Origin of the sequence: Geobacter sp., assembly GCF_030834625.1 — a bacterium.
Lineage (GTDB): Bacteria > Desulfobacterota > Desulfuromonadia > Geobacterales > Geobacteraceae > Geobacter.
In genome coordinates this window covers 1-115343 of sequence record NZ_JAUQXO010000009.1, presented here as the reverse complement: position 1 = coordinate 115343, position 115343 = coordinate 1, and the positions used below count along the sequence as shown (strand labels likewise).

Here is a 115343-nt window from a genome sequence, read left to right as displayed (position 1 = left end):
CCTGAAGCTCGATCCGTACAATATGGACGGTTATTACTTTGCGCAGGCAGTCCTCGTCTGGGATGTCGGGCAGTACCAAGTGGCCAACGATTTACTGCAATACGGCATGAAGTACCGGACATGGGATTGGTATCTGCCGTTTTTTGCCGGGTTCAATTATGCCTATTTCCTGAAGGACTACCCTAATGCAGCCAGGATGTACATGCGCGCCGGAGAGTTGTCCGGCGATCCGCTGTTCAAGAAGCTCGCCGGACGCTATTTGCAGCAGTCGGGTCAAACCGAAATAGCTATTGCGTATCTGACCACCATGGAGAAGGGGACAAGAGACAAAGCGGTCAAAGAGTCATTCCGTATCCGGTTAACGGCTTTCAGGAAGGTGCTCTTGATCGAGAAAGCCCGCGACAGGTTTGCTTCTGAACGCGGCAGGCGCCCCTTAAGTGTTGAAGAGTTGATGGCGACAGGTTATCTGAAGGCGGTACCCGTTGATCCCTATGGAGGGAAGTTCTATCTGGAACCCGATGGGACGGTGAGCACTTCCAGTAAGTTTGCATTTGCTGGTGTCAAGAATCAGTAGGAAGGGGTAATTTCATGGAGGCTCTCATTACTCGTGAGAATGCAGGGATACCAGCTATTGGCATTGAACAGATGTCCAAAACCTATATCGGGAAGAAAAGGGTTCGGGTCGAAGCATTACAAAATGTTTCACTGACAGTGGGTCGTGGCGAGGTTTTCGGTTTCCTGGGGCCAAACGGAGCGGGGAAGAGCACCACCATTAAATGTCTTGTGGGTCTCATGCGCCCAACAAAAGGGGATGCCACCATAATGGGAGAGGGTATCTCTTCGCTCGCTTCCCGGCGCAATATAGGCTACTTGCCCGAAAATCCCTCTTTTTATGATTATCTTTCGGCGGAAGAGTATATCAGGTTTGTTGGCTCGGTATTCCAGATGCCGGCTGAACAATTGGTGTCTAAGTGCGAGGAAGTACTCAAGCTGCTTGAGCTCTGGGATGCACGCAAACGTCCAATCCGCAGTTATAGCAAAGGCATGGTTCAGCGTGTTGGCTTGGCCCAGGTGCTTATTCACGACCCTGATGTGTATATCCTCGATGAGCCCATGAGCGGACTTGATCCTTTAGGTCGGGCGTTGGTTAAGGATATCATCGGTGATCTGAAGAAACGGGGCAAGACGGTGTTTTTCAGTACGCACATTATCGATGACGTGGAAAAGGTCTGTGACCGTGTCGGGATCATTTCCGGTGGTGTATTGAAGAGCGTTGAGCGTGTCGATCGGATTTTGGAGCAGGGTGTGACGGGCTATACCATCACGGCCCAGAATGGCAAGGGAGAAATCCGGACCTTTACCGTTGAGCGCGACGATCTGAGTGGTAACCTTGCAACCTTGACCGCAGACGGTTTTACCGTGTCACTGATTGAACCCGTCAGGAAGAATCTGGAGAGATTTTTTCTCGATATCGTGCAAGAGTCAAGAAAGTCTGAGTGATGGTGGGTTTCCTGGCGTTATTAAGGCTTTGCAGGCCTACCCAGTGGCTCAAGAACCTGATGCTCTTTTTCCCTCCCTTTCTCTCGGGCTCGATCCTCCACCCTGAGGTTGCCGTCAAGGGAATGCCCGCATTTATTGCATTCTGCCTTGCTTCCAGCTCTGGGTATATCCTTAACGACATCGTAGATCTGGATCACGACCGACTCCATCCCCGGAAAAAGTATCGCCCATTACCCGCCGGTGTCCTGAAACCTGTTGCGGCTGCGATTCTTGCCTTGCTTCTGTTCTGCGGCGGAACTGGCGTTGCCGTCATTTCATTATCCTCTCGTTTTCTGTTGTTTTTGTTACTCTATCTCCTTGTTACCGCCATCTATTCGCTGAAGGTGAAGGATATTCCCCTCCTTGATGTTTTCTGTGTGGCCACGGGGTTTATCGTCAGGCTTCTAGCTGGTGGCGAGGCTTTTGCAGTACTTGTTTCCGATTGGCTCTTTCTTACCGTATTTCTTCTAGCGCTCTTCCTGAGCATCGGCAAGCGCTTGACCGAGAAGCGCAACCTCGGGATTGAGGCAGAGCTTCACCGCAAGAGCCTTGCGGGCTATCCAGACGGTTTTTTGGACGGGGCCATGTATTTGACGGGAGGCTCCGTACTAGTAACGTACAGTATGTACACGATTTCTCGGGGGCAGTTACTGTATACGGTTCCACTCTGCTGTTTCGGGTTACTTCGCTACGTGTTGCGCGTGAAGTCAGGCCTTAGTGGTGACCCGACCGAATCTTTGATTAAGGACGCTCAGTTGTTGATAATTGCTCTTGTCTGGGCCGCAGCGATTGCCTGGGAAATCTATTCCGGATATCGGATCTGAATACGCAAACCATGAAAATAGTCAGCATAATCATAGTAAATTGGAACGGCAGAGAGCTTCTGGTGGATTGCATTGATTCTGTTCTCAGGCAGACATACGCAAATTACGAGATCATTTTGGTGGATAATGGCTCTTGCGACGATTCAGTCTCCTTTGTCAACCACACCTACCCTTCCGTGAAGACCGTAAGCCTTGCGGACAACGCTGGATTTACCGGGGGCAACATTGCGGGATACCGGTTTTCGTCAGGCGATTATATTGTCCTGCTCAATAACGATGCGAGACTGACCGATCAGTGGCTTGAACATATGGTTTCGGCAGTTGAATCTGACCCCGCTGTTGGATTCTGTTCTTCCAAAATCATCATCGACGGTACGACGCTGATCGACAGTGCGGGCGATGAGTTTACCTCTGCATTTACGGGCACCAAAATCGGCGAATACGAGGATGAAAGCTTCCATACGCAAGCCAGACAGGTTCCTGGGGCATGCGCGGCCGCTGTTGTTTACAAAAGGGAGATGCTCGAGGATGTCGGCTTTCTGGACCCTGACTTTTTTCTGAACCATGAAGATACTGACCTCAACATGCGTGCCTGGCTTGCGGGCTGGAAGTGCCTGTTTGTGCCGCAGGCGGTGGTGTATCACAAGGTGAGCGCATCCATCGTGCCCATGAGCGACACGGCGGTTTACTACTTTTCTCGAAACAATGAATGGGTGTGGCTGAAAAATGTTCCCCTGGGGTTGATGCTGAAGTCTTTTCCCCAGCGACTCATATATGAGGTTAGTTCGTTTGGATTTTTCTGCATCTTGGCCGGCAGGTGGCGACCTTATCTGAGAGGTAAGCGCGATGCACTTGCCGGAATTCCCGCCATGCTGCGAAAACGGAGTGAAGTGCAACGCCTGCGGAAACTGAGTACCCATGAAATCAGCGCAGGGCTCCTGCCTCTTTCCCTCTATTTGAAAAGGCGGCTTCAACTGGCGTTCAGCGAGCGCCCAAAGGCGAGGGCCTGACGATAATGAGAAAAGAGTTCCTGGTTTTTGGTTCACCCCTCATTGAAGAAAACGAAATCGAGGAAGTTGTCGCTTCCTTGCGGAGCGGGTGGCTGGGGACGGGACCGAAGGTCGCCCAGTTCGAGAATAATTTTCGAGCCTATCGCGGGGCAACCCATGCCGTTGCCGTCAGTTCCTGTACTGCCGCTTTGCACCTGAGCCTCTTGGCGGCTGGCCTGCGACCGGGTGACGAGGTCATTACGACCCCGCTCACCTTTTGTGCGACAGTGAATGCCATCATACATGCTGGCGCTACCCCTGTTCTGGCGGACATAGATCCTCTGACCATGAACATTGACACCGATCGAATTGCTGAAAAAATTACACCCAGAACCCGGGCAGTCGTTCCGGTTCATTTTGCAGGACGCCCGTGCCCGATGGGGCCGATTATGGGGTTAGCACAGGAGCACCACCTCAAGGTAATCGAAGACTGCGCCCATGCCATTGAAGCGCAGTACCACGGCCAGAATACCGGCACGTTCGGCGATTTTGGCTGTTTTTCCTTTTACGTCACTAAAAATATTGTCACCGGCGAGGGGGGAATGGTGCTGGCCAGGCGCGAAGATGATGCTGCCCGTATCAAGACCCTGGCACTGCACGGCATGAGCAAGGATGCCTGGAAGCGGTTCAGTGACGAGGGGTACAAGCACTATCACGTAGTAGAATGCGGATTCAAATACAACATGATGGACCTGCAGGCAGCTATCGGTCTTCATCAATTGGCCAGGGTGGAGCGGCAGTGGGTGCGCCGTCAGGAAATCTGGGAGTATTACAATGAGTCGTTCCGCGACCTCCCCCTGACAGTACCGCCCCCTCCCGAGGCAGAGACACGCCATGCCTACCACCTTTACACGGTTCTTATTGACGAAAAGGTTGCCGGGATTAGTCGCGATGCCTTCCTTGACCGGATGACGGCTCTTAACATAGGCGTCGGCGTACACTATTTGAGCATACCCGAGCATCCTTATTATCAGCAGACCTTTGGCTGGCGCCCGCAAGACTATCCGCACGCCATGAAAATCGGCCGCCAAACGGTTAGCCTGCCTCTTTCGGCGAAACTTACCAACACCGATATCGAAGATGTTGTTGATGCAATAAAGGAAATTATTTCATCGTGATACAGTACCTAGTACGATTACTAACGTCAAAATTCACGGCATTTCATCGTATTATCCCTTGTCGGGAGTCTATGTTGACAGGTGTTGACTATTGGAATGATCGTGCCAGGAAATTTGGTAAGAGAGCAGTTGTAGACCTGAATTACGGGCAATCCCAAGTAGATTCTGTAACTGAGTTCTATAGCTCAAAGCTATTGCCAGTATTTTCAGCGTGTTTGCATGGTGATGAGAAGGTTGTGCTGGACTTTGGATGTGGTTGGGGCCGTTTTTCTCATAATCTTGCTGTGCTGACAGGAGGGAAGGTAGTTGGGGTTGACCCTGTAAGTGAGTTGCTGAAATTTGCCCGGGAAACAGAAAGCGTACAATTCCGTTTGCTCCGCGACGACTCAATTCCGCTACCTGACGAGTCCGTCGATATCGTGTGGGTTTGCTTGGTCCTTGGCGGCATTGATGATACTAGTCTTCACAAAGTGGCCGCTGAACTGACAAGAGTACTGAAAAAAGATGGATTGTTGTTCCTAGTTGAAAATATCACACAGATTTCTGATGGTTCTCATTGGTATTATCGATCATTTGATTTTTACCGACAACTGTTGCCAGAAAGTTGTCTACAGTTTAAAACATCATTCTCTGATAATGGCGAGGTTATAGCTGTTATGGCTGGGAGAAAAGTTTAACTATGTTTTTAAGTCTAAAAAAACGCCTATTTAAGTGTTTTGATGTTTCTATGATTTATCATACAAGTGCAGGAATCAAGAGCTTCAATCAACTAATAAGTAGTGACGCTTTCGTTCCTTATGGGTCTAATGCCGCTGAATTCGTCAATACAAAACATTTGCGGCTTGGAATCGATAACCTTGTGGATAGCTATGCAAATATAGGCAAACCAGTCAATGAGTCGCCACACTTTGAGTTAATAGATAAAATTATGCAGGATAAAGGAATTGAAGGATGCGATTATTTTTATAGATTAGAGATTGGTGCTCTCGACTTAAGGCCGCCACAAAATGTTAAAGGCACTCTTGTTGTCAATAAGACCCGGGCAGACATTTTAGGTATACACAAAAGTATCATGGCAGGACATTGTGAACCTATAAAGACTATAGGTTATGGCGATATTAAATATATAATTGATGGAAAGCACCGTGCGTCTTTATATCATTATTTAGGAATCGATGCTCTTTGTATTGATGTAACACACGTTATTAACGATAGTTTTTTCTGTTGGGTATATCGACTGATGAGAAAGCGGGAAACTGATTATTCAAAACACATACGTTTCTTTCGAGAATTCTATGGTGAGTGAGACAATGCAAAACGAAGCTTATAATTCTATTAATGATATAGTGCGCGATCTGGAAACCCAGCCAATCGAGAGCTCTGGCCATATCTATCACCCCATTCCGTTTCCGGAATTCAGTCATCTGACTACAAGCTCCAATAGAAAACAGGTTAACAAAAAATTCGGGCTCATCATAAAAGCGCTGTCCGAACTGAGGCCTGGCGGAATCATGAATCTATCGGTTCTAGATATAGGTGCAAATGCAGGTTTTTATACATTTTCTCTTGCTCAACGTGGAGCAAAAGTTACTGCCTTTGAGTCTGATCACCGCTATGGTCCAATCGGTCATTTCCTGGCGACTGAAAAACAATTGCCTGTGACTTGGCACAGTGTCCCTTATTCTCCGGATTTTGTGGTTGGACAGCAATTTGATGTGACACTTATGTTGAGTGTTTTTCAATGGATGGCCGATGGTGGCAAGCGGCAAGCAGAAGCGTTGGACGATTTGAGAGTAATTTCAGGGGCGAGCCGTTACTTAATATTTGAACTAGGCTTCAATGTTGGCAAATCATGCCTGAGGACCACTAAGCTCAACCACTACGCTGAATTGATTCGATTGCTTAAAGAAAATACACCCTACATTCATTTCCGTTTGTTGGGGACAACTAGGCTTTGGAAGGGTGCTCGTCGCTTCTTGGTACTGTGCTCTACTGATCCAAGCATGGAAGACGGTTTATTTCGACGTCTGCTTCGACAGCTCAACGTATGACGACGGGGTACCGGTTGACGAATAACATTGTCGCCGGAGTGAAAATATCGACTTTGAGCCAAGCTGGGCAGTTGGTTGTCCAGCTGGTGACGACTCTGGTCCTGGTGAGGCTGCTGACGCCGGAGGATTTCGGCCTCTATGGCATGGCCCTCGTCGTGACCGGGTTGATGGCAACCGTGAGGGACTTGGGCACGGGTGCAGCCGTCATCCAAAAACAGGACATGTCTGACGATCTGCTTGCCAGCCTGTTCTGGTCCAATATCCTGTTCGGCCTCATGGCGATGGTCATGCTTCTTCTTGTTTCACCCCTGGTTGCGGCCTTTTACCGCGAGCCGCGACTCGTGCCAGTCTTGGGCGTGCTTTCCCTTGTCTTCGCCATATCCGGCTGCAGTGTTGTTCATCAGTCCGTCCTTGAAAAACACCTGGCCTTTTCGACCGTCTGCACTATCGAGTTTGTGGCGGCTGCTGCTGGTGCCGTTGTCGCCATTGCGGCTGCATTTCTCAAGGCTGGCATCTGGTGCTTTGTTTGGCAGAACTTGGTGGGTGCGATTGTGTCAACCATACTCTTCTGGATAACAAGTAACTGGCGGCCGGTCGGCTGTTTTAACTGGGCTGGATTAAAGAATGTCTGGAGTTTCAGTCTTAATGTTGCAGGCTTCAATCTGGTTAACTTCTGCACCAGGAATGTGGACAACCTTTTGATCGGTCGGTACCTTGGCGCCCAATCCCTTGGCCAATACGCCGTGGCCTATAGAATTATGCTTATGCCTCTTCAACTTATCTCCGGCGTGGTCGGCCGGGTAATGTTTCCCGTCTATGCCACGTTGCAGGGCGACCTGAGAGAACTTCGCCGAATGTATCTGGTTGTTGTTGGCCAAATTGCCTTCGTTGCGTTTCCCATGGCCTTGATGGCTGTCATGGTTATAGAACCCTTTGTCGATTTCTTTTTTGGTCCAGGTTGGGAACTGCTGCCGCTGCTTGTCGTCATTCTGGCACCGATCGGCCTTATTCAGGCCGTTTCCACCATGAACGGCCATCTTTACCGTGCTATGGGGCGGGCAGACCTGCAGTTCCGGGTTGGCACGGTCTTTACTGTTCTCATGATAACCTCTTTTGCCACAGGTCTGCGATGGGGGGTGCAGGGGGTTGCCGGTGCTTATGCAATTATGTCATTAGTGCTTTTCTTCCCCAGCATGGCAATACCGTTGCGCCTTATAGAGCTACCCATTGCATCGCTGTTTCGTGAACTCTGGCGTCCGGCACTGGCGGCGGGAATTACCTGTGTCCTTGGCTTTGTATGCAGAATGGCGTTACCGTCACATCTCCCTGCTTTCGGCAAATTGGCGATCTTGCTTTTGCTGCCAATGTCAAGTTATGTCGTCATCAGCTGGGTCGTCAATCGGCAGTGCCTGCGGCTGTTTTTCTCCCAACTCTGGCTGAGGAACTCTCCGATATCGAGGGAGAGTGCCGATTCATGCGACTGATTTTCCGTTACGATGACTTCGGAGCAACCGGTGTCGAGGCCTTTTTGCCCATTGACCGAGCGGTGTTCGCAACCTTTACCAGCCTTGGCGTGCCCCTCGTGGTTGGCGTTACACCGTTCATGGCCGATGTCGTGGATGATCCCGAGTGCCAAATGTTTCACGAGCTTGCTGATGACCAGGAACGGCGTGCTCTGCTGGCTGAAGGTTTGACACGGGGATGGCAGTTGGCGCTTCATGGATTCAGGCACCTTGCGGCAATGCACGGGAAGCGGACGGAATTCGCGGGGCAGCCGTTCGACGTTCAACAGGCCATGATTAATGGAGCGAAGGAGGCTGTACAAACGTTGTTCCCCGGATACCCGCTGCAGGTCTTCATCCCCCCTTGGAACAGTTTCGACCGCCAGACTCTGGAATGTCTCAAAAATGCCGGCTTCAAAATTCTTTGTGCCGGACCGCATACTGAAGCAGGAGAGGTGGAGGGGGTTACTGTTGTTCCGTCTTTATTGACTATTCGTCAGTTTGTTTCAATAGTTCGCAGTTACTCCTTGGAAGCCCTGACTTCCCTGTTGGAAAGGTCCACATTAATTGTGACATTTCATGTCTACGAACTGACGGGGGGGAAAGAGCGGTACTCGATCCCTCTGGCGGAATTCCAGGATGTTCTGCGGCTGGTTGTAGAAGCAGGGGTGCCGGTGGATGTTTTCAATAATAATCAGCAGACGGTAAATTTTCAGCCAGCGCGGCAATTTCTGTTGCGCCTGCATCGTTTATCCGTCGGCGATGGGTGGTTGGAAGGGGTGCTCAACCTGTTCCTGAAGAGGTGTAGCCAACAATGATTGGATGGCACCCTTTGAGGAATGTACTCAAACCCCTGATATGGCCACTTGCCAGCCAGCGTTTCCACCTCTGCCCGGTTTGTGGTTATAACGGCCCATTCAGTATGGTGAGGAATCGTCCCCATGCCCGATGTCTGCGTTGTGGTTCCCTGGAACGGCACAGGTTTCTGTTCTACATCTTGCAGCGGGAGCTGAAAACGCGACATTGGGTGCGTCCGGCATTGCTGGTGGCTCCAGAGCCGGCGCTCCATGCGTTGCTGCAGGAAATTTTCAGTCTTGTGGTTACCTCTGATCTGCAGGCTTCTGGTGTCACGGTGCATGCCGATTTGCAGCGGTTGCCTTTCCATGCGGGGGCTTTCGACCTGCTTGTTGCGGTACACGTACTCGATGAGGTCGAAGATGATCGGTGTGCCCTTGCCGAGTGCTGGCGGGTACTTGCCCCAGGGGGCTTATTGGTGGTACCGGTACCGATCATTTCCGGGAGCGCAACAATGGAATTGGAGACGCGGCGAACCGACGGTAAAGTGCGACTGTCTGGACTCGATTATGAAACCCGCATCAAGGATGCTGGGTTCAGACTGCTTAAACATCATATGGCATTGGATAGCCCTGAAGCCTGTGCTCGACACCAATTTATGATCTATTGCTACGGCTCTGAACAGGTTGCCGAGGAGTTTTCGATCTTTGTCAAAGATTAAGGTCCTTCATTACCGTACCGAGTGGCTTGGCTTGACGGAAACCTGGCTCCACAATCAGGTAGTTTCCTTGCCTGGTGATATCGAGAGTTCAGTCATCTGCGAGAAGACCGCTAATGTGGACCTTTTCCCAGTGCCAGGGCTCCATGCCCTTGACAACGAGAGATGGTACCGCTCATTCTGGGACAGGGGACTCCGCCGATTGGGCATCCGACGCCACCTTGGTTTTCTGGCGGCGACTCTTGGCCAGATCAAACCGAATATTGTCCACTCCCATTTTGGCAATACTGCCTGGTCCAATTGTGCGGTGTTAGCCCGTTCCGGCATTCCACATGTGGCCACTTTCTATGGCCTGGACGTTAATTATCTGCCAACAGTTGCTCCCTGTTGGTTGGACCGATACCACGAACTTTTCAGCAAGGTTGATCGGGTTCTTTGCGAAGGTGGCCACATGGCCACATGCATCGCAGAACTCGGATGTCCGGAGGAAAAGGTTCAGGTTCATCACCTTGGCGTCAGGATTGAGGGTATCCCTTTCGTCCCTCGGCAGTGGCAGCCAGAGGAGCCGCTGCGCGTGCTCATTGCCGCAGCGTTCCGCGAAAAAAAAGGGATTCCCTATGGACTTGAAGCATTGGCCCGTTTGAAAAAGGAGATCCCGCTCACAATAACCATTATTGGTGATGCCAACCGAGAGCAGCGAAGCCTAGAAGAGAAAAGGAATATTCTCGCAGCCATTGATCGTTGCGGCCTGATAGAAAATATCCGCCTTCTTGGTTATCAACCATATCCGGTGCTCTGGGCTGAAGCTGCTTCCCATCATCTGTACCTGGCTCCAAGTGTGACGGCCAGCGATGGTGATACGGAGGGAGGGGCCCCCGTGACCCTCATCGAAATGGCTGCCTCCGGGATGCCGATCGTCAGCACCCGTCATTGCGACATCCCAGAGGTCCTGCCGACTGGATTTCTTGCAGAAGAGAGGGATGTTGCAGGTCTTGAACGTGAGATCCGCCGGTTGCTTGAACAGCCTGAAGACTTGAGTGAGCGGCTTGTTGCCGCTCGGCGACATGTTGAGAAAGAGTACAACGCGGTCGTTCAGGGTAATAGGCTTGCTGCCATCTACCGAGAGGTGGTAGGGGACGAGGGACGAGCAGCATAATGAACAAGGAGCCGCTGGTTTCCATTATCATGCCCACCTATAATCGTGCCCGCCTTGTGGGGCGAGCGGTGGATAGCGTGCTGGCCCAAACTTACCGTAATTTTGAATTCATCATTGTTGATGATGCTTCGACGGATGAAACAGCGCAGGTCATAGCATCTATTGCTGACGGCCGTATCCGTTTTTTCCGCAACGATGTTCGTCGCGGTGCTGCTTTTTCCCGGAATGTTGGAATCAGGGCTGCGACAGGGCAGTATATCGGTTTTCAGGATAGCGATGATGAGTGGAATCCGGATAAGTTGGCTCGTCAGATGGCGGCTCTTGCCAACACGCCGGCAGATGTGGGCGTGGCCTATACCGGTTTCTGGAAAGAATTGGCAGGCAAGCGGACTTACATTCCCTCGCATCGCATTGCTGTACGGGAAGGAAATATTCACCAGGCACTCCTTTGGGGAAATTTTCTCGGGACACCAGCCTTGTTGGTCAAGCGGAATTGTTTGCAAGCTGTCGGCTTGTTTGCAGAGGAACTACTTCGTTTTCAGGATTGGGAGCTTTGTCTTAGGCTTTCGGTTTCATATAAATTTGTTTTCATCGATGAGCCTTTGTTTACGGCCTATTACAACGATGACAATATTTCGAAGGATGACGCAGCTGCCTTACACGCTTTGTCCATGATTTTCGCAAAGTTTAACCAGGAAATAGTCAGCGACCGGAGATTGCTTGCCCATTATCAGCATTGGCTTGCTCTCTGTTGTGCGACGCTTGGCATGAAGACGGAGGCTTGTCGATTTTTATGGCGGGCCGTCTGGTCCAATCCGCTTAATGGCAAATACTATGTGTCAGCATTGGTGGGGATAGTAAGCCCTAAAGCACTGATGCGGCTGGTTGTTGCGTTCCAACGCTACAAAATACACAAAGCGTCCGGGCAGTGGGGTAGAGGATGACAGTTTTACAGGCACTTCTCAAACACTCCGATCGCTTCGTGGGTCGCCTGATCGCCTCTTTGTTTCCTGTCCCCATTTCGTGTAAAATTCCTCATTTTCCAAGTTCCGTCCTCTTTATTAGGCCTGGAGGGATAGGTGACGCCGTGCACCTCATTACCTCTCTTCGAACGTTGCAGGCATGTTATCCAAGTGCAGCCATCGATATCCTGGCTGAGAGGCGTAACGCCGATGCATTCAACCTCTGTCCAGGTATCCGGTCGGTTCGCCGCTACGATGTCCCCTCTGAATTCATCGTCGCTCTCCGTACCCGTTACGATGTCTTAATCGATACGGAACAGTGGCATCGGTTGTCGGCAGTTATTTCACGTATTGTCAATGCAGGGGTGAGAATAGGTTTTTCGACCAACGACCGTCGGCGCCTCTTTACCCATCCGATCCCCTACGAGCAGGAGGATTATGAGGCCGACAGCTTCAAGCGCCTTTTGGCTCCGCTTGGGTGTGATGGTGGCGACAATTTCGTTGATCCATATCTTGCTGTTGCTGGCAGGTATGCTGAAACCTCAGACAGCCTTCTTGCTCCATTGAAGGGTAAACCGTTTGTGGCATTTTTCACCGGGGCGAGTATTTTCGAGCGCCGCTGGGGAGCAGACAAGTTTGGCGAACTGGCCACTCGGCTTCGGCAGCATACTGAGGTTGTTGTCGTCGGTGGCGCGGTTGATCGGGGTGATGCTGAAATGGTTGAACGAACTGGCGCGTTGAATCTCGCCGGCAAGACTTCCCTTGTCGAGTCTGCCGCTATCATCGCCCGATCGTCCCTCCTCGTCAGTGGCGATTCCGGCATCCTCCACATCGCTGTCGGCCTCGGCATCCCTACTGTCTCCCTTTTCGGCCCCGGTCGGGCAAAAAAATGGGCGCCGCGGGGCGAAAACCACATCGTCATTAACAAGAATCTTCCCTGTTCTCCTTGTACCACCTTTGGCTATACGCCTAAGTGTCCCATCAACGCTCGCTGCATGGCGGAAATCACGGTTGACGAGGTTGAACAGGCGGTAATGACGCTCTTGGCCCGGAGAAAATTTCGATATGCGCCAACAAAAGCCTTGACTTCTCCAATGTCAGTTGGTATTTAGGAAATTCGTTTTGCATGTAGGCGCGTAGCTCAGGGGGAGAGCGCTACCTTGACACGGTAGAGGTCGGCGGTTCGAGACCGCCCGCGCCTACCATCTAAACAACTCGCAGCCAAGGCTGTGGAAGGGGCATCGAAGTTCGATGCCTCTTCGTGTTAAGGGGCCAGTGATGGGTGACATCAGGGTTACATTGCCGGATGGGTCGGAAAGGGTTCTTGCCGAGGGTGCAACGGTGCGTGATCTGGCTGCTTCTATTGGAGCGGGGCTTGCCAAGGCTGCCCTTGCCGGCAAGATCAACGGCGTTGCGGTCGATCTTGTGGCGCCGCTCGTGGATGGCGCCAAGATCGAGATCATAACCGAGAAGTCCCCCGAGGCGCTGGAGATCATCCGGCATTCCACGTCCCACCTCATGGCCCAGGCGGTCAAGGATCTTTTCCCACAGGCAAAGGTCACCATCGGGCCAGCCGTCGAGAATGGCTTCTACTACGACTTCGACGTCGATCATGCCTTTACTCCCGAAGACCTCGAGAAAATCGAGGCCCGCATGCGGGAGATCGCCAAGTCCGACCTTAAGGTGGAACGCCAGGTTCTTTCGAAGGCTGACGCCATCAAGCTCTTCAAGGATATGGGCGAAACCTACAAGATCGAGCTGATAGAGGCGATTGGCGATGATACGGTTTCGCTCTACCGGCAAGGAGATTTTATCGATCTTTGCCGTGGTCCCCACCTTCCTTCAACCTCCACTTGCCGTGCATTCAAGCTGACCTCGCTGGCCGGCGCCTACTGGCGCGGTGACGAGAAGAACAAGATGCTGCAGCGGGTCTACGGAACCGCCTTTGCTGATAAAAAGGAGCTTGACGCGTATCTGGAGAGGATCGAGGAGGCCAAGCGCCGCGACCACCGCAAGCTTGGTCGCGAACTCGATCTTTTCTCGTTCTCCGATGAGGTTGGTGCGGGGTTCGTTATCTGGCATCCCAATGGGGCCATGCTGCGTACCATCCTCGAAGATTTCGAGCGCAGGGAGCACCTGAAGCGAGGGTACGACATCGTTGTGGGACCCCAGATCCTCAAGACCGAACTCTGGCAGCGGTCCGGCCACTACGATAATTACCGCGAGAACATGTATTTCACCGAGGTGGAAGGGCAGGGGTTCGGCATCAAGCCGATGAACTGCCTCAGCCACATGATGATCTACAAGTCACACCTGAGAAGCTATCGAGATCTGCCGCTGCGCTTTTTCGAGCTCGGGACGGTGCACCGACACGAGCGGGCCGGTGTTTTACACGGTCTTCTGCGCGTGCGCTGCTTCACCCAGGACGATGCCCACATCCTCTGCACCCCGGAACAGCTCAACGACGAAATCAAGGGAGTCATCTCTTTTGTCAATGATGTCATGGGGATTTTCGGGTTCGATTTCGAGATGGAACTCTCAACCAGACCCGAAAAGTCCATCGGTTCCGACGAGGATTGGGAGCGGGCCACTAATGCGCTGCTCGGGGCTCTCAAGGATTCTGGTCGTCCCTACGAAATCAATGAGGGCGATGGTGCCTTCTACGGTCCAAAGATCGACATCAAACTGCGCGATTCTCTTGACAGAAGGTGGCAGTGTGCTACAATCCAGTGCGATTTTACGCTCCCTGAGCGGTTCGACCTGACCTATGTCGATGCCGATGGTGAGCGGAAGCGCCCTGTAATGGTCCACCGGGTGATACTCGGATCAATCGAGCGCTTCATCGGTGTTCTTATTGAACATTTTGCCGGGAACTTCCCCGTGTGGCTCTCGCCGGTTCAGGCCATCGTGATGACCGTCACGGACAATCAGCAGTCCTATGCCGCGCAGGTTTTCGAGACGCTTCGGTCGAGCGGAATCCGAGTTCAGAAGGATTTCCGCAACGAGAAGCTCGGATTCAAAATTCGCGAGGCACAACTCCAGAAGATTCCGTACATGCTCGTCATCGGCGACAAGGAAGTGGAGTCCGGGACAGTGACCCCACGTTTCCGTGATGGTTCGAATCTCGCATCCATGAAGCCCGATGAGTTTGTTGCGTTCATCAGCGAAGAAGTCAAACGCTTCAAATAGGAGGTGGCGCCATAGCCAAGCCCACAGTAAATGTTAATCAGGCCATCAGAGCCCGCGAGATAAGGGTTGTTGGAGCCAACAGCGAGCAACTCGGTATCATGAATCTGAATGATGCTCTTGCCCTTGCTGAGAGTCAGCAGTTGGATCTTGTCGAGGTTTCTCCGACAGCCGTACCGCCCGTTTGCCGGATCATGGATTACGGCAAGTTCAAGTACCAGCAGAGCAAGAAGCTCCAGGAAGCCAAGAAGAAGCAGTCACATGTTGTGGTCAAGGAGGTCAAACTTCGTCCCAAGACCGATGAGCACGATCTGCAATTCAAGATCAAGCATGTGCGCCGCTTCATCGAAGAGGGCAACAAGGCCAAGGTGACACTGGTGTTCCGTGGCCGCGAGATTACGCACATGGAGTTTGGGGTGCGTGCCCTTGAGCGGGTTGCCAGTGAGATTGAGGATATTGCCATTATCGAGATGAAGCCCAAGATGGAAGGGCGGAGTATGTTCATGATAGTCGCCCCTAAAGTAAAAAAATAGATTTCGTATCATACATGTAGAAAAGGAGAAGAGTAATGCCAAAGATCAAGACCAACCGCGGCGCTGCCAAGCGCTTCAAAAAGACTGCCAGCGGCAAGATCAAGAGAAGTAGTGCTTTTACAAGCCATATCCTCACCTCAAAGACCCGCAAGCGTAAGCGTCAACTTCGCTCGAGTTCACTTGTTGCCGCTGTCGACCAAAAGAACATCTCTAAGCTGATACCCTATATGTAGTAAAAGCAGGGAACCGGGATTGATTCCCCGTTTCCCCTTTTAATAAGTCCGTGAACCGTGAGGAAGCGCCTCCCCTTGCGGATCCGGCAAAATTTATCGGTAAAAGGAGCAGGAAATGCCAAGGGTAAAAAGAGGTTTTAAAGCGAGACGCAGAAGAAACAAGGTGCTCAAACTTGCCAAAGGTTTCCGTGGTGCGCGGAGCAAGTTGTTCCGGAGCGCGACAGAGGCCGTGGACCGTGCACTCAATTATGCGTATCGCGACCGTAAGGTCAAGAAGCGTGATTTTCGGGCACTCTGGATTACGCGGATTAACGCTGCGTCCCGTCTCAACGGGCTTTCGTACAGCAAGCTCATTCATGGGCTGAAGAAGGCGTGTGTTGAAATCGATCGGAAAGTCCTGGCGGATCTGGCAGTATCCGACCCCTCAGGATTTGCAGAAATCGCAACGCTCGCCAAAGCACAGATTTAGTGAAATTCAGCCGGATAAAAAAGAAATGGGATGCTTAGCGTTCCATTTCTTTTTTTGTAAAGGGTGTTGGTTATGAAAGAACAACTCGACGGGCTTCTCCAGGCCGCTCTCAAAGAGATTGACGGGGCAGGAAACGAAGAGGCTCTCCAGGAACTGCGGATTAAGTACCTTGGCAAAAAGGGTGAGTTGACTGCCGTCATGAAGGGGCTTGGCTCCCTTTCCGCCACAGAGCGGCCGGTAGTTGGGCAGATGGCCAATGCGGTGAAGGATCAGCTGGAGTCTCGACTCGAAGAGAAACTGACCCAGGTCCGTGACGCCAATAAACGCGAGAAACTTCAACGCGAGCGGCTTGATGTGACGCTGCCCGGTCGCAGGCTGCCATACGGCTCGAAGCATCCCATAACCCTGGTCATCGAGGAGATCTCGGAGATTTTTGCCGGGCTCGGCTTCCAGGTGGCCGAGGGGCCCGAGGTGGAGCTCGATTTCTATAATTTCGAAGCCCTCAATTTCCCCAAGGACCATCCCGCCCGGGATATGCAGGACACCTTCTTCGTGGATGATTCCATTCTGCTGAGAACCCATACGTCGCCGGTGCAGGTCCGCACCATGCTCAAGCATGCGCCGCCTGTCCGGATCATTTCTCCCGGGACGGTCTATCGTTGCGACTCAGATGCCACCCACTCGCCCATGTTCCACCAGATCGAGGGGTTCATGGTCGATACGGGGGTAACCTTTGGCGATCTCAAGGGGGTATTGACGACCTTTCTGACCCAGTATTTCGGAAAAGGTATCGGTGTTCGTCTGAGACCGAGCTTTTTCCCATTTACCGAACCCAGTGCCGAGGTCGATATTGCCTGTGTCATGTGCAAGGGCAAGGGGTGTCGGGTCTGCAAGCAGAGCGGTTGGCTCGAAATTCTCGGTGCTGGAATGATTGACCCGGAGGTGTATCGCCATGTGGGGTACGACCCGGAGACCATTTCCGGCTTCGCCTTCGGCATGGGGATTGAACGTGTTGCAATGCTCAAGTACGGTATCGGGGATTTGCGGCTTTTCTTCGATAATGATGTGCGCTTTCTGCAACAATTCTGAAATATCAGGTTATTAGGGCTTATCGCTTTACAGAGAACATCACTTATTATATCCCGGACAGGGTGAGAATATGATTGTCACATACAACTGGCTCAAGGAATTTGTCGACTTTGATCTGTCACCACAGGAGCTTTCGGATCTCCTTACCATGCTCGGTCTCGAGGTGGAAGGTGTTCGTCACGTGGGGGGCGGACTCGATGAGGTTGTCGTCGCCATTGTGGAGGAGAGGGCGCAGCATCCCAATGCAGACAAGCTTTCCCTGTGCAGGGTGAATAACGGGAGAGAGACGCTTGCCATTGTGTGTGGAGCCCAGAACTTCAAAGCCGGGGACAAGGTTGCGTTGGCCCAGCTTGGCGCGGTTCTGCCCGGTGATTTCAAGATCAAGCGTTCAAAGATCAGGGGCGAGGAGTCATGCGGAATGCTCTGCTCCGAGAAGGAGCTTGGGCTTGCCGCTGAGTCGGACGGGATTCTTATCCTTCCCCCGGACCTCCCCCTCGGTGTGCCGGTGTTTGAGGCCCTTGCTCTCAAGGATACTATTTTCGAAATAGGTCTCACGCCCAACAGGGCCGATTGCCTGAGTATCGTCGGCGTTGCACGGGAGATTGCCGCCAAGCTGGGCATGAACGTCCGATACACAGGGCATTCCGTCGAGGAGTCTAATTTCCCCATCAGTGAACGCGCCGAGGTGATCGTTGAGGACGCCGAACTGTGCCCCCGCTATACAGCCCGCTACATTGCCGGCTGTTCCGTAGGACCGTCGCCGGCGTGGCTTGTGAGGCGTCTTGAGGCGGTAGGAATGCGTTCCATCAACAATGTAGTGGATGTGACCAACTACGTCCTTATGGAATACGGTCATCCCCTCCATGCATTTGATGCTGATCTGCTTGCCGGTGGCAAAATCATTGTTCGACGTGCCGCGGAAGCAGAGCGTTTCTCAACTCTTGACGGTCAGGAGCGGGTTCTTACGGCGGCCGACCTGACGATCCGTGACGGCGAGAAAGGCGTTGCCCTTGCCGGGATCATGGGGGGAGAGAACTCCGAGATCCGTCAGGACACAGCCAACATTCTTCTGGAAAGCGCCTATTTCAATCCGTCGGCCATCCGAAGAACCTCGAAGCGTCTCGGCCTCCACACTGAGTCTTCCCATCGTTTCGAGCGGGGCGCGGATGTCGATATCCTTTTGACGGCCCTTGACCGCGCCGCGTCTCTCATCGCAGAGCTTGCCGGTGGTGAGATCGCCCGGGGCGCCATTGATGTCTACCCCCGTTCTCTCCCTAGCCGCACCGTCAGATTCCGTGTAAAACGGTGTAATGAACTCTTGGGCATTCAGTTGGCGGCCGATGAGATGGCAGCGATCTTCAATCGACTCGAGTTCACCGTCAATTCCGTTGAACCGGGACTGCTCGACGTTACGGTGCCCAGCTTCCGGGTCGATGTCGAGCGGGAGATTGATCTCGTGGAAGAGGTTGCGCGGCTGAACGGCTACAACACGATTCCGGTTACGATGCCCAAGGCCCGGGTCTTTTCTGACCGACCTACCCGGCACCAGCGGCTCGAGAAACGGCTGAGAAATGTTATGGTTGGCCAGGGATTCAGCGAGATCATTAACTTCAGCTTTATGGCGCCCGGAGTGCTGGACAAGCTCCTTCTGGCCGATGACGATCCTCGGCGGTCTGTAGTGAGGTTGCGCAATCCCCTCGTGGAGGAGCAGTCGGTAATGCGTACGGCGCTTCTGCCTGGACTTCTTGAAACAGCCTCCAGAAATCTGAACTACCGCATGCTGACCCTCCGGATGTTTGAACTTCGGCGCGTCTACTTGCCGATGGAGGGTCAGGAGTTGCCCAGAGAGCCTCTCCATCTTGCAGGGATCTTGACCGGTGCCCGCTATCGCGAAGGGTGGAATCAGGAACGTTATCAGGTCGACTTTTATGACGTAAAGGGCGTTGTCGAGCATATCCTTGACGAGTTTGCTGTAACTTCCGTCTCGTATGTTCAGGATTGTCTTCATCCCTACTTCCATCCAGGTAAGTCCTGTTCGGTCCGATCTGGTGACGAACTGCTCGGCTCCTTTGGTGAACTCCATCCTGACGTTCAGGATAACTTTGAGATTGATCAGCCGGTCCACTATCTAGAGCTTGACTTTGAGAAACTGGCGATGCTGAGTTCGGACAACGTTACCATTAAGCCTCCGTCCCGTTTCCCCGATACGTTCCGCGATATCGCGATGCTCATCAGCGATGAAGCTCCTGCATCGGCCATCCTGGACTGCATTGGCGGACTGAAGATCCGCGAGGTGGAGTGCGCGGAGATATTTGATCTTTATAAAGGGACCCACATTCCCGAGGGATTCAAAAGTGTTGCGGTCAGAATCCGGTACCGTTCCCAGGAAAAAACCCTTACCGACGATGAGGTTTCTCCGTTGCATCAGCGCATAGTCGATACTCTGGTAAAAAAGCTAGAAGTCACGATACGTTAAAAACAGGTTGATTATCTCGAACCACTGTGTTATAAATCCTGACGCCTTCGGTGAACGCGATATTTTTTTATAACGTATTGATTTTGAGGGAGTATATGACCAAGGCAGATATTGTTGAGCAGATCTACGAGAAAGTGGGTTTTTCGAAAAAGGAATCCGCAGACCTTGTTGAGCGGGTATTTGGTCTGATCAAAGAAACCCTTGAAAATGGTGAGAAGATAAAGATCGCCGGTTTCGGTAATTTCGTGGTCAAAGAAAAAGCTGATCGGCGTGGCCGCAATCCCCAGACTGGCGACGAGATCATCATATCCGCACGCAGGATTCTCACGTTCAAGCCGAGTCAGGTTCTCAAGTCCTCGATTAATTCCTGAGAAGATTCTTCCCCGGAGGGAAGGTGAAGGCCAAGCTTCCTGATAAACAGTATTTCAGGATCGGTGAGGTTGCGCGGTTGACAGCGCTCAAGGCCTCGGTTCTCCGGTTCTGGGAGACGGAATTCAAGGAGCTGAAACCACCCAAGAGTCGAACGGGCCAGCGCCTCTACTCAAAGCAGGATATCGAGCTTCTTTTGGAGATAAAACGTCTCCTCTATGCCGAGAAGCTCACCATAGAAGGGGCTCGCAAGAGACTGAAGACATCGGAGAGAAGTCACAAGGCCTCACCAAAAGCATCAAACGAAACAAGCGATCTGTTAGGATTGGTGAAAGAAGTGCGGCAGGAGCTCGAAGCGATCCGCCGTATGTTGTAGCAGTAAAAGATATCGGGGCGTAGCGCAGCCTGGTAGCGCACCAGACTGGGGGTCTGGTGGTCGCTGGTTCGAATCCAGTCGCCCCGACCATTTTGACCATAGACGGTTTCGGACTCCGAAACCGTCTATTTTTTTACCATTGTGTTGAGTGAACAGTTAGCCGGGGGATCCATGAAGATTCTTGTTACCAACGACGACGGAGTGCGCGCTCCGGGAATCAGGGCGCTCGCAGAGGCATTGAGGGGGGTGGGAGAGGTTGTAGTGGTAGCTCCTGACCGGGAGCGAAGTGCCGTGGGGCATGCTTTGACACTCCATCACCCACTCAGGGCCACCGAGATACGGCCGGCGATTTTTGCTGTCGATGGAACACCCACGGACTGCGTCAATCTTGGAATCCACGCTCTCCTGGAAACCAAACCCGATATTGTTGTTTCTGGAATCAACTGCGGCGGAAATATGGGAGACGATATAACCTATTCGGGAACCGTTTCAGCTGCCATGGAGGCGACTCTCATGGGCATTCCCGCCTTGGCGGTGTCGCTTGTCACCATCGGGCGCGGGGAGAACTATGGGGCTGCAGCCGCCTTTGCAGCCCATTTGGTAAGGATCGTGGCAGACAGGGGGCTGCCACGGGATACTCTATTGAATGTGAATGTGCCTGATCTGCCTCAGGAAAAACTCGGAAGCGCTGTCGTAACCATTCAGGGTAAGAGGGACTATGAGGGGAAAATTGTCACGAAAACGGACCCTCGCGGTCGAAATTACTACTGGATTGGTAATGGCGAGCTTCAGTTCCGCGATCTCGAGGGAACTGATTATCATGCTGTGAAACGAGGCTTGATTTCAGTAACCCCTCTCCATCTTGATCTCACCAATTATGCCTCCCTGACAATGCTGAAAACGTGGGACTTTTCTTTATAGGGTCTGAAACTTTTTTCCGGTGGGGTGGCAGAGTGCATGGACACCTCTATCGGTTCCTGTTCTGTCGCTGTAGCTGCTTTAAGTCAGTATGGTCCCTTGTCCTAACTCTGGACAGGGTTGCGATGGTCTGCTATAGTCTGTCCTCCAGCGGGAATAGGGGATTTACATGAATTTTGACATCTCACGAAAACGGATGGTGGAGACGCAGATTGTCTCACGAGGCGTGAAGGACCGGCGCCTTATTGATGCGATGCTGAAGGTTCCCCGTCATGTCTTCGTCGAGGAGGCGATGGCTGCCCAGGCGTACAGTGACACGCCGCTTCCCATTGGCGAAAAGCAGACCATCTCGCAACCGTACATGGTTGCCCTCATGACTGAGCTTCTAGAGTTGTCGGGCAAGGAGAAGGTACTTGAGATCGGTACTGGCTCTGGCTATCAAGCGGCGATACTTGCCACCCTCGCTGACCGCGTTTACACTGTGGAGCGGATACGCCCCCTGGCGCTCAAGGCGCGCAAAGCCCTTGACAGCCTCGGGCTCCTGAACGTCAATATCAAAATCTCCGATGGAACGGTAGGCTGGGAGGAGGAAGCTCCCTTCGACGCCATTATCGTCACTGCCGGAGCTCCGGATGTTCCGGATAAACTAGTCGACCAGCTGAAGCCGGGGGGACGGCTTGTGATTCCTGTGGGGAGCCAATTCGAACAGGTTCTTGTCAGGGTGATCAAGCAGGAAGATGGTTCGCTTTTCAAAGAAAATGTAACAGGATGCAGATTTGTGAAGCTGGTGGGCAGGTATGGATGGGGCACAGAAGAGTAAGTGGTAAAGTCTGTATTGCAGAACGGGGACAAGTATGGATGATTATCTCGAAAAGGAAGTCGTAGAACCGACAGAGCACGTCGAGCGGCAAGCTGACGACTTCATTGAGCAGGAACCGAGCTCCTTCGAGTTCGAGGAACCGGAGGAAGAGGAGGAACCGGAGGAAGAGATAAAGGTTGTGGAGGTCGAGCATTTCGATGACGCCATCAAGCTTTACCTCCGGGAGATACAGAAAACGACGCTTCTTACGGCCGATGAGGAAAAGGCTCTCGCCAGCCGGATTGCCAAAGGGGACAAGGCCGCCCGCGACAAGATGATCGAGTCCAATCTGCGACTCGTGGTCAAGATCGCCAAGCGGTATATCAATCGCGGGCTCCCGTTTCTCGACCTGATCGAAGAGGGAAACATGGGGCTCATCAAGGCCGTTGAGCGCTTCAAACTCTCCAAAGAGTGCCGCTTCTCCACCTATGCCACCTGGTGGATCCGTCAGTCAATCGAGCGGGCGTTGGTGAACCAGTCGCGCACCATCAGGCTCCCTGTCCACGTCTCTGACGACATCAACAAGATGCTCAAGATCACCCGCGAACTGATCCAGCGATTCAATCGGGAGCCCAATGTCAAGGAAGTGGCCACAGAGATGAACGTCAACTCGGCCTATATCCGGCGCCTTATGGTCCTTCTCAAGAAAACCTACTCCATAGAGCGTCCAATGGGAGAGAACAGCGACTACTTTCTCATCGACACCATTGAGGATACCTCCTCGGTTTCGCCGGCAACACTTCTCGAAGACCTGAACAAGTACGAGATCGTTTCCAAGTGGTTTGCGTCCCTTTCCGAGAACGAGCAAAGGATCCTCACTCTCCGTTTCGGTCTCGAAGACAAGGAACCCCAGACCCTCGACACCATCGGGCGGAGCTTTGGCGTTACCCGTGAGCGGATTCGGCAGATAGAGGCAAAATCTCTAGAAAAGCTGAGAAAATATATCGAAAACAGTGACGCAAATGCAATCGAGTGATTCGTGAGAACGTGTTGTGGAGGACAGGGGATGGACGATCTTAAGAATATAATCCGTGATGTGCACGATTTTCCCAAGAAGGGGATCATTTTCAAGGACATCACCACGCTTCTAGCAGATGCAAAGTCGTTCCAGCGCATGGTTGACCTGCTGGCACACCGTTATGTGGGAGAGAAGATCGACAAGGTGGTCGGAGTTGAGGCCCGGGGGTTCATTATCGGTGCCGCCCTTGCGTATAAGCTTGGCGCCGGCGTAGTTCTTGTGCGCAAGCCGGGGAAACTCCCTTCCGAAACGTTCAGCAAGACCTACCAGCTTGAGTACGGCACAGACACCCTTGAAATCCACACCGACGCAGTCCAGAAGGGGGAGAAGGTGCTCATTGCCGACGATGTTCTTGCCACTGGCGGGACCATGTCCGCCGTTGTCGATATGGTAACTGCCCTGGGAGGCGAGATCGTGGACTGCTGCTTCCTTGCCGAGCTTGAGTTTCTTGGCGGAAGGAAGAAGTTGCCGGACGGCAAGGTCTTTTCGTTGCTCACTTTTTGAATGGTTTTTACCCGTCCTAGCTCCTTTGTTCTGGCTGGAAAAGGGTTGCAAATCAAGGGGTGTTGGGCTATAAAAAGAAGCTTCTGTCCCCGTAGCTCAGCTGGATAGAGCACTTCCCTCCTAAGGAAGGGGCCGGACGTTCGAATCGTCTCGGGGACGCCAATAAAAACAGCGGGTTAGCTCACAAGGGCTAACCCGCTTTGTCTTGAATGGAACCTCTTGTGGAACCTCTGTGCGTAAATTGAATCATGGTACCCATTTCGATCTTCTGGAACCCTCTGCTACACCTCAAACCATTTCCCAATCAGTATTGCTCCTCTTTTCTTTTCTGACACCCCTGACTTTTCAGAGCCTTCCCTATTTCAGCCATCAGTGATGTCACTTTGATTGAGGCACTTGGGACTGACGACAACTCCTTGAACTTGGTCACAAACAACTCATCCAACTTGTCCATTGCCGTGTCGGGAACATCGTATTTCCTGACCACTTCATTGAACGTTCTGTAAATAAGCTTCAAGGATTCGTTTTTCTCGTCACCGCCCCCCCCACCGCGTTTGCTTTCAAGCATCTGGCATATTTTAGCAACGTCAACTCGCTTGAAGTCCTGCGGCAAACGACCAGGTGGCAGCCAGTGTGTTTGTATGAATTCAAAAACGCTGCCATCCAATTTATCAAGCTTGTGGTCAAGCTCTGTAATGGACCCCTCTCCAATGATCTGTCTCAGACTGTTATTGATAGTGTCGGCAATTTTGACATCGGCTATCAACAGACAACCAAAGTGATAGTCCTGTCCAAGAAGGAAAAATCTGCCGCCTTCTGCAAGGCTGTCTGAGTATGACGCGTTGTACTTATTTTCCGCCAGAAACTGGGGTAGCAATGCAGTGAAGTCATCTTGCATTGACCGTAAGTAGTCGGGACGGGACGGAGGAATTGGAATCCAGACTGCGTTGGCGATAGCCGGTGTTCCAAGAATTAGATAGTCTGTCTGAACTCCTAATGCTGAGGCAAGCTTTACCGTCACTTCTGAGGAAAACCCATACCTTCCTTTTTCCCACATGGCGATTGATGTGCGGGGTACACCCAGTCTATTCGCTAGAATATCCTGTGTGCATCCGTTCAATAATCGCAGAATTTTAAGCCTGTCACGTTTTTCCATGCATTCCTCGAAGTTCCCTTATGTTTCAATTGATACCACACATACGCATGATTTCATACTTAAAAAATCATTGACATCATACGTATGCTATTATAAGTATGAACTGTGCGCTATTAAAACAATCCGGAGGCAATTGATATGAACCTGATCGCCATTGAAGCTATTTGCAAGAAGGGAAAATTCTCTGTTCAGACTCTGCATCGTCTACGCAGAGCCGGTGTCTTTCCGCCTCCGCGGCTCCAACTATCCAGAAAATTGATCCGTTGGGATGAAGATGAAGTAGATACATTTTTCAGAGGCGAATGGGTGCCGGAAGCGAAGTAAATATGCCTGAAGATAACAAGCTATATGCCGTGGAAGAGGTCGAAGATCTCCTGGCAGAGTTCAACAGCCCAAGAAACAGACTCACGGTTTTCAAACCATTTGTTCGTTATTTTGGTGACTTGAACACGGCCATCATTCTTTCTGAGATATTTACCTGGAGCTACCACTTTCGAGGTCGCAAGTTGCCGGGAATCGGATACGGCTGGTTTTACCGACAATATGAACCTTCCTGCAAGCAACAGGAGCTTGACGGCGCTTCAGGTGTTGACGTTGCCGCTGATGAAATTAATGAAAGCACAGGCAGAGAGGCTGAAGGGAAGACTTGGCTCGAAAGGGTCGGACTTCGAGAGGATGTTGTCAGGAAGATAGTCAAAGTCCTGGTGAAGGATGGATATGTCCAGACCGTCGTTAAGAAGGCGAACGGAGCCCCCACCTGCCACTATAAATTTGTACGCGGTAAGTTACTGGAATTAATGGATACCCTCAAAAAGCAGGAAAGGAACCCTGTAAATGTCAGGGAACGTTTCCTGAAAAAAGCAGGGAAGGAAACCTTCAAAATCCGTGATTCCTTAACAGAAGAAACAACAGAGATTACCCAGAAAACAACTACAGAGCAGATCCGGTTGATGTTATCCGGCACGCCGTTGTCAAAAATCTCTGAAAACGAGTTGAGGGTTCTGATCAAACGCCACGGTAGTGAGACAGTTGTGCAGGCTGCTGACGTTGCCGCAGAAACCTGGCGACGTGAGCACCAGGAGATCCGGAATCCCGGCGGCTATCTCCAGGCATTCTGTGTGGACCTCATTGTACCGGAATGGTATGAGCCTCCCGAAGTTCGTAACGCCAAGGCAGAAGAGGCCGCAGAACGAAGGCGTATTGAGGCCAGGAAGATGGAAGAGCAGCTGGCTGAAGAGGAGCGGCAAGCACAGGAGCGGGATGACTACTGGTATTCCCTGTCCGAAGAAGATCGCCAGAAGTACCGTGAGGAATTCAGAGCAACCGCTCCGTTCCTGCAAGACCTCAAAGATGATTTTCTCGACGGCCTTGCCAAACTCAACACTTGGGATAAACGTCAGCAAATGAACACTAATACCAGTTCCAGCATGAAGGCTGTCCGGTGAAAGAATAAAACAATCGCTAGGTTGCAGCCATATAGGAAACAAACAAAACAGTTACAACTTTTCAGATAGGAGCGATTTTTCGCAGCATCATTGCCCGGTGTACCCAGAGCCGTCGAGCCACTTGGCCCGGCCGGACACCACCCATGGGATTGGCCAACCTAAGCAGAGCCCTTTCATGTCGAGGTCAATGCACCTCCCCCTCGCATGATCGAACGTTGTACCGGAACCATTAGATGGCGGACCAGGTATCGGCCCCTGAGTCCTGAACGCAGTGGCGAGGCGTTTCTCGGAGCAACACAATAGAGGACCTGTTTAACGTGATCCACCGGTAGAGTCCCGGTTCACGACAGACAGCAGGACAGATGGCAGGAATCCTTGCCAGGTCCAGATATAAGGGACACTACGAAAAGCAGGAAGGCGGAGCTGCTACCGTCGGCATGGCGATGCCGGAAAAAGAGCATGTCATCTCACCACGCAGGCCGGCAACGGCCAGAGGTAATCAATGAAACACAGGTGGCCGACATCACTGCACTCCCAAACCGAAGCGGTTTTTCACGCGGTCCGCTCGATTCGCGAGGCAAAGGCGGACAGTGCTCTGGGCATCCGTTCCTTCGGCTCCTGGAAGGTCTACAAATACGAGGCCCAACGCTTCGTGGCGCTCATGATCGGAAACGGACGAACTTCCATCCTTGATACCGCGTTCGTACACGACGACATGGCGGTGTACCTGGAAGAGCGGCTGGCCTACTACGTCGAGAAGAAACGGTCTCGCCAAACCATGGAGACTATCCTGTCGGCACTGGGAAAGTTCGAGTACGCCATCAATCACTATATCGAGATCCATACTCTGGATATCCCCCGACTGGAGACAGAAAAACTGCGAATGAAATTCTATGACCGCAGCCGGAAACTACTGCGCAAATCGAGCAAAATCTTTGACAACCGTGCCTACCCCGATCCGATTCGGCTTATCGCAGTGATTACCGATGGAACTTTCCAGTTGCAGGCGTCATTGCAGTACGAAGGCGGCCTGCGTGCTGAAGGGGTCGGCGCTCCCAGCAACCGGCGGCTGAAAAACCCCCTGACCACGAATGGGCTGCTCGGCATCAGTGTCGATCCTGTCACCGGATCAGAAGTGGGCATCGTAGCCTCAGTAGAGAAAGGCGGCAAGGAAACTGAGCATTACGTCTCCGTCGCAACCTACCGTAGACTGGAAGAACATATTTCCCGTCACGGAAAGCTGGAGAGCGATTACTTCGTCTATGTGGAGGCAATCAACACGGCTGCCAAGGCTACAGGTCAGTATGCCCCGGGCCGCGGCAGCCACGGCCTGAAACACAACTTCGCCCAGGAGCGTTACCTGGAGTGCATCAAGCACGGAATGAACCATGAGCAGGCCCTGCAGCAGACCTCCCTGGAAACCTCCCATTTCCGGCTGCGGGAGACCCTGACCTACACGAGAGGATGACATGACCGAACAACTGAACCTGATAACCGGCCTGACAGAGCATGAGCGGAAAAAACTCTTTTCCTGGGTAGCCTCGCTGCCGGAGGGAAATATCATCGAGATCTTCCATGAGGGCGTGAAGAGGTCGTTCCAGCTCAAAAGTGAGCGTCCCGATCTGTCCGGGCGGATCAACAAGTATTGCGCCTTTGTCATGGCGGCCCGCAGGGGGGGCTGGGACACTATCAAGGGAAAAGGCTACCGGGTGGCGGATCAGGAGCAGTACGAAGACTTCACTCACCTGCGCCGGGCGACGGCAGCGACCCTTGTCACCTTGGGAAGGAAACCGGTCCTGCGCCGGAAAATCCTGGCCTACTGGGGCGAGGTGAGGGAGTTGAAGGCTGACGGCATGGGGTTCCGCACTATTGCCGGCTATCTGCAGAGCAAGCGGAAGCTGAAGGTATCGGCAACGTATCTGAGCAAACTCTGGAAGGAGGTGGAGGCAGGATGATCGAATTCAATTTCAAAGGAATATCTGTCTCCGCCACTGTCGAGATGGAACGGTATGACTACCGGGATAATGGCGGCCATTACAAGACCCGCTTCAACAGAAACACCGTGGTCAAGGCCAACTTCTGGGGTTTTGTCATCGATAACGAACTCTATGAGCTGGCCATGGTCAAATCGTCTCTGAACTACTTCATGCAGGCATACTGGAAGCGAAGCAGCAGAGCGGGCAGCAAGATCGAACTGGTAACGGTGCTTAAACGCAATAACGGCGGAAATCCGCAGGCGCTCTATCTGGTTGCCAGACAGAAGGACGGCATCCATTCACTTGAAATCAGTCTGGTCGAGAAAGGCGTTCCTGCCGGCAAGATTTATCTGAACGGCCAGGAAGTGATTATGCTGGACATCGCCATCGGCAAGGCCATCAACCTGCTGACGCCGGACTATAACATCGAGGGGAATATATGAAACTGTTAGCGTACCAGAAAGCAGATTTTTCCAGCCCAATCATTACCGTACACGAAGCCCTGCATCTCCGACGTCAGTTTCCGGAGGAGTGGGAAGGGAAACATTTCTACGATCTCATCAAGCTGAGACCCATGGTGCCGGTTGACCGCGGAGCAAAGTCTTCCAGCTTTGCCTATCTCGGCGGCTCCGGGGACGGTCATGGTAATGGCTCCAAGGGGATCGCCCACGAACTTGTCCAGGAATACGTGTGCAAGTTATGGACATGGCGGATCAGACTGTTCGGGAAAGAGTTCATGCTCAAGATTGAAGAAACTTCCGATGAGTGGGCCGTTCATGATGATCACTCAGGACTCAACTACACTGTGGATTGTAAGCTGGTTTTGTCTCCTGATTCAGATCTCTATTACGAAACAGCTGGTGTCATTGGTATCGAGGTAACCGACACGCATAAGACCGGCCCCCGCAAGAAAAAGGCACTGGCAAGAGCCGGCCTCGTTATCCTGGAGCTGCAGATGATCCCGGACTGGCATGTCGCCAATGACGTCAAAATTACTTCCGAAGATCTGAACCAGCTACGGAAGAGGATCTTTGGCTTCCTGAACAAGGGAACGAAGCTCAGTTGCCTGTGCAAGCCGGCATACGTGCGGATATGACCATCTGAGCCGCACAGGGAGGTTTTTCGATGATCAAATACTATGATGCCCAGAAATGGCTTTTGGAGCGGCAGCCGAAACGGGCAAAGCTGCCGGCGGTGCTGGTTGCTATGGTCGTGCCACTGTTAGCCAGTGCGGTTTCCGGTCTTCTGGTCGGACTCTGTTTTCTCAGCACATTCTGGTACTGGGCTATCGGCATCGCATGTATCTCGTTGCCGTACATCCTGATGGACCGGGTGCAGGTGCGGCTTTATCATGGCTATGTAAATGGGAAGCCATACTGGACACTGATCAAGTACGCCTTCTCCAGCACGGATTACCGCCCCTGTTATGCCCCATGGTGGTACTGGCGCTGGTACTACTGGTGGTAGGTTAATTATTGGCATCCCAAAAGGGCACCTGTTTGGGATACTGGCAAGGGTAGTTGTGATATGGTGGCTGTTTTGGATACCAATTTGGTACCCAAAATGGGGAACTTTTTGCCACCTTCAGTCAATGCCGCATTTTTGGGTACAAAATTGGTACCTTTAATGCGGCATTGCCTAGTTGACGGACATGCTTCATGGCAATAATTATCCAGATCTCACTCCGTTTTCAGGTATATTACCGGATACTTTGACTGAATCTGCTTTTTATGTTGGAGAGAACAATGCTTGTCCGTCCCTTTTCCGATATTCATGCTGAATTCTGGCAGCCCAACAAAATCCCGCGCATTCTGGAGATGGTGATCCCTCCACTGCCGACTGATAAGGAGACCGTTGCTCTGGTTGCCGGCGACATCGGCCTGGCCCACCGTCAGGAGACCTGGCTCAAGGTTGTCAGTCTCCTGGCCAAGCGTTTCCTTGCCGTCATCTATATCGAAGGAAACCACTTTTTCTACCACAATGACTTCTTTGGGCGCATCCACGAACTGAAGGCCACGCTATCCCTGCCCAAGAATGTCCACTTCCTTGAAAACGAGTCCGTCGACATTGACGGTGTCCTGTTCATTGGCGCCACCCTCTGGACGGATTTTCTCGGGAAGGATTTCTTCAAGATGCAGTATGCCCGGAAGAACATGAACGACTTTGTCGTGATCAAGAAGGCAGATGGAACGCGGATCATGCCCGAAGAGACGGTCGATCTGTTTCAAGAATCAAAACGCTATATCTTCGAGGCACTGGCAGCCGCCGGTGGGAGGAAGACTGTCGTGGTAACACACCATGGCGTGTCACCATTGTCCGTCCATGAGCGGTTCCGGGGAGACAGCCTCAATTGCGCCTTCATGACAGATCTCTCCAACGAGATCATCGACCATGGCCCCGATCTCTGGATTCATGGCCATACGCACAACTCGTTCGACTACACTCTCGGCAAAACCCGGGTGGTTGTGAATCCCTACGGGTACAAGGATGTGGAGGTCAATCCGCAGTACGACAGGCAACTGGTCATTGAATTGTAGTTTTCAGGGTAAGCCCTTTGTTAAAAACACAGACTCGTTTTTTTAACAAAATATGGTCAATCAGAAAATAAGTTCGCTTTAGGGCGAGTTTTTTCAGTCAAAGTTCCTTACAAAGAATCAAATCCTGTTCATCTCAGCAAGTTTGCGGTAATGCGCACCCAGCGCGGTCAATTTGCAGCCAGTCGAATTTATCGCAGCGTAGTACATATGTTCAGCATCGACAGGCATTACCAAACCATGCCGATTGCACATTTGCAGTTCTTTGAAGATTCGAGTGTTGTTTTCGTTAACCGGTACATCCCGAAATTCGGCAGGTATATTCTCTCGATCCGGCTCAAATGATGGATCGAGCCGAAATGTAGAAGCAGCATCAGGAAAATACTCCGGCAATCGTCGAAGTATTTCCAGCGATATTTTTGGGCTTACCTGTCTGAGTGTCACGAATGTTTGAACATTCGCCTTGTAGATGGGGCGTTGTTCCCAAGGTCCCAATGTCTGGTCGACGTGGGAATAGAGAGACGCCGGAGTTATTCGACCGCAAATGTCAGCCGAGCTACCGCTTAAGCCATCCAGCAAAATATCGGTGAAGAGCCCATGTCCCTTGAATTCTCCCGCAGTACCGTCACGATGACATGCTGTCAGAATCGTTACACCAGTACCAATCGCAGCGATTTGCTCATTCCCTAAAGCAGGAACTTCACCGGCAAATCCAGAGTGGCAACTATCGAGGATTATCACGGTTGACTTGATGCGCGGATATGCTCTGTTTGCCAGACCCAATATTTCCGAAAGAGACATCCCCCACGATCCCTTAGCGCCATTCTGGCTGACAATATAGCCAGCGTTTGTATCAGGATTAATGATCCCGTGACCGGCAAAAAATAAGAGAACCGTATCAGCATCACCTGTAAACAGTTGGTGAATGGCTTCACTTAAAACGGCAGTAGTAACATTAACCTCATTGCTCGTTAGAATGCGTATTGAAAAGTTAGGTGATCCATCCCCATTTTTTTCAAGTGTATTTGCTATGGCAACTGCATCATTGACGCACCCACTCAGTGGACTACTAGGATAATCATCTATGCCAACGACGAGAGCTTTCTTCATCTGCTACCTCCCACCACCAACCAATGTCTTGAGGTTTTCCCAAGTCCACTTGTAAAGTTTATCGGTGCTTTTTGCCGCTTTCGGCTTAACACAGGTTTTGTCGGCATAACCGGCAAGCAAAAAATAAGGCACCTTTTCTTCTTGAGCAATGGTGAGCTCGGCGTTTACCCCAGTGGCGGTATCGGTATGCTGGCCGCATATTACAGCAACCACATCAACTGATTTGATTCGTGTACGAGCTTTTGCCTTCCAGTCTCCGGTTATGGGCTCTTTTATTGACCAGTCGGACAGCTCGAATGGACTGTCTTCATGTTTCGATTGCCCAACAAGAAACGTCTTTAATATTTCATCATGATCGTAGTCAAAACTGATGAAAACTCGTTTTTTAGCCATATTGAGATCCTCCGGAATTATATACTTTATTCACTCAACGTTTTCAAATACGTCACTTCAAACGCCTTACACTGGCGGTGCTTCTGCAACCTATTGGCGATAGCAAACGTATCGTTCATCTCATAGTGCTGAAATATGTCGAGGCCGCGATCCAGCAGGATCTTCCACCCGGTGTCAGTAACTATGTGACGGGCATGGATGGTGTTGCTAACGTCGAACTCCCAGGTGAACTGAATCCCTATTGGTGCGCAGGTGTCCTGCATTTTCTGGAACTGCTCTAGCTGTTGCGGCCCTTTGAAATCATCCTCCACTGTGATCAGGTGGACAGCAACTTCATCTTCATCCTGCTTGACCTTGGCAACAGTTTCCAGGAACTCCATCAGGTTCCTCACCTGGAAGAATAGCCGGATGTAAGGATCAGTGATAACGATCTTGCCGGCATTCTTCAGATATGGGCCTAACAGGGTATCGAATGAAACCCCTCGCTGATTTTCCGAAAAGGTGACATGCTTTTCAGTTGGCTCTTCCTTCGCCTTCTGCTTCTCATCTGTTTTCGTTTCAGTCTTGTCAGTGTCTCCTGAAGGTTCCTCGTTTTCATTCGATTCTGTAGTTGTTTTTGATCGGTAATACTGTGGGTACTGTTCCTCTTCGAGTGTTTTTACAGGAATCAGGCTGCCAGCCCCAGCAGAATAACCAAACCGGACAGGTTCAAAGGTTGGATCAATCCGCATTACCTGATCTTTTACCCGTTTACGCCCTTCAATGGAAAAACGGAGGATTTCCTCCATCTCTTCTTTGGTTGCCTCGCCTGATGGGTAGAGGATCTTCATCAAGCCGGAGAAGGTCTTGTTAATGCCGTCCTTATCGCGGGTTGAGATATCTTTCGATAATGTGAAGTGTTCAGTGTACTTCTGAGAGAAGTCGTGAGATCGCAAGCTCCGCAGGATTTCTGCCAGATAATCAACTACGAATCCGTATCCTGATGAGAACATCTCACCACGGATGATATCCACTTCCCAGCCAGGAATGTAAAAGTGAAGTCGATCAAGAAATGCTGAGTCGTAGTATTTTTCCGGCAGTTCATCAAAGAGATCGGTGTGCTTCAGCATATACGGCAGGTTGTGCTGCGTATTGCCAACAAAGGCTATGGACGCTTCAGCCCCAAGTGTCTCCACACCACGAGAAAATGACTTGTTTGCCATATAGTTTTTCATGATGTCTACCAGGGCCTTGTCAACTTTCTTACCCTTGCCAGCGAATTCGTCAAAGGCGACAGCATCCCAGTAGCCGACAAGGCCAAGCTTGCCATTGGAATTATTGACAAACAGCTTCGGAACAGTGACTTCACCACCGGATATCAAAATACCATGGGGAGAAAACTCAGAGTAAATATGGGATTTGCCGGTGCCTTTTGGCCCAAGCTCAATGAGATTGTAGTTACGCTCACAAAATGGAATCAGGCGGATCAGTTGCAGCAACTTGCTCCGTTTTCCGAACATCTCAGGATTGAAACCGATGCTCGTGATCAAAAGGTCAATCCATTCATCAGTTGTGAACTTTTGCCGTGCCGACAGATAACCATCAAAGTCAAAGCTGGAAAGCTGAATCGGCTTAATGCTGCTCAACAGCCAGGGGCAGGCGTTCTTGTCTTCAGTGAACTCATACTCCACATCGGAAATACACCACACACCACCGACCAGCAATTTCGGGTGTTTTTTGATTGTGTCGCTGTCCACAATGACTTTGCTAATCCCAAGGTTGGCAAATGTAGCCTCGTACATGTCGATCTTGTCGTTCAGAGAGACGCTGATCTTGTCGATTACCTTGTGTCGTCCTTTTTCTTTGGTGATGGACTTCACCAAGCCCGATTCATTGCGGTGGACATAATGCTTGCGCAAGATCTCTTTGACTGTCTCGATCCCTGACTGGATGCTGGCCTCATCCGATGTAGCGCAGTACTGACCCAGAAGGTATTCAAGCACATACGAAGGAACGATGGCATTACCCTTAACGGCCTTAACCAGGTCCTTACGGACGACGAGGCCGGAGAAATGCTCATTTATCTTGTTGTCGAGTTCACTCATCGGAAGGGCACTCCATTAAAAATCGAAATCACTGGTAAATGATCGCCTGACCAGATAGCGGGCCGATTTGTATTCGCGGTAATGTGATGTTGTTCCGACCCGTTCTTCAAGCTTGAGAAGGACTTCCTGCCCGTTTGCCGCATCAGCCTTGCGGCTCAAAACAAATCGTACCTGCATCTCACGGTCACGGGGATTGTCAGAAGCCAGATCAAATTTCAGTTCATGCCTGTCGGATATCAATTCACCTGCTTGTGTATAGATACCAGCTCTGAGAGTGCGGGACTGCACCTTGTCGCAGGCTGGCTGAACCTGATAAAAGACCACAGATAACTGACCAGACGATATGATCGATGTAGCGCCACGGAGAATCTCGATTTCAACGGCGGAGGTATCGCTCTGCCGCTTCTTGTTGATCTGGATTACCGGTATGACCGTTTCCTGGAGCGAAGCCCCACCGTGGACATATCTGCTGCCCGAACCCTTCAGGCGCAGCCGGTTGATTGACTTCGGAATCTGGACCTGCTGATCACCTGTCAAGCCAAGCTGGGATACGGTGAATGTGCGCAGCCCCGGATTATCATGCATCCCCTTGCCGATCACGAAACGCCGGTCCCTGAAGAGTACCGTTGAACCCGATGCTTCGGCGCCAAGGAAATCGCTCTCGTCAATTGCGCGGTTCTGGTAGATGAAACCATGATCAGTAGTAATCAGCAGGTTGTTGGCATTGGCGGCAGCGAGTTTTTTGATAAGCCTGATTATTTCCAGGAGAGTTTCTTCTACCGCTTCAAAGGCTCGTTCCTCGGATATCTGCTTGTCGCCGGTAGCGTCAATCCGGTTATGATAGACATAAATCAGATCGTGATCCCGCAACATCGCCCGGCAGTCATCACCATTCAGGCGCATGATCTCATCGGCCTTCACCGCCGTGGAGCGTTGCTCTACAGATTCGGCAAGAATTCTAGTTCGATTGGCTGTCCCCTGTGAACTGATTCCATTAACAAATGCCGCACCAGTATCGTCCTGTGCCAATGATAGTTCCCTGTTCGGCAACAGAGCAGCCATACCCAGTTGCGTATAACTGGGCAACATGGCCAGCGCCGGATCAAGCTTGGCAGTGTAGCGGTCCTCCTGGCGAATCAGCCCAATGAGCTCTTCACCGATTTCATAGCGTAGCGCGTCAGAGATAATGACGATAATTTTCTTATTGTCCTTCAGAAACGGTTGAACCCATTTTGAAAAGAAATCCCTCTGCAACGAGATATCGCCGGTTCCCCAACGGTCTGCAGCGTCCACATGCTGTTGCCAGGCATCATTGACCTTCAGCAGGAAATTGTTTGAGTATAGGTTTTCAATCTGATCGTTAAGTTGTTCAAGCAGCGAGGTCTGCCCGGACTTCCCGGCATGGAAGATGAACTTACGATAAAGCTGATCGAGACGGAACCAGGATTGACAGTACCGCTGAATACCGTCCGACATGGACTGCATGGCAAGGTTGGACTCTTCCATTGCAGCAATGAAACGGGCAGCAACTTCAATAGCTTCATATATGTTGCGGAACTCGCTGTACCAGTGACTTGAGCGCCGTTGACGGATAAACGAAACACAATCGTTTGCCGGGATAGTCCGATCAACAACCTGTTGAACAAGATCGCTCAGAATTTTTTGATCAATTATCCGGAAATAATCCAGTTCCAGCAGGTCGCGAAAATCGCGTTGGCCCAGATCATGCTCAATATTCAGAAGCTCGCTGCACTCCGTGGCGAGCTTTTCATAAGACGCCTCATGCTGACGGCTGTCCTTCCAGCGTTTCAGGAAGACAAGAGCATCGCCACCCAGCCGGGCAGTGCCGTTGGTTCCCATGGCATAACATGACTTGAACAGCTCGATGGCAAAATCTCTGATCCCTGGCGTGGCTGATTTGTAGCCATAGCATCGCTCAAGCTGCTCCAACAGGAACGCCTCCAGATCGCAGCGTTTAATCAACTTGATCTTGTCATCCCGGCTTTCTGCCAGCTCGGCAAGGAGGTTCTCAAGAACGCTTTCCAGACGGGTGTCGGCTCCGCTGCAGATTGCCAGCATCTTGAGTCGAATCGCGCCTGGTGTATCATTGTCAGCAAGGACTCTTTTCAACCCCTCTCGCCTCTTGGCGGCATTGAAAAACTCGCCATGGATCTGGACAATATCGGCAAACTCAGGCCCCAGGTCCAGCTCACTAAGCCAGATACCGGCCTGATCGGTGCGAAACTCTCCGTAGGCAAGCTGCACATCCAGCAGCCAGTTGTTGATATCTTCCGGCTGTGCCCCTTCATGATAAAGGAGGAACTTCTGTTCCGGCGCTTCTCTCAGGATGCGGTATTTGATGCCGAATTCATTGTTGTTCAGTTCGATCTTTTCAATGCCCGCAAGACTCAGAGCCTCAAACTCCTTGCGGAGCTCTTTCTTGGCGTCGTACCAGAAAACGATCCGATGCTTGTAGAAAATTCGTGTCAGTGCCTGTGTGATTCGATCCATGGTCGGCGTCCGGTCAGTCTTGAAGTTTTACAACAAGCCGGTACACCGTAGAACCAGTGGTGCGGGGCCAGTCAGTACAGGGGGGATTATCCTTGCGGCGGGCTCGGTCAACGGCTGCTGTGATACCAGGTATCAGCTTGACCGTTTCAATATGTTTGTCATAGCTGGGTATGTAACGTTTCAGACGATCTTTGCATTGCCGATTGTTCGTAACACCGACAGCATCTTCAAAATGCAACAGCAGCCACAATTCAAAGCAGGGATTGCTGACCGCAAGACCATACTGCTCGTTTGCAACCGCCCATTCATGCAGTTGGGCAAGTTGTTCTTCTGTCCACTGATCCCTGTCAACAACCAACCATGCGGCATCACCGGGTTTGAGGCGGTTGCCCTTGAGGTAGTGCTTCATGCGCCCTAATACATGCTTTGGGTCACTGTGGGTGCCTTTTACCCACTTGATTGTAATCGTGGTCGTTCTGCTGTTGAACAGTTCAAAATACTGCGGTTCTGTTGTGGTTCCCTCGGTAGCGAGCACGAATACCTTGCGATAATTGAGAAACGGAACCTTCCGTTCAAATTTTCTCCGTTTGCTCATTACGCAGCCTCACCTTCGGAATGCTTTTCCACGGTGGAGCGCAAGGTTCCCATCAGGATTCGGGGAACACCGCCGAGCCGTCCCTGAAGGTAGCTTTTGCGGATATCCTTATCATTGCGGACGTCTTTATACTCGCTAAATGAGATGAGCGTCGAACTGCCGGTCCTGTCACGCTCGGCAACCCACATTTCATCACGACGCAACAGTTCCTGATCCATCAGTAGTACGTCATGAGTGGTAAAAAGCAGTTGAGAACGACATTCCGGTCCGCAGGTAAAGAGATACGCTTCAAGAAGTCTGCGTGTCAGAAGTGTATGCAAGCTACGATCAAGCTCGTCAATGATAAATACTTTGTCGTTGGACTCCGTTGAAAGGTCAAGAAATGCCGGAAGCAGGTCAATGGTCCGCTGGGTTCCATCTGACTCATTTTGCATATCAAACTTGACATCTTGCCCCTTGCTATCTTTGTGAAAACTAACCAGTTTTTTTGCCTTCAACTCTCCATGCTGGCGTGTCACCAAAAAACGGTCGTTAACCGGTTCAGCAATAAGTCTAACTGTCATACCTTCTTTTAGCTCAGCTTGCAGATCTGCTCGAATTACATCGGGGAATGGAATGTTTTCGAAAGGAAGATCTTCACTGCCAAGTGACTCTATTCCCGTATCAAGCATCGAAAGCATTGAGTTCATGGTGTTGTATAGAGGGTGTTCTTCCTGGAGGAACTGTTCAAAAGGCGCAAACCGGGAATCAGGGGCAATGAGAGTCAGATTGTGCTTGAACCAGTTGTATACTGGCCTAAAGTTATTAACCTTTTGGTTGGTAGCGTTGGTTAGAAAAAGCTGGTTTTCGCGAGTTCCTTTGAACGCAAAATGAAGGAATTGGTCCTTGTCCAAGGTGCTATGGAAGGTAATAGTATCATTAGTGCGTGTATAAAGCGGTTTCTCGGTAGTTTTTAGTATTTCGACCAACTTCTCTTCTGTTACTCGTTGGCGAGTAACAGCAAAGCTAAACTCAAAGCACTTGTCATTGATGAGCAATTCAAATTTAAATTTTGAAGGTAGTGAGTTGCATTCGGGCGCAAGTCGGAACGGCTCTGACTGGATCATGCTTTCAGGCTGCGTACCAGTTACAATAAAATGTTTGGCGAAATTCAGCGCCTTGAAAAAGTTGGTCTTGCCTGAAGCATTGCCGCCGTAGATGGCTGCTACCGGCAACAGTTTCATCCCGTAACCGGGGATGTCGGGCAACCTGTCGCTATGCTGTTTTTCCCTGCCGGCAACCATGGACAGGGTTGATTGCTCTCGAAATGACCGCCAGTTTTCGACAGAGAATGAAATAATCATGTGGCACCACCCGGAGATTTAGTCTCTTGATAAAACAGAAATCAACAATACTATAGCACAAAATACAGCACTTCAAGAGAAAATATCACCCAAACAGCAAATTATTCTTCCCCAGCATCCAATCCCGGAATTTTCTTCAATGCATCGCCAAACAGAAGGTAGTTGAATTTCACTCCATTATCCAGATCAATGGCAATCTGTTTTGTCGCCAGCGGATAGAGAGTCTCCCGCTCGTATACTTCCAGCTCATCGATGACCTTGCGCAGTTTTTCGAGATTCTTGAGCGCGTCTGTTTTCTCACGAGGGTTGGCGGAGCCGCTGATGCTAACCTGTTCAAGATGTTCTTTGCGGGCGGATAGCTTGGTGCGGAACTCGCGCAGGTAGTCGTTGAGTACCACGCTGGCAGTATCGGGACGGTAGCGGTGCATGTAGATTAAGGCGTTGAAACTCCCTTTGGGGCTGGAGAAGAGCCAGTAGATGGGGCGCTTTTTGTACCGTTTCAGGTGGTCGGGATAGAAGTCCTTGAGGAAATAATCTCTGATCTCTTGCCGCTTCCCTTTTTTGCCCAGTGCTTCCTCTATGAATCTGAGGTTCTCTTCGTAATGCTCTTCGCCGAAAGTAACTTTCAGAAATTTGCGAAAGCGTTCGGTGATGTCATCGATAAACCAACCTTCGTCAAGGATAGGGATGACGTTGTCTTCGTCAGGCTCAAATGTTGGATCTGGCACTCTGGCAAGGTAATCTTCAACCGTTTCTCCCTGGTTGGCCAGGATCAGTCCCGGCTTGTCGAGAGAGTAGCGGCCAAACATGCAACCGACAGCGTAGCTGATGAACTCTTTCATGGTGTCAGCAAGGAGCAGGGCTTCTAACTCTTCTTCGCTCTTATCGCCGCCATAACGGTAATGAGGGTTGCAGGTCAGGGTGATTTCGTTAAGCATCACCTCAGGAGTCAGCTCATCTTGCAGGCCGTATGCGTCAATGAAGATGCGGTTGTTTTCTTCCTCCAGTCGCTGCACCTCTAATGTTATATCCCGCCAGTGTGCGCGAAGCTTCTGGTATGTGGGTTTAAGGCTCTGCTGGCGATTATCAGAATTCAGCAAAGGTAGTCCGGTAAAGTCCCAGGAGGTTTCGTAAGAATCCCAGTCTCTTTTTGAAATCCCGACTAGGTCGAATTTCTGTATTGAGTTGCTCTGGGGAGACAAGGTCGATGGGCATTTATATGGAACTCGCGCAAGGTCGCCAACTTGAAAAGTTGAAGTCGGATTTACGCATTTCATGAATGCTGGCATTAGCTTGCTGCAAAGGAGTGAAAGGATGACATTAATGCTTCCATCGGAATTTGGAATGCCAGATGATCCCTTTACATCAAAAAGAAACCCCTTTGGAGAGTATCTGGCCGCAAATGAATTAGTGGTTATATCAGACCATGTAATGCACTCTTGAAACATGCAGTCGAGGTTCTGGATATACCTCGACCAATGCTTGCCAGCATTTCTTTCTGTGGCGAACTCCTTTAACTCATATCCATCATTTTCCCAGTTAAGGATAAAGAATTGGTTTCCGTACCATTTCCGGTATGAACCGCCTTTGTTATAAGGGAACCATTTATGAGATAACTCCTTTGCCGATTCAATAGAATCACATGAGAAGGAAATTTTTTGAAATACAACTTCAAACCATTGACGCAAAAACCTATCGTTATCTCCCGTGTTAAGCCCAACTGCCGGTTTGAACACATTCTTGATCGCAGGGAGGATCTGGAAATTGCGCCGAAACGATGGAGATAACCAATAAGCTATTGGTGCTCCTGATATAGCTTCAAAATTCTTAACTGAAGCCGAGTAGATTGGCCTTCTACCAGACGCAGACTCAAGCAGAAGCTCCATCTTTTCTTTTTCCGTGTTTCCATCTTTTAAGTCAATAAATTGTCCGCAAAGGCTAGGATTAACAGAATTATGAAGGACAAAGGCTGTCGTAGAAACTACTTCGCCACCGATGCTGTCGAATGCGTTGGTCCCGAGGTGTCCCATATTTTGGATTGGAGATTTTTCAAGAATCTTTATCCTTAATTTTTCATGTCGAGAGAGGAACATCCAACTTTGCATTGTTATCATAGCAACCGAGCCAAGCTTTCTAGCAAGCTCCAAATTACGCTCAATGAACATGGCAAATAAGTCAGACTTACTATCTGGGTAGTTGTCCTTTACCCATGCCGTTAATCGACCATTCATCCCCTTACCACCCATATACGGCGGATTGGCAACAACCACATGGTATTTGGGGCTAAGATAATCAGCCTGCTTCAGTGCCAAGAGCACCCGCTCATGGGTATTTTGCAGGAACAGATCGGATGTCAGATTTTTCTCCTCAACTTTTCGCAGTATGCTTGCAGCATCGGCATACTCCGGTCTGATGAGTGAACCGAAGTTATCCGCCTCGCGGAACTGGTGCAGCATGGTCTGGAGATTGACCGTGAACAGATCGCTACCAACTGCATCCATGTAATTCTTCAGTTCGCCATCTTCAAAAAGTATGTTCTGTAGAACACAGATGTTTGGCTGAATTGGATTGCGGAAGAAACGGCGATGGTTGCTCTTTTCATCCTTAGGATTGCCATTAACAGCTTTCATGGTAAGAGCAAAAGCCGCCAACTCACCAGCCCGCTCATCAATCTCGATGCCGAACAGATTATTCTCAAGAATCAGGCGTGGAATGTCGTTGGCATCGTACCCTTCCTCTTCGTAGATCGCATAGAGAATGTCATAGGAATAGGTCAGCATGTGCCCCGAGCCGCAGGCAGGGTCACACAGCTTGATCTCTTCCGGCTTGCTGATCCGCAGAAAATCCGTCTCTGGCGTTTCCGGCTTGATGTAGTAATCCATTAGCTTAATCAGAGGGGAGTTTGGCCGGTTGAGCATCCATAGGCGACCGAGGGAGTTTTCCACCAGATAACGGACAATCCAGTGGGGGGTAAAAAGCTGGGTTGCAGCGGGAATATTCTCCGGCGTGATTTTCTTGTTCTTCTTCAGCCCCTCAAAGACCTCATCCTTTTTCTCGGAGATATAAAACTGGTACAACCAGCCGATAACCTCGACATCCCGGCAGACATCAGGTGTCATGGCTTCGCGGGTATAGGCCAGGATTGAATTGCCGGAGAGCAGGTCGTCGGGCATCAGCAGTTCGGTATAATCGGCAATTTTTTCGAACATGAACGGCATGGAGCGGTTGTAGTAGTTGCAGGCTGCAACGACAAGCAGCTGATATGCCTCCTGTTGCGGATCACGACTTGTAATGGAGCCGTTCAGCAGATTGAAGACCTTTTGTCGTGCGGCATCCGGCATCAGGTTTTCATCAATATGCCCCATCTTGGCTTCAGCCAGGATTTCTGGCTGGAACTGTCCAGGGTCTGCTGGAGAAATAATGTTGACGCGGTTGTATCGGTTCACATCCATAAAGCGCAGGGCGCAAAAACGATTGAACCAGATGTAGGCGACCTTTTCGATGACACGATCCTGTGATGTCGCCCGTATCTGTCGCTCAAGCTCATCAACAGCTTTCGAATTTTCACGTCGTGCCTGGCTGTCGGTCGCCAGGACGAACTTCATTTTTACGGCAACCTGCTCGATCAAACTGCGCCGGGCGTACTGGGCGAATCGCTTTAATTTAAGTGTTTCCATCGTTAGCCTCCCACACTCAAACGCCGGACTGAATTTGCACCGAACTGTTTTTTGTACTGATCCAGATTCAAAATTGCGCAGCCAGCTGCACAGGGTGCGGACCAATCTGTATGTGTGATAGGCAGGGACCGTTTCAGTTCATCCTGTTTTGCCAGCAACAAAGCTGGCTCCAGGCTGGCCATAGAGATCAATACAACGTAGTGGATGGGTTTTGTGGCTTTCCCGCTGAGCGTCCGAAACCATGAACTGTCCCTGTACTTCCCAGCTAAGTCAGGTATGAGGTTTCCGGTTAGCAGCTTTGTTTTGAACGCTTCTGGATTAGCTGCCCTGGGCATATCAGGATCTTTGACTTCGAGAAATATAAAACGGTCATCAAACTCAGCAATGAAGTCCACTCTCTTAATAGTGCTGGGATTGTGCAAGGCATCATCATCAAAGATGATCGCTTCCATGGCCGAGCTAAAGTCAAACTCCAAGTCATTCTCAACTAAAACTGTCATCAAGCACCTCCCAAAGAGCGCTTGATCTCTTCATCGTAAAGATCGCTGAATGTATTAGCGATCGCATTGCAATTCAGCTGTCGATAATCATCTGCAGACTGAACATGCACCTCCCCATTTTCCCTTGAAAGCGCATGGAATCTGATGTGATCACCTGCCTTAGTGTTGGCGAGGAGATCAAGCCACTTGAGCAGCACATAGTCGTGGGTCGCCAGAATGATCTGCTGGCCGCCTCGTGTCAGCTCCAGCATTGTCTGCACAAGCAGTTTCATTAGCTGTGGGTTTAAATTTGACTCCGGTTCATCCCAGAACAACGAGCCTGAAACACCAGGAACAAGGGAACAATTTTGCAGTAGTCTTTGTAATACACCGAATTTACGAAACCCTTCCGCCATCATACTGGGGCTGAACACATCTTGTCTTTGCGGCGAAAAATAGGTCAGCTTGCCATCCTTGGCCTTTCCGTCGGCATATTCAATGTAGGTGCCAGGTTGGAACGACATTTCACCGGCATCCAGAGAAAATCGTCCTTCCATTTTGTTCACCAAGCTTTCGAGCAACCACTCTTCTTTTTCTCGTGGCTCCTGGTCAGCGCCATTGAGAAGTTTGGAAGCAAGATCAAAATAGGTTTCATCGAAAATGAGTTTCAGAATACTCGTATCCATCTCGACGTTTCCGAAACCTCTCAGAAATGTCAGGAGTTCCTTCGTGGGAATGAAAATAGGATTCCAGCTATAGCGTTCGTAATCACTATTCTCTTCTACAGTGACTGATCTTGAATTTGAGCGGAATTTCAGTGCGATTTCTTTGTCGGAAACAAAGCTGGCTCGCATCCAGGCATCTTCAGCCACACCTATCTTGCGCATTCTTCCAAGCTTCCGATCAGGAGGGAGAAAAACATTGATCAGCTTATTCGTTACGGCTTCGCTTATTTCTTTATCCGACACTTCTTTTTGGCTATTCAGGCCATTATTTGCCGAGCAAAGAGCGTAAGCAGCCTTCAATAAATGGCTTTTGCCAGTACCGTTTTCACCAATGATCACATTGATCTTGGATGAAAAGTCGATGGACAAGTCTTTGAAGACTGTGAAGTTCTTCAAAGTCAGTTTTGTGATCATATTTGAATCCTCTTCCCGTCACGGATAGTATTGAGCATTGCTTCACGAACCGAAGCGAGATAACGATCGACATCGGTCTCATCGGCCAGCCAGGCTTTTTCGAACGAGACCTGAATTGAGCGGCTGGTAACGTATTCAACCACTGGTTCTGCAACACCGGTTGGTTGTTGTCCGCTCGTGGCAGTATCCCCGCCTGCCGGGCTGTCTTGTTGCGACAGGGAGTTTACCTGACCCAGAATCCGCTGATACTCATCTTCCTCGCATCTTCTCCGGGTATCACGGATTACGGCAATGATTGTCTGCCGGGCAAGACCTTGCAGGAATCTGTCAAGCGGTAGCGTTAGCTGTCCTTGCTGTTCCGCCTTCAGGCTGGAGAATTCAGGCATTGCCGCCAGGCGCTCTCTGAGCGTGGTGATGGAATGCAGGGCGATATTCTTCTCTGAATCAAGCTGTGCATCAATCCGGGCTTTCAGTGAATCAACCAGAGATTTCGCCTGCTGCATCCGGTTGTTTTTATAGCAGCCGGGATCTTCGAGAATGCTCTGTATCTGCGCTGCTTCATCCCCCTCGACATAAGGAAAGTTTGGCTCCTGTGCCTGGATGAATGCCTTGGCTTCGTCATAAAGACCCTTTTGTGGCCCGCTCATGAACCGCCGTACAGGATCAAGAGTCTTCTCCTTGAGATCAAGGAAGGAATCCGCCTGACGGCTGAACTCAGTGAGATAATAGGTGTACGGTTTGCCGGTTATTTCCTGAATGGTTTTGATCGGTTCATCAAGAACCGTGAGAAACGGATATTGAGCCTTCTGGGCAACCAGCGGGGTAAGCGAGTGAAAGAGATCCAGGAACTTTTGTGCCGTCTCTTTGCCAAGTGCCTTGGCCTCATTGCTTGTGGGCGGGGTATCAAAGAAATCCTCAAAGAACTCTTTCAACTGCCGCACCTGAGAGGCGGTAAAATCTATCTGCGGTTCGAGGATGACATTCCCGTGGCCGTGGGTATTGCGCAGCGCTCTTTCCAGGTCGGCATCTTCCAGCGGGTTGCTGTCGGAGCGAACTTCGATTTTGCCACGGGCGCACAATTTAGCCAACGTGCAGAGAATGGCGGCAAAATACCAGCCATAGGGCTTACGCTCAAATTTTTCCACCAGACTCTTGAGGGTCGTCCTGACACCGCTACGATTGTTTCCGAGAATGAAGGCGAGCATCTCCTGCTCTGATTCAGACATAACGGTCGTGTCATTGCCGAACAGGCTATCTTCCGACTGGCGAAGACACCGCTGGATATCATTTTCGCTATAATTAATCCCCCGGAGCATCCGCAGGTTGGGGTAGGTTCTCTGGATCAGTTCATGGAATCCCCTGACAATTTTGGTTTGGGCATCTTCTCCAGACAATTCGATGTCACTTCCCATGATGATCAGCTTGGCCTTGCCGATCAGCTTTTGGGCAAGCTGCTGCAATTCTCCATACCGTTCACGGTTCAGAAAGCCTTTGTCCGTAAGGATACGTTTGACGTTTTCCTTTTGGGTGATCGACATGTTCTGCTGGATGTATTTACCGGTACGTTTATACATGAGCAGGTCTCGAACCAGCCGGTCATCCGCTGGCATGCTGATGACCAGTTCGTCACGTCCCATTGACTGCATACGCAGGATATCTTCGTTGCCGGAATGTTCGTGGAAGGGGGAGATAATGTGAATTGCCAGCTCATATTCCCGGCCATGTAGCCGGTCGTCCAGCTTCCGCGTGAAGGAATAGTCCTGGCCGTTTTCATCATAGCGGATTTTTCTATTTTTGATGATGCCGTCGAAGATTATCTTTGCCAGTTCATCGGCAACATCTGATGACTCAACTTCAGTATTCTTGATCTCCTGCTCGACATCTTTTTCATCTTCCGTCAGAAATTCATACTGCTCGCCGTTTCGTTGGATATAGCTCTGCTGCTCCAACAGATTCAGGGCATCTTCGATATTCTTTTTCAGATCGGCTATGTCCTGGTCAAAGTTTTCCAACATCAGAACGCACAGGTTACGGATGGTCGCTTTGAACTCACGGACATATTTGACCAGAAACAATGACTTCAGAATTTTTACTGCATAGGGGTTGTTGAGATTCTGTTCAGCTACCCGGATGGAGGTTTGAATCTGTGTCTTGAGTGCAGTCCTGATCCCCTCGAACATCAGGTCAAAAGTAGCCAGTTGACCGATCTGATGATCTGATATCTGGACGGCAACCTGCTGGAAAACTCCCAGCATGGAACGCTCACCAACAGAGGTATGCTTACCTTCAAAGGCATTGTGCAGGGAAAGCGCCTGAATCGCGGTCTGAAACAGGGTGAATTGATACGGAATAAACGGGTAGCAGTGGATGAAATGGTCTTTACCCTGAAAGTTCTTGTAAGTTTGGGAGCCGTCGCTGAAATCCAGCAGCGTTTTGAAGTTGTTGCATGCCGCATGGTAAGTTGTAGAAAGCTTTTCAACGCCCGCCTCATTTTTCAAAAGCAGACGTTTCTGGATCACCTCATCCACATTCGCGCCGGTAAGCTTCATCCGGTTTGCAAAACGAGCCTGAATCTTGGAAAAGTCATTCCCCTGCTTGGCGGTCATCTCGCCCACAACACTGTTCATGTCTTCCTGTGCAGTAACAATAATCCAGGCCCTGCCACGACTCTTTGTGGCAAGGCTCTCGGCAATGGTCTGAAGGTTGGTCATCAGTTTGACGTTGTCGGCAACGTACTGGCCCACTTCATCAACAAAAAAATTCAGGCGAAAATCTGCCCCCTGTCTCTCGATATAGGCATTTACCTGCTCGGCAAAGTCTTCAATTGAGACCTTGTACTGACTGCGGTATTTGTCGAGAATTCCGGTAGCAGCTTCCTTTTTCTCACCTGCCGCACGGAAGTAGGCTTCGGCGATATTGACCGATTCCAGAAGCGCCTGTTCCCGCCCGGTGGTCCATTCCTTACCGGAGACCTCCTTATACGCCTGTTTGAATGCTGACAATATGCTCCGACTGTCAAGTTCACGTTCAAACTGAGCAATGTGTCCCTGTTTTCCGTAATACCCGCACATTTCATCAAAGACTTTGACGAAAACAGACAGGAGGGCATCAATCTGCGTCTTGCTGATAACATCTGCTTTCTGGTCTATGTTGAACAGGATGCTCTTGGAGGGTATCGCAACCGCCTTTTTCAAATCACCACGCAGGATTTCATTGTTCTGAAGCTCAGGCTTACGCAGGAACATGTCAAGAACAGTAGCGCCATCTATGGAGCGATTCTCCAGCAAGAGAGCCAGCATTTTTAACAGGTGTGACTTTCCCGATCCGAAGAAACCGGACAACCAGACACCATTTGCTCCCTCGTAATTGTTGTAGGCGTCGAGGAATGCTTCAAGGCGTTTAGTGACCTCGTTGGTCAAAACATATTCGTCAACCTCTATGCGGAGACTGGCTGCATCGTCAGCCTTGATGACACCTTCAATTGTCCTGTCTACCGGCTTGCTGAATATGGCACGCAATTCCATCAGAACTCCCTCGTATCAGATATCGCAGTGAAATATATTGAATGCCCGATAATACTTGTCGTCGTGCAATCTGCCAAAGAGGTCAAGCGAAGCGCCGTGTTCTAGTGAATGGGTATATGCCCCTGGAAAAAACATCACGGTCGGTTGATCTTTGGCAGTGCTTTGCAGATTATTCAGAACATTGTGGGAGCGGATATAGGGAAACACCTCGCCAACTCCGGTGATGAACATGACATCGAATTCCGTCTGTTGCATTCTTGCAGCAATTTCAGGTATGAGGTGAGCTTCAGGATCGAGAACACCTTGGAGCAGCTCCTTTATCTCATCCTTTGCAATTTCAGTTTCCATTTCAAGGATCTGATCCCAGATGCCACGGCGACGGAGCAGCTCAATTGATGTGTCGTAAAGATTAATTTCCAAGATCCGAACGCCACCCTGATTCAGCCGGTTTATGAGTTGTTTTTGAATACGTCCCATTTCAACGGCTTCTTCAGACTTGTAAGGGCAGATGAAGAAAGGAACTTCGTTGCCCAATCCCTGCCGTTTCAAAAATCTTTCACTGCTGATCAGCGCCAGCAGATGTTGAAATCGTTCCTGAATCGGCCTGTATTCCAAATCGGCGCTCATTGCAACAACTCCCTGATGTCTCTGTCTGATAATGGGAAGATCCTTAGATCATCCGGTGAATGACTGGCGACAGCACGAGCAACCTGCGCACTCAGGATCACAGGATTGATGGTGTTTGCTTTGGTCAATAAATCAGCCTCCCGCAGCATTCTAAAGACTACCTGACGAAGCTTGTTGCGAGTGGACTCGGTAAGCTGCTCCAGTTCATCATGCCATTCAGCCTTGGCATTGAAAAAGGCATCGTAATCCTCCGGACGAAGGTCGAGATTAATCTGAAGATACTTTTCTCTAATGATTTGAGAAGCAAACTCATAAACAAAACGATGCCTACGACAAATGCATACCCAAAGGATTTGTTGCTGTTCCTGAAGCGAACCCTCAACTAAAATATTCAGTTCTGCTTCATGTAACTCTTCGAGCCGCAAGCATATCTCACGACATACCCTTTTAGAGCTGCTGGCTGTGCGTGATTGAATAAGATTCTGATTCAGGGCCATATACCTGACTGCCTTCCAGTCTCCCCGCGTGAGGAATAACTCAGCAATCTCTACGGACTCCCGAAGTAAAAGTCCGCCAGCGGTAAAAGACATGTTGTAGGAAGCAGATATCATTATTGTAATCCAGTTGTTTGATGGATCAAATTTCAGATGTTACCGTTTCATTGGGATAAAGACGCCATCGGCGATCCAGCTTTACTCCCTTATAAGGTACAGAAGGGGAAAGTGGAACAGATACCGGACTTTTACTGCTTACATATTTTGCCAAGGCGTCGGCTAGTTTTATTACTCCGGCATGTTCAATTAAATATCCAAGTCGTTGCGACCACGCGATTGGCGACAGGCCAGCGATGCGAACCAGTTCTCTGGCATTCAAGGATTCAGCCAGTTCGGTCAAAACAGTTGCCGAATTATCAAGACCTCCTGCATGATGAGGGTAACCTGCAAGATCAAAAGCGGTGGCCTCAGGGCTTGAAACTTTCAAATATCCGCGAGGAGTTTTGAAATCCTGAGTAGGAATTGCAGAAACATTTTTCCGGGTGATGAAGTCGACCCGCACACTTCCGCAGGCGATTCCAGGACGAGATCGCTGTACCACAACTTGAAAAACTTGAGGGCGATGATGAGCAGCACCGTGGTGTTCTGCAGCGGTGAGTAGTCCGACATAGTAGGGCTCTTCCAGATGAGCCATCAAGGCAGGGACGAAGTGATTGGCGGGTAGGCATCCCAGGTTCCTGAATTCGGGGGTTACGATCACATAGAAACCACGAAACGGCATGGCAATCTCACCCTTGTGACGCAAACGACGCAGCGCCGCACGGGTAGCTATGACGCTGGTGCCTTGCGTCTGGGCCGCCTCCGCTCCAGTGAAACAATAAGTCCCCTGTGCAAGCAGATCATCAATGTAGTGCGAAATTGCCATGCGCATTTAGTACAGCAAATAAACATTAAAAGCAACAAGAACTGTTGTTTTTTTTGCTTAATTGTATAGCAAATGAGGTCTCATATTTTGATCGAAATTTGGAGAGTTCCCGAGATTAAAATGGAAGTTAAATCATCACAGAAAAAGAGGATTCCAGGGTCAGCCGGGAACGGTTGTATGAAGAGGTCTGAGTGGAGCCAATGACCACTGTCGCCTTGATACAAGGTGTCGTAGAGCTTCCTTGCCTGTATCTGTACACGCTTGAATGTTCCCCGACCCAAAAGAGGTTGCTGGGCAAAGCTTGTCGTTGGCAAAGTATCCAATCGACCGCCGTTACCTGAAGCTGAACCTGGCGATGAATTGAATTTTCTCACTCCATATTTTTCAATCTGAAAAAGTCAAGTTCGGCGATTTGCTTGAATTTGTCATGGATAGGCCCATGAAATTCACGTAGATATTTTGCAACCGCTTCGTTGCCGAGCATACTTTTCAGATATGCCTGCATAGATGTCATGTCGATCATTGCTGTACCATACTGCTCCTTCAATGAGCCGATCTCCCTGGACAGGGCAAGACTCTCTTCCTCAAGACGCGCCTGGCGGGCCAGTATCGCCGGAGTCTCCTTTTTCGGCCTGCCTTTGTTGACAAGCTGATTCACCGGTGTTGCGTCCAGAAGGGCCTTGGCATAGCTGGAGGTAAACTTGTTCTGATCATTCATCAGCATGGCGGCGTTAATCTGCCGGGGCGCCTTCATTTTTTTCAACACCCTGAATACCGGTTCCGGCACAACCTTATCCTTCAGCAGATCGACAGCCTCAGGGCAGATGCCCTCAAGCAGACACTTCTTGTTCCTGATGGTGCTGATATCAAGGTTCAAGGCCCTGGCGAGTTTTTCTTCCGAAACTCCTGACTGTATGGCCTTCATTATCATGCGGTGTTCCTGAATTGCTGAAAGCCGATTGATGTACTTGTTGTAGGTATAGGTCTCGTCATCGGTGGAAATCAGGCAGGAGACCCGTTCCACTCCCAGTTCCTTCAAGGCCATGATCCGCAGATGACCATCGAGCAGGAGATAGCCTTTTCCTTTCTTGATTGGAGCGACCACAGGGGCTTCGATAAGTCCCACCTCCCGGATGGAGGAAAGGACCTGGCCATACTTTCTGCATTTCATTGCATAGATGGAAATGCTTTTGGTTGTGAGCAACTCCTCCACGGCAAGTTCGATCAGTTTTTCCTGGAATCCCTGCTTTATTATATTTGCCATCGCCGCTACCTTTTCAGAAGATCCGTTACATGCAGAGGTATTTCATTCATGCCGACGGCCTTCAGCTGATTGGTGAAATGGACATCATTCAATAACTGGCGCAGAGCCATGGCCGTATAGTCCAGGACATCCTTGATATAGTTAGACTGGGCCAGAAGCCGTTTCTTCTCTCGGGCGCCATTCTCATAGGCTGCAATCAGATCTTCCGCTGAAACTTTCGCATTATCACGATGTGGAGCTGAAAGTCCTTTGCCGTAATGTTTCCGCCTGGAGATTATTTTTTGCAAAACGACCAGCTTCTTCCCGGTCAAGGCCCCTGATTCATAGGCTTCCGTCAGGGCAGTCTGTACGGCGGTGTCATCTTCCGCTGCGATTTTCAGTGCCTGGTATAACGGGATTCGCCCCTTTTCCACGGCGTTGACCAGATATTCTTCCCCCTCTTCGAGCAGACGGATGATGCCGCGAATATAGTCTTTGCCAAGGTTGGTCTTGGCAGCGATGGCATCGTCCGCGTACCCCTGGCCTTTCAGATACTTGATACTCTGCAGGAGTTCCAGGGCACTGTTGTTGCGTCGGGCGATATTCTCCACCAAGCTCATGATGTGCGCATCTTCTTCGCTTACTTCGCGAATGACAGCGGGGATCTCAGTTTCCCCGGCGGCAACGAAGGCCTCGATCCTCCCCTGTCCGCACACGAGGTCATATTTCTTGCCGTTTTTTGTATCTTTCCGGGGAGCGACCGTGATGGGCCTTTTCAGGCCGATGCTCCGAATGTTCTGCCGGATTTCTTCGGCAATGATCTGATTGCGCACCCGCGGATTCAGGATGTGAATATCTTCAATGGGAATAAGCGCTATGGCCCCATGCTCCATGGTGCACCGCCTTGTCGAGAGAGATGTTGACGCTCAGCTTCAGCAAGTAATCCAATGTGTCGGTACGAAAGCCGTCCAGAAATCCCGCGTTCTCATCCGACAGCTTCAACTGCCCGTCCGAAAATTCCAACGCGGGCAGGATGTAGTAATCCTGGATCGCTTCATTACGAACATCCATGCGTACTGCTACGGTTACGTCGGGACGGAGACCGCTGTCGAAACGGATTTTCCAACGCCTGGTTCCGGAAGGCGTGGTGAAGCAGCGGCTGATGACGACGGAAATGAACAGATTGTGGTTCAATTCCAGCAGGCAGCTTTCTGGGTCGATAGGAATCTTCCTGCCGCAGAGGTTTTCAATATCGCGAACGACATCGGCCACGATCTCGGCATGAAGGAAGCGCAGCCGCTGGTTGATGGCAACATACTGATAGTCGCGCTTCGGGGTATACCCGATCATCTGATAGACCCGCAGCAGGCCGCCAAAACGATTGCTGATCAGACTGCTGGGTGGCAGAAAGTCAGCCTCATCAATGATCAGCGCGGAAAGGCGACCCTGGCTGGCGTATAAATCCCGCAGTCCCTGCAACAGCTCTTCGTCAGTTGCCTTCTTGTTTCGTTCCCGGTAGATTCCCTGGACGGTGTAGAAACGCTCCATGTCGACTACGGGCTCGAAGGCGTGATCCTTACGGACCCACTCGCTTTCCGGATTCGGCTTGGCTCTGCTCTTCATCTTGCCCGATGTGCGGTTGAACAGGTTGTTGCCAACATATTTCTCATTGGTCAGCACCTCGCACACAGTTCCGCGCGACCAGGGGCGACCGAAATGGGTATTCACGCCCCGTGCGTTCAACTGTGCCGCAATGTCAGTTTCGCTGTTCCCGGCGATGAACTGGTCATAAATCCAGAGCACCGTCCGGCATTCCTCATCCGGCCCCGGCATCAGGATCACCCGCTCGGTGAGCAGGCTTTTCCGCTGCCCCATCGCCAGTTCCTGCTTGGGTCTTCCTGCCTCGTCCAACAGCATGCGCCGTAGCCCGAATCCCGCCACACCTCCCTGCCGGAATCCTTTTGACACCAGGTTGCATTGTCCCGCCCATACTTTCTGAGAGAGCTGGCGGCAATAGTCGCTGGCGCTTTCATCACGCAGCAGGGTCATAATTCGGTCGGCAAGGTTGCTGGTCAGCGTCACCGGCTTTTCGCAGGACTGGCAGACGACGTTTCTGCGTTCCAGCCTCATCCGGTGATACTCAGCCTCGCGGCTGTCTACAAACCGTCCCCAACGGCTTTCATCCAGGTACAGGACAATGTTGTATCCGTTTCGCCCCTGTTCCACATCATCAATCAAGGTTTGAAACTGTTCCCGCTTTTCAGTGTTGATCCCGCTGACACCCAGGTCAGCGTAGGTTTTGATAATTTCAATGCCGTATTCTGCGGCATAGGCTCGTATTGCCCGCTCCTGATTTTCCGGCGACTCAACCTGCAACTCTGTGGACATGCGGATATACATCGCACCCTTAAGGCGCAGGCTTTTGATATCAGCCGGTGTATATGCCGTTCCCGCTTGGTGCATTTCCGGATATCTCCTTAATTACACATCAGAATAATCCGGTAATACTTTCAACCAACTAGGGGCGTATGTCTACAAAGATTCTGTGGCAGATTTGCCACAAAAATGAACTCAACAATGGTGACCTGACGAGATATATTGTGAAGTTGCTACGGAAGCGGAAGATCACAACGAAGCAGGCGGCGCGCGACCTCAACATCCCTGTCGAACGCGCACGGAACTGGTATTACAAGGACACGGGCATGACTGCTCTCGATCTGCTGAGGATGATGCAGGAGTATGAGTTTGTCAGGCAGGCGATTGAAGGGTCATTGAGGTTTGAAGGCAGCTGAGATGATCCGCTGGCAGAGAAGGTATGCTACCACTCGCTTGGTTACTTGAATCTGTGAGAGCTACTTGGCTGTAGGGGTACTGACCAGCACTTCAAGATGCTTTGCCCATTTAAGCAGCCATTTCTTTTTCTCTTTGTCGTACTTGTTGCGATTGTAGACGCCGATCACGCCTTTTTTTACATGGTTCAGGATGGCATCGATAATTTCATCCGGACAACCGAGTTCCGACAGTTTGGTGGCAGCCGTGCGGCGCAGATCGTGAGGTGTCCAGCGGGGCAGCCCGAGGTATTGCTGCCGGGTGATCTTGCCTTCCTTGTCTTTGGGCTGCTTGGTGAGAACATGCGAGAGAGCAGGGCGGCCGATTGGTGACTCCAGATCTGGAGACGGAAAATACCAGGGGCAGATCAGTTTCGGCAGAAGTCGTTGCGCCAGAGGTGTTAGATAGACCCTGTGCTCCTCTTTGTTCTTTGCCCGCTCTTTGGGGATGGTCCACCATTCTTTGTCAACTTCCGACTTGGCCATTCCAGCCACTTCGCCAGGCCGTTGAGCGGTAACTAGTATCAATAGTAAGCCATTTCGAGCAATCAGGCTTCCGATACTGTCTTTGTCGGACAGAGTGTTCCAGATGATTTTTATTTCGTTATCCGACAAAACCCGCTCTCTTGAATTAGGGGTAACATCGGGGATGGCAGCCGATACTCCGGCAAAAGGATTGAAGTCCACAAGTTCACGATGCAGGGCATAGGTGAACATGGCTCTTGCGTGTTTGAGGACGCCAAGGGCCTGGGCCTTGGCCCGGGAGGCGACATCCTCTACCAGCAAGATGGCATCGCGTCGGCGGATGCTCCCAACCTGGCGATCTTCCCAGTTTTTCAGTACATCGTTCTTCAATGTCAGACTGGCGGTTTTGAGATATGTCTTGGCAGCAGACTTTTCCAGATGCTCCAGATAGTCTTTAACCAGATCTTTCACGGTATGCTGTTCGGGTTCGACAACAACGGGTGGAGGAGATTGCGGGTCTACACCTTTACTGACCTGGTTGGCGGCGGCACGGAATTTTTCCCGAGCTTCTGACAATGTCGTTGCTGGATAGTGCCCCAGGTTGAATCGTCGGCGCTTGCCTGCAAGTGTGTAGATATACTGGAAAGTCTTGCATCCGGTCGGGAGAACGCGTATTGTGAAGCCGTGACTTTCGCGGATGCAGTATTCTTTCTCCCTTGGTTTGAGGGATTGGATGTACCGGTCAGTAAACTTCATGGAACCTCTGTGGAACCTCCGGCATGCTGATAATGATAGAAACATGCTGCTACAAACGTAAATAAGAATAGCATACTTAATTGCGTAAGTAAATGATATTACAAATGAATGTGTTATCTATTGATATGAATAGGAATCTATGTTAAAGTGAATTTCCCTTACTCCTAAGGAAGGGGCCGGTCGTTCGAATCGACTCGGGGACGCCAATAAAATCAAGGGGTTATGCTGCTAAGCGTAATCCCTTTTTTAGTAAAGTAACCTTTGGGGTAACCTTTATTCATCGTATTGTGTATGCACATATGGCCGCCCACTCCCTATTGCGGCTCGCTTTGTCGCCTTTGGCCTTCTCGCTTCGCTCGCTTTGGTGTGACGGGGTGGCGAATCTTCTCGGAACAACGAGGCGGAAGAGGGGAGGGTTCTCTCCCTTCTCCTTAATCCTCATGGACAACATGATCGTAATCCCTCATCGCCAGGACCGCAGACCTCTTTGAGGGTGTGGAGCTGGCACCCGTCGGTTCCGATGATGATGACCTGGAAAATGCAGGTCGCCGAATGAATTTCGAACTCAGTGAAAGGATTTGTGGTAAATTGCCGAAAAGTGAGAAAAGCTCATGAAGGAACAACCGTGAAAATCGAATATCCGGCTATCATTACCCCGGCGGGAGAGGGGGGCTTTTTGGTGGATTTCCCTGATTTTGGGGGAGAAGTCTTTACCGAAGGCGACACCCTTGAAGAAGCCCTCTCAAATGCCTCAGAAGTCCTCAATCTCGTCCTGGAGGAGAGGTTAGAGGCAGGGAAACCGATCCCGAGCCCCGGCCGCCGGATCGACGGCCCTGATGTTCATATGATCTCGTCTTGCGACAAAAGCACCACTTTACTTGCGATGTATCGTACGATACAGAAGTCGAATCCCTGAAAGGGATTTGCTTAACGTTGCGGGATTGACTGTAAAGCTAATTTTAACAGCATGTTACGCGTTTATTGATACCAATAATACGGTTGTTTTGTTCGGAGTCCGACCGGTTACCAGCTCGCGGATTCCAGTCCGATGAGAGCATTTTTCTGGCGACAAACCGTCATAAAGTTGCCGTATTTTTGGAAGGAAAAATGCCGCAACATACTGGTACGATTAGTATTTGACTGAAGCAGGCGCCGTATCTTTAGCACCAAAACAGTCGTAACATACCTTTGACGGGAGAATCCTACTGCCGTGACGCTCAAAGCTCAAACCGGGGGATTATTCTTGGGGGGTGTCGGTAATGCGCTGCATCAGACCGCTCCAGGCTTATCAACCTCCTTGATCGCCTCTTCAACCTCCTCCTGGAACCACTTATCATGATCTGCGGCGCCACTTCTCTCAAACCCTTGTAATACCTCATCCATGTCGAGAATCGGCTCTTTCAGTGCCAGCCGCATATGTTTAAGGTCGTTTTTTAGCTCGAGGATTGTTTCCCCGCGAGGATTCATAGGGTCTTTACTGATGAAAAGGGATATTGCCCTGTTCATCATAGTAGACTTCATAGATCGCGTATGCTGTCCCTTCCGGATGCTCCTGCTTGATCACACGATAGTTCCAGGTCATCTTGTTCCCCTGGCTCTTCACTTTGCCGGCTTGTCAGGCTGCTAATCTGATTTCAGCTATGATTTTATCAAACGGAGCCGCGACTAGACCTGATTCAGTTTCCTCGACAAGACCAATTCGCTCAAGGATTTGAATGTCTTGGTGAACATTCTTGTAATCCCTGTGCAGGGTTTTCGCCAGCGCCCGAATTGCCAAGGGTCCGCTTTCATGGAGGACCGAAAGCACTTCCATTCTCCTCGGGGTAAGAACTTGAACGAGAGCTTTTAGATTCTCGAACGAAACGCGCTCTACAGGAGTCCTGGGAGCTTTCCCGCGTTCAGCGTCCTTCCAGACCTGGCTAAACTCTTTTCCAAGTTCTTCAAGACTATGGCTTTTTATCTCGATCCTGAAATCTCTGTTCATAATCTTACCTCTTCTCTCTTTTGCCTTCCTGTATGTCGCGGATAAAATCTGAAATCAAGGTATCTATATCCACGAAGTGGTAAGGCTCCTCAGTGCCTCTAAAATGGCGATGATCGCCTTTACCTTGTTCATTGTCATACCGCACAATTAACGTCCCGTCTGCGTATCCGCAGTGTAGGCTATATTTCAAGCCGTGGGGCCGTTCTGTCGTTGGCTTCGGCAACTGCCAAATCGTCATTTCGACAACTGTTCCGTCTGGATAGGTATGTTTTCGCTTATGAAGCAATTTCGCAGGTGACATGATGGTGTATTATACCACCAGGCAAAGGGAAGGCAATGAGAAATGAATCCTGCCTTTCCGTCCGTACAGGGGAGGCGATGACGGCCGCCCGCACTCCGGCAAATATTCCGGGCATCATATTTGCTTAAGTAGTTGAAAACCTTGGAGGCCGCCATGGAAGGCACAACGGAAAACATATTCGACCGGCTCAACGCGGCCCGCACGCTCATGGCCGAGGTTGCCGAGCTGCCGACAGTTCCCGCCGTGGTACTGCGGATCGCCGGCAAGCTCGACGATCCGGAGGTGTCGATCGACGAAATAACCGATCTTCTTCTCCAGGATCAAGTTTTGACAGCTCGGGTGCTGAGGCTCGTCAATTCGTCGTATTATTGCCCCTTGAAGCACCTGGACGAACTGCGGGAGGCTGTTATCTACCTCGGCCTCGATCATCTCAAGGAGGTGGTCTTTACCTGTGCGGTCGTTGATCTCTTCAGGACCGGGAAAGAAGGCTTCAGCCGCTCCATCCTCTGGAGCCACGCCCTCGGCGTGGCTAAGGTGGCAAAGATCATCGCTGAACGGCTCGGCTATCCCGAGGCCTTTAACGTCTACCTCGCGGGCCTTCTTCACGACGTGGGAGCAGTCTTCCTCAATTTCTTCCGAGGAAAGGACTTTCTGAGCTCCACCTACCTTGCGGAGACGGAAAGGGTACCCCTCCACGAGGCGGAACTAAGGCTTTTTGGCGCGTCACACTGCGAAATCGGCTATATCCTCGGCTGCCGGTGGCATCTCCACGACAGCATCACCGACGCCATTCTCTATCATCACAACCTCGATGCGGCTCCCCAGGAGCACGCCGCCGGCGTCGCCCTGGTAAGCCTTGCTGACTGGTTCTGTAACCGGCGCAAGCTCGGCTATGAAGGAATAAACGACAACGGAAATATCCGGGAAGAGTGGGAGACCCATGGGGCATGGGAGGTGCTGCGAGAAGCGGTGCCGATTCCGTGTGAGCCGGGGCCGCTCCTCGATGAGTTGAACAGTATCGTTGGGGATCTTAAAACCGCTACCGAAGAGCTCTACCCGGTTTAAGCATGCCGCCCACACCCAAACGGGCCAGCTTGCGGCTCACTCCGCCGCCTCTGGCCCTACTCGCTTCGCTCGCTTGGGTGTGGACGGGTATGGTGGTTTGCCGTATCCGCCCGGAACAACTGGATAAAATCAATAAGAGCGTGGGCGATAACCCGAACGGCTACACATCTTCACATGCTGTTAGCCACCCGTCATTCGGGTTATGGCCCACGTTCTTTTTCAGATTCGTTATAAATTCGGGCGGTTCTGAGTTTATCCCATCCTGATACTTGTCATCGCAGAGGAAGGAGATTCGGGTTATCGCCCACGGCAAAATGTCTTTTTGCCCAATATTCCAACACGTTGTAAGAGTTCCGAATGAGACAGAAAGGGGGGAGGGTTTCCCCTCCCTTCTCCTTAATCCTCATGGGGGAACATGATCGTCACGACCGGCTCTCCATCATCGCCCGGTCCGCAGACCACTTTGAACGTATGGAGCCGCCGCCTGCCGGTCCCGGTGATGATGACTTGGAAGATGCAGATTGCCGGATCAGGCCGCCGGATTACCCCCCGCTGGCTCATGTAGAGGATATCCCACACCACCCCCTGATAATCGTTGCCGTGCCGCTTATTGCTCACCGCCATCTCGACCAGCGCCCACACCGCCGCCGTGCATGCCACAGGGTAGCGGTAGATTCCGCACAGGTCAGGAAAGTTGCCGCTCAGGTCAACAAGCGTTCCGTCCGCGATGGCATCCGCCCTCGTGTAGATACTGATTACGTCCGCGTTTTCAAACATTCTTCTCTCCTTTCCCCGTTTTCCCAAGATTCGAGCCCCCGAATCAGGTGGATTAACATATTTTTTCGAGCTTTTTTTATTTCCGTTTTCCCTGAGTTCTCGCCCCTTTCACCCTCACGAGTAGGGGCGAAACGAAGGGGAAACGAAAATAGGCTCGAAAAAATACACCTTGTCCCTCGCCGCAGCGCAGCGGAGACCGCCGTAACGGAGCGTCAAGCGGCATGACAACGGGTTCTGGTTGGCGTGGCGCTTGATAAGCGGAGTGTGGCGGTCGAAGAGAAGTCAAGGCGGTGATGGGATCCACGAAGTGCAAGGCTTGCTCGACGACGGAGCCAAAGCGGAGACGTGGAGCCGCATTGAGAAAGGGGTTTGCTCGATGCCGAAACGAAGTGGAGGGATGGAGCGTGCTCTTGCCCCAGGGCCAGAACCGTGACCAATTACTTGCGTTGCCTTCCACTTGATGTTAGATTTGCGAGGTTTAATCCAAAGAGGAGACTCCCGGAGAAATCATGAGAATTGGTCTTGTATTCCGTCGATCTTGTTGGGGATTGGTTCTGATACTGGCAGCAGCATGGCCGGGGCTGGCAAGTGGGGAAGAAGTCCAGATTCCCAAATGCGAGGAAGCGTGGTGTTTTACGGTTGCTCAACCGCCTTCGGCCTGGCCTGCCGCTTACACCGGCAAAACGATTGAGGTTCAAGAATTTCCTCGAATCCTCATCGACATTCCCGCAGGCATCAAGAAGATAGTCCGATCTGATTCCGTGACCCTGATGGCGTATGACGGCAGGAAGGCCTTGTCTTTTTCAGAGCACAGGAAAGAGGACCATGCGGATTTTATGAAGGCTGTCGAAGGCACCAGCTATAAGCTGAACGACTTGATGCATGTCGTCTTCACAAAGACCCCAAAGGACAAAGAGCCCGAAGCTGTCGCAGACCAAACCTTCTGGCGGTTGGCAATGAGATTCAAATCGACATACATGAGTGAGTCTGGAACGAGGGTGTTTACCGGAAAGAAAGGCGCCGTAACGGTATATTACAAGAAGGAGTCAAAACCGATCCTCGGGAACCTGGAGAACACGGCGATAGTACTGAACGAAAAGAGCCCTAACGGCTTCTTGCAGATTTCAAGCACCAACATGCCATTCGATGAATTCACGAAGATAATCGGGACCATCCGTGAAAGGATGGTCAAATAGGGGGAGAACATGGCATTGAGCAGAGAAGAAGCCGATGACCTGCGGACAATACTGACGGCAATGTACGGAGATATGGCAAGCGATTGGAACATGAACGAGCAGGTTCTTGCCGTGTTGAACGAGATCGCCGAGAGAAACAAGGCATGCTCAGTGGCTATGGACTTCGTACCCCGCCCGTTAATGGGACGGCCAGACCTGAAATATATCCGTTCACAGCTCAAAGCCATTGCCCAACGGGTTGCAAAACGTAACACGTTCGGCTCTGGTACCTACTGGATTTGCAGCGAAATGACCAAGGCGCATTACAAGTTCAAGTTTGTGGAGGCATCACAATTCGGGGAAGGGTGGTAGCGGGGCGAAGTCCGCATTTCGATCCTCAGAATGGTGGGCATCCGCAAAGAAGCCGATTTACGAATGGCTCCGGTGGTAGGCCATAACCATCCGTAACCAGGTCGGCCCAAGCCGGTCTATCGCATCCAGCGGATGCTTGTAAGCTGTGGGAAGCCACTCAAGCCGGTTAAACAATAGCGCGGCGGCTATCGCTTCTCCGCAGGACAGTACACCAATGTTGCTTTCGTCGGTCTCGATCATGGCCACCAGCCGTTCGACCTCATTCATTGTGCCCCCTCAAATTGTGGGTTACTTTCTTGTACCGCAGCAATTAAGTCGTCAAGTCAATAGGTTGCGCGTTTTTTGGTGCTAAAAATACGGCCCTTTTATCTTTTTGCGACTTCAGGAACTTCTTGTCGGGAAAAAGGTTGCCCCCATGGAAGGTTTGATCGTCATTGTCTCAGGCTTGGTGATATTCGCTGTAGGGGCCTTGCTCGTAACACGATGGGCCGAGAAAAGGGAGCGGGAAGAGAAGGCCCGCAAGGAGAGACCTCGTAAGAAGTCACCGCGAAAGCGCTGATGGCATGGGAACTTATGATTGTAACCCCTTGGCCTTGAGCCGGTCGGAAGCTATAGCGACGTACGCCGGATTCAGTTCGATCCCGACATACCTCCGCCCGTGTTCTTGGCAGACGACACCAACCGTGCCGGAGCCGAAAAACGGATCAAGCACATAATCCCCGGGTTTCGTTGATGCAAGGACACACGGCTCAATGAGCGCCGGGGGGAATGTGGCGAAGTGAGCACCAGCAAACCCTTGGGTGTTGATGCTCCAAACAGTGCGCCGGTTGCGGTCGTTCGCTTCGCGGATCGCCACATGGTCGTAGTAGTAGCGTTCCGACTTCGCAAGCAGGAATAGATATTCGTGCGCCCTGGTCGGGCGATCCTTGACGCTTTCCGGCATGGCGTTGGGCTTATGCCACACTATGTCGCTACGGAGAAACCAGCCATCGTCTTGCAGCTTGAAAGCAAGCCTCCAGGGAACGCCGATCAAGTCTTTTGGCTTTAAGGGGTCAGCTCACGAAAAGGAAAATATCGTACGCTAAGACTCTGCCGACCGTAATGGCCGGAATTTACCTTCTTCAACCAGCCGGCTCTGGCGCCAGATGTAATCGCCCGTCAGGTTGATGTGTTCCCAGCCAAGCGGCGATAGGTGCATGAGCAGGGAGTCGTCGACCGGCCTCCCCGAAACCCGGAGGGACTGAACTGCTCGTTCGAGATAGACCGTGTTCCACAACACAATTGCAGCAACCACGAGATTGAGCCCGCTCGCACGATAGCGCTGGTTTTCAAAACTGCGGTCGCGGACCTCGCCGAGCCTATTCAAGAAGACCGCCCTGGCCAATGCATTCTTAGCTTCACCTTTGTTCAGCCCAGCTTGGACACGACGTCGGAGTTCTACATTCTGCATCCAGTCAAGGGTAAATAGAGTACGCTCGATTCTGCCAAGCTCCCGCAATGCCACCGCCAGCCCGTTCTGACGAGGGTAGGCCCCAAGTTTCCTCAGCATCAATGAAGCCGTCACAGTCCCCTGCTTGATCGATGACGCCAGCCGCAGGACCTCGTCCCAGTGCGACCGAATATGCTTGATGTTATTCGTCCCACCAATCATGCCCGCCAGGGTCGGGTACTGTTTTGGGCTACCGGGGATATACAGACGCTTGTCGGACAAATCGCGAATGCGTGGTGCGAAGCGGTAACCCAGCAGTTGCATCAGGGCGAAGAGGTGATCGGTAAAACCTGCGGTATCGGTATAATGCTCCTCAATGCGCAGATCCGACTCGTGGTAGAGCAACCCGTCCAGGACATGGGTGGCATCGCGCACCGTGGCATTGATGACTTTGGTATGGAACGGTGCGTACTGGTCTGATATGTGGGTATAAAACTGAACGCCCGGCTCCTGCCCATACTTCAAATTCACGTGTCCTGCAGAGTGGCCTTTGCCGCCGGCCTTGAAATTTTGTCCATCGGAGGAAGAGGTGCTGCCATCTCCCCACCAACCTGAGAAGGCTTGACGGTATTGGGTGTTGACGATCTGGCCGAGCGCAGCGGAGTAAGTCTCATCGCGGATATGCCATGCTTGCAACCAAGCCAGTTTGGCGTAGGTCGTCCCCGGGCAAGCCTCAGCCATTTTGCTGAGACCGAGATTGATCCCGTCGGCGAGCACGGCCGTAAGCAGCAAGTTTCTGTCCTTCGCTTTCTCCCCGTTTTTGAGATGCTTGAAGTGCCGGGAGAAACCGGTCCAACTGTCAACCTCCAGCAGAAGCTCCGTAATCTTCAGGTGCGGCATCAGGGCATACGCCTGCTGCATCAGTGCCTCTGCCTCCACGGGGACGGCATTATCGAGAGGAGTGATTTTCAGTCGCCCCGTCTCTGTGAACCTGGCATCGGGGAGTTCGTTGTCAGCCGCCAACTGCTCAACCTTCATCAGCTTCTGTTCCAGGACCTGGAGTCGGGCTTCCAGAAACCGGTCACAGTCGGTTTCAACGGCAAGGCCGAGATCATTCTGCTGGCGTTGTGTCGCGAACCTGGCGGGGGAAAGTAGGTACTCCTCGAAATCTTTGAATTGGCGTGAGCCTTCTACCCAGATGTCGCCGGAGCGGAGGGAGTTTTTCAATTCCGATAATGTGCACAGTTCGTAAAAACGGCGATCAACCCCTTCCTCGTTCCACACCAGGCTTTCCCACCGTTTGCGTACAAATTCCGTGGGTGCCTCCTCTGGCACTTTTCGGGCTTGCCTGTCATTCATGTCCCTCAGGACATCGATAGCGGCCAGCAGGTCGCGTGCGGCCGGGGTCGCCTTCAGTGCCAGCGCCTTCAACAGGGTAGGGGTATACCGGCGCAATTGGGCGAAGCCATCGCCGACCAGGGCGAGAAAGTCAAAATCCTCCGGCTGGGCTAGACGCTCGGCGTCTACGATGCTTTCAGCGAAGATATCCCAGGGGATGATCGACTCGATAGCGGCAAAAGGGTCGCCGCCTGCTAGCTTGGCTTCCACAAGGGCGCGGCCGATTTGGTAGTAGAGCCGCACCTTCTCGTTGATTGCCTTGCCGGACTCCTGGAAACGATCGGCATGGTTCCTTTTCGCTTTGCTGAACAGCGTCCCCATGAATCTGTCGTGAAGGTCTATCGTCTCGTCCAGTAACGTGGCCTGTGTTTCGAGTAGGATGGCGACCAACGTGGCGTACCGGCGGGTGGGTTCGAGGTCGCGCAGATGTTGGGCCGTCATCTGCCCGCCTTCACGCGCCATTTTCAGTAAGCGGTTTTGGTGAACGGTTCGATCCACTCCCTTTGGTAGCCCAAGATCGTAAACGGCCTGCAGCCGCTCCAGGTGACGCAGAATGTGTTTCGGCCGCGGAGGTCCTGGAGGTTGCCGCAGCCAGATGAGACCACTTATCTTGCTGCCCTCCCGGATCATCAGTAGGCCGTCCAGAGCTTGGCGATGCTGGTCAGAGAGGGACACGGTCAATGCTTCGTAAACCAAACGGGTGCCAAGCGTGAGAGCTTCACTGCATACCCGCTCGATCACGTCCAGCGTCGGCAGGATGACGCGCTGCTGCCGCAACGTCTCGACCAGGTGCTGCGCGAGGATGATGCCACGGTCTGTCTGCTGAGCCAGCTCAGCAAGCAGGGTGACAGAATTCCGGTAGTGGGATGAGTTGAAGGTGGAGAGGTTCAGCCAAGCCTGCAGCTCGGCCAGATGTTCACGGCGGGTTTCCTGGCGCAGGGCATACTGCGACCAGTTATCGATGCCGACACCCAACTGCCTGCCGACATACGCCAACAACGTAGAAGGCGGATCGTTGTCCGGAGGCAGGGCAAACCCCGGGCACCGAAGATAGCAAAGCTGCACGGCAAAGCCGAATCGGTTGTGATTTCCACGGCGCTGCCGGATCGCCGAGATGTCCGATTCTGAGAAAGTATAGTGGCGGATGAGCTCGTCGTCTGTGCTCGGAAAAGCGAGAAGGGATTCCCGTTCCGCAGTGGTGAATAAAGCTCTACGTGGCATAGCTAATTGTCCGCTCTTAAATACTGGTACAAGGTTTCTCGGCTGATTCCGTACTCACGAGCGAGACCGGCTTTCTTTTCACCATCGACAGCGCGCTTCCGTAACTCTGCTATCTGGTCCGGGAGGAGCGTCTTCTTTCTGCCCCGGTACACGCCGCGCTGTTTCGCAAGAGCTATGCCTTCTTTTTGGCGTTCGCGAATCAATGCCCGCTCAAATTCTGCGAAGGCCCCCATTACCGAAAGCATCAGGTTTGCCATCGGCGACTCATCACCGGTGAAGCTTAGGTTTTCCTTGATGAACTCGATGCGCACCCCGCGTTTCGTTAAGTTCTGCACCAAGCGACGCAGGTCATCCAGGTTGCGGGCCAGACGGTCCATGCTATGAACTACTACGGTGTCCCCCTCGCGCACGAATGAGAGGAGTGTGTCCAGCTGCGGGCGTTTGGTATCTTTCCCTGACGCCTTGTCCGTGAAGACCTTGTCCACCTGGACGTGTTCCAGTTGACGTTCTGGATTTTGGTCAAAGCTGCTGACGCGAACATACCCTATCCGGTGTCCTAGCAAACTGTTCCTCCTTTCCAGCCCAAAGTGTCAGGGAAGAATCTATAACCCTGCCATGAGAGTGTCAAGAAATTTAAAATGACATCCTAGCTGGACAGGTTGAGCGGAAGGGGCCTGACATCAGGTTAGGGTATACACTAACTTGACACTTTAAAATATTGCACAGGGGGAAAAGTGCCGAAGAGCCTTCCAGAAGCGACAATCTTTTTTATAGTCGTAAATACTGTCTGTTTTGCTGTCACGTATCACTTGACAGCCTCCTAAATAATGATAATGTGTACAAAATTAAAAAATACCAAACTTATGGCGACCGGAGGAACGGAAAGTCGCGGAACTCAGTATGTTGTCAATGCACTGAAGTAGTTGACCAATGAAGGCTCAGCCTATCTAGCCTGATGTCCTCGAACTAAGTTAGCCGGATTGCCGGAAGCAACCATCGATGAGGTTGTTCTGGAGCAATTCGGCTTTTTCGTTTGTCGACAATGAAAGCGGGGGGTCACATCTCGCGTGAAATCAGAAAAGGAGGCCGCTATGTTACGTTCAAGCATGAAAAATCTGTTTCTCAGGGCGATGATGATCGGTGCGTTGATGGTGGTATTTTGCTGGAACACGGCAATGTCCCTTGAATACCGGTTTTCAGTGGATGACTACGTTTCTCTCAAGATCAACAATACCCTTATCGCTTCGTATGATGCCTATCCGTGGGGAGTTGCGGAAGGAACAGTCAATTTTACAGAGGGTTGGTATCCGATTGAGCTCATTTACAAGAACCGTTGGGGTTCTACGGCGTTTCGTTTCTATGAAAGAGAAGATTCAAACGACCCGTGGGGAATTGTCCCTCTTACCGACTTACGATCCCTCGATGGCAGTGGCGCATTGGTCCAGGGATTACGGGCAGACTACTACACCCTTGGAGGGTCCTTCCTCGGAACATTGTATGGTGAAGGACCAATTGAGCACGGCTGGTTGAATCTTTACGAAGGAGTTACGGGGCAGTGGGGGAACGGAATCGTTGATACCAATTGGGGTGATTTCGAAGAACGCTTGACGGGTGAGATCTTTGTCAGTTCTGCTGCTGTTCCTACGCCGGAACCGTCAACTTGGTGCCTTTTCTTGGCTGGGCTCATTGGTTTGGTGGCAGTGCGTCGGCAGCGTTCGGGCTCCTAGCTCTTTGTGTCTGTGAATATCGGATGCGCTGTGACCGTTTAGAAATTTCTGCAATAAGGCGATTCGCGTGTATGACATGTCGCGATGATGCAAAGGAGGAAAGGCCATGTATCATGGCAGATTTATTATTGCTCTAATCGGCGCCCTAATTGCGGTGCTTGGTCTTACAGAGAACGTTTTCGCTTATACTGTCAACCTTAATGATTTTTACAAAGACCCAACGGTTACTTTAGCCTTGGATGGTTCTTCTGCTGTCATTGCTGAAGATAGCGCTCTGTCTCCGGTCTTGCTTTCCAACGATCCCGGGCTTGGCGACCCGAACGTAATTCTTCCTATGCCTGGAAATTCGCTCATTTTCGATTACCTGTTCGCGGAACCTGCTCCAGGCAATCAAGACGAGTTTGGAGCGTTCTTGGTAGACTCGGTAACCGGTGGAAGCGTTGGCAGCGCTTATGAATTTTTTTCCCAGACACCGGGTTCAGGCACGATAAGTTTCGACCTCTCCGAATTGGTCGGTTTAACCCTGGGATTACAGTTTCAACTCAGTGCGCTTCCTAGTGACACGGAACTCACCTCAACGGTGACGATTTCAAACGTCCGTGTGGAGCCTCAAGCCGTGCAACCCGTGCCCGAACCCGGAACGTGTTGGCTCATATTGGGAGGCCTCTGCGGATTAGGGTTGTTCCGTACCTGCCGCACGAAGGCAAGACGAACCGACAGATCTTTACGGATTTCTTCGCTCAATTGATTCGGGAGGTTATTATGTTCTCCTCCATCATTACCGGCAGGAAACTAGGATTGCTGCTTATCCTGTTGTGGCTTCTGGCGCCAAGCATGGTCACAGCGCAACAAGCCCTCACAGGCTTTGAGATGATAGAAAGCTCTCGTCTGAGCATCCAGTTCACAAACATCATGTTCAACAGAGCGACCAATCAGACCGTTTACACGCTTATGCTCAAGAACATTTCTTCCACGACGATCGCCGGACCAATTTACCTGGCCTTCACCGGTATCACGCCAGGTACGGTGACACTCGCCAATTCCAGCGGTATCAGTGATGAGGGGACGCCGTATATTATCATCAACTCTGCCGCTCTTGAGCCGGGGCAGTCAGCGAGTGCCACGGTGGCATTCTCTAACCCTTCCCGTGCCCGACTCATTTTTGACGTCAGTGCATATCGCCAGCCGATTGTCTCGGTTTTCATCGCCACCCCTCTTTCCGGGACTGTCATGAATGGTGATTCCGTTATTGTCAGTGGCACATTCCTGGGCCCACCCAATGTCGGGATCACGGTCAACGGACAAATCGCCGGAATACAAGGCAACACGTTCTACGCAACTGTTCCGTTGGAACTTGGTAGTAACACCCTGACGGCAACTGCCACCGCTCCAAACGGAAAGACGGCCATGGATACAGTGACGGTAGATAGTTCCGGGGTCGCGCCTGTGAAGGTCCAGCCAACGCCGACCAGAGGGATTGCTCCTTTGCATGTAAATTTCAAGTTAACAATTAACACAGCTCGGCCACTGCAATCCATCAGCGTGGACTATGATGGAGATGGCACTTACGATTTTACGACAGCAGACATTAAAGGGCCTTTTGCTTTTACTTATAATTCCCCCGGGGCCTTTCAAGCAGTTTTTGACATCGTGGATGATCAAGGGTCTCATCATGTCGCCAAGGCTCAGGTCGTAGCTAACGACGCTGTTAAGATGGATGCGATGTTAATATCGGTTTGGAATGGGATGCATTCCGCTTTGCTCGCTAATGAGCAAGCAAAGGCTCTACAATACATAGGAGAATACAGCAAGAATAAGTATGGGCGTGTGTTTCAGCAGCTTTCTGAAGATATGCCGATCATTCTCAACACGTTTTCTCCGTTACAGCGTATGAGTATTTCAGGGAATATCGGAGAATACGCGGTAAACCGTACAATTGATGGAGTTAACAGAATATTTTTAATCTATTTCGTGCAAGACACGGATGGAGTCTGGCGGATTGCTTCTATGTGATGACCGATAGCATGATGAGGAGGCATATTTATGAGATCGTTTCCCACCATGAGCAAAGGACCTGCATTGGCTTTGAATTTTGTGTTCCTGATGCTTATCTGCCTTCCATGGCAAGGTGTGAGGGCTTATGAGGTCGGCACGCATGCAACAATAACAGAACATGCTTTTAATACTGCTTTGACAAAAGGTAATCTTGGCAGAAGCCTCACTGATTTAGGACTTAGTACTACAACTGTGCTTCAAGATCCAACGAGCACCATTGGTATCCCAAAGCAGCTACCATCCCATTCAGGCGAACCCTTAGATTGGATCCGCGAGGGCAGCCGTTATGAAGACGATGGATGGCGGCCATTAAACCATTTCTATGATCCTGTGCATTTTTTTCATGCGCTTTGCAGTGGAATTATACCTATTCCTGGATACGATATTCCATCTTCGAGTTGGGGTCTAGCAGCACCTGGTACACTTCCGAATCAACAATGGTCCTATCATGATGCACGCAAGTACTTTATAAATGGTCTCACCCTTAGTACAAAACAAGAGCGTGACAGCAACCTTGCTAAGACGTTTCGGGCACTTGGTCAAGTGATGCATCTCATCCAGGATAAAGCGAGCCCGCAGCATGTACGAAACGATGCACATAACCCGGATGTGGGTGTCCAGTTATTAGCAAGCCTCACAGGATGTGCGACGTCGAGTCCATTATATGAAAGTTTTATTGATCTTATTCATTTAAGTTCCTCTTTAATCTATGATGGATATTCACCTCCTAATTTTCAAAGCCCGCAGGATTTCTGGGAAACAGGAGGTATATATGGAAGAGGACTCGCTGAGTTTACGAATTTAAATTTCGTTTCTGAGGGGACGAATTTCAACCAACTGCAAGACGGTGCCACAGATGGCTCACCAGGACTCCATCCGTTTCCACAGCTGGATTTATCGATGAAAAGCGACGAAGATATCAGGAGTCTGCTCCCTTTTACCACCTACACGGGGGTTGTGACGTTTTACCGTGGTATTGTAAGCGATAACCTGAACCCATCTGGTGCCGCCGAGAATTTTAGGCTTACCACCCACTCCATCTTTGACAGAGATCTACTATTCAGAGGTTATGATCCCATTTTTGCGCTAAATTCCTTTAACTACATTGATCACGCACGACTTCTGCTTCCCAGGGCAGTCGGATATTCAGCAGGATTACTCAATTACTTCTTCCGCGCCTCCATGGACGCGGATATAGATGCAAACGACAACGTAATTGTTAAGAATTCAGGTAATGAGGCTATGGCAGGTACCTTCACGCTTTTCTATGACGATTCGAACGGTAATAGAAAAGGAGTACTGAGCGGCCAATTAACCATAGCTCCAAACGGTAATAGCTCATTAGGAACTCTGGTCCCGCCAACGACTCCTGCACCGAAGGAGCCGGGGAAATATATTATTGTGTTCCAAGGCAAAATGGGGATGGAGAATGATGCTGTTGCAGGGAGAATTGTTAGCCTAGTCCTGAAACATAAACTAGAGATCAAAAAGTCTGGTAACGGATCAGGCAATCTCGATTCCGTGCCACAAGGGATGACCTGCGACCCGACAACTTGCTGGGCCGAGTTCGAGGCAGGAACAGCCGTTGATATTAAAGCCAATGCTGACCAAGGCTCGACTTTCTCAGGGTGGAGTGGTGATTGTAATGGGTCTTCTCCTACGTTCTCGATTGTAATGGACGGAGACAAAACATGCGAAGCGCTCTTCGAGCGGCCGAAATTAACACTATCGCGCATTGGCTCGGGATCGGGAAGCATTGTTTCCCTTCCATCCGGCATTGATTGTGGCGCCACATGTCAAAGTGATTTTGACGTGTCAAGCGTCGTCAGGTTGACAGCTAAAGAGGATAAAGGATCACGTTTCGCGGGTTGGGAGGGGGATTGTGCGGCAGGTGGTAGTACTCCTACCGTTGATGTGATTATGACTGGCGACAAGAGTTGTACAGCACGGTTCGATGCGTCACAAGTCGCTGTCCGGCTCAACCCGTATGGCAGTAAGAACTACTCTGAGGGGCCATTCCGGGTTGAGGTCGTGGATGACTCGATTACGCCGACGAGTGCGCAACAGGATGTCACGGTCACCCTGTTGCGGCAAGTGTTCAGTCAATGTCGCGGACTGCTTTTTTCGAGTAATCGCACGGTTATTGTCCCTCAGGGCCAAGTCTCTACAAGTTATGATTTCACGGCAGGACCTGATCCTTTCTGTAACACATTGCCGATCAGGACTGAATTGACGATAACAGGGGCAACATTAGGCTCAAACACCCCTCTTGACCTCAGCAACGTCCCTTCTGCGCAACGTAAGATCGGGATAACTCGCTGAATTGAAATTGAAATATCTCCAATAAACTTCCGTGGCCGGCCGCCCCATAGACAGCTTTACGGCAGAGCCAGCAGCTCACTTTGCTACCATTGGTCGGGATGAACTGGGGGGTCGGCAACGGCTCCCCTTTTCCGTTGGTGCAGTTGTCCTGAAAGACTTTTTCTAAGCTATTTTGTATAAAGAAGGAGGCGGGCAGCGGCAAAGTCGTAAGGTCGAGGATGTCGAGGATGGGCAGTTCCGACCGCTACGCTACATGGGGTAATCCCAACATTGCCCTTGGTAGTGCCAATGTTGGGATTACCCCTACAAATGCCTTCAGCCACGAGTTGATCGCCGGTAGAGCATTTTGAAGCCGGTAAGGGATCAATATTCCATGCAGCTACATAAAAGGAGTTCCCATGGACAGAATGAAGACGATGCTATTTTTTGCCGTATGTCTTGGTCAGCTGGTGTTTGTTTCTACGAGTCCCGCGGTTCTTATCAACGGAGATTTTTCCGCAGGATTTATTGGCTGGGAAGGAGAAGTTACGGATCTGTCACTCACCACCGTCTCGGACATCGACCCCCTCCCCGGACTATTTTCAGCCAATTTTGACGCAACTTCTGGCTCGGCGGTACTAACGACTTCTACACTTGAAAATGAGATTTGGTCTGTCTTTTTGTATCAGGAGTTCATGATTGACCCGACCCTAACGGGTGAAACCCTCACTTTGTCCTACGATCTTGTCGCAGCGCTTTCCAGTCCCGGCTTCGGGGATACCGCATTTGCACAACTCAACTACGGGCCAGGACTTGGAATGGCCCTCGATCTCTTCTCAGCCACGAGCTTCGACGTCACCTCTCTCGCAGGCCAGACAGTGCAGTTCTTGTTCGGCGTGGAGGACTTGGACGACAACGCCGACAGCCTCACGGTGGACAATGTCGCGATCACGGTTGCATCGACCCCGATTCCAGAGCCTGGCAGCCTGGGCCTGCTCGGGTTGGGTTTGCTCGGAGCGGCAATTTTGAGGGTGCGAATCCGCAAGATGTGACTCGGCAAGTTGCATAGAAGAGGGCTCTGCCTGGGCGGAATGAACGGGATAAGGCAAAACGGTTACTCATGAGAGATGAATCCAGGAGAACTACCACAGGGCAGCTGAAGCTGAACACGATGGGAGGGAATCATGATGAGTAGCATTCGCAAAGGTGGGCTTAAACGTCTCGCGACCCTTGTTCTCCCTGCAGTGCTGAGCTTCTTGGCGCACACACACGCCCACGCACTCTACGCCCCTGCCGAAGGTGTCCGAATCAATTACGGGGCCAAGCTCTACGACCAGAATAAGGGGGTCTATTTCACGCAAGACAGCATCACCAATATCTCTGGCTCCCCCATCATAGGACCCTTGCGTTTGGTCGTCGAAAGCTCGACGCTCGCAGTCCTTAACGCCGATGGGACGACACCTTTTGGAAAATCCTTCATCCAAATCAGCGACGCACCTGACTCTGTATTGATGCCAGGGGAGACAACCTCCGCCGTTCGCATCGATTTCCAACGTCTCCGCATCGCGCTTCAATACGTTCTGCGGGTCGAGAACGACACCTCTGATGTGACTGCCCCGCATATCACGATTACCAATCCGGACGATTCCAGCGTTCTCAGCGCCAGTCCCATCACGGTTACAGGAACCATCGACGATGACACGGCAGCAGTAGAGGTCAACGGCATTGTCGCCACCCTGAGCGGCGGCACCTTCACGGCCACCGGTGTTCCGCTGACCGAAGGGCTCAACACCCTGACCGCCACCGCCACCGATCCAGCGGGTAACGCAAGCACATCGAGCGTTCAGGTCATGCTGGACGTGAATGCAGCAAACTCTGATTGTGAGCAAGCAAATAATCTCTTTTTAATTGCGGAATTTGCCGTGCAAGCAGCGGAGTTGGCCTACCAGAGCGATAATCATTGGTTAAAATGCGGTGCTTTCACAACGCTTTATAGCGCTGCCGGGTTCTTTTACAAGAACTGGATCGGTTCTCAGGGGGATTCCGTTGCCTCAGAACTTTTAGATGATTGGCTATCGGGTGCCGGAATACTAAATGAACCGGTTCTGTATCATTGGGGTCGAGCATTTGTTGGGGAGAAATTCTCTAGCCCTCAAGAATTTGCCGCAGAAGCTCTCAAGCCAGATGCTGTTTGTGGTCAGGTTGGTCCCGATTTGCAAGGAAAGTTAGCTTTTGTTGCAGACGATTTTTCTAAATCAAGCAGGCAAGGGATTGGTCATTTTCAATGGAAAGCTGAAGGAACTTATCAGACACTGCCAGATGATGGACAAGTTTATTTTCTTTTGTCGGTATGGGGTTACAACCGGGTAACATTTAATACTGGAACGTATGGAGGAAGTGGTATTAATCCGCCTATTGCATGTGGCAAGACGGCTGCCGATCGAAGAGGAGCTTGTATTCCTTTTAATCTTTGCGATGGTCCTAAATACTTATTTATTTCAGACAAGTTCGGGCAATATATGAGCGACAATCTATGCCCTTTTGGGTATGATTACGATTCCGAAAGCTACAAAGTAGAGGTTCCCAATACCGTTGAACTAAGTAACTTTGAATGCCTCGATAATGATCAGGATAATGTGTTCGATAGATTAGACAACTGCCTCACAGTGAATAACCCTGACCAAGCAAACTACGACGGCGACAAAATGGGAGACGCGTGTGACGACGACGACGACAACGACGGAGTTTCCGACGAGTACGACGACTGTCCGAACTCGCCTAAGGGCGCCCAAGTAGACGCGCGGGGATGTGTTTTAGATACAGACGGCGACGGGGTGCCGGACTATCTCGATGCCTGTCCGAACACTCCTGAGGGAGTGCAAGTCAATGACAAGGGATGCCCTACGGATGAACCGGACAGCGACGGTGACGGCGTCCCAGACGGGCAGGACGCATTTCCCAATGATCCTAATGAGTGGAAGAACACTGATGGTGACGGCATCGGGGACAACGCCGACACAGATGACGACGGGGACAATCTGTCGGATACGGAAGATAACTGCCCCGGTGTGGCCAACCCGGATCAGGCTGACTTCGACGGCGACGGCAAAGGGGATGCCTGCGACCCCGATCCGTACAACAAGGGCGGGGGCGGGGATGGTTGGGGTGACACCCACCTTGTGACCTTCGACCGACTTGCCTATGACTTTCAAGGTGTGGGCGAGTTCATCATGAGCCGATCGCTCGATGACAATTTCGAGGTTCAGGTTCGCATGGCCCCGTGGAGGGGATCGCGGGTCGTCTCAATTCAAAACGCTGTGGCCATGAACGTAGCGGGCGACCGGGTTGGTGTGTATATCGGCCGGTCCCCGGCCTTGTACGTCAACGGTCAACTGACCACTCTTGCGAGCGAGTTCGCTGTTTTGCCTGGGGGGGGTAGAATCGAATCCAGACCTGGTGGGTACGCTATCATATGGCCCGACGGCAGTGTAGCTCGCGTCAGCCTTTTGGGCTCCTATCTCAATCTCAAAGTTCTGGTTCCACCATCGCGTCGAGGCCGGCTCGAGGGCCTGTTGGGGAACTTCGATGGTTCACGAATCAACGAACTTGTTGGGAGCGATGGAAAGACTTTGAGCGCCCGTCCTAGGCGGGACGAACTTTATGAAAAATATGGTGAATCCTGGCGTATTACTCAGGGAGAAAGTCTTTTTGACTACCTTGACGGGGACACTACAGAAACTCATACCGATCGCTCCTTCCCCCGGGTTATTATTACCAGTCAAAATCTTTCGTCCAGCATTCGAGAAAATGCAGAGCAGATCTGCAGAGCGGCCGGGGTGACTGACCCCATTTTACTTGAAGCCTGTATTTTAGATGTGGGAATTACTGGTGACGAAACCTTCGCAGATGTTCCAGTGAAATTGATGCCTCCCGAGGAAGCAATAGAACCCGATTTTTCAGGCTATGGGTCAATTTCCACTCAGGATGGCAATGGTGCTGATGCTTTTGTCCTTTCATCGCAGTCTTCATCTAATTTTGGCTCATCAGAAGTTGTTGGAATTAAAAATGACACTGCTATTTTTGGCAATAACCGTAAAGGGTACTTGAGGTTCGATATTTCTTCAGTTGAGCAATCTATTTTTGATGCGGCCCTTGTATTGATATATGCTGGCAAAAGTCCGGATCCGTCGGCAAATCCCAGCACATATAGGGTTTATGGACTCAAAGACGGTCATCCTGGGGAAAATTGGAATGAATCTACAATTAACTGGACCAATGCTCCAGGTAATAATACTGGAAGCACTGGAGGTGTGCTAGGAGACGCTACGGAGTTTCTTGGAACATTTTCTCTGAATTTCCCGGGCACAAACGTAGGTGACAAAGTATCATTTTCTTCTGAAAGTTTAAAGAATTTCATTTTAACAGATAATAACGGTCTCATAACTTTTATCATTACCCGCGAACAAAGTAATTTTTCAATTGAATATTTTGCGAGTAAAGAGCATAGCGCTCTTTCTGAACCTGTCTTGCTGATAAATCCTTAACTCAACTTTCGCAGCAATATAACTACGCTGGGGCCGAGGCAAAAGTAGCCATGGCTCCCTGAAAGCTCTCGGCAATGACTCAATAAACCGCTCTATCAATCGCTGTATCTGAGGTCTGCTAACGAAACGGGAAAAATCGCACGCTAAGCGTGCGCTGTCGCGGGCACCCAGCGGTACAGCGTAGTGATGGACACACCGAGGTTCTTAGCTACGTCCTTGGGCGGAACGCCGCTGGCCAGCGGTTTCTTGGCCGACTCGCTCTAGCTGTCGGTCATCTTGGGATTACGACCGCCCTTGCGACCGAGCTGTCGCGCGACTTCCAGCCCGGCGCAGGTACGCTCGACGGTCAGCTAGCGTTCCATCTCGGCGAGGCTTAGCGTACGATATTTTCCGTTTCGTGAGTTGAACCCTTTAAGCCCTTCGGAGTATCCGGACGAACACTCATTGCCCTGGCCGGATTCTTTTTGTCTGGTGCCCTATATCCCCGGTTGCCGCTGGTGTAGCTGTCTCCTATGTTTAGCCATAGCGTACCGTCATCGCGCAGCACCCGTTTGACCTCCGAGAACACAGCAACAAGGTGATTCAGGAACTGGTCAAGAGTTGGCTCAAGGCCTATCTGCCCCTCGATCTCGTAATCACGCAAACCCCAATAGGGTGGCGACGTAATAACGCACTGAGCTAAGTTGGCCGGTAATCGGGCTAAAACGTGGAGCGAATCACCTTCTAAGATTGTCGAATCATCGATGGAAAGCTCCGGTGGCCGTTTTACCCTCGCTTTTTTCATGTAACATCCAATTCCCGGACGCGACCGCGTTGGTCGTATGCCCCTTATGATCGTCGCGCCTGAAGGACAGAGTGCGGCGTTCCACCTTTATCCTGTTTTGCTCAGGGCATTTCCCTTCTTCTCTTGCCGGTAAATCCACGCACTCCCCCACACCCCCAAGGCAAAGAGAAAGAGGTAGATCTCCAGGTTCGGAACCCGTAACTGCATAAGCCAAAACGCGATGGGGAAGGGGATAAACCAACTTACCAGGAACAGAATCTTCGTCTTTTTCGGTATCATGCGGATGCTCCTTTCTCTGGATCATTGATGGGTGCCGCCACCCCTCCGGACGGGCTAGCTTCCGGGGGGATGGCCGACTGTGCGGCCGTCTTGGCGACGGCAACTGAGCTCAGTCGCTTGGCCCACGCTGGAGGCCCCGTCTCTGCTCCTCCACCCTTTCCCCCTCCGGATGGTTCACTGGACTCGCCTTTTCCCAACATAGCACCAACCTTCTGGGCACCGCCTCCGTAGGCCTCTGTGACCGATTCAACGGCGCTCTTGGCCGCACCCCGCGTCACGGCGGCGGCCAAGGCGCCACCCCCCTTGATGGCTCCCCCCACGCCTCCGCCGTGCATCTCGGAAAGTGCCGAGACCGCCCCGGTCATCGAGGCCGCCGTGCGGGTGGCGCTCGCCGCCGCTCGGGCCGCCTGGGGCACTCCCGCGGCGGCCGCCCTGGTGGCGATGGCCCCCCCGGCTGCTCCGGCTCCCACGCCAAGCCCGACGCCGGCCGCAGTCTGAGCCGTGAGGGTTGGCGCACCGGCCAACAGCCCCGCCGCCACGCCGGGGGCATGCCACGCAAGCCCCACCATCACGAGGCACGCCGCTACAAGGGTAAAGAGCTGGTTGTAGGAGGGGTCAAGCGGCACGGCGAACTTCTCCATGATTGGGTATCCCACCGATATGACGAAAGCCAGCACCATCAACTTCACCCCGAAGCTGATGATCGCCCCGATGGCCTTTTCAGCGATGAAATTCGTCGGCTTCCAGACCCCGAACGGAAGGAGGATCAGGGAGAGGGTAGAGACAATCCCGAACTCCAGGAGTGTGATGAATACCTGGACTGCCAGCAGGATATAGGAGAGGATCACCAGAAGACCACAGACCCACGTAGTCAAGAGCGTCGGCAAGTGCAGCAAGGCCTTTGCTCCGGAATACTCCTGCACCGACTGAAAAATCGGTTCGATCACGATCAGCCCCTGACCGATGATCGCCGAAGGATCGTAGATCAGCATCGTGTTGCTGCTTCCGCCGGCCTTGGTGCCAGCGTAGATGAAGCCGTCCACCACCACCGGCACGAGGGTTGAAAACGACGTGACGAGGTAGACGAATGCCCCGATGAAGATCACCTTCTTGACGAACTCCTTGAGCACATCCCCCTCGCTCAAGGCCCACATGAGCGCCGACCAGGTTATGGTGATGGCCGCCAGAATCTTGAGGAGCCCCATGGCATCCGGCAGCAGGGCGCTGCGGCCGCTCTTGAACACTCCCATGAAGGTCTGAAGCATGGTGGTAAGATCAGGGATCATGACGGCCTCCTACTTGTAGGGGTTGGCGGGAAGCTTGGGCCGACCCTCGCCATACTTCGTGAAGTCCTTCATCTTCTTTTTGGCCTCTTCCTGGGCCTGTTTGTCCACCTGCTGACACCCGAAAAGCGCCAGCACCACCCCGAAAAAAATCAGTTTCTTCATCTCGTCTACCTCCTCATTTGAATGGATTTGCGGACGCTTTCACCCGTCCCTGGCCGTATCGCGTAAAGTCCTTCATCACGTCGGCTGCTTTTGCCCGTGCCGCCGCGTCGTTGGCGTTCACCTCGGCGAGATATGAGGTTTGCGCCCGCTGGCTGGTGGCCATGATCGTCTGAAGCTGCATGAGCTGCTGGGCCGTCAAGGCACCTATCTGATTACCTACCTGGGCGGCCGAGAGAGCCCCCTGGGATGACCGGGACGCCTGGATCAGGGTCCGCAGCGCCTCCTGGTCGTTCTTCACGTTGGCGACGAGCCCCTGGGCCTTCATGGCGTCTACCATCGCATTTCCGGTTTGACGACTCTGCAGAAGCGCCTGTTGAGCATAATCCCGCCCGCTCATGCCGTTGTAGCGTTGAAAGTCCGGATAGAGCCGGTCAAACTCCCCCTCGACCCGGGCATAGTCCAGGACAATCCCCCGGGTCTTGCTGGTGAGGGTCTGCAACCCATAGAGGGCGTCTTCAATCCGATACATGGTGCTTTGTGCCGCGTAGCTGTCCATATGTCGCAAATTCAGGCCATCGTTTTGCAGCTGCTCCCACTGGTAGGCGAGTTGCCTCAACTGTGTGGCGTACTGCTGGGCCTGCGTCATATACTGCTGTGTCTGCTGCACGTAGCTGACGATCGCCTGTAGCAGGTTGGAATAATCGAAGACCGGGATTCCTGCCAAGGCGGATTGCGGCCCGGCAATCACCAGAAAACCGAGCGCCATTGCCGCGAGTAGTCGTTTCATCTGTTCACCTCCTGATTTCATTTGCCCGCCGCAACCCGTTGGATCTCCTCGCGGGTCCTGGCGGAAAGCTTGGGCCAGGCCGTTTCAAGGGCCTTGCCGTTCTGAAGCCACTTTTGCTCAGAAGAGTTGTGCCCCTTCGGATTGCCGACAAACAGCCATGCCACGAGGATCGCGGCGAGGGGGTAGCCGACCAGGTGGAGGGCCACACCCTGCCAGTTCATGTGCCGCTTGGCCTTGAGCATCTGCGCGGCGCTCTCCTCGGCCTTTCGGGCGGCTGCTTCAACGCCCTTGGCTCCGGCGTTCAGCGCGGTTTGCGTGGCCTCCCGCGTCGCCTCCCTGATGGCGTCGATCTGCTTGGATGTGGCCCCGATGGACCGGTTGACACTTCCCTCGATAGCCGTGGCGATGGCTGCGGGGAGGCTCTTCGACGCCGCCTCTAGGGTGACAAGCATCTTCCCCACATCGAGCCGCTGACCCTCGACCTCCTTTGCCAGCCTCTCAAGCCCTTTCTTGTCGGCCTCCAGCTTGTCGGTAAACGCGGTGTACCGGAATATGACCTTCTCCAGCTCGTCAATGGCCCTCACAAACCGGGTAATTTCTTCATCTGCCGATGCCAGTGCCATAGCGGCTTCTTCCGCCGACTTCTGCGGCTCCTCCTGCTCCAGGAGTTCCCTGACCCTATCTTGCAGTCCCATCCTCTCGTTCCCTCCTTTCGTGGAGCTCTATCGCTCCATTTGGCGTTCCTTCGGTTCGTCGATCCTGACTCTCAGGCCTCCGCGTACCCTCACTTCCTGACCAACCATCTTCTTGAGCTCGGCGGCGGTCTTATCGAGTGAAGAGGCCGGGATGACAATTGTCTCCTTGTCGGTCTGGATCACTACGTGATCGCGACCGTTGATGGTGCAAACTTCCTTGATCTTCCCCGTGACGGCCTTTTTTCCTTCGACCTGGTGCGTGGTGAGGTCATTCCCGGCTTGGCTGTCTCGGGCGTTGATCTCCTTTTGCCTCCGCAGTTCCTCAAGGTCTCGCTCCATGGCGTAGGAGATGCCCCGCTTCTGAATGCCGGCAAACGTGTACCCCTTGCCCAGGTCACTCCCCTTCATGGTCTCGCCGTTGAGCTGGTAACTCATGCCGGTAATCCGGCCGTTCCCTGCCATGTTGGGGATTGCCACCACGCCCTGCCGCTCCAGGTTTTTTATAAAGTCGCTCATGGTCAGGCTGTGCTTGGCTTCATCGTCGATGATCCGCTGAAGCTTCATTTTTACGCTCGGCTTCCCCGTTTCAAGCGCCCGCCGCAACTCGCCGCTGGTGAGTGCTCTCCGTTCCGCTTCTCGGCTCGGTGCGACACGCTGAAGGCCGAAATCGGCTTCGATCCCCCGAATCACTTTTTCGCTCCGCTCATAGTCCCGGCTGTCGGAAACGGTCTTGCCGTCCAGGCCGATGCGAGAGGCAACAATGTGGATGTGGTCGTGGTCCCGGTCGGTGTGGCGAACGGCGACATAAGGCGACCGGGCGAACCCCATTTCGATCATGTACCGGTCGGCGATGGTGTTCCATTCCGCGTCGTTTAGGTGCTCACCCGGCGACAGGGAGAGACTGACGTGATATACGGGCTTTTTCAGGCTTGGGTTGAGCTGTCGAGTCTCTGCGTATTCCCTTGCAAGCTCGCGCGGTGTTTCGCCTTCCATGGTGCCGCCTATCAAGCGCCCTTTATGGGGGTCCAATACGTAGTTGAGGACGCCGCGAAACCCACTGCCCTTGCGCTGTTTGCCGATCATCGTTCTTGCCTTTCAGCTCCACCCGGACTTGTCGAAGCAAGTCGGATAGCTCGACGAAAATCTCATCCGGAATCGCCATCACTTTTTGCTGGTGAAGAAGCCTCAGAAACTGGTTCAGGTTATTCCCGATCCGGCCGAGTTCCTGGTAAGTGGAAAGATTAATCTCGGGTAGGGGCGCAGGCAGATTTTGAGACAATCCCGCCATCCGAAGGAAGGTCGATGGCGACACCAATAGACACTGAGACTTCTGGAAAAGGGCGACCAATTCTTCGTCACTCAGCCGCACGGTAATGCGGTTGTTTCTGACTTTGGCCCGTTCCTTTTTGGGCCGACCGGAGGTCTTCATTTGCCTTTACCGCGCAAACGGAGTGAGCGCGGGGACGAGCCGGTTAAGTTTCTCGGAAGACGGATTTCCGTCAGACGAGAAACATGGCTCGCTCCTCACCTTTTGGCGGCAATTTATCGCCTGCGGCGCAGCCGCACTCGTCGCCATTACCGGGACCCAATCCGGATGCCCCGGCTGCATCGGAGCTGCTTTGTCCGCCTCCGCCAGATAGCGGTTCAAGGCCTCGCACTCCCAGAAATCGGCATCCACTTCGATGAGCTTTTCACCGCTGGCGAACGCTCCACCTATTTGGGGGGCGTACATTACGTAACCGCTGGCAAAACAGTGGAGAGTGATGACCTCAAATTTGCGCTCAGGGTGAGCCGTGGAACAGAAAAGTCTTTCCAAGATGACACCGGCTGCTGTTTCCATGGGTTTCCTCCTTATTGGGTTCCGAGCCCTAACTGTGCGGCCTGCTGGTGCAATGTGCGTTTGCGCTCCTCGATATCGAGAGGCGTATTGATCTTCTGGTTTCCGTGCATCCACGGAAGTTGAGAGAGCAGTTTTTTTATGTCTACAGACTGGACGTGGTCGCTGTTCCCCACTTCGAGGGTAGTTGCTTGATGGGGGTGATTTATTTCTTTCGCGGCTTGGCGTTTTTTGATCTCTGAATTAATCTCTGCTTTAGTCTCTGTTATTTGATTCTGTTCGTGCGCTGTTGCACCCTCGATGGTGCGATTGCGCACTCTCGATGGTGCAGCTGCGCATGCTCGATCGTGCAAAATTGCACCATCGGAAAAATCAAGGGGTTGCACGTCATCGAGTACGAGGTAGTCAATGCTGTACCATTTCCTCTGGTTCCAGTCTTTGCGGTCGAACTGCCTGGAAATTACGACTTTCCTCTTTTCCAAGCTGAGAAATGCCCGTTTGATCTGATCGCAGCTGAAAAATGGAATTTGCTCTCTCCACTCCTGATACGACATGTAGACCCATACTCTCCCGTCTCGGATGTTGTTGCGTTCTTTTTGGTTGTATCTCAGCCAGTAGTGGAGCTGTTGTAGGATGATCGCCTCGTGCAGTCCTACGAACGTCGCAAGCATCGGGTCGATCACCAACGGATGCTCGCCATAGAGCAGGGCAGTGCCGCGTCGCGTCGGTATGGGGTGCAGTATGTCGTGCATGGCGTCGATTAGGCTTTCGACTGTTCATCAGCAGGTTTTCGACTGTTAATGAAGGTAAGAACTTCCGATAACAGCCACCCGACTTTCTTCGGAGATATCTGTCTCCGGCGGGGGAAGCGTTGACTTTTTTCGAGCCGCCAGATGGTCGAGCGACTCAGGGGAATTAGTTCCTTCAATTCGGAAAAACTAAGTAACCGGTCTGAAGAATTGGGAGTATGTTGCAGGCATTTGTTCGACATCTGTTGCCTCCTACTGAATTGATGTGCAACTAGGAGGCAATGTATGCATTTATTTGAACGGCTGCTAGATGGGTGATAGGGCTAAAAGGTGGGTGGTAGGGCTATAAGCGGGGTTTGGGTGCGTATCGTGACTGGGGTAAGCTGCCGTTGTTATTTGAAACCGTTAAAAATTAGATCGGCTCTGCCCATTTCTCGCAACAAAGACTTAAGCTTATCCATCAAGGGTGCTTCGCGGAGATCAAGAAAAGGCATCCTGCCATCTTCTTCATACTCATTAAGTAGCCAGTCTTTCATTCTATGATGTTTGAAATCACAACCACATTCCCACTTTTCTTTAGCAATCATTATTGCCTTATCGTAAAGCTGTCTTGATTTGGACCATCTATTATTAAGGCCAGCCGCTGACGCTTTTTTATGGTTATGTCCTTCTTGAGCTAATCCGATTAGCTTTGTCTCATAAGGCCAAATAGCCTTGTCATGCCCAGCTAATGTATAGTGTTCTTCAATCTTTGTTGTAATTAATATTAATTCATATACTTCATAGAAATTTTCGATATTCGTATTTGAATAAATATTGACAAAATGATTTGTATCAAGAAATTCATGGATCATTTTGATAGCTATCATTGCATCAAGTTCATATGGCAATAATTTTAATTCTTCAACAAATTTTTCTATTTCAGATTCACTTAAAGGCAATGGCAACTGTTCACAGAGTCCATATACTTGCTCTGGGCTCCGAGGTTCCAGCCATATAAACAAATTACCTAGCTTTGTGAGCATCAAACGATGCAATCTGCTCCTTCCTTCTGCATTCGCGTAGTACGCACGCATTCTGGCTATTTCTTCTTCATTCAGGTATCTGTTGTTTTTGCTCATATTTTCCTCTTTCGGGCGACAACAAGCTTGGGACATATTCCCCCGGCCGAAATCTTTTTGTCACTGACTCACGCTGCCAGTTTTTTCAGGCGGTCCAAGGTGTCAGGATACTTCCGGACCAGGAGAATCAGGGTAGCCGCTTGATCGTTCGGTTTTGCGCGGCCCTGTTCCCACTTCTCCAGGGTTCGAGGAGAGACGTGGAGTTCGTGGGCGAAAACGGCCCGGGAAAGATTCAGGCGTTCCCGCGTCTCCTTGATGAGTTCCGGTGTTACCTCGATTTTCGGCGTTTTTTCCACCTGATAGGTTTTCAAAGTGACCTTACCCGCCCGAAACTGGTTGATCTCCTCGATCCCTTGAGTCAGTTCTTCAAAAAGGTTGCGCTTCTTCATTGGTTCCATGCCTCCACGATTCTCTTGAGGGCCGCAATCTCTGCGGGGGAGAGGCCCGCCATTTCGTTCTTGGCGTAGAGGGTTATCAGGTAGATATGACTGTCAGCCCGTTGCCAGTAATAGATGACCCTCACCCCGCCACGTTTGTCTTTGGCCGTCCATCGAACCTTGCGGATACCGCCTGAGCCCCTGATTATATCTCCTGCATCCGGGTTTTCGGTGATGAACGCCTGAAACTCTCGGTATTCATCGTCTGCGAGGTAGCTGGGTAAATAGCGATGTTTCGGCAAAAAGCATGATTTACTATACCCTATTAGCGTATGGTGTGCAATTCGTTTATGCCGTCTTCTTGCGGGGGCGGATGCTCACCACCTTGCCGCTATCCTTGCCAGTGACGATACCGGTCAACTTCCTGCTCCAGGCTTCAAGGGCTTTCTGCTTCTCTACATCGTACTTGTGAAGGTTGTAAACCCGGATCACCCCCTGCTTGGCATGGTTCAGCAAGGCGTCAATCACTTCGTCCATGTATCCCATTTGGGCCATGAAGGTTGCCGCAGTCCGTCGCAAGTCGTGAGGGGTGAATTGGTCAATGCCGAGCTTGTTTTCTGTGGCCGGTTTTCCGTCCTCTCCAAAAAGCGGCTTACCGTATTTGTCGGTGATCGGCCATGAGAGGTTTCGCCGTACGGCAACGGGTAGGGCGTGTGAGTCAATCGGTTGCTTCTTTTTTGTGTGCGGGGTGGGGAAGATATAACCCCTCGGTTTTGTTTCGCCGGTCTCGGGATCGGTAACGGTCAGATCCCCGATGAGCTCCAAGGCAAGGGGCGTGAGATAGACCCGATGGGTTCGTCCGTTCTTGGCTCTCTCGGCAGGGATCGTCCACCACTTGCCGTCAATCTCATGGGAGTGCATTCCGGCCACTTCCCCAGGCCGTTGAGCGGTTACGAGTATCAACTTCAGGGCTCGCCTGATTTCATCGGATATGGCAACGCTTGATGAGTCAAGGCTGTTCCAAAGCGTCTTGATTTCAGGTTCGGTCAAAACGCGCTCCCGCTTCGTGTTTGGAGCGAGCGCCTTAACTCCGAGGCAGGGGGTGTTCTGAAGGATGTCTCGCTCGATAGCGAAGTTGAACATCTTGCGAACGACCTTGAGCACCTGGTTTGACATGGCAGGTGAGCCACGATCAACAATGTTCTCCAGTAATAGGGTCACATCACGCTTCGTTATCTCGGAGGCTTTCCGCTTCTCCCACACGGGAACCACTTCCCTGTTTAGTAATCGTTCATCCTGCTGCCATGACCTCTTGAATCTCATGGCATGGCGTTCGATATACTCCTGCACAAGTTTTTCGACAGTGGGGGTTTTCTGCCGTTCTTCCTTTATGGCTTCCTCGACGAGGGCGGGGTTTTTCCCAGCTCTGAATAGCGCCCATAGCCGATCAAATTCTATCCCTGCTTTTTCAAGTGTGATATCCGGATAATTGCCGAAGGCCAGGGAGTGGCGCTTTCCCTCGAATGTGTATATGAAAAACCAGCTCTTCACGCCGGAAGGATAGACGCACATGGCAAAGCCATGCTTTTCGTTCCCCATGTCGGCCCTGACGTAATATTTGCTTTTCTTTGTCTTCAGGTTCCTGATAGAAAGGTCGGTAAATTTCATGATTATCCCAACTGCAAGGTTTTTGGGTAACCTTCTAGGTAACCTCTATATGGTGGATAATGGTGCGTCGTTGTGAAACAATTTGACACAAAGAATATGTTAATAAAACAGATATGTCAAGGCATTACGGTGATTGCGTGGGCGGGTATGAAGCGGTGTGAAATGAGCTGAAAAGCTAATAGTATGTTACTCCTAAGGAAGGGGCCGGACGTTCGAATCGTCTCGGGGACGCCAGTAAAATTAAGGGCTTACAGCTTGTGCTGTAAGCCCTTTTTTTGCTTTGTGTGTCCTCTGGTGTGTCCTTTTGTCGTCTGCTTTGAACATCTCCTCAGTCGACGAAAGTTCTAAAAGGCAACTGCCAGACTAGTCCTAGAAATAGTTGTTATCCGAACAGTTCTTTGGAGGCCCGTATTTTTGAATTATCTTTTTTTCGTAATAGTGGCGGTTTTGGGCTTTTCGACGAATCCTCTTGATCATCGTTATCAACCACTTTGACCTCGCCACTCTCAAACAATCAAAGATTATGTAGTCCTCCGGTTCGCTGAGTTCTGCGGTTAGTATTAATTAATGAGATTGAGAAATGGATGAGATCAATATCGATTTTGTAGCACTCTGCTTGTTTTTTGATTTTTTCGTTTCGTTTTCTCGCCATTTTGATTTCCCTGAGAGTAAGATTTTAGTACTCCAGTAAACGGAGCTCTGTTAATAACTATGCCCGGGATGCAGACAAAAATTGCAACTCGAATAAATTAAATAATTACTGTTGGTTACAGGAGTTATGATGGTTGATGTGATGGACTGTGGAAACGAGCCATTTTCTCCCTTGCCGAGGCCAATGCCGTGATCCAGGAGGTTGAGATTCAGTATGGTTCTGGTATGTAAAAAATTTCTTGACTCAATTCGTCGAAACATGTATCAACACCCTATAGGATTTATCGACTAATGATATCAAAAAAGACCAAATACGCCCTCAAGGCGCTGATCTACCTCTCCCGGGAGTACGACAAGGGGCCGATCCTCATCGCGGACCTGGCCCGGGAGGAGCGGATTCCCAAGAAGTTCCTGGAGTTGATCCTCCTGGCCCTCAAGAATGCCGGGGTGCTCCAGAGCAAGAAGGGGAAGGGGGGCGGGTACTCTCTGGCCCGACCGCCGCGGGAGATCAGCATGGGCAAGGTGATCCGGACCCTCGAAGGCCCCCTGGCGCCGGTGCCGTGCGTGAGCGAATCCGCCTACGCCCGGTGCGAGGAGTGTGATGACGAGTGGAGCTGCGGCATCCGCCTCGTCATGAAGGACGTGCGCGACGCCATGGCCCAGATCCTCGACAGCGCCTCCCTGGCCGATGTGCTGGAGCGTATCGAGCAGGAGAAGCAGAAGAAGGACGGGGCGCTTTTTTACACGATCTAAGCACGGCATTTTTTTGTGCCCAATTAGACTACAAAATCGATAGGCTAAACAACAAAGGAGCAGACCATGAAAACTCTCAGAACCATCGCCACCCTCGCCGCCGCAGTTCTCGCCCTTGCCACCCCGCTGGCGGCCCAATCCGAGGTAAACCTCCTCAACGTCTCCTACGATCCAACCCGGGAGCTCTACCAGGACTACAACGCCGCCTTCGCCAAATACTGGAAGGGGAAGGGGGGCGACACCGTGACGGTGAAGCAGTCCCACGGCGGCTCGGGGAAACAAGCCCGGGCGGTCATCGACGGCCTCGACGCCGACGTGGTGACCCTGGCGCTTGCCTACGACATCGACGAGATCGCCGACAAGGCGAAGCTCATCCCCGCCAACTGGCAGAAGCGGCTCCCCCACAACAGCTCCCCCTACACCTCCACCATCGTCTTCCTCGTCCGCAAGGGGAACCCCAAGAAGGTCCGCGACTGGAACGACCTCGTCCGCCCCGACGTGAAGGTGATCACCCCCAATCCCAAGACATCCGGCGGTGCCCGCTGGAACTACCTGGCCGCCTGGGGCTACGCCCTGAAGCAGAAGGGGGGCAGCGAGGCAAAGGCCAAGGAGTTCGTGACGAAGCTCTTCAGGAACGTGCCGATCCTTGACTCCGGCGCCCGGGGCTCCACCACCACCTTTGTCCAGCGGGGGCAGGGTGACGTACTCCTGGCCTGGGAAAACGAGGCGTTTCTGGCGGTGAACGAACTGGGCAAGGACAAATTCGAGATCGTAGTGCCGTCGGTCAGCATTCTGGCCGAGCCGCCGGTGACGGTGGTTGACAGGGTGGTGGACCGGAAGGGGACCCGCAGGGTGGCCGAGGAGTACCTCAAATACCTCTACACCCCGGCGGGGCAGGAGATTGCGGCCAAGCACTACTACCGCCCCATCGACACAAAGGTGGCGGCCAAATACGCCAAGGCCTTCCCGAAGGTGAAGCTCTTCACCATTGACGACACCTTCGGCGGCTGGAAGGCGGCCCAGAAGAAGCACTTCGCCGACGGCGGGGTCTTCGACCAGATCTACGGGCCGGGGAAATAACACTGACGTAGGGGCTGCGACTTTCACGCCATCTCGCCGCCGTCCTCGTCGCTCCTTTGTGCGGCGTAGCGCTGCTACGCCTCCGCAGTCTCTCCTGCGGGTGCGACGATCTGGCGTAAAATCCGCAGCCCTGCATTGGGATTATGCAAAGGACCAACCACCATGGCGACAAGACCAATCACACGAAACACCGTCATCCCCGGCTTCGGCCCGACCCTCGGCTACACGGTCTTCTACCTCTCCCTCATCGTGCTGCTGCCCCTGTCGGCCCTGGTGGTGAAGACGGCGAGCCTCACCTGGGGGGAGTTCTTCGCCACGGTTACGGCGCCGCGGGTGGTGGCCTCCTACAAGGTCACCTTCGGCGCGGCCCTGGCGGCGGCAGGGGTGAATGCCCTCTTCGGGCTCCTGGTGGCATGGGTGCTCGTGCGCTACCGCCTGCCGGGCAAGCGCCTTATCGACGCCCTGGTGGACTTCCCCTTTGCGCTCCCCACCGCCGTGGCCGGCATCACCCTCTCCTCGGTCTACGCGGCTAACGGCTGGCTCGGGCAGTATCTGGAGCCCCGGGGGATCAAGGTCGCCTTCACCCCGGTCGGGATCTTCGTCGCCATGACCTTCATCGGCCTCCCCTTTGTAGTGCGGACGGTGCAGCCGGTCCTGGAGGAGCTGGAGCAGGAGATCGAGGAGGCGGCCGCCTGCCTCGGGGCGAACCGCTGGCAGACCTTCCGGCGGGTGCTCCTGCCGGAGCTTCTCCCGGCGCTCCTCACCGGCTTTGCGCTCGCCTTCGCCCGGGGGGTGGGGGAGTACGGCTCGGTCATCTTCATCGCCGGCAACATGCCGATGGTGTCGGAGATCACCCCGCTCCTCATCATCACCAAGCTGGAGCAGTACGACTACGTCGGCGCCACCGCCATCGCCACGGTGATGCTCCTCTTCTCATTTCTCATGCTCCTGGCCGTGAACCTCCTCCAGAAGTGGAGCAGGCGCCACGCGGCCTGATCGGGAGATTACGACATGTCCAGTTCTGCTCCATCACCTTCCCGCACCCGCACCGAGCCGGCCCCGGTGCGCTGGGCCCTCATCATCACGGCGCTCCTCTTCCTCGGCCTCTTTCTCTTCGTGCCGCTGGCGGCGGTCTTCGCCCAGGCCTTCGAGAAGGGATGGGACGCTTATCTCGCCGCCATCCGCGAGCCCGACGCCCTGGCGGCGGTGAAGCTGACCCTCATCACCGCGGCGGTGAGTGTGCCGGTGAATCTCGTCTTCGGGGTAGTGGCCGCCTGGGCCATCGCCAAGTTCGAGTTTCGGGGGAAGCAGCTCCTCATCACCCTCATAGACCTGCCGTTCTCGGTGTCGCCGGTCATCTCGGGGCTCATCTACGTTCTCCTCTTCGGGCTCCAGGGGTGGCTCGGGCCGTGGCTCCAGGCCCATGACATCAAAATCATCTTCGCCGTGCCGGGGATTGTGCTTGCCACGGTCTTCGTCACCTTCCCCTTCGTGGCCCGGGAGCTGATCCCGCTCATGGAGGCCCAGGGGAAGGACGAGGAGGAGGCGGCCATAACCCTCGGGGCAAGCGGTTTCCAGACTTTCTGGCGGGTGACGGTTCCCAACATCAAGTGGGGGCTCCTCTACGGCGTGATCCTCTGCAACGCCCGGGCAATGGGGGAGTTCGGCGCCGTCTCGGTGGTCTCCGGCCATATCCGGGGGGCGACCAACACTATCCCCCTCCACGTGGAGATCCTTTACAACGAATACAACTACGTCGCCGCCTTTGCCGTGGCCTCGCTCCTGGCGCTTCTGGCGCTCGTCACCCTGGTGGTGAAGAGCTTCGTTGAATGGCGGATGCGGGAATTATCGTAGGGGAGGGGTTTCCCCTCCCTGGGCACGGTGACCGTGCCCCTATATCACCACAAAGGAACCATGACATGAGCATAGAGATTGTCAGTGTCAACAAACAGTTCGGCAGCTTCACCGCCCTGAACGACGTGAATCTCACCGTCCCCTCGGGAGAGCTGACGGCGCTCCTGGGCCCCTCGGGGTCGGGGAAGACGACGCTCCTGCGGATCATCGCCGGGCTCGAAATCCCCGATGGGGGGTCGATCCGCTTCGACGGCCAGGAGACCACCGACCGCCATGTGCGGGAGCGGCAAGTAGGATTTGTGTTCCAGCACTATGCGCTGTTCCGGCACATGACCGTGGAAGAGAACGTCGCCTTCGGCCTTACGGTGAAGCCGCGAAAGGAGCGTCCGGCGAAGAAGGAGATCCGGGAGCGGGTTCACGAGCTCCTGCGCCTTGTGCAGCTGGAGGGGCTCGCCGACCGCTACCCCACCCAGCTTTCCGGGGGGCAGCGGCAGCGGGTGGCCCTGGCCCGGGCCTTGGCGGTGGAGCCGAAAGTGCTTCTCCTGGACGAGCCCTTCGGCGCCCTTGACGCCAAGGTGCGGGTGGAGCTTCGGCGGTGGCTGCGGCGCCTCCACGACGAGATCCACGTCACGAGCGTCTTCGTCACTCACGATCAGGAAGAGGCCCTGGAAGTGGCCGACCGGATCGTGGTCATGAACAAGGGACGGATCGAGCAGGTGGGAACCCCGGCCGAGGTCTATGACCAACCGGCCAACCCCTTCGTTTTCGACTTCCTCGGCAGCGTGAACCTCTTCCATTGCCGGACTGAGCAGGGGCAGGCGCGGGCGGCGGCCCCGGAGCTGTCGGTGGGGTACGTTCGCTCCCACGATATCGAAGTGGAGCGGAGACAGTCCGAAGACGCTGTGGAGGCCGAGGTACGCCATATCCAGGCCGTGGGGCCGGCGGTGCGGGTGGAGCTTCTCGTGCGGGGCACCGGCAAGACGGTGGAGGCGGAACTCTCCCGGGACGGAGCGGACCGGCTAGCCCTCGACGTCGGCGAAACGGTCTACGCAAGGCCGCGGAAGATGCAGAGATTTGTGGGTGATTATCAGATTTAGATTTGGGCGCGCAGGGATGGCGAGCCAAACAGGGGAGGTGTGAGATGGCAAACGCGGCGGTTATCGATCAGGGAGAACAGTGGAGCAGCGATCTCGAGGAGAAGATCCGAGCGGCGCTTCGGGAAATACGTTTCGGCACTGTTACCCTCGTGATCCAGGACGGGAAGGTCATTCAGATCGATAAGAACGAGAAGATAAGACTTAAGTGACGGGGACTGATCTTCGGGAAGCATATTTCTTTACTAATGGAATGTTGACATGACAGCCACTTTTCTTTATCGTGCCGATTTGTTTTGTTGTAGGTATTTGTTGATTAATTAAATAGTAAATACATGCGTGACCGTATTTATCCGTTGATCGAGCCAAGAGAGAGCAGATCATGAGCAAGAAAACCCTATTCCCCGCCAAGAGCGATGTAATGGCCCGCACTCCCGACCCGGCAGTCCGTGCCATGCTGGAGCACCTGGACCAGGCTGGCATCGAGACTCCCTTCGACCGTTTCGACGCCCAGAAGCCCCATTGCGGTTTCGGCCTGGCCGGCACCTGCTGCAAAAACTGCCACATGGGACCGTGCCGGATCACGCCGAAAAGCCCGCGGGGAGTCTGCGGGGCCGATGCCCACCTGATCGTGGCCCGCAACATCCTTCGCTGGACGGCGGCCGGCGTAGCGGCCCACGGGGCCCGGGGGCGGGAGGCGATGCTGGCCCTCAAGGGAGCTGCTGAGGGCGCTCTCGATCTGCCGATCCTCGGCCCGGAGAAGGTCGTGGCCACGGCCAAGGCTTTCGGGATCTTCGACGAGAGCAAGACCATTCCGCAGATGGCGGGGGAGATTTCCCTCATCCTTCTGGAAGACCTCTGCCGGACCATTCCCGGACCGCACCGGACCCTGGAGGCCCTGGCGACACCGGAGCGGCTGGCGGTCTGGAAGGAGCTCGACATCCTCCCCGTGGGGGCCTACCACGAGGTGTTCGAGGCACTGCACCGCACCACCACCGGCACTGACGGCGATTGGGAGAACATCATGCGCCAAGTGCTCCGCTGCGGCCTTGCCTTTGCCTGGAGCAGCGTGATGGGGTCCGCAATCGCCATGGATTGCCTCTACGGGCTTCCCAAGCGGAGCAGGGTTTCCACCAATCTCGGAGCTATCACCGAAAATACCGTTAACATCGCCGTCCACGGCCACTCGCCAGTGCTGGTGGCGGCCATCGTCGCTGCCGCCCGTCGGACGGAGCTGATCGCCGAGGCGAAAGGGGCTGGGGCGGAGACCATCCGGCTCTACGGCATCTGCTGCTCGGGCCACTCGGCCCTGGCGAAGTTCGGCGACGTCACCCCGCTCACCAACGCCATGGGTGCGGAACTGGTGCTTGCCACCGGCGCCCTCGACCTCTGGGTGGCCGACGTGCAGGATGTCTTTCCCGGCATCATGGATGTTGCCGCCTGCTTCCACACCCGGGTGGTCACCACCAGTGACTCGGCCCGCCTGCCGGGGGCGGAGCATATTGCCTTCGATCATCACCATTCGAACCTGGATCAGGCCCACCAACTGGCCGAGCGGATCGTGCGGCGCGGCATCCAGTCCTTCGGTGAGCGGCAGGCCGGCAAGGTCTTCATTCCCCCGGCTCGAATGGATGCCGAGGTGGGCTTTTCCGTGGAAAACATCACCGCCACCTTCGGCGGCGCCGAGCGGCTTCTGGATCACCTCAAGAGTGGCCGCATCCGCGGCGTGGTGAATCTCGTCGGGTGCAACAACCCGAAGGTGGTCTACGAGGAGGCGGTGGTGAAGGTGGCCGAGGAGCTCATCGCCCATGACGTGGTGCTGCTGACCAACGGCTGCGCCGCTTTCGCCCTCCTGAAGATGGGCTTCTGCCTCCCCGAGGGGGTGGCCGGAGCAGGGGAAGGGCTGCGAAGTGTGGTCGGGCCGCTGAATCTGCCGCCGGTCTGGCACATGGGCGAATGCCTCGACAATGCCCGGGCCTCGGCCCTCTTCCGGGGCCTGTCCCTGACCGCCGGAGAGCCCCTGCGTCGCCTACCCTGTGCCTTTTCGAGCCCCGAGTGGTCCAACGAGAAGGGGCTTGGCGCGGCCCTCGGCTTCCGCCTCCTGGGGCTCAACTCCTACCACTGCATCGCCCCGCCCGTGGCCGGCTCGGACAAGGTTGCCCGCTTTTTCGCCGAGGCCACCCAGGAGACCCTGGGGGCGGTCATGGTGGTGGACGGCGATCCCGTGGCCCTTGCCCGTCGGATCGTCTCCGACTTCGACGAGTGCCGCGCTGCGCTCGGCTGGTCACCGTGCGGCCCCCCCGCCACGGATCGGCTCATGGCTCTCCAGCAGGAGGCGGTCCACGCTCATGCCCACGCCCACGGGCACCAACACCATCACGAACACCTGTAAAGACGGAGGATATACCCATGAACAGACGCGATTTTCTCAAGACCTCGGGACTTGTTCTGGCGGCCGCCGCCACTCCCTTCGGCCATTTCGCCTTGGCCGGCGGGTCCACGCTCACGCTGAAGATCGGCTATCTGCCTCTCACTGATCATCTTCTGATGATCGCCGCCCAGCGGGAGCAGTTCAAAAGCATTCGCATCGAGCCGGTGAGGTTTTCCTCTTGGCCCGAGATCGCCGAAGCCTTGAAGAACGGCAAAATCCACGGCGGTTTTCTCCTGACTCCGATGGGGTTAGCGCTTCGTCAAAAGGGGGCTCCGATCAAGGTGGTGCTCCTGGGACACCGCAACGGCAGCGCCATAACGGTGAAAAATTCACCCGATATCAATCGCATCGCTGATCTGCGGGGCAAGACCGTAGCCATTCCCAGTCCTTTTTCGACCCACAACCTGCTGCTGCGCAAGGCCCTGAGCGAGAAGGGGCTAGTGCCGGGGCGGGACGTGAAAGTGATAGATATGGCGCCTCCCGAGATGCCTGTTGCGCTCGCCACCGGCCGGATCCACGGCTTCATGGTGGCTGAGCCTTTCGGTGCCCAGGCCGAGGCTCAGAAGATCGGGAAAATTCTCGTTCTCTCCAAGGATATCTGGAAAGACCACATCTGCTGCACTCTGAACATGCAGGAAAAGGTCATCCAGAGCTATCCTGCCGAGGTGCAGGAGCTGATTGCGGGGCTCATCCGCACCGCTTCTTTTATCGAGTCCAAACCGGCCGAAGCGGCCAGGGTATCGGTGAAGATTCTCGGCCAGCGCTCGGAAATCGTTGAGAAAGTCCTCACTACTCCTCAGGATCGTCTTATCTTCCGGAATCTGGCCCCTTTACAGGCGGATTTTGCCGTCACTCAGGACTACATGCTGAAGTTCGGAGTCGCGAAGGACAAGGTGGATCTTGCCGGCTATCTGGATGACCGCTTTGCAAAGAGGAAAGGGTAGAGCGATGGCACTCAAGGCATTGCGCCGGGGATTGCCGGTTATAACGGCAGTGGCATTTATCGCAGTCTGGCAGGTGGTGGCCAGCTTTTATCCGCCGGAGCAGTTTCCCGCCCCCACCGACGTGGTAAAAGCCCTGGCCGAGCTCTCCGCCGACGGGGTTCTCTGGCGTCATATCGGTGTGAGCCTCGTCCGCTTCGGGGTGGCCTATGTTCTGGCGCTTGTAACGGCGGTCCCCCTTGGTCTGTTGCTCGGGCGCCAGCCCCTTGCCCGCCGCGCCGTTGACCCCCTCATCCAGCTTCTTCGTCCAATTTCGCCCATTGCCTGGTTTCCTCTCGCGGTCCTCTGGTTTGGCATCGGCAATGCTCCGGCTGTCTTTATCATATTCCTCTCAACATTTTTCCCGATGCTTGTCTCAACCATAAGTGCAGTGGTGAAGGTCCCGGCCATCTATCTGAAGGTGGCTGCCAATTTTGGCACCCGTCCTATGTCGACCTTTCTCAAGGTTGTGATTCCTGCCGCCTTTCCAGGCATCATGGTGGGGCTTCACATAGCTGTGGGGACCGGCTGGATCCATCTGGTGGCCGGGGAAATGCTGGGTGCCCAGTCGGGGCTCGGCTTCATGATCGTTGATGCTCGTAATTTTCTGCGCACCGACTGGATTCTCGCCGGTATGCTGGTGGTGGGGCTTCTGGGGCTTCTCATAAACAGGTTGATGCGGTTCGCCGAGTTGTGGCTCGGTCGTCGCTGGGGAGGTGCGGCATGAGCCGACCGGTGAAGATTCTCCTTCAAGGAGTGGAGAAACGTTATCCCGCTTCGGGAGGCGAAGAGATGACGGCTTTGCAGCGGCTCGACCTGGAGATAGGTGTTGGCGAGTTTGTCTGCCTGGTTGGACCGTCTGGCTGCGGCAAGACAACACTGATCAATCTCATGGCCGGCTTCGAGCAGCCCTCGGCCGGCACCATTACCATTGACGGCCGGCCGGTAACGGGTCCTGATCCTGATCACATCATGATCTTCCAGGATTATGGTCTTTACCCGTGGCGGACAGTTTTGGGCAACGTTCTTTTCGCCCTGGAGTCGAGGGGAATAGGGAAAAAGGAGGCCCAGGAGCGGGCCGCCGGGTACTTGGATATGGTCGGGCTCTCCTCCTTTCTTCGCAGCTTTCCTCACCAGCTCTCGGGAGGGATGAAGCAGCGGGTCGCCATTGCCCGCGCCCTGGCCGTCGAGCCGTCGGTCCTCTTCATGGACGAGCCCTTCGCCGCGCTGGACGCCTTCACCCGCCTGCGGCTCCAGGACGAGGTTCTGCGCCTGTGGGGGGAGAAGCGTCCGACGATGGTCTTCGTCACCCATGATCTCGACGAGGCCATTTACCTCGGCGGACGAGTAATTCTCATGGCCCCGGACCCAGGGCGAGTAAGGAAGATTCTTTCCGTCCATCTCCCGCGCCCCTGTGACCGGACCAGCGACGAATTTGCCGCCTACCGCCGGGAGCTCTTCGAGGAGTTTCACCTGGTGCATCGGGAAGCGGCGGGTGAGGCGGCGTACAGCATTTAGCTCGGCTGTCGCCCTTCCCGCTGTTTCCTTGTAGTGCTGTGTTGAAGCACGATGATATTTCCGCGCAATAGACGTGTAAATTTATTCGTGAAAGTAGATGTAAAGTAGTGGTAAATACCGATAATAGTACTTGACACAATTTTGTTGTTCAATTAGTCTATCAAGTAGATAGTAATTATAGTTTGAAACTCGCTGGAGCTGACCAGAAAGACTGGAGGCCAAGTGGAGATCATCATGATGATCCTGCTTGGCCTCCAGTCGTTTTGCGTACGTAACGCACACAAGGAGGAAGGACGATGGCAGAGCAGAGATACCTGTTTACCTCGGAGTCGGTGACCGAAGGTCACCCGGACAAACTGGCGGACCAGATTTCGGACGCGATCCTCGACGCGTACCTGGCACAGGACCCCCTGGCGCGGGTGGCGTGCGAGACGAGCGTTACAACCGGACTTGTCCTGCTTTTCGGCGAAATCTCGGCTGAGGCCCGTGTCAACGCGGCCCGGGTGGCGCGGGACACCATCCGGGAGATCGGCTACACGAGCAGTGAATTCGGCCTCGATGCCGACCACGCAGCGGTGCTCGTCTCCCTCGACGAGCAGTCGCCCGACATCGCCCAGGGGGTGAACCGGGCGCTGGAGGCCCGCGAGCGCGGCGACCACGACGGCTATCTCGACTCCGTCGGCGCGGGGGACCAGGGGCTGGTGTTCGGCTTCGCCACCGACGAAACCCCGGAGTACCTGCCGACGAGCATCGCCTTGGCCCACCGGCTGGCCCGGAGGCTCACGGAGGTGCGCAAGAGCGGGGTGCTTCCCTATCTGCGCCCCGACGGCAAGACCCAGGTGACGGTGGAGTACGAGGGTGACCGGGTGGTACGGATCGACACGGTTGTTGTTTCGGCCCAGCACGATCCCGATGTGGCGCCGGAACGGATAAGGGAGGACATCCTCGCCCAAGTTGTCCGTCCGGTGGTACCGGCGGAACTCCTCGACGGCGACACCCGCTACTTCATCAACCCCACCGGCCGGTTCGTGGTGGGCGGGCCCCACGGCGACGCCGGCCTCACCGGCCGCAAGATCATCGTCGATTCCTACGGCGGCTTTTCCCGCCACGGTGGCGGCGCCTTTTCGGGGAAGGACCCCACCAAGGTGGACCGCTCCGGCGCCTATGCTGCCCGGTACGTGGCGAAGAACGTGGTGGCCGCAGGGCTTGCCCGGCGTTGCGAGGTCCAGATCGCCTACGCCATCGGCGTGGCACGGCCGGTATCGATCTTCGTCGAAACCTTCGGCACCGGGGTCATCGCCGACGGAGAGCTTGCTGCCCTGATCGCCACACACTTCGACCTTCGCCCGGCGGCGATCATCGAGGAGCTGGAGCTCCGCCGTCCCATCTATCGCCAGACCGCCGCCTACGGCCACTTCGGCCGTACCGACCTCGACCTCCCCTGGGAGCGGACGGACAAGGCCAAGAAGCTGGAGCAGGCGGTGTTCAGGAAATCGGCGTAGAGAGACGTTCCCGTGCCCGCCGGTCCTCTGACGGGCACGGCAAATCCACCGGAAGGAGAAGGTCCATGGCAGTCGCACTGCAGAGAAAAAGAGAGGCGGAATTGACCCTGGACGAGGTCGTAGCCAAGTACCCTGACGTCCCCCGGCTGATAGCCCTGAAGATCGACGCCCAGCGGCGGGGCGTTCACTACACCGAGCGTGCCCTCAGTATCGTCGACGATTCCGTCCAGATGCGCAGCCCTTACATATTCGGTTCCCGGGACGGGGAGATCAAGCCGCTGCCCGAGTCTCTGATCCTCCGGGACGGCACCTCCATCCTCACCGATCCTACCCCCTTGGAGCAGGACCCGTACCTGGTCGATCTGGTGGATGGGCGTCTGGCGCTGGTCGATGGCGGCGAAGTGATGGAGTTCGTGGATCTCTGGCCCAAACCACGCTACTACGACAAGACGACGAGCTCGGGCATCCCCATGAGCCATATCGTCAGCGCCCGTCCCCAGCGGCTCAACATCTTCCAGTCCAGTTTTTGCCATTTCTGGGCCGACAAGAAGGAATGCCGCTTCTGCGACATCGTCACCCACACGAAGCAGCAGAAGGACGAGCTTGGGGTACCCGCGCGGCTGAAGCCCCGGGATGTCAGCGAAACCATCCGGGAGGCCCTCAAGGAGCCCGGTCGCTTTACCGGCATGTGCCTCACCGCCGGGTCTGTGCTCAAGGGGGAGGAGATCTTCGACCGCGAGGTGGAGTACTACATCGAGACCCTCCAGGCGGTCGGCGAGAACTTTTCGACCCGGAAGTTCCCCAGCCAGCTGATCGCCTCGGCCTTCAACGAGAAGCAGCTCGCGCGGCTCTACGAGGAGACGGGACTCACGAGCTACACGAGCGACCTGGAGGTGCTGGGGGAGCGGCTTTTCAACTGGATCTGCCCCGGCAAGGCCCAGGCGGTGGGCTACCGGAAATGGCAACAGCGCCTGATCCGGGCGGTGGATATCTTCGGCCGGGGGAACGTCGGCACGGGCCTCGTGGGAGGGGTGGAGCTGGCCAAGCCCAGCGGTTTCACCAGCGAGGACGATGCCCTGGAGTCGACCCTGTCCGAAGCGGAGTACTTGGCGGAACACGGTGTGACCACCGTCTTCATCGTTTGGGTGCCGCGGCCCGGCTCGTACTTCCGCGATCAGCAGAACCCGTCCCTCGAATACTTCGTGCGCCTGGCCAAGGGGCTCCACGACCTGCGGGTCAAGTACGAGCTGGGTGTCGATTTCGACGACTACCGCCGCTGCGGCAACCACCCCGACACTGATCTGTCGCGGCTTTTGTAGGGAAAGAAAAAAGGAGGAAGAACATGGCGGCACATCTGAGCAAAGAGATCATCGACCTTTTCGCCGACACTGAATCCACCAAGGTGCTGGCCACCCTGGACGAATACGGCGTCCCCCACGTGGTGGTGAAGCAGTCGCTGCACGTGGGAGACGACGGCAACCTCCTCTACCTGGAACTGTTGGAGTCCTCCCGGACCAACAAGAATCTGGTGCGCAGCATCTGGTTCGACCGGAAGGTCTCCGTTGCCGTCACGGGGAGGGGAGGACAGAGCTACCTGATCAAGGGGAGGCCGGTGAAAACCCACATAACCGGCCCGGTTTTCCAGCAACACTACCAGGCCATCCGGGAACGGCTTGGCGACGTGGACCTGGCGGCGGTCTGGGTGATCGAGCCTGAAGAGATACTTGACGAGACCTTTGTCGCCCGCAAGGTCGAGGAAGAGCTGAAGCACCCCTTATTCACCCATCTCGACCGGCTGGTAAGACATTGATTTAGGAGGGAAGGTCATGAACAGAATATTCAGTTATCTTGCGGCGGCGGTGCTGGCCACACTCCTCGGAGGGATGGCGGCAGTCGCGGGGGCAAGTGAAATCAGGATCGCTACCCAGCCCATTCCCCACTATGCGCCGATCTTCGTCGCCAAGCAGAAAAAGTGGGTGGAGGAGGAACTGGCCAAGGTCGGCGCAAAACCTGCCCTCAAATGGACATCCTTTGCCGCCGGGCCCCCCATCAACGAGTCGTTCGCGTCGGGTCAGCAGGATATCGGCTTTCTCGGCGACACGCCTGCCATCATCGGCAAGGCCGCTGGTATCAACACCCGGATCATAGGCCTTACTTCCACTGGTCCCAGGTCCCTCGCGGTCATCGTGCCGTCCGCTTCGAAGATCAGATCGCCGAAGGAGCTGAAAGGAAAGAAGGTGGCGGTGGTCAAGGGATCCTATGCCCATCACCTGCTCGTCCTGGTCCTGCAAACGGGGGGGCTCTCCGTCAACGACATCGAGCTCATCAACCTCTCCCAGGCCGACATCGCAACCGCCATCGTCAACGGCAACATCGAGGCGGCGGCGGTCTGGGAGCCGCTGATTACCAAGCTGGAGACCCAGGAGGCGGTGCGGGTGCTGGCCGACGGTACCGGCATCAAGAAGGGGGCGCTTGTGATCATCGCCACCGACGATTTTGTGAAAAGGAGCCGGGAGCAGGTTAAGGCGCTTCTTAGGGCCTACCAGCGCGGGGCGCAGTTCATCAGATCCAACCCAAGGGAAGCGGCCCGGCTGATTGCCGCCGATGTCAACCTCCCGCCGGACCTCCTCCTCAAGGTGTTCCCGAGGTTCGACTATAACCCGTCCATTCAGGCTGATGACGTCGAGGAGATCAGGAAGAGCGAGGCGTTCATGCGGAGCGCAGGGCTCATCAAGAAACCGGTCAACATCGATTCTTTCGCGGACCCAAGCCTCGTGCGGGAGAGCGGGATCAAATAATGGAAGCATATGTAGGGGCAATTCACGAATTGCCCCTACACCACCGGAGGATCCATCATGGCCCATAACAGCAATTCGGGCTTGCAGAAGATTAAACACCTGCTCCAGTACGTCGGCCTTTCGGTCGTCATCCTGGCCGTTTGGCAGACGCTCTCTCAGCTGGGCTACATCAGGCCGATCATTCTGCCGCCACCTTCCCAGATTGCCCTGACCTTCTGGGACCTCCTGAGGAGCGGAGCCATGGCCCGCCACATTGGGATCAGCGTGCTGCGGGTGCTGGAAGGGTTCGGCATCGCCGCTCTCCTGGGGCTTTCCCTCGGCATCGCCATCGGCCTCTCCCGGACCCTGGACCGGCTCACCGACCTCATTATCCAGGTGATAAAGCCTATCCCCCCCATCGCCTGGATTCCGCTGGCGATCCTCTGGTTCGGGATCGGCGAGAAGTCGAAGGTCTACATCATCTTCCTCGGGGCTTTTTTCCCCATCATTATCAACACCATCGACGGGATCCGCCAGACTGACCACAAGTTCGTGGAAGTAGCCAGGATCCTGGAGGTCCCGCGACTCAGGTTCGTGCGTCAGGTGGTGATTCCCGGGGCGTTCCCCGCCATCATGACCGGCTTACGGGTGGGGCTCATGGTGGCGTGGATGTGCGTGGTGGCGGCCGAGCTGATCGCCGCCGGCAGCGGCATCGGCTACCTGATCATGGATGCCCGGCAGCTCTCCCAGTCTGACGTGGTGCTGGTCGGAATGATTACCATCGGGGTCGTCGGAAAGCTGATGGACAGCCTGATCAAGCGTCTGGAGAGGCGGTTGATCAGCTGGAAGGTTTCTTATGCCGGCGATTAGGAGGAGATCATGGTAGGAGGATCGGTCGGCGACAAACTGGTCATCGAGGGTCTCCATAAGAGCTACCCGGTCCGTACCGGCGAGGTGACCGCATTGGAGGATATCAACCTCACCATAGGGAATGGAGAGTTCATCGCCATCGTCGGCGCCAGCGGCTGCGGCAAAAGCACTCTGCTGCGCATCATCGCCGGGCTGGAAAATGGCTACGACGGGACGGTCAGGCTCGGCGACAGGCGGATTGCCGGCCCGGGGCTCGACCGGGGGATGGTCTTCCAGGAGCACCGGCTCCTCCCCTGGCTCACGGTGGAACAGAACGTGGCCTTCGGTTTGAACGGACTGGTACCCGGGGAGAAGGAGCGGCTGGTGCGCGAGCATCTTGATCTCGTTGGCCTGACCGGATTCGCACGGGTCCACCCCCACCAGCTTTCGGGGGGAATGGCCCAGCGGGTCGCCATTGCCAGGGCGCTTGTCAACCAGCCCGGGCTTCTCCTTCTCGATGAGCCGTTCGGTGCCCTGGACGCCCTCACCAAGATCCAGATGCAGCAGGAGATCCTTCGCATCTGGGAGGTGGAACGTACCACCATGGTCCTCGTCACCCACGACATCGACGAGGCCATCTACTTGGGGGACCGGGTGGTGATCATGTCGAGCCGGCCTGGTACCGTGAAGAGGATCGTGCCGGTGAACCTCCCCAGGCCCCGCGACCGAACCAGTTACGAGTTCGTGGAGATCCGCAGGGAAATTTACGCCGAGTTCTTCGCCGAGGCGGAGAGGCCGTTCGCGTACGCCATTTAGATCGGAAATCAAGAAAACGGAGGCCTGAACATGCGAATCCTGCTCATCAATCCCGCCTTTTACGACGGCAAGGAATTCAGCAACCGCTTCGACGACTACCTCGACTGGATCAAGGGGGGCAACCTCTACGTGGCTCCCTTCGAGCCCCCCATTGGGCTCGCGTTCCTGAGCGCCTACCTGAAAGAGTGGGGCCACGATGTGGAGCTTCTCGACATGCAGGGGCTCCTCATGGACAGCGGGGCGCTCGTTACGCGGATCGAGGCGTTTGCTCCCGACATAATCGGCATAACCGCCATGACCCCCACCATCCCGGAGGCGTTGCGGGTGGCGGAGCTCTCCCGTACCGTGGCTCCCGGGGTGAAGGTGGTGCTCGGCGGGGTCCATCCGACCCTCGACCCGGCCGGCGTGCTCGCGGACCGGAACGTCGACTTCGTGATCCGGGGGGAGGGTGAAGTCGCCTTTGCCGAACTTGCTGAAGCCCTCGAAAACGGCAGTTCTCCCCACGACATCGAAGGGGTAAGCTACCGGATCGACGGAGAGGCGGTAATCAGGGGAAAGGCCCCCCTCATCACAGATCTGGACACCCTGCCGATGCCCGACTACGAGGCCTTTCCGGTGGAGAGGTACATCGAGCACAACCGTCACCTGCGAAGCATCCGCGGCATCTCCATGATCGTTTCCCGCGGCTGCCCGTTCCAGTGCACCTTCTGCGCGGTGCACCAGACCATGGGGCGGAAGTGGCGGATCAAATCGCCCCAACGGGTGGTGGACGAACTGGTCGCCCTGAAGGAAGGCCACCAGCTGGAGGGGGTTTGGTTCAAGGACAGCATCTTCAACCTCGACCGCCAATGGGTGAAGGAGTTCTGCCGCCTGATGATCGAGCGGAAGGTGGAGATCGCCTGGCAGGCTCTCACTCGCGTCGACCTGATCGACGAGGAGGAGCTGAAGCTCATGAAGCGGGCCGGGCTCACCCAGCTCGACCTGGGGATCGAGACCGGTTCGCCGAAGAGCCTGGTGCGGCTGAAGAAGGGGATCACCGTAGAGAGGATCAGGGAAAAGGTCGCGCTGGCGAAGCGGTACGTCAAGGTCTTCGGCTTCTTCATGATCGGCATCCCCGGCGAGGATGAAACGGATGTGCAACAGACATTCGACCTGGCCAAGGCCCTGGAGCTTGACCGCTGGACCTGGAGCATCTACAGCCCGCTTCCCGGCTCGGCCCTCTACGACGAACTGATTGCCGAAGGGCGGATCGAGCCGTACCGGCTCGACTACCACCATGTGCATTTTACCGAGGCCTATGCCGGGATATGCGACATTCCTCAGGCCCGGTTGAAGGAACTCTATCGGGAGATCAACGACCACTTCTACCGGCAAAGTTCAACGAATACGCCAGTTGCGCAAGCGGGATGAAAGAAGGAAATGGAGACACCATGGCGCCAGAACACATCGTCATAGCAGGCAGAAGCGGCGTCGGTAACTCAACGACGGCGGTGAATGTCTCCGCTGCCCTTGCGGAAGAAGGGTACAGGCTGGCCCATGTGGGGTATGACCAGCGTCGGCTTTCGACAGCTCCGCTGCGGGGAGAGGGGAAGCTTGTACCCTGCGGTGGGGAATGCCTTGAAGGAAGGACTGCCTGCGTATTCGGCTACCGGGGAATTCTGTGCGTCGAGGCAGGGAATGGAGACCACGGAGAAACGGAAGTGGCGCTCGGCAGGCTCTGCCACTTTGAAGAAATAGCCCGGCACCGTCTTGATTATGTAATCCATGACATCTCGGGGGGGCCTGAGGCAGTCCTCTCCTTCCTCTCGAAAGCGGGCGAACCATGGCGGCTCTTCATGGTGACCTCGGCCGATATCGCCTCGATACATACCCTGAATGAATTCATTGCACGATTCAACGGGTTGAAAAACGGAAAGGGGCGGTTCGGCGGCATCATCGCCAACAATCTGTCGGGTCCCTTCTTCGAGTCGGTGGTGGGTGATTTCATTTGCGAGACGGGCGCCCATCTGGTGGCGAACATTCCCCGGTCGATGATGGTCTCGGTGGGGGAGTTCTGCACTCTCCCCCTGGTGCACGTGGCGCCCCGGGGGCACGTGACGGCCGTCTACCGGAAGATTGCCCGTGCCGTGGCAGAGGGAAAGGATGCGCGCGTTCCCCGTCATCTGGACGATGGGGCGCTGGCGGCATGGTCCCGGCGCTGGCGGGAGATCATCGACGAGTTGGAGAACGGGATCGTGCGCGATGGGGCTGCCATCTGACATCATTGGAAAAATCAAGTGCCATTATTTTCGCGAACGGAGGAGGCCATGGCGACACCCTGCACTGGCAGACGGAACATTCAGGGTCATCCCTGCTTCGGGGGGGACCACCGCAGAAACGGGCGCATCCATCTGGCGGTGGCGCCCCGCTGCACCATCAAATGCGCCTACTGCACCCGAAAGCACGACTGCGTCAATGAGTCGCGCCCCGGCGTGGCGAGCCGCATCCTCACCCCGCAGGAGGCACTTGAGAGGGTTCGCGAAGTGGCGGCGAGCAAGACCCTCGGCCCGATCATCAAGGTGGTCGGGATTGCCGGGCCGGGCGATCCCCTGGCGAATGAGGAGACCTTCGAGACCTTTCGTCTCGTGGGGGAGGAATTTCCCCATCTGGTGAAGTGCCTCAGCACCAACGGGCTCCTTCTCCCGGAAACGGCGGACCGCCTCGGTGCTCTGGGGCTCGGGAGTCTCACGGTGACCATCAATGCCCTCGATCCAAGGGTTGGCTCCCAAATTTACTCCCACGTTTTTCATGGGGGGAAGCGATATTCCGGTCCCGAAGGTGCCTCCATCCTCATCGCCAACCAACTGGAGGGACTTGCGAGGGCCGCCGCACTGGGGATTGTGGTCAAGGTCAACACGGTCCTGATCCCCGGAGTCAATGACGGCGAGATCGAGCTGATCTCCCGGGAGGTGAAGGATTTGGGCGCCGCGGTCATGAACGTGATGCCCCTCATTCCCCTGGCCGACATGGCCCACGTAGTGCCGCCGTCGCCCGAGTATCTGGAAGAGCTGCGCAGCATCGGCGAGCGGGTGATCGGCCAGTTCCGCCACTGCCGCCAGTGCCGTGCGGACGCGGTGGGGTTGGTCGGCGGCGAAAAGAGTGCTCCCGATCCATAGGACCGGGAAGTTCCGAATGCACGGAAACGGATGTTGAAACACCATCCAGAAAAAGGAGAATAGAAAATGCCGAAGAAAAAGGTCAAAACAATCGCAATTTACGGCAAGGGGGGGATTGGCAAGTCGACCACCACATCCAACATCAGCGCGGCGCTGTCGGTGGCGGGGCTCAAGGTGCTCCAGATAGGCTGCGACCCCAAGAGTGACTCCACCACCACCCTGCGGGGGGGCGGCTACATTCCGACCATCCTCGATACCCTTCGCGAGAAGAAGAGTGTCAAGTCGAACGAGGTGATCTTCGAGGGGTTCAACGGCATCTATTGCGTGGAAGCCGGCGGACCGGCCCCGGGGGTTGGTTGCGCGGGACGGGGCATCATAACGTCGGTGGAGCTTCTGAAGCAGCTGCGGGTCTTCGAGGAGCTCGACCTGGACATCGTCGTCTACGACGTCCTCGGCGACGTGGTCTGCGGGGGATTCGCGGTGCCGGTGCGCGAAGGGATCGCCGACCATGTCTTCACCGTATCGTCGGCCGACTTCATGGCGATCTACGCCGCCAACAACCTCTTCAAGGGAATCCAGAAGTATTCCAACAACGGCGGGGCGCTTCTGGGAGGGGTGATCGCTAACTCCATCAACACCGACTATGCCCGTGAGATCGTGGATGACTTCGTCTCCCAGACCAAGACCCGGGTGATCGAATATGTTCCCCGTTCGGTCACGGTGACCCAGAGCGAGCTCCAGGGGAAGACCGCCATCGAGGCGTTCCCCGAATCGGAGCAGGCGAAGGTCTACAAGGCTCTGGCGAGCAAGATCTGGAATCACGCCGAGTCGAAGGTTCCTTCACCTCTTGGCGAGAAAGAGCTTCACGAGTGGGCGTTCCGCTGGGCCGACACGCTCCTGGCCATGGAGACCGGTGAGGTGCGGGGAGTTGCGGCGGCCATCTGACCGCGCTCCGCTTGAATCTGGAGGGTGAGTAGGTATGTATGTATTTGCCGAAACGATGACATCGAAGGAACGGACCGTGGCGGCCCTCACGGGGAAGCCCTACGACCGGATCCCGGTCAACCTCCTCATCAGCGACCATGCGGCGCGGGTTATCGGCGTGACGGTGGGAGAATACAATAATTCCGCCCGGCTCATGGCCCAGGGGCAGATCGCCGCCTGGCGTCGTTACGGGGCGGACAACGTCAACACCGGCCCTGGCCTCACCGGCATTGCCGAGGCGATTGGCAGCAGGCTTGCCTTCCCTGACAGCACCCCTTACGTGGCCGACCATGTCGTGAAGGAAGAGGCCGACCTGGACCGGCTCACGGTTCCTGACCCGGAGCGCCACGGCCGGCTTCCCCTGTTTCTGGAGGCGGCCACCATCGTCCTGAAGGAGATCGGCGACCAAGTGCCGCTGTCCATGACCACTTCGGGGCCCTTCACCACGGCCGCCGGCATCCGCGGCACAGAGCAGTTCCTGCGGGATCTGCACCGGAACCCGGCCTTTGCCCACCGGCTGCTGCGCCTGGTCACCGACAGCATCATCCGCTTCGCCACTGCAGCGGTCGGGGTAGGGGCAAGGATCGGCCTGGCCGACCCCACCGCCTCCGGCACCATGATCAGTCCCCGCCAGTTCCGCGAGTTCGCCCTGCCGTACCTGCGGGAGGTAACCGTCGCTGTAGCCCGTGTCGCCGGATTTCCCCCGTCGCTCCACATCTGCGGAAACACCAGCAAGATCTGGCCGGAGATGGCAGATACCGGCGTGTCGGTCCTGAGCCTCGACGATGCCGTGGACATTGCCGAGGCAAGGCGGCTGGTCGGTGACCGGGTGGCGCTCCTCGGCAATGTCCGCCCTACGGCCACCATGTTCATGGGCACCCCCGACGATGTGCGGGCCAATGCCCGGGAATGTCTCGCCAAGGGGTGGGACAACCCGAAGGGATACATCCTCGGCCTCGGCTGCGGCCTTCCTATCGACACGCCACCGGAAAACATCCACGCCCTGGTGGAGGCCGCCCGCACCTGTGGCCGCTGGCCCCTGGACCCGGCCAATTTCTCCCGGGAGCAGGCCGCCTGACAAATCCCATTCTGTGTAGCCTGGGGGGCGAAACGGTCCGGATTATGGAGACGGCCTCCTTGACCATGGGGTCCGCTGCTGGCATCCTTATCGGGTGATGTCAGACCAGAGCGGAGGAACAGACCATGGAACTGCGCAATACCCGCACCACCATCCTCACCGAGGGCGATCCCGAACAGAAGCGTGCCGAGATCCTGGAGTACTTCCATCGCACCTTCGACATCGACGAGAAGCTCTACGAAACCCTGAAATACGACGACACCTTCTACCTGCGGGCCGATCGGCTTCGGCATCCGCTCATCTTCTACTTCGGCCACACCGCCACCTTTTTCATCAACAAGCTGACCATCGCCCGGGTGATCGACACCCGCATCAACCCCCGCTTCGAGTCGATGTTCGCGGTGGGGGTGGACGAGATGTCGTGGGACGACCTGGATGCCACCCACTACGACTGGCCCACCCGCCAGGCGGTGAAGGAGTACCGCGACAAGGCCCGCGAACTGGTGGACGGCCTGATCCGCCGCATGCCGCTGAAGCTCCCCATTACCTGGGAGGACCCTTTCTGGGCGATCATGATGGGAATCGAGCACGAGCGCATCCACCTGGAGACCTCGTCGGTGCTGATCCGCCAGCTTCCCATCGACCAGGTGGTGCAGCTCCCTTTCTGGGACATCTGTCGCGAGGCCGGTGAGCCGCCGGCCAACGAACTGCTGCCGGTGCCGGCGGGGAAGGTGGTCCTCGGCAAGCCGAAGGATCACCCGCTCTACGGCTGGGACAATGAGTACGGCCGCCACGAGGCCGAGGTGGCCGGCTTCAAGGCCGCACGCCTCCTGACCTCCAATCGGGAATATCTGGCGTTTGTCGAGGCCGGCGGCTACCGCGAAGAGCGGTGGTGGACCGAGGAGGGGTGGAACTGGCGCAATTTCCGCGAGGCGGAGCATCCTCTCTTCTGGGTTAAGGGTGACGGCGGCTGGAAGCTGCGGACCATGGTGTCGGTCATCGACCTCCCCTGGAACTGGCCGGTGGAGGTGAACCAGTTGGAGGCCAAGGCCTTCTGCGCCTGGAAGTCCGACCAGACGGGGCTGCCGATCCGCCTCCCCACCGAGGACGAGTGGAACCGGCTGCGGGACGTTTCCGCCATTCCCGATCAGCCCTGGTGGGAGAGGGCGCCGGGGAACATCAACCTGGAGCACTGGTCCTCCTCCTGCCCGGTGGACCGCTTCCGTTTCGGCGATTTTTACGACGTCATCGGCAATGTCTGGCAGTGGACCGAGACCCCCATCTATCCCTTCCACGGCTTCGTTATTCACCCGTGGTACGACGACTTCTCCACGCCGACCTTCGACACCCGCCATAACCTGATCAAGGGAGGCTCCTGGATCTCCACCGGCAACGAGGCGACCCGCGACTCCCGCTACGCCTTCCGCCGTCACTTCTTCCAGCACGCCGGTTTCCGCTACGTGGAGAGCGCCGCCCCGGTGGAGATCCACCAGGACCAGTACGAGACCGATGCACTGGCGGCCCAGTACTGCGACGCCCACTACGGCGAAGAGCATTTCGGCGTTCCCAACTTCCCGGCGGCCTGCGCGCGGATATGCCTTGGCCTGATGGAAGGGAGGCGCAAGGGGCACGCCCTGGATCTGGGATGCGCCGTGGGGAGGGCCGCCTTCGAATTGGCCCGGGGGGGCTTCGAGAGGGTCACCGGTCTCGATTTCTCCACCCGGTTTTTCCGCCTGGCAGCCCGGATGCAGGAGGAGGGATACCTGCGCTACGCCTTCCCGGAGGAGGGTGAGATCCTCTCGTTCCACGAGATCGGCCTGGCCGATCTGGGGCTCGACGGCATCCGCGAACGGGTGGAATTCTTCCAGGCCGATGCCTGCAACCTGCCGGAGAAGTTCACCGGTTACGACCTGGTGCTGGCGGCCAACCTCATCGACCGGCTCTACTCGCCGCGCCGCTTCCTGACCACCATCCACGAGCGGATCAATCCCGGCGGACTGCTGGTGATCACCTCTCCCTACACCTGGCAGGAGGAATCCACCAAGAAAGAGGAATGGCTCGGGGGGTACAAGGATGCGGGAGAAAACGTCACCACCCTGGACGGGCTGAAGGAGGCGCTGGCTCCCCATTTCCGCCCGGTCGGTGAGCCGCGGGACGTCCCGTTCGTGATCCGCGAGACCCGGCGCAAGTTCCAGCACAGCATCGCCGAGCTCACCGTCTGGGAGCGGCGGTGACGAGATATTTCACGCAAAGGAAGACAGATGACGCGACACCGTTTTGATTTCGACACCATCATCGATCGCAGCAACACCGCCAGTGAAAAATGGGACAAATACCGGGGCCGGGACATAATCCCCCTCTGGGTGGCCGACATGGACTTCCGCTCGCCGCCGGCCGTTATCGAGGCCCTGCACGAACGGGTCGAGCACGGAGTCTTCGGCTACACCCATCCCCCTGCCGAACTGGTGGAGGCGGTTCGGGCGCACCTGCTGGCCGATTACAGATGGGCCGTGGAGGAGGAGTGGATCGTCTGGCTCCCGGGCCTGGTCTGCGGTCTGAATGTCACCTGCCGGGCCGTGGGCGGGGCAGGTGACGAGGTCGTCACCTTTACCCCGATTTATCCGCCGTTCATGTCGGCACCGGGGCTGTCCGACCGGGGGCTGGTCAAGGTTCCCCTGCAACTGCGGGAGGGGCGTTGGGTGGCCGACCTGGAGGCCTTGGAGCGGGCCATCACCCCGCGCACCAAGCTCCTCCTGCTCTGCTCGCCTCACAACCCGGTTGGGCGTGCCTGGTCGCGGGAAGAGCTGGCGCAGTTCGCGGAGGTTGCAGAGCGGCACAACCTGGTTATCGGCTCCGATGATATCCATGCCGGCCTGGTGCTGGACGAGGACAGGCGTCACATCCCCATCGCCACCCTCTCGGCGGAAACGGCGCGGCGCACCATCACCCTGCTGGCACCCAGCAAGACCTACAACATCCCTGGTCTCGGCTGCTCCTTTGCCGTCATCGGCGATCCCGGCCTGCGCCGGGCCTTCAGAAAGGCCATGGGGAGGATCGTCCCCCACGTGAACACCCTCGGCTATACCGCCGCCCAAGCCGCCTATCGGGACGGCGAGGAATGGCGCCAGGCGCTCCTTGCGTACCTGCGCGGCAACCGCGAGCTGGTGGCGGCGGAGGTCAATGCCATGCCCGGGTTGAGCATGGCCCACGTGGAAGCGACCTATCTGGCCTGGATCGACGCCCGTGCCACCGGAATTCCGGACCCGGCGCGCTTTTTCGAAGAGGCCGGGGTAGGGCTCTCCGACGGTGCCGACTTCGGCGCGCCCGGTTTCGTTCGGCTCAACTTCGGCTGCAGCCGCTCACTGCTTGTGGAGGCGCTGGGGCGGATGAGGAGGGCTTTGACGGAATTCCGGGGGTAGCATACATGATGATTTCTTGACCTGTGATAGCATAGGCGAACTACGACCCCCCTCAATCCCCCCTATGAAATAGGGGGGAAGCGAGCTCCAGCGAGCAGGGGGGGTACATCCCCCTTGTGAAACAGGGGAGAAGCGAGCGAAGCGAAGCAGGGGGGTCATCGAACATGATCAGTGTTATTGCATCAATTACGGTAATAGAGGGGGAGCTGGCGAGGTTTCTCGAAATCTTCAAGGCAAAATTGCTGGTCCGGGCAGAGGATGGCTGCATCGAGTATTTCCCGACCCTTGACGTGGACTCCGGCTTGCCGGTCCAGGTGAAGGAACCGTCGACCGTTACGATAATCGAGAAGTGGCAGAGCCTGAATGCCCTGCATGCCCATCTGGGTACGCCTCACATGCTTGCCTACCGGGAAGAGACGAAGGATATCGTCGAGAAGGTTTCCCTCAAGGTGCTTCAGGAAGCGTAGCGATCCATTAATTGGTTCAACTGCTGAAACGAGAAAGGCCGGCGTCCAATGGGCGCCGGCCTTTCTCGCTATTGGGGCTTCAGGCAGTTCAGCAGGCAGGTTCTCAGGGAACAGACCCCGCAGGAATGGCACATGTGCACCGGGATGTTCCGCGCTTTCGCCATGCTCAGCGCCTCGTTCCTGACGCGGTGGGAAACCTTGTTGGTGAAAAGGATCATGGCTTCGGCGCTGCCGATCTTCGATGACAGGCCGGTCTGGGATTTGGTGAATACCTTGAGCCGAACACCGCAGTCCTCCGCTTCTTCCACGTAGTGCCTTTCAAGCCGGTCCATCCCCCCGATCAGGACGACGTTCATCGGATTTCCCTCCTTCCTTCTCCCGTACTCCGGGTGGCGTCAGGCATCTTCCTTCCGGTAGACCACCGCCAGGGCGTGCTTGCGATAGTAGTGGCTTCGGCGCCGGAAGCCGAAGGGGGCAACCAGACGGTCGAGCTCGTCGTGGGAGTACGTCTTCACGCACCCCGGGCAGGTCAGGTGGTGGGCGCAGGTGCTGCCGCACGAGCCGTCCTCCCTGCGGCAGCGTACTTCGATCAGCAGGTAGCCGCCGGGCCGGATGTTGAGCTCGATGTTTTTCAGGTAACGCCATTTCTCGGCGCCTTCGGGGATGATGTTGAGAACGTAGGTGGAGACCACCAGATCCGCTTCCAGGCCGGCCCGGGACAGCTCGCCGTCATCGAGGATGCCGGCGAGGGCCATGGCGCCGGCCATGCGGACGATCCGCTCCACCTGTTCGGGGACATCTGCCGCGTAGACGGTGAACCCCTGGCGCACCAGAAACCTGGCGTTGCGCAGATTTCCCGCTCCGTAGTCCAGAACGGTCCGCACTTCGCTTTTGCAAAAGAACCTGCTGTAGCGCCTGACGCTTTCGGCTGCCAATGCCATGCTGGGCTCCTTTCTAAATTACATCTGCAAGTGCGCAAATAAAAACTACCTAATAGATAGGCTAATTAATATAACTAAAATTGTCAAGTATAATATGCGATGTGGGATGGAACCCTGCGGCCGTGTATGTTAATCAATAGGACAAAGACTATAATTTTGATAGGCAAAATAGAAATATGTTGACTTTGCCAATTTGGCTGGCTACTATCGGAATCAAGAAAACAGTCTATCTGATAGGTAGACAATAATGATTGTATCGGCTGGCTGCGAAGATTCTCGCAGCTGCCGGGCTGACCAGAAAACTGGAGGCCAGGGATTGAGGGTTCACACGGAACCTCTCCCTGGCCTTTGTGCTTTTCAGGGGAGGAAATGATGGAGAGGAAAAGTCCTTCCCCTCGTTATCCAAGGGACGGTGGACGAAGCCCTCTCCATTGTCGGCAGACGGCATCTCGGTGCAGGCGATTCCCGGATCAACAGAAACAACAACGGGGAATTCTCCCACTAACCCGAATCAGAAGGAGACGACAACCATGGCACGAATTTACAGCAACCTTACTGACCTCATCGGCGGCACTCCCCTTCTGCGGCTGAACCGGGTTACAGACGGGGCCCCGGCGGAGGTGGTCGCAAAGCTCGAAGCGTTCAACCCCGGCGGCAGCGTGAAGGACCGGATCGGCTTCGCCATGATCAAGGACGCTGAGGAGCGGGGGCTCATCAAGAAGGATACGGTCATCATCGAGCCCACAAGCGGCAACACCGGCATAGCCCTTGCCTTTGTGGCAGCGGCCCGGGGCTACCGGCTTATCCTCACCATGCCCGACACCATGAGCATCGAGCGGCGCAACCTCCTGAAGGCCTACGGTGCCGAGCTGGTACTGACCCCCGGCGCCAGGGGGATGAAGGGGGCGGTGGAAAAGGCGGCGGAGTTGGCGGGGGAGATCCCTAATTCTTACGTCCCGCAGCAGTTCAAGAACCCGGCGAACCCCGAGATTCACCGGGCCACTACGGCGGAGGAGATCTGGAACGACACCGACGGCAAGGTGGACATCGTGATCGGCGGGGTCGGCACCGGCGGAACCATCACCGGCGTGGGTGAAGTGCTCAAGGCACGCAAGCCCGACCTGAAGGTTGTTGCGGTGGAGCCCTTCGATTCGCCGGTCCTCTCCGGCGGCCAGCCGGGCCCCCACAAGATCCAGGGGATCGGCGCCGGCTTCGTCCCTGACGTTCTCAACACCGACGTGATCGATGAGATCTTCAAGGTAAAGAACGAGGAAGCCTTCGCCGTCGGCCAGCGCCTGGCTCGGGAGGAAGGGCTGCTGGTGGGGATATCGGCGGGCGCGGCCGTCTTCGCCGCCACCCAGCTGGCGAAGCGGCCGGAGAACGCCGGCAAGCAGATCGTGGTGGTCCTCCCTGACACTGGCGAGCGCTACCTCTCCACAGCGCTTTTCCAGGAAGTATAAAGACATATTTACGTAATTACGTGGACGGGTTCTCCCGTCCTTGCCTCGCCGCACTGTGCGCCTGAACGCACAGCCGGCGGCGGGGAGTTCCACGGCTGACCAGAAAAACTGGAGGCCGGGGCTTTACGTTTCCCGCGAGGGAACCGGCCTCGGCCTTTTTTCGTCATAGGTGAGGCAATGCATACGATTTCAATCAACGACGTGAAGTTTTCCTATGGTGCCCAGACGATCCTCGACGGGATCGACCTGGAAGTCTCGGCCGGAGAGTTCATCTGCCTCCTGGGCCCCTCCGGCTGCGGAAAGAGCACGCTGCTCCGCCTCCTGGCAGGGCTGGCTGAACCGACCTCCGGGACCATCGCCCTGGACGGCGCTCCGATTGCCGCACCGGGGCTCGACCGGGGGGTGGTGTTCCAGGACTACAGCCTCTTCCCCTGGATGACCACCGGCCAGAACGTGGTCCTGGCATTGGAGCAGGCGTTTCCCGGAAAACCGAAGAACGAGCAGCGGGAAACCGCCCAGGCGTACCTGGAAATGGTCGGCCTGGACAATGTCTTTCACAAGCTGCCGGGGGCCCTCTCCGGAGGGATGCGACAACGGGCGGCCATCGCCCGGGCCTTTGCCATCAACTCGCCGGTGCTCCTCATGGACGAGCCGTTCGGTGCCCTTGACGCAATTACCCGGGCGCGCCTGCAGGACCTGCTGCTCCAACTCTGGCAGCAGAACAAAGGTGAGCGGAAGACCGTCATCTTCGTCACCCATGACGTGGAGGAGGCGATCCTCCTTGCCAGCCGGGTGGTGGTCATGGGGCTCAATCCCGGATCGGTGAGAGGGGTGTTTGACGTCTCCATCCCCCGGCCCCGAGTCCGCCAGGAACTGTACGGCACCCCGGAATTCATCGCCCTGCGGGACCGCCTCATCGGCGAGCTCCATGCGGATGTTCTTGACGAACTGGACGAGGGGCGAACGGTCCGGACCGCCGGCGAGGGGATCTGACCGTGACCGCGGCGGCGTTGAGAGTGCTCCTTGGGGCGATTTTGCTCCTGCTGAACCTGGCAGGCGTAGCTGACGCCGCCGCGCAATCATCACCGCTGCGGCTCGGCTACCTGGATCATCCTGGTAGCGCCCTCTGCCTGGTGGCTGACTTAAAGGGATTATTCCGCGCCGAGGGAGTCCAAGTTCGTCTTGTCCGGTTCCGAGACACGGAGAGTGGGCTTGCAGCCCTGGCGGCGGGAAGGATTGACGCCGGCGCCTTTGCTGTCGATGAGACCCTGAGCCAGATTGCCGGCGGCAAGGAATTGCGGATCATCGCCGGCGGAGGGACAGCCCGAAGTGCAGACCCGCTGGCTGATCTGGATGAGGCTGCCACTCTGGAACAGGAAAGCGGCGGCATTGTGGTGGCTGTCGCGGCTCCCCGCCGTGCTCCCGGCAAGGAGGTTCTGGTCAGGTTCGTCACCGCCCTGATCCGGGCCTACCAAAGCCTGCAGAAAGAACCTGGGGGAGTCGGCCAAGGAGCGGTGCACTTCGACCCGAACCCCGACTATCGGCGGATCGAGCGCCTTTGGCGCTTCCACGACCTGCAGGGTGAGGGGAGGCCCCGGGATTTCCTGGCCAGCCATGTTTATGAGGAGATTTACTGCGACGCCCTTGACCGGCTGATGAATAGAACCGGAACGAAGGACGGCGTGCTGCAGAAACTGTTCAGCGAGGCGGTCTGCGTTCCCGATTGCTGCCCGCCCGATACCAAGAAACGAAACAAGAACAAGGGAGGTTCACGATGAAACGCATCATGGCATTCGTACTGTCGTTGACGTTACTGGCCGGCACCGCATTCGGGGCCAATCTGCCGAAACTGCGGGTCGGCTACGTGCCGGAGCCGGCCCACGGGCTGTATTTCGTGGCCAAGGAGAAAGGGTACTTCAAGGAGGAAGGGGTCGATGTGGATCTGTTCCAGTTCGGCAGCGCCGCCGAGGGGCTGGCAGCCCTCAAGGCCGAGAAGCTCGACGTGGGAACCTTCGGTACCACCGCGCCGCTCCTCTTTATCTCGAAAGGGAGCGAGTTCACCTTCATCGGCGGCATGATGATTGGCGGACAGGCCATCATCGCCCGTCCGGAGCGTCTGGCGGAGCTCTCCGGCAAGGACCTCAGGGTCTACAAGGGAAAGAAGATCGGTCTGGTCAAGCTTTCCACCGGTGACGTCATCTTCAAGGGGGCGCTGAAGAAGGCCGGGATCGATTACAAAAAGGATGTCACCTGAGCCTCTTGCAAAAGGCTTGAAAGTTGGCGGCCAGAGGCCGCGTGCGGTGAAATTTTCACCAGTGTGCAGCATTAAGCAGAGCCTCTGATCGTTTTCATCGGCATTTATCCGGAATCCGGGCGCACCCCCCCCACGGAT

Annotated in this window: 114 protein-coding genes, 3 tRNA genes, 3 pseudogenes and 1 riboswitch (1 of these 121 running past the window's edge); of the genes and pseudogenes, 76 read left to right on the top strand and 44 right to left on the bottom strand. The window is 54.2% G+C overall.

All coding sequences use genetic code 11. The features are described from left to right. The 29 genes from RCH91_RS01240 to RCH91_RS01100 all read left to right on the top strand — a co-directional run. Positions 1-574 carry the 3' portion of a M48 family metallopeptidase gene (locus tag RCH91_RS01240; protein ID WP_306532698.1) on the top strand. 101 nt of this gene lie to the left of the window's left edge, so the window shows 574 of its 675 coding nt (coding positions 102-675); its start codon lies beyond the left edge, outside the window; its stop codon occupies positions 572-574. Positions 575-588: 14 nt separating this feature from the next. Continuing rightward, positions 589-1500, top strand: coding sequence for an ABC transporter ATP-binding protein (locus RCH91_RS01235; protein ID WP_306532697.1), 912 nt, complete (start codon positions 589-591; stop codon positions 1498-1500). Beyond that, the gene (locus RCH91_RS01230) at positions 1497-2363 is read left to right on the top strand and encodes a decaprenyl-phosphate phosphoribosyltransferase (protein WP_373694353.1); all 867 of its coding nucleotides are present in this window, start codon (positions 1497-1499) and stop codon (positions 2361-2363) included. Before RCH91_RS01235 ends, RCH91_RS01230 begins: the two co-directional genes overlap by 4 nt. A gap of 11 nt (positions 2364-2374) precedes the next feature. Continuing rightward, complete coding sequence (locus RCH91_RS01225) at positions 2375-3373, top strand: glycosyltransferase family 2 protein (protein ID WP_306532695.1); 999 nt, start codon at positions 2375-2377, stop codon at positions 3371-3373. Positions 3374-3378: 5 nt separating this feature from the next. Further along, positions 3379-4530 (top strand): DegT/DnrJ/EryC1/StrS aminotransferase family protein, encoded by a 1152-nt coding sequence (locus RCH91_RS01220; RefSeq protein ID WP_306532694.1) that lies wholly within the window; start codon positions 3379-3381, stop codon positions 4528-4530. 74 nt (positions 4531-4604) lie between these two features. After that, positions 4605-5207 carry a class I SAM-dependent methyltransferase gene (locus RCH91_RS01215; protein WP_306532693.1) on the top strand — a complete coding sequence of 201 codons (603 nt, stop codon included), beginning with the start codon at positions 4605-4607 and terminating at the stop codon, positions 5205-5207. A gap of 2 nt (positions 5208-5209) precedes the next feature. Further along, positions 5210-5836, top strand: coding sequence for a hypothetical protein (locus tag RCH91_RS01210; RefSeq protein ID WP_306532692.1), 627 nt, complete (start codon positions 5210-5212; stop codon positions 5834-5836). A gap of 4 nt (positions 5837-5840) precedes the next feature. Then, on the top strand, positions 5841-6581 hold the full coding sequence (locus RCH91_RS01205; RefSeq protein WP_306532691.1) for a bifunctional 2-polyprenyl-6-hydroxyphenol methylase/3-demethylubiquinol 3-O-methyltransferase UbiG: 741 nt from the start codon (positions 5841-5843) through the stop codon (positions 6579-6581). A gap of 14 nt (positions 6582-6595) precedes the next feature. Further along, entirely contained in the window at positions 6596-8065 is a 1470-nt protein-coding gene (locus tag RCH91_RS01200; RefSeq protein ID WP_306532690.1) for an MOP flippase family protein, read from the top strand. Next, on the top strand, positions 8056-8901 hold the full coding sequence (locus RCH91_RS01195) for a DUF2334 domain-containing protein (RefSeq protein WP_306532689.1): 846 nt from the start codon (positions 8056-8058) through the stop codon (positions 8899-8901). Before RCH91_RS01200 ends, RCH91_RS01195 begins: the two co-directional genes overlap by 10 nt. Before the next feature lie 179 nt (positions 8902-9080). Further along, positions 9081-9599, top strand: a complete 519-nt coding sequence (locus RCH91_RS01190; protein ID WP_306532688.1) for a methyltransferase domain-containing protein — start codon at positions 9081-9083, stop codon at positions 9597-9599. Further along, positions 9586-10752, top strand: a complete 1167-nt coding sequence (locus RCH91_RS01185; protein ID WP_306532687.1) for a glycosyltransferase — start codon at positions 9586-9588, stop codon at positions 10750-10752. The genes RCH91_RS01190 and RCH91_RS01185 overlap by 14 nt, the downstream gene beginning before the upstream one ends. Continuing rightward, on the top strand, positions 10752-11696 hold the full coding sequence (locus RCH91_RS01180; protein WP_306532686.1) for a glycosyltransferase family 2 protein: 945 nt from the start codon (positions 10752-10754) through the stop codon (positions 11694-11696). Before RCH91_RS01185 ends, RCH91_RS01180 begins: the two co-directional genes overlap by 1 nt. Before the next feature lie 143 nt (positions 11697-11839). Further along, positions 11840-12826 carry a glycosyltransferase family 9 protein gene (locus tag RCH91_RS01175; protein ID WP_306532685.1) on the top strand — a complete coding sequence of 329 codons (987 nt, stop codon included), beginning with the start codon at positions 11840-11842 and terminating at the stop codon, positions 12824-12826. Between the two features lie 18 nt (positions 12827-12844). Continuing rightward, a tRNA-Val gene (locus tag RCH91_RS01170) sits at positions 12845-12919 on the top strand. Between the two features lie 73 nt (positions 12920-12992). Then, positions 12993-14903: a threonine--tRNA ligase gene (gene thrS / locus RCH91_RS01165; protein WP_306532684.1), complete on the top strand. Its 1911-nt coding sequence runs from the start codon at positions 12993-12995 to the stop codon at positions 14901-14903. Positions 14904-14914: 11 nt separating this feature from the next. Then, positions 14915-15433 (top strand): translation initiation factor IF-3, encoded by a 519-nt coding sequence (gene infC / locus RCH91_RS01160; protein ID WP_306532720.1) that lies wholly within the window; start codon positions 14915-14917, stop codon positions 15431-15433. Positions 15434-15468: 35 nt separating this feature from the next. Further along, the gene (rpmI, locus tag RCH91_RS01155) at positions 15469-15666 is read left to right on the top strand and encodes a 50S ribosomal protein L35 (RefSeq protein WP_306532683.1); all 198 of its coding nucleotides are present in this window, start codon (positions 15469-15471) and stop codon (positions 15664-15666) included. Between the two features lie 115 nt (positions 15667-15781). After that, entirely contained in the window at positions 15782-16135 is a 354-nt protein-coding gene (rplT, locus tag RCH91_RS01150) for a 50S ribosomal protein L20 (RefSeq protein WP_306532682.1), read from the top strand. 72 nt (positions 16136-16207) lie between these two features. Beyond that, complete coding sequence (gene pheS, locus RCH91_RS01145) at positions 16208-17224, top strand: phenylalanine--tRNA ligase subunit alpha (RefSeq protein WP_306532681.1); 1017 nt, start codon at positions 16208-16210, stop codon at positions 17222-17224. 70 nt (positions 17225-17294) lie between these two features. Continuing rightward, positions 17295-19700 carry a phenylalanine--tRNA ligase subunit beta gene (gene pheT, locus RCH91_RS01140; RefSeq protein ID WP_306532680.1) on the top strand — a complete coding sequence of 802 codons (2406 nt, stop codon included), beginning with the start codon at positions 17295-17297 and terminating at the stop codon, positions 19698-19700. A 95-nt stretch (positions 19701-19795) separates the two neighbouring features. After that, entirely contained in the window at positions 19796-20071 is a 276-nt protein-coding gene (locus RCH91_RS01135) for an integration host factor subunit alpha (protein WP_306532679.1), read from the top strand. Between the two features lie 23 nt (positions 20072-20094). Further along, a complete protein-coding gene (locus tag RCH91_RS01130) occupies positions 20095-20445 on the top strand; it encodes a MerR family transcriptional regulator (protein WP_306532678.1) in 351 nt (116 codons plus the stop codon). Between the two features lie 13 nt (positions 20446-20458). After that, a tRNA-Pro gene (locus RCH91_RS01125) sits at positions 20459-20535 on the top strand. Between the two features lie 81 nt (positions 20536-20616). Further along, positions 20617-21366 (top strand): 5'/3'-nucleotidase SurE, encoded by a 750-nt coding sequence (gene surE, locus RCH91_RS01120; protein ID WP_306532677.1) that lies wholly within the window; start codon positions 20617-20619, stop codon positions 21364-21366. A gap of 166 nt (positions 21367-21532) precedes the next feature. Then, positions 21533-22183: a protein-L-isoaspartate(D-aspartate) O-methyltransferase gene (locus RCH91_RS01115; RefSeq protein ID WP_306532676.1), complete on the top strand. Its 651-nt coding sequence runs from the start codon at positions 21533-21535 to the stop codon at positions 22181-22183. A gap of 34 nt (positions 22184-22217) precedes the next feature. Continuing rightward, positions 22218-23198, top strand: a complete 981-nt coding sequence (locus RCH91_RS01110) for an RNA polymerase sigma factor RpoD/SigA (RefSeq protein ID WP_306532675.1) — start codon at positions 22218-22220, stop codon at positions 23196-23198. 30 nt (positions 23199-23228) lie between these two features. Next, positions 23229-23744, top strand: coding sequence for an adenine phosphoribosyltransferase (locus RCH91_RS01105; protein ID WP_306532674.1), 516 nt, complete (start codon positions 23229-23231; stop codon positions 23742-23744). An 85-nt stretch (positions 23745-23829) separates the two neighbouring features. Next, positions 23830-23906, top strand: a tRNA-Arg gene (locus RCH91_RS01100). A 142-nt stretch (positions 23907-24048) separates the two neighbouring features. On the opposite strand, the gene RCH91_RS01095 is transcribed toward RCH91_RS01100, so the two are convergent. Further along, positions 24049-24900: a helix-turn-helix domain-containing protein gene (locus tag RCH91_RS01095; protein ID WP_306532673.1), complete on the bottom strand. Its 852-nt coding sequence runs from the start codon at positions 24898-24900 to the stop codon at positions 24049-24051. 138 nt (positions 24901-25038) lie between these two features. Here RCH91_RS01095 and RCH91_RS01090 point away from each other — a divergent pair, with 138 nt between their 5' ends. The 8 genes from RCH91_RS01090 to RCH91_RS01055 all read left to right on the top strand — a co-directional run bounded on the left by RCH91_RS01090 (position 25039) and on the right by RCH91_RS01055 (position 30858). Beyond that, positions 25039-25224, top strand: a complete 186-nt coding sequence (locus RCH91_RS01090) for an AlpA family transcriptional regulator (RefSeq protein WP_145025650.1) — start codon at positions 25039-25041, stop codon at positions 25222-25224. A 2-nt stretch (positions 25225-25226) separates the two neighbouring features. Then, positions 25227-26345 carry a hypothetical protein gene (locus RCH91_RS01085; protein ID WP_306532672.1) on the top strand — a complete coding sequence of 373 codons (1119 nt, stop codon included), beginning with the start codon at positions 25227-25229 and terminating at the stop codon, positions 26343-26345. A 502-nt stretch (positions 26346-26847) separates the two neighbouring features. After that, positions 26848-27813 carry a hypothetical protein gene (locus RCH91_RS01080; RefSeq protein ID WP_306532671.1) on the top strand — a complete coding sequence of 322 codons (966 nt, stop codon included), beginning with the start codon at positions 26848-26850 and terminating at the stop codon, positions 27811-27813. Between the two features lies 1 nt (position 27814). Next, complete coding sequence (locus RCH91_RS01075) at positions 27815-28300, top strand: hypothetical protein (protein WP_306532670.1); 486 nt, start codon at positions 27815-27817, stop codon at positions 28298-28300. Continuing rightward, the gene (locus RCH91_RS01070; RefSeq protein WP_306532669.1) at positions 28297-28764 is read left to right on the top strand and encodes a hypothetical protein; all 468 of its coding nucleotides are present in this window, start codon (positions 28297-28299) and stop codon (positions 28762-28764) included. The genes RCH91_RS01075 and RCH91_RS01070 overlap by 4 nt, the downstream gene beginning before the upstream one ends. Beyond that, a complete protein-coding gene (locus RCH91_RS01065) occupies positions 28761-29417 on the top strand; it encodes a hypothetical protein (protein ID WP_306532668.1) in 657 nt (218 codons plus the stop codon). Before RCH91_RS01070 ends, RCH91_RS01065 begins: the two co-directional genes overlap by 4 nt. A 29-nt stretch (positions 29418-29446) precedes the next feature. Beyond that, a complete protein-coding gene (locus RCH91_RS01060) occupies positions 29447-29788 on the top strand; it encodes a hypothetical protein (protein ID WP_306532667.1) in 342 nt (113 codons plus the stop codon). Positions 29789-30066: 278 nt separating this feature from the next. Then, positions 30067-30858, top strand: a complete 792-nt coding sequence (locus tag RCH91_RS01055) for a metallophosphoesterase (protein WP_306532665.1) — start codon at positions 30067-30069, stop codon at positions 30856-30858. Positions 30859-30975: 117 nt separating this feature from the next. Here RCH91_RS01055 and RCH91_RS01050 read toward each other — a convergent pair whose 3' ends face one another. The 16 genes from RCH91_RS01050 to RCH91_RS00975 all read right to left on the bottom strand — a co-directional run bounded on the left by RCH91_RS01050 (position 30976) and on the right by RCH91_RS00975 (position 53462). Further along, positions 30976-31965 (bottom strand): caspase family protein, encoded by a 990-nt coding sequence (locus RCH91_RS01050; protein ID WP_306532664.1) that lies wholly within the window; start codon positions 31963-31965, stop codon positions 30976-30978. A 3-nt stretch (positions 31966-31968) separates the two neighbouring features. Then, positions 31969-32358, bottom strand: a complete 390-nt coding sequence (locus tag RCH91_RS01045; RefSeq protein WP_306532662.1) for a TIR domain-containing protein — start codon at positions 32356-32358, stop codon at positions 31969-31971. Positions 32359-32384: 26 nt separating this feature from the next. Then, positions 32385-34442, bottom strand: a complete 2058-nt coding sequence (gene brxL / locus RCH91_RS01040) for a BREX system Lon protease-like protein BrxL (protein WP_306532661.1) — start codon at positions 34440-34442, stop codon at positions 32385-32387. A 15-nt stretch (positions 34443-34457) separates the two neighbouring features. Continuing rightward, positions 34458-36953 (bottom strand): BREX-1 system phosphatase PglZ type A, encoded by a 2496-nt coding sequence (gene pglZ / locus RCH91_RS01035; RefSeq protein ID WP_306532660.1) that lies wholly within the window; start codon positions 36951-36953, stop codon positions 34458-34460. A 13-nt stretch (positions 36954-36966) separates the two neighbouring features. Beyond that, positions 36967-37548, bottom strand: a complete 582-nt coding sequence (locus RCH91_RS01030) for an RloB family protein (protein WP_306532659.1) — start codon at positions 37546-37548, stop codon at positions 36967-36969. Beyond that, positions 37548-38891, bottom strand: coding sequence for an ATP/GTP-binding protein (locus RCH91_RS01025; protein WP_306532658.1), 1344 nt, complete (start codon positions 38889-38891; stop codon positions 37548-37550). The genes RCH91_RS01030 and RCH91_RS01025 overlap by 1 nt, the downstream gene beginning before the upstream one ends. A gap of 101 nt (positions 38892-38992) precedes the next feature. After that, entirely contained in the window at positions 38993-42568 is a 3576-nt protein-coding gene (pglX, locus tag RCH91_RS01020) for a BREX-1 system adenine-specific DNA-methyltransferase PglX (protein ID WP_306532657.1), read from the bottom strand. Between the two features lie 2 nt (positions 42569-42570). After that, on the bottom strand, positions 42571-43068 hold the full coding sequence (locus RCH91_RS01015) for a hypothetical protein (RefSeq protein WP_306532656.1): 498 nt from the start codon (positions 43066-43068) through the stop codon (positions 42571-42573). Then, positions 43068-44186 (bottom strand): ATP/GTP-binding protein, encoded by a 1119-nt coding sequence (locus RCH91_RS01010; protein ID WP_306532655.1) that lies wholly within the window; start codon positions 44184-44186, stop codon positions 43068-43070. Before RCH91_RS01010 ends, RCH91_RS01015 begins: the two co-directional genes overlap by 1 nt. After that, positions 44183-47710 (bottom strand): BREX system P-loop protein BrxC, encoded by a 3528-nt coding sequence (brxC, locus tag RCH91_RS01005; RefSeq protein ID WP_306532654.1) that lies wholly within the window; start codon positions 47708-47710, stop codon positions 44183-44185. The genes RCH91_RS01010 and brxC overlap by 4 nt, the downstream gene beginning before the upstream one ends. 15 nt (positions 47711-47725) lie before the next feature. Then, positions 47726-48337 (bottom strand): DUF1788 domain-containing protein, encoded by a 612-nt coding sequence (locus RCH91_RS01000; protein WP_306532652.1) that lies wholly within the window; start codon positions 48335-48337, stop codon positions 47726-47728. Beyond that, positions 48334-48927 carry a DUF1819 family protein gene (locus tag RCH91_RS00995; protein WP_306532719.1) on the bottom strand — a complete coding sequence of 198 codons (594 nt, stop codon included), beginning with the start codon at positions 48925-48927 and terminating at the stop codon, positions 48334-48336. The genes RCH91_RS01000 and RCH91_RS00995 overlap by 4 nt, the downstream gene beginning before the upstream one ends. 46 nt (positions 48928-48973) lie before the next feature. After that, complete coding sequence (locus tag RCH91_RS00990; RefSeq protein WP_306532651.1) at positions 48974-49756, bottom strand: type IV toxin-antitoxin system AbiEi family antitoxin; 783 nt, start codon at positions 49754-49756, stop codon at positions 48974-48976. 370 nt (positions 49757-50126) lie between these two features. Next, complete coding sequence (locus tag RCH91_RS00985) at positions 50127-51020, bottom strand: plasmid partitioning protein RepB C-terminal domain-containing protein (RefSeq protein ID WP_306532650.1); 894 nt, start codon at positions 51018-51020, stop codon at positions 50127-50129. 5 nt (positions 51021-51025) lie between these two features. Beyond that, on the bottom strand, positions 51026-51892 hold the full coding sequence (locus RCH91_RS00980; RefSeq protein WP_306532649.1) for a ParB/RepB/Spo0J family partition protein: 867 nt from the start codon (positions 51890-51892) through the stop codon (positions 51026-51028). Further along, positions 51858-53462, bottom strand: coding sequence for a recombinase family protein (locus RCH91_RS00975; protein WP_306532648.1), 1605 nt, complete (start codon positions 53460-53462; stop codon positions 51858-51860). The genes RCH91_RS00980 and RCH91_RS00975 overlap by 35 nt, the downstream gene beginning before the upstream one ends. Positions 53463-53527: 65 nt before the next feature. Between RCH91_RS00975 and RCH91_RS00970 the strand changes: the two genes are divergently transcribed. Continuing rightward, a complete protein-coding gene (locus RCH91_RS00970) occupies positions 53528-53791 on the top strand; it encodes a hypothetical protein (RefSeq protein WP_306532647.1) in 264 nt (87 codons plus the stop codon). 60 nt (positions 53792-53851) lie between these two features. Here the strand turns inward: RCH91_RS00970 and RCH91_RS00965 are convergent, their stop codons facing one another. Continuing rightward, a complete protein-coding gene (locus RCH91_RS00965; RefSeq protein WP_306532646.1) occupies positions 53852-55048 on the bottom strand; it encodes a site-specific integrase in 1197 nt (398 codons plus the stop codon). A gap of 625 nt (positions 55049-55673) precedes the next feature. On the opposite strand from RCH91_RS00965, the gene RCH91_RS00960 reads away from it, so the two are divergent. Then, on the top strand, positions 55674-55964 hold the full coding sequence (locus RCH91_RS00960) for a type II toxin-antitoxin system HicB family antitoxin (RefSeq protein WP_306532645.1): 291 nt from the start codon (positions 55674-55676) through the stop codon (positions 55962-55964). Between the two features lie 353 nt (positions 55965-56317). Here the strand turns inward: RCH91_RS00960 and RCH91_RS00955 are convergent, their stop codons facing one another. The 3 genes from RCH91_RS00955 to RCH91_RS00945 form a co-directional block, all read right to left on the bottom strand. Further along, positions 56318-56557, bottom strand: coding sequence for a hypothetical protein (locus RCH91_RS00955; RefSeq protein ID WP_306532644.1), 240 nt, complete (start codon positions 56555-56557; stop codon positions 56318-56320). A gap of 106 nt (positions 56558-56663) precedes the next feature. After that, positions 56664-57032: a hypothetical protein gene (locus RCH91_RS00950; RefSeq protein WP_306532643.1), complete on the bottom strand. Its 369-nt coding sequence runs from the start codon at positions 57030-57032 to the stop codon at positions 56664-56666. Positions 57033-57036: 4 nt separating this feature from the next. Further along, positions 57037-57333 carry a DUF6516 family protein gene (locus RCH91_RS00945; protein WP_306532642.1) on the bottom strand — a complete coding sequence of 99 codons (297 nt, stop codon included), beginning with the start codon at positions 57331-57333 and terminating at the stop codon, positions 57037-57039. A 153-nt stretch (positions 57334-57486) separates the two neighbouring features. On the opposite strand from RCH91_RS00945, the gene RCH91_RS00940 reads away from it, so the two are divergent. Next, positions 57487-58398, top strand: a complete 912-nt coding sequence (locus RCH91_RS00940; protein ID WP_306532641.1) for an HDOD domain-containing protein — start codon at positions 57487-57489, stop codon at positions 58396-58398. Between the two features lie 396 nt (positions 58399-58794). On the opposite strand, the gene RCH91_RS00935 is transcribed toward RCH91_RS00940, so the two are convergent. Beyond that, positions 58795-59175 (bottom strand): DUF6573 family protein, encoded by a 381-nt coding sequence (locus tag RCH91_RS00935; RefSeq protein WP_306532640.1) that lies wholly within the window; start codon positions 59173-59175, stop codon positions 58795-58797. Positions 59176-59684: 509 nt separating this feature from the next. On the opposite strand from RCH91_RS00935, the gene RCH91_RS00930 reads away from it, so the two are divergent. Continuing rightward, a complete protein-coding gene (locus RCH91_RS00930; RefSeq protein WP_306532639.1) occupies positions 59685-60371 on the top strand; it encodes a hypothetical protein in 687 nt (228 codons plus the stop codon). Between the two features lie 9 nt (positions 60372-60380). Further along, positions 60381-60722 (top strand): hypothetical protein, encoded by a 342-nt coding sequence (locus tag RCH91_RS00925; protein ID WP_306532638.1) that lies wholly within the window; start codon positions 60381-60383, stop codon positions 60720-60722. 57 nt (positions 60723-60779) lie between these two features. Here the strand turns inward: RCH91_RS00925 and RCH91_RS00920 are convergent, their stop codons facing one another. From RCH91_RS00920 to RCH91_RS00905, 4 genes and pseudogenes are all read right to left on the bottom strand, one after another. Continuing rightward, a complete protein-coding gene (locus tag RCH91_RS00920) occupies positions 60780-60989 on the bottom strand; it encodes a hypothetical protein (protein ID WP_306532637.1) in 210 nt (69 codons plus the stop codon). A 304-nt stretch (positions 60990-61293) separates the two neighbouring features. Next, positions 61294-61770, bottom strand: a pseudogene (locus RCH91_RS00915) (site-specific DNA-methyltransferase); the annotation flags it as partial. 33 nt (positions 61771-61803) lie between these two features. Further along, entirely contained in the window at positions 61804-64770 is a 2967-nt protein-coding gene (locus RCH91_RS00910) for a Tn3 family transposase (RefSeq protein WP_306532635.1), read from the bottom strand. Positions 64771-64772: 2 nt separating this feature from the next. Beyond that, positions 64773-65333: a recombinase family protein gene (locus RCH91_RS00905; RefSeq protein ID WP_306532633.1), complete on the bottom strand. Its 561-nt coding sequence runs from the start codon at positions 65331-65333 to the stop codon at positions 64773-64775. Positions 65334-65614: 281 nt separating this feature from the next. Then, a riboswitch (cyclic di-GMP riboswitch) is annotated at positions 65615-65758 on the top strand. A 103-nt stretch (positions 65759-65861) separates the two neighbouring features. Between RCH91_RS00905 and RCH91_RS00900 the strand changes: the two genes are divergently transcribed. The 6 genes from RCH91_RS00900 (at position 65862) to RCH91_RS00875 (ending at position 75397) form a co-directional block, all read left to right on the top strand. Beyond that, complete coding sequence (locus tag RCH91_RS00900; protein WP_306532632.1) at positions 65862-66497, top strand: PEP-CTERM sorting domain-containing protein; 636 nt, start codon at positions 65862-65864, stop codon at positions 66495-66497. A 106-nt stretch (positions 66498-66603) separates the two neighbouring features. After that, positions 66604-67245 (top strand): hypothetical protein, encoded by a 642-nt coding sequence (locus RCH91_RS00895; protein ID WP_306532631.1) that lies wholly within the window; start codon positions 66604-66606, stop codon positions 67243-67245. Positions 67246-67259: 14 nt separating this feature from the next. After that, on the top strand, positions 67260-68510 hold the full coding sequence (locus RCH91_RS00890; protein ID WP_306532630.1) for a hypothetical protein: 1251 nt from the start codon (positions 67260-67262) through the stop codon (positions 68508-68510). A 30-nt stretch (positions 68511-68540) separates the two neighbouring features. Beyond that, on the top strand, positions 68541-70874 hold the full coding sequence (locus RCH91_RS00885) for a hypothetical protein (RefSeq protein ID WP_306532629.1): 2334 nt from the start codon (positions 68541-68543) through the stop codon (positions 70872-70874). Between the two features lie 398 nt (positions 70875-71272). Further along, positions 71273-71905, top strand: coding sequence for a PEP-CTERM sorting domain-containing protein (locus tag RCH91_RS00880; protein ID WP_306532628.1), 633 nt, complete (start codon positions 71273-71275; stop codon positions 71903-71905). Between the two features lie 132 nt (positions 71906-72037). Then, complete coding sequence (locus tag RCH91_RS00875) at positions 72038-75397, top strand: thrombospondin type 3 repeat-containing protein (protein ID WP_306532627.1); 3360 nt, start codon at positions 72038-72040, stop codon at positions 75395-75397. A 143-nt stretch (positions 75398-75540) separates the two neighbouring features. Here the strand turns inward: RCH91_RS00875 and RCH91_RS00870 are convergent. The 16 genes and pseudogenes from RCH91_RS00870 to RCH91_RS00800 all read right to left on the bottom strand — a co-directional run. Beyond that, positions 75541-75771, bottom strand: a pseudogene (locus RCH91_RS00870) (recombinase family protein); the annotation flags it as partial. Between the two features lie 35 nt (positions 75772-75806). Further along, positions 75807-76181 (bottom strand): annotated as a pseudogene (locus tag RCH91_RS00865) (DNA methyltransferase); the annotation flags it as partial. 87 nt (positions 76182-76268) lie between these two features. After that, on the bottom strand, positions 76269-76460 hold the full coding sequence (locus RCH91_RS00860; RefSeq protein ID WP_306532625.1) for a hypothetical protein: 192 nt from the start codon (positions 76458-76460) through the stop codon (positions 76269-76271). After that, a complete protein-coding gene (gene trbL, locus RCH91_RS00855) occupies positions 76457-77746 on the bottom strand; it encodes a P-type conjugative transfer protein TrbL (RefSeq protein WP_306532624.1) in 1290 nt (429 codons plus the stop codon). Before trbL ends, RCH91_RS00860 begins: the two co-directional genes overlap by 4 nt. Positions 77747-77755: 9 nt before the next feature. Then, positions 77756-77908 (bottom strand): hypothetical protein, encoded by a 153-nt coding sequence (locus RCH91_RS00850; protein ID WP_306532623.1) that lies wholly within the window; start codon positions 77906-77908, stop codon positions 77756-77758. A 13-nt stretch (positions 77909-77921) separates the two neighbouring features. After that, positions 77922-78695 carry a P-type conjugative transfer protein TrbJ gene (gene trbJ, locus RCH91_RS00845; protein ID WP_306532622.1) on the bottom strand — a complete coding sequence of 258 codons (774 nt, stop codon included), beginning with the start codon at positions 78693-78695 and terminating at the stop codon, positions 77922-77924. 17 nt (positions 78696-78712) lie between these two features. Then, on the bottom strand, positions 78713-79390 hold the full coding sequence (locus tag RCH91_RS00840; RefSeq protein ID WP_306532621.1) for a hypothetical protein: 678 nt from the start codon (positions 79388-79390) through the stop codon (positions 78713-78715). A gap of 27 nt (positions 79391-79417) precedes the next feature. Then, positions 79418-80383, bottom strand: coding sequence for a relaxase/mobilization nuclease domain-containing protein (locus tag RCH91_RS00835; RefSeq protein ID WP_373694352.1), 966 nt, complete (start codon positions 80381-80383; stop codon positions 79418-79420). Between the two features lie 22 nt (positions 80384-80405). Further along, positions 80406-80819, bottom strand: coding sequence for a plasmid mobilization relaxosome protein MobC (gene mobC / locus RCH91_RS00830; protein WP_306532619.1), 414 nt, complete (start codon positions 80817-80819; stop codon positions 80406-80408). 6 nt (positions 80820-80825) lie between these two features. Beyond that, positions 80826-81230 (bottom strand): hypothetical protein, encoded by a 405-nt coding sequence (locus RCH91_RS00825; RefSeq protein ID WP_306532618.1) that lies wholly within the window; start codon positions 81228-81230, stop codon positions 80826-80828. 11 nt (positions 81231-81241) lie between these two features. Further along, positions 81242-81979, bottom strand: a complete 738-nt coding sequence (locus RCH91_RS00820; RefSeq protein WP_306532617.1) for a hypothetical protein — start codon at positions 81977-81979, stop codon at positions 81242-81244. 8 nt (positions 81980-81987) lie between these two features. Further along, a complete protein-coding gene (locus RCH91_RS21380) occupies positions 81988-82218 on the bottom strand; it encodes a helix-turn-helix transcriptional regulator (RefSeq protein ID WP_373694351.1) in 231 nt (76 codons plus the stop codon). 150 nt (positions 82219-82368) lie between these two features. Then, the gene (locus RCH91_RS00815) at positions 82369-83097 is read right to left on the bottom strand and encodes a hypothetical protein (RefSeq protein ID WP_306532616.1); all 729 of its coding nucleotides are present in this window, start codon (positions 83095-83097) and stop codon (positions 82369-82371) included. 68 nt (positions 83098-83165) lie between these two features. Beyond that, entirely contained in the window at positions 83166-83486 is a 321-nt protein-coding gene (locus tag RCH91_RS00810; protein ID WP_306532615.1) for a DNA-binding transcriptional regulator, read from the bottom strand. Next, on the bottom strand, positions 83483-83620 hold the full coding sequence (locus tag RCH91_RS00805) for a hypothetical protein (RefSeq protein ID WP_306532614.1): 138 nt from the start codon (positions 83618-83620) through the stop codon (positions 83483-83485). Before RCH91_RS00805 ends, RCH91_RS00810 begins: the two co-directional genes overlap by 4 nt. Before the next feature lie 202 nt (positions 83621-83822). Then, positions 83823-85142, bottom strand: a complete 1320-nt coding sequence (locus tag RCH91_RS00800; protein WP_306532613.1) for a site-specific integrase — start codon at positions 85140-85142, stop codon at positions 83823-83825. A gap of 942 nt (positions 85143-86084) precedes the next feature. Between RCH91_RS00800 and RCH91_RS00795 the strand changes: the two genes are divergently transcribed. The 24 genes from RCH91_RS00795 (at position 86085) to RCH91_RS00680 (ending at position 110550) form a co-directional block, all read left to right on the top strand. Next, complete coding sequence (locus tag RCH91_RS00795) at positions 86085-86546, top strand: Rrf2 family transcriptional regulator (protein WP_306532612.1); 462 nt, start codon at positions 86085-86087, stop codon at positions 86544-86546. Between the two features lie 66 nt (positions 86547-86612). Further along, positions 86613-87626, top strand: coding sequence for a sulfate ABC transporter substrate-binding protein (locus RCH91_RS00790; protein WP_306532611.1), 1014 nt, complete (start codon positions 86613-86615; stop codon positions 87624-87626). 162 nt (positions 87627-87788) lie between these two features. Continuing rightward, positions 87789-88622, top strand: coding sequence for a sulfate ABC transporter permease subunit CysT (gene cysT / locus RCH91_RS00785; RefSeq protein WP_306532610.1), 834 nt, complete (start codon positions 87789-87791; stop codon positions 88620-88622). A 15-nt stretch (positions 88623-88637) separates the two neighbouring features. Further along, positions 88638-89480 carry a sulfate ABC transporter permease subunit CysW gene (cysW, locus tag RCH91_RS00780; RefSeq protein ID WP_306532609.1) on the top strand — a complete coding sequence of 281 codons (843 nt, stop codon included), beginning with the start codon at positions 88638-88640 and terminating at the stop codon, positions 89478-89480. A gap of 65 nt (positions 89481-89545) precedes the next feature. After that, a complete protein-coding gene (locus RCH91_RS00775; RefSeq protein WP_306532608.1) occupies positions 89546-90577 on the top strand; it encodes a sulfate/molybdate ABC transporter ATP-binding protein in 1032 nt (343 codons plus the stop codon). A 44-nt stretch (positions 90578-90621) separates the two neighbouring features. Further along, positions 90622-90786, top strand: coding sequence for a YezD family protein (locus RCH91_RS00770; protein ID WP_306532607.1), 165 nt, complete (start codon positions 90622-90624; stop codon positions 90784-90786). Positions 90787-90956: 170 nt separating this feature from the next. Continuing rightward, on the top strand, positions 90957-92966 hold the full coding sequence (gene cooS, locus RCH91_RS00765) for an anaerobic carbon-monoxide dehydrogenase catalytic subunit (protein ID WP_306532606.1): 2010 nt from the start codon (positions 90957-90959) through the stop codon (positions 92964-92966). A 17-nt stretch (positions 92967-92983) separates the two neighbouring features. Further along, entirely contained in the window at positions 92984-93949 is a 966-nt protein-coding gene (locus RCH91_RS00760) for an ABC transporter substrate-binding protein (protein ID WP_306532605.1), read from the top strand. Positions 93950-93953: 4 nt separating this feature from the next. Next, a complete protein-coding gene (locus RCH91_RS00755; protein WP_306532604.1) occupies positions 93954-94712 on the top strand; it encodes an ABC transporter permease in 759 nt (252 codons plus the stop codon). Next, positions 94709-95503 (top strand): ABC transporter ATP-binding protein, encoded by a 795-nt coding sequence (locus RCH91_RS00750; RefSeq protein WP_306532603.1) that lies wholly within the window; start codon positions 94709-94711, stop codon positions 95501-95503. The genes RCH91_RS00755 and RCH91_RS00750 overlap by 4 nt, the downstream gene beginning before the upstream one ends. A 296-nt stretch (positions 95504-95799) precedes the next feature. Next, positions 95800-97005 (top strand): methionine adenosyltransferase, encoded by a 1206-nt coding sequence (gene metK / locus RCH91_RS00745; protein WP_306532602.1) that lies wholly within the window; start codon positions 95800-95802, stop codon positions 97003-97005. A 65-nt stretch (positions 97006-97070) separates the two neighbouring features. Next, complete coding sequence (locus RCH91_RS00740; protein ID WP_306532601.1) at positions 97071-98324, top strand: radical SAM protein; 1254 nt, start codon at positions 97071-97073, stop codon at positions 98322-98324. Positions 98325-98347: 23 nt separating this feature from the next. Next, on the top strand, positions 98348-98815 hold the full coding sequence (locus tag RCH91_RS00735) for a hypothetical protein (RefSeq protein WP_306532600.1): 468 nt from the start codon (positions 98348-98350) through the stop codon (positions 98813-98815). A 16-nt stretch (positions 98816-98831) separates the two neighbouring features. Next, positions 98832-99803, top strand: coding sequence for an aliphatic sulfonate ABC transporter substrate-binding protein (locus tag RCH91_RS00730; protein WP_306532599.1), 972 nt, complete (start codon positions 98832-98834; stop codon positions 99801-99803). 57 nt (positions 99804-99860) lie between these two features. Beyond that, on the top strand, positions 99861-100652 hold the full coding sequence (locus RCH91_RS00725) for an ABC transporter permease (RefSeq protein WP_306532598.1): 792 nt from the start codon (positions 99861-99863) through the stop codon (positions 100650-100652). 9 nt (positions 100653-100661) lie between these two features. Continuing rightward, positions 100662-101447, top strand: a complete 786-nt coding sequence (locus RCH91_RS00720) for an ABC transporter ATP-binding protein (RefSeq protein ID WP_306532597.1) — start codon at positions 100662-100664, stop codon at positions 101445-101447. Positions 101448-101477: 30 nt separating this feature from the next. Beyond that, positions 101478-102857, top strand: coding sequence for a B12-binding domain-containing radical SAM protein (locus RCH91_RS00715; protein ID WP_306532596.1), 1380 nt, complete (start codon positions 101478-101480; stop codon positions 102855-102857). A gap of 20 nt (positions 102858-102877) precedes the next feature. Beyond that, positions 102878-103705, top strand: a complete 828-nt coding sequence (locus RCH91_RS00710; RefSeq protein ID WP_306532595.1) for an ATPase — start codon at positions 102878-102880, stop codon at positions 103703-103705. A gap of 48 nt (positions 103706-103753) precedes the next feature. Continuing rightward, positions 103754-104602 (top strand): radical SAM protein, encoded by an 849-nt coding sequence (locus tag RCH91_RS00705; protein WP_306532594.1) that lies wholly within the window; start codon positions 103754-103756, stop codon positions 104600-104602. Between the two features lie 66 nt (positions 104603-104668). Continuing rightward, positions 104669-105547 (top strand): nitrogenase iron protein, encoded by an 879-nt coding sequence (nifH, locus tag RCH91_RS00700; RefSeq protein ID WP_306532593.1) that lies wholly within the window; start codon positions 104669-104671, stop codon positions 105545-105547. 34 nt (positions 105548-105581) lie between these two features. Beyond that, positions 105582-106664, top strand: a complete 1083-nt coding sequence (locus RCH91_RS00695) for a uroporphyrinogen decarboxylase family protein (protein ID WP_306532592.1) — start codon at positions 105582-105584, stop codon at positions 106662-106664. Positions 106665-106789: 125 nt separating this feature from the next. Further along, complete coding sequence (gene ovoA, locus RCH91_RS00690) at positions 106790-108898, top strand: 5-histidylcysteine sulfoxide synthase (protein WP_306532591.1); 2109 nt, start codon at positions 106790-106792, stop codon at positions 108896-108898. 27 nt (positions 108899-108925) lie between these two features. Next, complete coding sequence (locus RCH91_RS00685) at positions 108926-110083, top strand: MalY/PatB family protein (RefSeq protein WP_306532590.1); 1158 nt, start codon at positions 108926-108928, stop codon at positions 110081-110083. A 164-nt stretch (positions 110084-110247) separates the two neighbouring features. Continuing rightward, entirely contained in the window at positions 110248-110550 is a 303-nt protein-coding gene (locus tag RCH91_RS00680) for a putative quinol monooxygenase (RefSeq protein WP_306532589.1), read from the top strand. A 68-nt stretch (positions 110551-110618) separates the two neighbouring features. On the opposite strand, the gene RCH91_RS00675 is transcribed toward RCH91_RS00680, so the two are convergent. Beyond that, the gene (locus RCH91_RS00675) at positions 110619-110906 is read right to left on the bottom strand and encodes a DUF2325 domain-containing protein (protein WP_306532588.1); all 288 of its coding nucleotides are present in this window, start codon (positions 110904-110906) and stop codon (positions 110619-110621) included. Positions 110907-110945: 39 nt separating this feature from the next. Beyond that, positions 110946-111491, bottom strand: coding sequence for a bifunctional 2-polyprenyl-6-hydroxyphenol methylase/3-demethylubiquinol 3-O-methyltransferase UbiG (locus RCH91_RS00670; protein WP_306532586.1), 546 nt, complete (start codon positions 111489-111491; stop codon positions 110946-110948). A 530-nt stretch (positions 111492-112021) separates the two neighbouring features. Between RCH91_RS00670 and cysK the strand changes: the two genes are divergently transcribed. From cysK to RCH91_RS00650, 4 genes are all read left to right on the top strand, one after another. Next, positions 112022-112951 carry a cysteine synthase A gene (gene cysK, locus RCH91_RS00665; RefSeq protein ID WP_306532585.1) on the top strand — a complete coding sequence of 310 codons (930 nt, stop codon included), beginning with the start codon at positions 112022-112024 and terminating at the stop codon, positions 112949-112951. A 177-nt stretch (positions 112952-113128) separates the two neighbouring features. Continuing rightward, a complete protein-coding gene (locus tag RCH91_RS00660; RefSeq protein ID WP_306532584.1) occupies positions 113129-113944 on the top strand; it encodes an ABC transporter ATP-binding protein in 816 nt (271 codons plus the stop codon). Positions 113945-113946: 2 nt separating this feature from the next. After that, complete coding sequence (locus RCH91_RS00655) at positions 113947-114729, top strand: ABC transporter substrate-binding protein (RefSeq protein ID WP_306532583.1); 783 nt, start codon at positions 113947-113949, stop codon at positions 114727-114729. After that, positions 114726-115205, top strand: coding sequence for an ABC transporter substrate-binding protein (locus RCH91_RS00650; protein ID WP_306532582.1), 480 nt, complete (start codon positions 114726-114728; stop codon positions 115203-115205). The genes RCH91_RS00655 and RCH91_RS00650 overlap by 4 nt, the downstream gene beginning before the upstream one ends. The last annotated feature ends 138 nt before the right edge of the window (positions 115206-115343 follow it).

Coding starts and splice junctions, on each gene's coding strand:
- RCH91_RS00890 (WP_306532630.1), top strand. CDS start 67,260: ATGTTCTCCTCCATCATTACCGGCAGGAAACTAGGATTGCTGCTTATC.
- RCH91_RS00715 (WP_306532596.1), top strand. CDS start 101,478: ATGCGAATCCTGCTCATCAATCCCGCCTTTTACGACGGCAAGGAATTC.
- RCH91_RS00895 (WP_306532631.1), top strand. CDS start 66,604: ATGTATCATGGCAGATTTATTATTGCTCTAATCGGCGCCCTAATTGCG.
- RCH91_RS00735 (WP_306532600.1), top strand. CDS start 98,348: ATGGCGGCACATCTGAGCAAAGAGATCATCGACCTTTTCGCCGACACT.
- RCH91_RS00755 (WP_306532604.1), top strand. CDS start 93,954: ATGGCACTCAAGGCATTGCGCCGGGGATTGCCGGTTATAACGGCAGTG.
- RCH91_RS01045 (WP_306532662.1), bottom strand. CDS start 32,358: ATGGCTAAAAAACGAGTTTTCATCAGTTTTGACTACGATCATGATGAA.
- RCH91_RS00910 (WP_306532635.1), bottom strand. CDS start 64,770: ATGCCACGTAGAGCTTTATTCACCACTGCGGAACGGGAATCCCTTCTC.
- RCH91_RS00965 (WP_306532646.1), bottom strand. CDS start 55,048: ATGAAGTTTACTGACCGGTACATCCAATCCCTCAAACCAAGGGAGAAA.
- RCH91_RS00975 (WP_306532648.1), bottom strand. CDS start 53,462: ATGCACCAAGCGGGAACGGCATATACACCGGCTGATATCAAAAGCCTG.
- RCH91_RS00680 (WP_306532589.1), top strand. CDS start 110,248: ATGATCAGTGTTATTGCATCAATTACGGTAATAGAGGGGGAGCTGGCG.
- thrS (WP_306532684.1), top strand. CDS start 12,993: ATGGGTGACATCAGGGTTACATTGCCGGATGGGTCGGAAAGGGTTCTT.
- RCH91_RS01090 (WP_145025650.1), top strand. CDS start 25,039: ATGAACCTGATCGCCATTGAAGCTATTTGCAAGAAGGGAAAATTCTCT.
- RCH91_RS01210 (WP_306532692.1), top strand. CDS start 5,210: ATGTTTTTAAGTCTAAAAAAACGCCTATTTAAGTGTTTTGATGTTTCT.
- RCH91_RS00770 (WP_306532607.1), top strand. CDS start 90,622: ATGGCAAACGCGGCGGTTATCGATCAGGGAGAACAGTGGAGCAGCGAT.
- RCH91_RS00985 (WP_306532650.1), bottom strand. CDS start 51,020: ATGGCAAATATAATAAAGCAGGGATTCCAGGAAAAACTGATCGAACTT.
- trbJ (WP_306532622.1), bottom strand. CDS start 78,695: ATGAAACGACTACTCGCGGCAATGGCGCTCGGTTTTCTGGTGATTGCC.
- RCH91_RS01055 (WP_306532665.1), top strand. CDS start 30,067: ATGCTTGTCCGTCCCTTTTCCGATATTCATGCTGAATTCTGGCAGCCC.
- RCH91_RS00740 (WP_306532601.1), top strand. CDS start 97,071: ATGGCAGTCGCACTGCAGAGAAAAAGAGAGGCGGAATTGACCCTGGAC.
- RCH91_RS00705 (WP_306532594.1), top strand. CDS start 103,754: ATGGCGACACCCTGCACTGGCAGACGGAACATTCAGGGTCATCCCTGC.
- RCH91_RS00835 (WP_373694352.1), bottom strand. CDS start 80,383: ATGGAAGGCGAAACACCGCGCGAGCTTGCAAGGGAATACGCAGAGACT.
- RCH91_RS00800 (WP_306532613.1), bottom strand. CDS start 85,142: ATGAAATTTACCGACCTTTCTATCAGGAACCTGAAGACAAAGAAAAGC.
- RCH91_RS00980 (WP_306532649.1), bottom strand. CDS start 51,892: ATGGAGCATGGGGCCATAGCGCTTATTCCCATTGAAGATATTCACATC.
- RCH91_RS00930 (WP_306532639.1), top strand. CDS start 59,685: ATGAGAATTGGTCTTGTATTCCGTCGATCTTGTTGGGGATTGGTTCTG.
- RCH91_RS01065 (WP_306532668.1), top strand. CDS start 28,761: ATGAAACTGTTAGCGTACCAGAAAGCAGATTTTTCCAGCCCAATCATT.
- RCH91_RS00660 (WP_306532584.1), top strand. CDS start 113,129: ATGCATACGATTTCAATCAACGACGTGAAGTTTTCCTATGGTGCCCAG.
- metK (WP_306532602.1), top strand. CDS start 95,800: ATGGCAGAGCAGAGATACCTGTTTACCTCGGAGTCGGTGACCGAAGGT.
- RCH91_RS21380 (WP_373694351.1), bottom strand. CDS start 82,218: ATGTCGAACAAATGCCTGCAACATACTCCCAATTCTTCAGACCGGTTA.
- RCH91_RS01110 (WP_306532675.1), top strand. CDS start 22,218: ATGGATGATTATCTCGAAAAGGAAGTCGTAGAACCGACAGAGCACGTC.
- RCH91_RS00795 (WP_306532612.1), top strand. CDS start 86,085: ATGATATCAAAAAAGACCAAATACGCCCTCAAGGCGCTGATCTACCTC.
- RCH91_RS00790 (WP_306532611.1), top strand. CDS start 86,613: ATGAAAACTCTCAGAACCATCGCCACCCTCGCCGCCGCAGTTCTCGCC.
- RCH91_RS00920 (WP_306532637.1), bottom strand. CDS start 60,989: ATGAATGAGGTCGAACGGCTGGTGGCCATGATCGAGACCGACGAAAGC.
- RCH91_RS01105 (WP_306532674.1), top strand. CDS start 23,229: ATGGACGATCTTAAGAATATAATCCGTGATGTGCACGATTTTCCCAAG.
- RCH91_RS01180 (WP_306532686.1), top strand. CDS start 10,752: ATGAACAAGGAGCCGCTGGTTTCCATTATCATGCCCACCTATAATCGT.
- pheS (WP_306532681.1), top strand. CDS start 16,208: ATGAAAGAACAACTCGACGGGCTTCTCCAGGCCGCTCTCAAAGAGATT.
- RCH91_RS00730 (WP_306532599.1), top strand. CDS start 98,832: ATGAACAGAATATTCAGTTATCTTGCGGCGGCGGTGCTGGCCACACTC.
- brxL (WP_306532661.1), bottom strand. CDS start 34,442: ATGAGTGAACTCGACAACAAGATAAATGAGCATTTCTCCGGCCTCGTC.
- RCH91_RS00850 (WP_306532623.1), bottom strand. CDS start 77,908: ATGAAGAAACTGATTTTTTTCGGGGTGGTGCTGGCGCTTTTCGGGTGT.
- RCH91_RS01000 (WP_306532652.1), bottom strand. CDS start 48,337: ATGAGCGCCGATTTGGAATACAGGCCGATTCAGGAACGATTTCAACAT.
- RCH91_RS00815 (WP_306532616.1), bottom strand. CDS start 83,097: ATGAGCAAAAACAACAGATACCTGAATGAAGAAGAAATAGCCAGAATG.
- RCH91_RS00810 (WP_306532615.1), bottom strand. CDS start 83,486: ATGAAGAAGCGCAACCTTTTTGAAGAACTGACTCAAGGGATCGAGGAG.
- RCH91_RS01205 (WP_306532691.1), top strand. CDS start 5,841: ATGCAAAACGAAGCTTATAATTCTATTAATGATATAGTGCGCGATCTG.
- RCH91_RS00900 (WP_306532632.1), top strand. CDS start 65,862: ATGTTACGTTCAAGCATGAAAAATCTGTTTCTCAGGGCGATGATGATC.
- RCH91_RS00825 (WP_306532618.1), bottom strand. CDS start 81,230: ATGGAAACAGCAGCCGGTGTCATCTTGGAAAGACTTTTCTGTTCCACG.
- cysK (WP_306532585.1), top strand. CDS start 112,022: ATGGCACGAATTTACAGCAACCTTACTGACCTCATCGGCGGCACTCCC.
- RCH91_RS00650 (WP_306532582.1), top strand. CDS start 114,726: ATGAAACGCATCATGGCATTCGTACTGTCGTTGACGTTACTGGCCGGC.
- RCH91_RS01085 (WP_306532672.1), top strand. CDS start 25,227: ATGCCTGAAGATAACAAGCTATATGCCGTGGAAGAGGTCGAAGATCTC.
- cysW (WP_306532609.1), top strand. CDS start 88,638: ATGTCCAGTTCTGCTCCATCACCTTCCCGCACCCGCACCGAGCCGGCC.
- brxC (WP_306532654.1), bottom strand. CDS start 47,710: ATGGAATTGCGTGCCATATTCAGCAAGCCGGTAGACAGGACAATTGAA.
- RCH91_RS01050 (WP_306532664.1), bottom strand. CDS start 31,965: ATGAAGAAAGCTCTCGTCGTTGGCATAGATGATTATCCTAGTAGTCCA.
- RCH91_RS01075 (WP_306532670.1), top strand. CDS start 27,815: ATGACCGAACAACTGAACCTGATAACCGGCCTGACAGAGCATGAGCGG.
- RCH91_RS00760 (WP_306532605.1), top strand. CDS start 92,984: ATGAACAGACGCGATTTTCTCAAGACCTCGGGACTTGTTCTGGCGGCC.
- RCH91_RS01195 (WP_306532689.1), top strand. CDS start 8,056: ATGCGACTGATTTTCCGTTACGATGACTTCGGAGCAACCGGTGTCGAG.
- RCH91_RS01060 (WP_306532667.1), top strand. CDS start 29,447: ATGATCAAATACTATGATGCCCAGAAATGGCTTTTGGAGCGGCAGCCG.
- mobC (WP_306532619.1), bottom strand. CDS start 80,819: ATGAAGACCTCCGGTCGGCCCAAAAAGGAACGGGCCAAAGTCAGAAAC.
- RCH91_RS01070 (WP_306532669.1), top strand. CDS start 28,297: ATGATCGAATTCAATTTCAAAGGAATATCTGTCTCCGCCACTGTCGAG.
- surE (WP_306532677.1), top strand. CDS start 20,617: ATGAAGATTCTTGTTACCAACGACGACGGAGTGCGCGCTCCGGGAATC.
- RCH91_RS00950 (WP_306532643.1), bottom strand. CDS start 57,032: ATGAACAGAGATTTCAGGATCGAGATAAAAAGCCATAGTCTTGAAGAA.
- RCH91_RS01235 (WP_306532697.1), top strand. CDS start 589: ATGGAGGCTCTCATTACTCGTGAGAATGCAGGGATACCAGCTATTGGC.
- pheT (WP_306532680.1), top strand. CDS start 17,295: ATGATTGTCACATACAACTGGCTCAAGGAATTTGTCGACTTTGATCTG.
- RCH91_RS01225 (WP_306532695.1), top strand. CDS start 2,375: ATGAAAATAGTCAGCATAATCATAGTAAATTGGAACGGCAGAGAGCTT.
- cysT (WP_306532610.1), top strand. CDS start 87,789: ATGGCGACAAGACCAATCACACGAAACACCGTCATCCCCGGCTTCGGC.
- RCH91_RS00695 (WP_306532592.1), top strand. CDS start 105,582: ATGTATGTATTTGCCGAAACGATGACATCGAAGGAACGGACCGTGGCG.
- RCH91_RS00990 (WP_306532651.1), bottom strand. CDS start 49,756: ATGGCAATTTCGCACTACATTGATGATCTGCTTGCACAGGGGACTTAT.
- ovoA (WP_306532591.1), top strand. CDS start 106,790: ATGGAACTGCGCAATACCCGCACCACCATCCTCACCGAGGGCGATCCC.
- RCH91_RS00840 (WP_306532621.1), bottom strand. CDS start 79,390: ATGGGACTGCAAGATAGGGTCAGGGAACTCCTGGAGCAGGAGGAGCCG.
- RCH91_RS00945 (WP_306532642.1), bottom strand. CDS start 57,333: ATGTCACCTGCGAAATTGCTTCATAAGCGAAAACATACCTATCCAGAC.
- RCH91_RS00875 (WP_306532627.1), top strand. CDS start 72,038: ATGATGAGTAGCATTCGCAAAGGTGGGCTTAAACGTCTCGCGACCCTT.
- RCH91_RS00725 (WP_306532598.1), top strand. CDS start 99,861: ATGGCCCATAACAGCAATTCGGGCTTGCAGAAGATTAAACACCTGCTC.
- pglZ (WP_306532660.1), bottom strand. CDS start 36,953: ATGGATCGAATCACACAGGCACTGACACGAATTTTCTACAAGCATCGG.
- RCH91_RS00885 (WP_306532629.1), top strand. CDS start 68,541: ATGAGATCGTTTCCCACCATGAGCAAAGGACCTGCATTGGCTTTGAAT.
- pglX (WP_306532657.1), bottom strand. CDS start 42,568: ATGGAAACACTTAAATTAAAGCGATTCGCCCAGTACGCCCGGCGCAGT.
- RCH91_RS00880 (WP_306532628.1), top strand. CDS start 71,273: ATGGACAGAATGAAGACGATGCTATTTTTTGCCGTATGTCTTGGTCAG.
- RCH91_RS00995 (WP_306532719.1), bottom strand. CDS start 48,927: ATGTCTTTTACCGCTGGCGGACTTTTACTTCGGGAGTCCGTAGAGATT.
- RCH91_RS00675 (WP_306532588.1), bottom strand. CDS start 110,906: ATGAACGTCGTCCTGATCGGGGGGATGGACCGGCTTGAAAGGCACTAC.
- RCH91_RS01220 (WP_306532694.1), top strand. CDS start 3,379: ATGAGAAAAGAGTTCCTGGTTTTTGGTTCACCCCTCATTGAAGAAAAC.
- RCH91_RS01080 (WP_306532671.1), top strand. CDS start 26,848: ATGAAACACAGGTGGCCGACATCACTGCACTCCCAAACCGAAGCGGTT.
- rplT (WP_306532682.1), top strand. CDS start 15,782: ATGCCAAGGGTAAAAAGAGGTTTTAAAGCGAGACGCAGAAGAAACAAG.
- RCH91_RS00940 (WP_306532641.1), top strand. CDS start 57,487: ATGGAAGGCACAACGGAAAACATATTCGACCGGCTCAACGCGGCCCGC.
- RCH91_RS00820 (WP_306532617.1), bottom strand. CDS start 81,979: ATGCACGACATACTGCACCCCATACCGACGCGACGCGGCACTGCCCTG.
- RCH91_RS00720 (WP_306532597.1), top strand. CDS start 100,662: ATGGTAGGAGGATCGGTCGGCGACAAACTGGTCATCGAGGGTCTCCAT.
- RCH91_RS00970 (WP_306532647.1), top strand. CDS start 53,528: ATGTCTACAAAGATTCTGTGGCAGATTTGCCACAAAAATGAACTCAAC.
- RCH91_RS00860 (WP_306532625.1), bottom strand. CDS start 76,460: ATGATACCGAAAAAGACGAAGATTCTGTTCCTGGTAAGTTGGTTTATC.
- RCH91_RS01095 (WP_306532673.1), bottom strand. CDS start 24,900: ATGGAAAAACGTGACAGGCTTAAAATTCTGCGATTATTGAACGGATGC.
- RCH91_RS00670 (WP_306532586.1), bottom strand. CDS start 111,491: ATGGCATTGGCAGCCGAAAGCGTCAGGCGCTACAGCAGGTTCTTTTGC.
- RCH91_RS00935 (WP_306532640.1), bottom strand. CDS start 59,175: ATGTTTGAAAACGCGGACGTAATCAGTATCTACACGAGGGCGGATGCC.
- RCH91_RS00775 (WP_306532608.1), top strand. CDS start 89,546: ATGAGCATAGAGATTGTCAGTGTCAACAAACAGTTCGGCAGCTTCACC.
- RCH91_RS00750 (WP_306532603.1), top strand. CDS start 94,709: ATGAGCCGACCGGTGAAGATTCTCCTTCAAGGAGTGGAGAAACGTTAT.
- RCH91_RS00955 (WP_306532644.1), bottom strand. CDS start 56,557: ATGATGAACAGGGCAATATCCCTTTTCATCAGTAAAGACCCTATGAAT.
- cooS (WP_306532606.1), top strand. CDS start 90,957: ATGAGCAAGAAAACCCTATTCCCCGCCAAGAGCGATGTAATGGCCCGC.
- rpmI (WP_306532683.1), top strand. CDS start 15,469: ATGCCAAAGATCAAGACCAACCGCGGCGCTGCCAAGCGCTTCAAAAAG.
- RCH91_RS01030 (WP_306532659.1), bottom strand. CDS start 37,548: ATGAGCAAACGGAGAAAATTTGAACGGAAGGTTCCGTTTCTCAATTAT.
- RCH91_RS01115 (WP_306532676.1), top strand. CDS start 21,533: ATGAATTTTGACATCTCACGAAAACGGATGGTGGAGACGCAGATTGTC.
- RCH91_RS00925 (WP_306532638.1), top strand. CDS start 60,381: ATGGCATTGAGCAGAGAAGAAGCCGATGACCTGCGGACAATACTGACG.
- RCH91_RS00710 (WP_306532595.1), top strand. CDS start 102,878: ATGGCGCCAGAACACATCGTCATAGCAGGCAGAAGCGGCGTCGGTAAC.
- RCH91_RS01135 (WP_306532679.1), top strand. CDS start 19,796: ATGACCAAGGCAGATATTGTTGAGCAGATCTACGAGAAAGTGGGTTTT.
- RCH91_RS01025 (WP_306532658.1), bottom strand. CDS start 38,891: ATGATTATTTCATTCTCTGTCGAAAACTGGCGGTCATTTCGAGAGCAA.
- RCH91_RS00685 (WP_306532590.1), top strand. CDS start 108,926: ATGACGCGACACCGTTTTGATTTCGACACCATCATCGATCGCAGCAAC.
- RCH91_RS01015 (WP_306532656.1), bottom strand. CDS start 43,068: ATGACAGTTTTAGTTGAGAATGACTTGGAGTTTGACTTTAGCTCGGCC.
- trbL (WP_306532624.1), bottom strand. CDS start 77,746: ATGATCCCTGATCTTACCACCATGCTTCAGACCTTCATGGGAGTGTTC.
- nifH (WP_306532593.1), top strand. CDS start 104,669: ATGCCGAAGAAAAAGGTCAAAACAATCGCAATTTACGGCAAGGGGGGG.
- RCH91_RS01010 (WP_306532655.1), bottom strand. CDS start 44,186: ATGATCACAAAACTGACTTTGAAGAACTTCACAGTCTTCAAAGACTTG.